The following is a 112,905-nucleotide window of genomic DNA, read 5'->3' as shown; positions in this document are numbered from 1 at the left end:
TGGCCAAGCAGGCCGCCGATCTGCACACCTCGACCATCGACCAGGCGGCGGCCGCGGCGTACCTCGCCACGGCCGATCTCGACGCGCACGTGCGGTACCTCTGCGCCGCCTACCGCACGCGGCGGGACGCGATGATCGAGGCGCTGGCCGAGGCCCTCCCCGCCGGCACGGAGGTCAGCGATCCCGACGGCGGCATGTTCGTGTGGTTGCGCCTGCCCGGCGACGTCGACACCGAGCGCCTGCTGCCCGCCGCCCTGGAGCGGGCCGTCGCGTTCGTGCCCGGAGCGCCGTTCCACGCCGGGCCGCCGGACCGGGCGACGATGCGCCTGTCGTTCACCACGCACACGGCGGACGAGATCGCCGAGGGCGTGCGCAGGCTGGCTCCCGTGTTGCGGAGCTGAGCAGTCACTCCGGGCCGGGGAAGCTCGGCTTGCGCTTCTCCAGGAACGCGGTGGCGCCCTCCACCATGTCGGCGCTGCCGACGGCCTGGACCAGCATCCCGAGGCCGTTGGTGAAGGAGTCGCGCGCGGCGTTCCACCAGATGTTGGAGCTGATCTTGGTGATCTCGAGGTACCGGGGGCTCAGCCGCGCCAGCTCGTCGCACCACGCCGTGACGGTGTCCTCGAGCGCGTCGTCGTCCACGACCTCGTTGACCAGGCCGATTTCCCTGGCCTGTTCGGCGGTGTAGCGGCGGCAGAGCATCGCGAGCTCCTTGGCCCGTTTCTCGCCGATCTGCACGCCCATCACGTTGGTCGCCCCGGTGACGGGCGCGCTGCCCACGCGCGGTCCGGTCTGGCCGAAGGTGGCGGAGCGGGCCGCGACGGCGAGGTCGCACGCCACGACGAGCTCGTTGCCCCCGCCCGCGGCTGCGCCGTTGACGGCCGCGATCACGGGCCGGGGGCACGAGCGCACGGCGTCGAAGAGCCGCAGCGACGACTGGTACAGCCCGCGCATCTGGCCGGTCGTGGGGGTGCTCAGCTGCTGGAGCGACCCGCCCGCGCAGAAGCTGCCGCCCGAGCCGGTGAGCACCACGGCCCTGGCCGACGGGGCGTCCTCGAACGCCTCCACCACCGCTGCCGACATCGCGGGGTCGAAGGCGTTGCGGCGCTCAGGGCGGTTGAGCCGGATCCACAGCGCGTCCCCGATCCGGTCCACCACGACGTCGGGCATGTCCACTCCTCCAACATTGCTTATAATGATACGCCTTGTATAGCACCTCTCCCCGCGAGGAGTGAAGCCGATGACCGCGGACAGCCGCCGCCCGAAGGCCGCGATGCTCGTCGCTCAGCGCATCGTCCGCGACATCGGACGCGACACGCTGGCACCGGGTGACCTGCTGCCTCCCGAGCGCACGATGCTGGAGAAGTACAACGTGGGCAGGGGAACGCTGCGCGAGGCGCTGCGCCTGCTGGAGTTCCAGGGCGTGATCGCGCTCAAGCCCGGCCCACGCGGTGGCCCGGTGTTGCTGGACCCCGACGCGAGCCACCTCGCCAGCACCGTGGTGCTGCTCATGCAGCTGAAGAAGGCGCCGTTCCAGGCCATCGTCGAGGTGCGCAACGCGCTGGAGCCGATGATCAGCTGCCTCGCCGCGGAGCGGATCACCGACGACGCGCTCGGCGAGCTCGACGACACGATCGGCCAGATGCGCACCAACCTCGACGACCAGACGGTGTTCCTGGAGGCCAACAAGCGCTTCCACGACGTCATCGCGTGGTCGTCGGGCAACCCGCTGTTCGGCTATATCGTCGACTCGCTGCTCGGGATCATGGACGGCACCGTGATCGGCATCGACTACCCGGCACCCCGGAGGGCCGCGATCATCACCGCGCACGAGGAGATTCTCGCCGCGCTGAGCAAGCGCGACCCCGCGGAGTCCGAGCTGCGGATGCGTGAGCACATCGACGCCTACACGCGCTACGCGCGGCGCAAGTACCCCGACGTGCTCACGCAGGTCATCCCGTGGACCTCGCCGTACCAGTGACGCTCACTCGACGGTGATGGCCCGCTCGGGGCAGGAGTCAGCGCCGTCCCTGGCGGGCCCGGAGAGGTCAGCACCCACCTCGTCGGTCAGCACGTAGGCGTGACCGTCCTCCTCCCGCAGCGCGAACACCTGCGGCGCGGTCATCTGGCACAGGCCGTGGCCCTGACACTGCTCGGCATCGACCCGAACGCGCATCGCTTCCTCCTTGAAGCCTCGTTTGCCGTGCTTATTGACATCGACCAGATCTAGTATAACCATTATCAGGTCAACGGCGAAGTTGATGCGACGAAGGGGCACGGAGACGCATGTCCGACGAGAAACGCTGTCCGGTGATCCGGTTCGATCACAACTCTCCCGAGCACTCGGCGGATCCCGTCGGGGCGTACCGCGAACTCCGTAAGGGCGCGAAGCGTGGCTGGACCGAGGCCAGCGGCGGCTACTGGGTGCTCTCGGACTACGACAGCGTGTTCGAAGCGGCCCGCGACGACGAGATCTTCACCTCCAGGCGCACCGACTCCGGCGGGGAGGGACTCTCGGTGGTCATCCCCAAGACCCCGATGCACCTGCACATCCCGATCGAGCTCGACCCGCCCGACTTCCGCAAGTACCGCAAGATCGTCAACCGCATCACCGCGCCCGCGGCCGTCGAGAAGATGCGCGACATGGTCGAGCGGCACACCACCGAGTTCATCGACAGCGTCATCGAGCAGGGCGAATGCGACCTGACCTCGGTGATCGGCGTGCCCTCGATCGTCACCATCGACTGGCTGGGCCTGCCGATCGAGGAGTGGCAGCGCTACTCGCGGGCCCATCACGCCGTCCTCGCCGAACCACAGGGCAGCCCGGCCTTCGAGCAGGCTGCCAAGGTGGACCTGCCGTACCTGGCCGACCAGATGTGGGACGTCATCAGGCAGCGCCGCGCCGAGCCGAAGGACGACATCATCAGCTACCTGGTCAACCAGGAGGTCGACGACCGGCCGCTGACCGACGACGAGGTGTTCGGCATCATCGACCTGCTCGTGGCGGGCGGGGTCGGCACCACGGCGTCGCTGGTCAGCCAGGCGCTGGTGTGGCTCGCGGAGCACACCGACGTGCGGCAGCGGCTGATCGACGACCCGAGCCTGCTCGACCGCGCCGTGGAGGAGTTCCTGCGGTTCTTCTCCCCCACCCAGGCCCTCGCCCGCACGGTGACCTCGGACGTCGACTTCCACGGGTGCCCGATGAAGGCCGGCGACCGCGTCCTGCTGGCCTGGTCGTCGGCGAACCGGGACGAGTCGAAGTTCGAGAACCCGGACGAGATCGACATCGACCGGTGGCCCAACCGCCACACCGCGTTCGGCGTCGGCGTGCACCGCTGCGCGGGCTCGCATCTCGGCCGGCTGATGTCCAAGACGCTCATCTCCTCCGTCCTCGAGCGCATGCCCGACTACACCGTCGACTTCGACGCACTGAAGCGGTACCCGCGCCAGGGCGTCAACATGGGCTACGTCAGCATCCCCGCCCGGTTCACTCCAGGCAAGCGGCTGCTGCCCGTGACCGAGAAGGCTTGAAGGGAAGGCTGACATGACCGGACGAATGGCGGGCAAGGTCGCTTTCATCACCGGTGCCGCCCGAGGTCAGGGCCGCGCGCACGCCGTGCGGCTGGCCGAGGAGGGCGCGGACATCATCGCCGTCGACATCTGCGCCGACATCGACACGGTGACGCCGTTCTACTCGCTGGCCACGCCTGCGGATCTCGCGCGTACGGTGTCGGACGTCGAAAGGCTGGGCAGGCGCATCGTCGCTCACCAGGCCGACGTCCGCGACCTCGGCTCGCTGCAGAAGGCGTTCGACTCCGGCGTCGAGGAGCTGGGCCGGATCGACGCCGTGGTGGCCAACGCGGGTATTGCGACGTTCGGCAGATCGTGGGAGCTCTCGGCCGAGCAGTGGCGGGACATGATCGACGTGAACCTGACCGGCGTGTTCCACACGGCCAAGGTGGCGATCCCCGCGCTGATCGAGGGCGGGCACGGCGGGTCGATCGTCTTCACCAGCTCCATCGGCGGCCTCAAGGGCATCCAGCACGTCGGGCACTACGTGGCGGCCAAGCACGGCATCGTCGGCCTGATGCGCACCATGGCCAACGAGCTGGCGCCCCACCACATCAGGGTCAACACGGTGCATCCGACCAATGTGGACACAACGATGATCCAGAACCCGGGCACCTACGGCATGTTCGTGCCCGACGATCCGGAGCCGAACCAGGAGAAGGCGATTCCTGGCTTCATGTCGCTCAACGCGCTGCCGGTGCCCTGGGTCGACCCGCTCGACATCAGCAACGCGGTGCTCTTCCTCGCCAGCGACGAGGCCCGCTACATCACGGGGGCGACGTTGCCCGTCGACGCGGGCGCGAACATCAAATGATCCAGTGACTGGAGGGACAATGACGTCTTCCTCGGTACGCGACGACATCGAGAACACACTCCACCGCTACGCGGTCGGCTACGACGACGGAGACCTGCGCCTGGTGGAGGACAGCTTCACCCCCGACGCGGTGCTCACCCTCCGCATCGGCAACGGCGACCTCGTCGGCCCCTTCGAGGGCAGGGACGCGATCATGCGGCTCATGCGCGACTCCGCGCACTCGCAGGACGACCAGCGCCGCCACGTCACCACCAACGTCATCATCGAGGCCGACGGCGACACCGCGTCGTGCCTGTCGTACCTCACGATCTTCTCGGCGAAGGACGGTGTGCTGACGGCACTCTCGACCGGCAAGTACGACGACGAGCTGGTGCGCACCGAGGCGGGCTGGCGGCTGCGCAAGCGCCACATCGCACTGGACCTCCCCTACTGAGGCGGCCGCGATGACCATCAACCAGGGCCTCATCCCCGCGAAGTGGGCCGCGCTCACCCCCGACGCGCAGGCGCTCTACGACGTCCCGAACAACCGGCGCATGGCCTGGCGGGAGCTGGACGAGCGGGTCCGCAGGCTCGCCAACGGGCTGCGCTCCTTCGGGTTGGAGGTCGGCGACCGGGTGGCCGTGCTGACCCGCAACAGCGTCGAGTTCCAGGAGCTGTACTTCGCGGCCGGACGGGCGGGGCTGATCCTGCAGCCGCTGAACTGGCGGCTGGGCAGCACCGAGCTGGCCAGGCTCATCGGCGACGCGGCCCCGCGCGTGGTGATCACCTCGGTGGAGTGGCGCGACGTGGCGAAGGAGCTGCAGCGCGACTGCGACGTGCCGACGTGGCTCGAGTTCGGCGAGGGCGGCGACGGCAGCTACGAGGACCTGCTGGCGCGGTCGAGCACCGACGAGCCGGTGACGTCGGCGAAGGTCGGTGGCGACGACCCGTTCTTCATCCTGTACACCGGGGGCACCACGGGCCGGAGCAAGGGCGCGCTGCACACGCACCACAGCGCCGCGATGGGCGGGCTCAACCAGACGGTCGCCGAACGGATCGTGCCGTCCGACGTCTACATGCTGACCGGGCAGATGTACCACATCCCCGTGGTGCTCTCGATGAACTACCTGCGCCACGGCTGCCCGCTCGTGCTCGTCAACTTCGAGGCGGAGCAGGCGCTGCGGGTGATCGAGGCCGAACGCGTGTCGGCGTTCCTCGGGATCACCACGATGCTGAACTGGATGATGGCCGTGCCGGGCTTCGCCGGCTACGACCTGTCGAGCCTGCGCAACATCCAGTACGGCGGTGGCCCGATGCCGTCCTCGATCGTGCGCGCGGCGCTGGACTCGTTCCCCTGCACGCTCATCCAGGGCTACGGGCAGACCGAGGGGCCCGGCATGACGTTCCTGTCGCAGGAGGACCACACCGAGGCGGTCGCGGGCCGCCACGCGCACCGGCTGCGCTCGTGTGGCCGGGAGGGCTTCGTGGGGCGCCTGCGTGTGGTCGACGAGACCGGTGCCGACGTGCCGCGCGACGGCAGGACCGCGGGCGAGATCGTGGTCAAGTCCGAGGCCAACATGATCGGCTACTGGAACCAGCCCGACCTGACGGCGCGGACGATCCGCGACGGCTGGATGTGGACCGGTGACGTCGCGACCTGGGACGAGCACAGCTACGTCTACATCGTCGACCGCGCCAAGGACATGATCATCTCGGGCGGCGAGAACATCTACAGCGTGCAGGTGGAGGAGGCCATCGCGGTCCATCCCGCGGTGCTCGAATGCGCGGTGATCGGGGTACCGGACGACGAGTGGGGCGAGAGCGTGAAGGCGGTGGTGGTGCTCAAACCGGGCCAGTCGGCCACGGAGGCCGACATCATCGAGACGGCGAAGCAGAACCTCGCCTCGTACCAGAAGCCGAAATCGGTGGACTTCGTCGACAGCCTGCCCAAGGCGCCCACGGGCAAGATCATGAAGCGCGAGCTGCGGGCGCCGTACTGGGCGGACCGGGAGCGGTCGGTGTGACGGCGGTACCCACGGAGGAGGAGCTCGGGAAGCTCGTCGGCACGCCGTTTCCCGGCGGCACGTTCACGTTCGAGCCGTGGTGGGTGCGCCTGGTCAACGACTGCGCGCTCGCCCCGGCCTCGGACGGCGCGGCGAGCCCGGTGTTCGCGTTCCTCGCGGCGACGGCGGCGATGGGCTGGTCGTGGGAGGAGATGTGGGGCCTGTTCGGCGCGACCGAGGCCGACGGCCCGATGGCCGGGGAGACGGCGACGGAGATCCGCGAGCCGCTGCGTGTCGGCGCGACCTACGGGGTGAGCGGGCGGATCGTGTCGGCCGTGCGCAAACGGGGCGCACGCACAGGTGTGTTCGACCTCGTGTGCTACCGGCTGGACCTGCAGGACGAGCACGGCTCGCTCGCGGCGAGCTGCACGAACTCGATCATCTTCCCGAGGAGGTCGCTGTGACCGCGCCCGGCGACGAGCTGCCCGCCTACGAGGTCGAGCCGGTGAGCGCGGAGAAGATGAAGACGATGTCCGCGCTCATGCGCGACGCCAACCCGATCCACTTCGACCCGGCGGCCGTGCGCGCGCTCGGGCTCGGCGATCGCGTGGTGAACCAGGGCCCGCTCAACCAGGCCTACATCGTGTCGATGCTGGCGCGCTGGGCGGGCGGCGCGGCCCGGGTGCGGGCGTTGCGGCTGCGGTTCCTCGGCAACGTCTTCGCCGGCGACGGACTGGTGGCGGGCGGCACCGTGACCGCGGTGCGCCAGGACGGCGCCGGCCGGGTGGCGGACTGCGACGTGTGGCTTCGGGTGTCCGGCGGTGACCCGGTGCTGAGCGGCACGGCGACCGTCCTGATTGGAGAGTGAGGGGTCCGTGAGCGGCACCACGCAGAGTTTCCGGCTGTCCTACGGCGACTGCGACACGGTGGGTATCGCCTACTTCGCGATCTACTACCCGTGGATGGAGCGTACCTACAGCTCGTGGCTCTACGACAACGGGATCCGGGCGGGTCAGCTTTCCGACGAGCTCGGCGTGTACGTGGTGGGCGTGCACTCGGAGGCGGCATATCTGCGTCAGGTGACCGTTTTCGACGAGCTCACGTGCGAGGTGCGGCGCGAACGGGTCGGCAACTCCTCGTACACGCTCGGTTTCACCTTCCACCGCGGTGACGAGCTGGTGACTACCGGCACGATGACGTTCGCGTGCCGCGACCTCGAGCACCGCAAAATCCCGGTCCCCGAGCGCATCGCCAAGCTCCTGCACACGCTGGAGCCGATGCCCCAGCGGTAACCCTCGCGAGTCGTACGCTCACGCCCGCGAGTCGCCCGCTCCAGACGCCGAGTTCTGCGCTCAGGACAACGAGTTGCGCGTTCCCGACAGCGAGTTGCGCGTTCCCGGTACCGGCCCGGTGACCGGCGTGACAGCCCCTTGACAACGCGGTCGAACTCTTGTTCGAATCGAGCGGTCAGTCAGGGAGTGCGCGTGAACAAACCAGCTCAGCCGCCGTGCCGGTGGTGGCGGCGCGACGTCAGCTCGACGCCCACCCGCCCGGTGTGGACGCCGTCCGACGCCCCGCCTCCGGGGTACCGGCCGGTGGAGCCCGCCCAATGGGTGTGGGTGGACCTGCGGGCGGCGCTGCGGCGCGATCCGTTCGCGTTCCACGACGACGCCCCCGACGGGCTGCAGTACCGCTACGAGGTCAAGGGTCTGCTACGCGGCTGGATGCCCGCGGTGGACGGGGCGCCGCTGGGGATCGTGAGCTACCAGCTGCTCACGGCGGATCTCGAGTGGCGGACGCTGATCACGGCCTTCGTGCCGCAGCATCACATCCGCTACCGCGCACGCAGCGGAAGGGAGTAGGGCACTAGGACGGTTGTGACGAACCGAGCCATTCCGGGCGGGAAGACCGTCAGACGCGGTCGAGCCCGCGCACCACCGCGACGAGGTCGGCTACCACACCGGCCGGCTCGGCCCGGCCAGCACCACACGCACGGGCGGCTCGGCCCGGTCGGCACGACACACGGCGACGGTGGCGATGCGGCCTCCACACCGATGAGCGTGAACGCCTGCTCCGGCGCCACCACGTGGGCGAGCCCGCACAAGTTGTGTCCCTCCACCACCATCCGCCTGCGCACGCCGAAACCGCTCACCAGCTCGTCGATCCGGCGGTAGATCTCCGGCGCCGCGTCGTAGCCCACCGAGGCGAACGGCAGGTGGGCGGGCTCGGCCAGCCGCACCGACCTTTGGCGACGCCCGGCCGCTCTCGCACCGCGCTGGTGCCCGCGCGGGCAGCTTCACGTCCTCCACGGGCAGCACCACCACGGGCTCGCCTGCGAACGCGCGGCAGATGATGCCTATCCGGTTGCCGCCGGGCGAGCCGCCACGCTGGTCCCGGCTCGCCCGGCACAGAATCATCGACACGGCATCATCGGACACGGCCTAGTCGGGCAGTAGCGGCACGGAAAGGCCGGGATCGCGGCCGAGCAGCGTCGCCCTGGTGACCGAGGCCGCGCCGAACCGGTCGCGCACGGTGTCCAATGTGGAGTCCAGCGCGCTGCCCGACTGCTCGTCGAAGGGCAGCGCGAGCTGGACGGCGCCGTCGTCGGCGAGGTTGGTGAGCGCGACACCGATGAGGGTGAGCCCTTCACGCTGGATCGTCGGCATCGCGGCGACCAGCAGGATCCTGGCCGTGGCGAGGATCGTCTCGGTGTGGGCGGTGGACTCGGCGATGGTGTGCGACCGCGTCACGCGCGTGAAGTCGGCGTAGCGCAGACGGAGCACCACGGTGCGGCACACCCGCTTCGCGGCGCGCAGCCGCCTGGCGAGCTTGTCGACGAGGCCGGCGAGCAGCGCGTCCAGCTCCGCCGGTGACCGCCTCCTGCGGCCGAGAGCCCGCTGGGCGCCCATCGAACGACGCCTGCGGCCGACCTGCACGCGACGCGGGTCACGGTTGTGGGAGAGCGCGTGCAGGTGCCGCCCCGAGGCCCGCCCCAGCATCGACACCAGCGAGCGCTCGTCCAGGGCGGCGACCTGACCGACCGTGGTGATGCCCCGCTTGCGCAGCTTCTCCGCGGTGACGCGGCCGACGCCCCAGAGCCGCTCGACCGAGAGCGGATGCAGGAACGCCAGCTCCCCGTCGTGGGGCACGACCAGCAGCCCGTCCGGCTTGGCGACCCCGCTGGCGACCTTGGCGAGGAACTTCGTCCTGGCCACGCCGACCGTGATGGGCAGCCCTACCTGCTCCGCCACGTCCTGCCGCAGCCGGCGCGCGATCTCGGTCGGCGTGCCCGCGATCCGCCGCAGACCGCCGACGTCGAGGAACGCCTCGTCGATCGAAAGGCCCTCGACCACGGGGGTGGTCTGCCCGAAGACGGCGAACACGGCTTTGCTCGCCTCCGAGTAGGCCGACATCCGCGGCGGCACCACGATCGCCTGCGGGCACAGCCGTTTCGCGAGCGCTCCCCCCATGGCCGTGCGCACGCCGTGGGCCTTGGCCTCGTAGCTGGCCGCGAGCACGACCCCGCCACCGACGATGACGGGCCTGCCACGCAGGCGCGGGTCATCGCGCTGCTCCACCGACGCGTAGAACGCGTCGAGGTCGGCATGCAGGATCGGCCCCTCGTTCGACACGAACATATGTTCGCATAGGCCACCGACAATCCGCGTCGGCTTTCCAGGCGCGGCACTATCCCAGCTGGTCGCGGCGGCGTGCCAGGTAGGCGATCTCGGCGGTGTTGCCCGCCAGCTCGATGGCCTTGTCGTACGCCGCGCGCGAATCCCGGCTGCGGCCCAGCCGACGCAGCAGGTCCGCGCGGGTCGCGTGGTAGGCGTGATATGCGGCCAGTTTGCTCTCGAGACGGTCGACGGCCGCCAGCGCCACCTCCGGGCCGTCGATCTCGGCGACCGCGATGGCCCGGTTGAGGGCGATGATCGGCGAGGGGTCGAGGCGGACGAGCTGGTCGTAGAGGGCGACGACCTGCGACCAGTCGGTGTCGCGAACGTCCCGGGCAGAGGTGTGCACGGCGTTGATCGCCGCGAGTATCTGGTAGCGGCCCGGCGCGACCCCCGCGGCCAGTCGCTCGCGCACCAGTTGATGCCCATCGGCGATCAGTGCCACGTCCCAGGCCCCTCGGTCCTGCTCGTCGAGGGTGACCAGCTCGCCGCTCGCCGACACCCGGGCGGCGCGGCGGGCCTCGGTGAGCAGCATCAGCGCCAGCAGCCCGGCCACCTCGCCGTCCTCCGGCAGGAGGGCACGGACCAGGCGGGTGAGGCGGATCGCCTCGGCGGTCAGGTCGTGACGTACGGGATCGGTGCCGGGGCCGGTCGCCAGGTAGCCCTCGTTGAAGACGAGAAACAGGACGGCGAGTACGCCGGAGACGCGTGCCGGGAGATCCTCCGCGGACGGCACCCGGTAGGGAATGCCCGCCGCCTTGATCTTGGCCTTCGCACGGGTGATCCGCTGCCCCTTGGTGGCCTCCTGGACCAGGAAGGCACGCGCGATCTCGGGCACGGTCAGACCGCCGACCATGCGCAGGGTCAGCGCCACGCGGGTCTCCATCGCGAGCGACGGGTGGCAGCAGGTGAAGATCAGCCGGAGGCGCTCGTCGTCGATGGCGCCGAGAGGCCCGGGTGGATCGTCGTCGGCCAACAGCTGAGCCTCCTTCTGCTTGTCGTCGCGCTTGTTCTCGCGCCGGATCCGGTCGATGGCCTTGCGGTTGGCGGTGGTGGTCAGCCAGGCGCCGGGGTTGGGGGGAACGCCGTCGGCCGGCCACCGCTCCACGGCGGTCGCGAACGCCTCGGCCGCCGCCTCCTCGGCGATGTCGAGGTCGCGGAAACGCCTGGTCAGGGTGGCGACGACCCGGGCCCACTCCTCGCGGTGGGCCCAGGTGATCGCCTCCTGGACGTCGACCCCGTTCACAGGAACGGCCGCACCTCGACCTTCCGGTTGCAGGCCCTCGACCCCTCGGCGGCGAGTTTGAGCGCCACGTCCAGGTCGGCGGCCTCCATCACCCAGAAGCCGGCGAGGTACTCCTTCGACTCCAGGAAGGGCCCGTCGGTGAACATCGCCTCCGCGCCGCGATTGTCGATCACGGTGGCCGAGCTGGGCGAGGCGAGGCCACCGGCGAAGACCCAGTGGCCCTCCGCCTTGAGCCGGTCATTGAACGCGTGGATGGCAGCCATCTCGTCCGAGGTGGCCGAGTTCGTCTTGTCGTCGATCACGGAAACCAGGTACTGCATCTCGGACCACCTCCTCAGTCGGTCGCATACCTCGGACGCCCTGCCGGCCGGTAGACCTGGAGCGTGATGCCCTCCGGGAAGGCTCGCGATTCGACCAGGTCGAGCGCCATGTCCGGGCCGGTGGCGGGGAACAGTCGCGCGCCCTGGCCGACGATCACCGGGACGAGCAGCAGGTTCAACTCGTCGACGAGGCCGTTCTCGAGCAGCCACCGCGTCAGGGCGCCGCTGCCGTGCACCTGCAGCTCACCCGCCGGCTTGGCCTTGAGCTCGCCGATGGCGGCCGCCAGGTCACCGGAGAGTACGGTCGTTTTCCGACCACTTCGGATCGGTGAGCGTGCTCGATGCGACGTACTTGGGCTTCGTGTTCAGGGCACCGACGATGGGGTTCTCCAGATCTTCCCTCACGCCCCAGTACCCGGCGAACAGCTCGTAGGTCCGACGGCCGAACAGGAACGCGTCGGCGCGCTGGTACACCTGGTCGACGAAGGCCATGGCTTCACTGTCGAACAGCGGCCTGGCCCACCCGCCTCGCTCGAACCCGCCGGCTCGGTCCGGCCCACCGTTTCCCTGCATCACGCCATCGACGGAGACCTGGATGGTAGCGGTCAGTTTCATGATCGCGGTTCCCTTTCCGCTCGGGACGCCCCTCGCAGGCGGCCTCTCACCACTCCCACGAACGCCGCCGCCCCGATCCGACACCGCCTCCGGGCTTCTTTCAAGAACTTCGCGCCGCTTTCCGGGGTGAACCTCAGCCCTCGTGAATCCCGCGCAGGATCCGGTCCCGCGGGCGCTCGGGCGTGAACAGGTCCATGCCGTGCGCGGTACCCGCCGGTGCATCGGGTCGGTGAACGCGCTGTGGGCCGAACCCTGGCCGAACCAGCGGCGGACGAAGGCGGGCGCGAGCATGACCGCCAGGCCGGTGGCCATCCAGCGGCGCATCCGCCACCCCAGGTCACCGAGGCCGCCCGGACCGAGCGGTCACCGCCCGCGACGCGGCCGGGCTCGCGCAGCGCGAGATCGAGCGCGAGCCACGCCGACGTTCCCGGCCGCGGCCGCCACGGTCTCGTGACCGGCCGCCCACGAGACCGTCACGATTTGCGGAACCTCGCGACGACCTCCTGGATCGCGGGCCCGGTGGCCGACGAGGCCTGCGCCCACGACTCGAACTCCAGGGTCGCGCCGAAGTCGCCGGAGCGCGCCACGCCGACCGCGGACTTGATGTCGCGAGCGAGCGCCGGGTCGAGCGCTGCCCACCGGGCGGCCTTGTCGTGGGCGGCGGCGAGCGGGTCATCGGCCAGCTCCAGCGCGAGTCCCTGACGGACGGCCTCCGCACCGTCGAGCGCACCCCCGTCGAGCAGCAGCGCGAGCGCCTTCTGCGGGCCGAGCGCGTCGACGAGGAACCACGTGCAACCGCCACCGGGGTGCAGGCCGATCTTCGAGAACGTGGCCGCGAACGACGCGCGCGGGCCGGCGATCCGGACATCGCACGCCATCGCGAGGTTGAGCCCGGCGCCGACGGCCGCGCCCTGCACTGCCGCGATGGTCGGGATCTTCAGTGCCCGAAGCCGCAGGAAGCTGTCGTAGACGTTGTGCAGGTGGCCGCGCAGTTCACCGACCGAACGGCCCGCGGCCTCCCCGAACAGGGCCGGCAGGTCGGCGCCCGCGCAGAAGGCGGTGCCCTGCCCCGTGACGACGAGCGTCCTCGCGGCGGGCTGCCCGGCGACGGCCGACACGGCGTCCCCGAGCTCCCGGACCATCTCCTCGTCCAGGCAGTTGCGCCGATCCGGGTCGGTCAGCGTCAGGGTCCACTGCCCGCCGTCGTTGTGCAGGGCCACCTTGCTCATCGCGTGCTCACTCTCCGTCCGCGTCCTTACTCGACGTCCAAGGAGTATCAAGATCTATCCGGCGTTCAGCAAAACACCCCGCGAGCGTTCACGATCCGGACGTCCGCCCGGCCGAGACTCACCGCTCATGGTCCGAAGAATCCGACTCGTCCTCGTCGCGGCCATCGTCGCCGTGTTCGCCTCGCTGGTCGCCGCGCCCGCGGCGGCCTCCGGCCGTACCGACCTCGACCGCATCCACGACCGGCTGCTGCGCCACGACCCGGGCGCGCCGCTGCTGATCGCCGCCCACCGGGGGCAGTGGCGCGACGCGCCGGAGAACTCGCTCGCGGCCATCCGGCACGCGATCGCCGACGGCGCCGAGATCGTGGAGATCGACGTGCGCCCGACGCGCGACGGGCACCTGGTGCTCATGCACGACGAGACCGTGGACCGCACGACCAACGGGACCGGCAAGGTCTCGGAGCTCACGCTCGCGCAGGTCAAGTCGTTGCGCCTGAAGAAGGGCCTCGGCGGCGCACAGGCTCCGCTCACGTCACACACGGTGCCGACGTTCGAGGAGGCCATGCTCGCCGTCAAGGACAGGGCGATGGTGAACCTCGACAAGGGCTGGCCCGTGCGCGAGCAGATGTACGAGGTGCTGCGCCGGACCGGCACGGTCGACCACGGCCTGTTCAAGGGCAGCCCGACGGTCGCCGAGGCGGCGGCGTTCATGGAGAAGGATCCGGAGATCCTCTACATGCACATCATCAACGACGGCACGGCCGGTGTCGTCGGCACCTTCCCCGGCCGCCAGCCCGTGGCGTACGAGGTGGTGTTCGACGACGCCGCCGACCCGCAGGTCCAGCCCGCGACGCTCGCGAAGATCCGCGAGGAAAGCAGGATTTGGATCAACACGATGTGGAAGAACCTCGCCATCGACTACACGGACGAGGCGTCGCTGCGCGACGAGCGGCTCGGCTGGCGCACGGTCGTGCGAAGCTACGGCGCGAGCATGATCCAGACCGACAACGTCGAGGCGCTGGACTACTGGCGCGACGGCGGCGACCTCGACCGGTACGGCAAGCTGCCCGGCAACCGGTCGATCCGTGTCGAGGCCGAGGACTTCGCGCCCGGCGGGGAGGGCGTGGGTTACCACGACCTCGATCCGAACCGCTGCACGGTGGCGCGCCTTGACGAGGGCGTCGACATCTGCGACCTGGAGGGCGCCATCGCAGTCAACTGGATCAGGGCGGGCGAGTGGCTGAAGTACTCGGTCACCGTCGAGAAGGCCGGCGTCTACGACGTGTCCGCCCGCGTCTCCTCGCCCTACTCCCCCGCCGGCACGATCACGCTCGACTGGGGGCACACCGAGAGCGGGCCGTTCTCGATCGGCAACACCACGCACCACGAGGCGTTCGAGGTGCAGCCGCTGGAGCGGCGGTACCTCGGCAAGGGAGAGCACGAGTTCGTCGTGCGGATGGACGAGAACGCCTACCAGAACTTCAACCTGGACTACCTGCAGTTCGACCACATCGGCCGCTGAGCTCAGCGGTGTGCTCCCCGGCGCCGCGCCGGGGAGCACACCGCTGCCGCGCGTCGAACCGAACGAGTGAACGGTGAGGATCGGCGGTCTGCGCACGCGCCGACGATCTTCTCGTGGTGGTCGGCGGTCTCGGCGAAAGCCGGCCGCGACAGCACGTCCGTTATCGTGATCGCATGGCGGGCACCACCGGCACGGCGGCGCGGCACTCGCTGGAACGGCTGCGCGACGACACCATGACGGGCTGCTACCTCGCCGACCCTGGGCACGCCGCGCAGGCACTCGCCTACGCCGCCGACCGGACCCTCTCGGACACGGCATGAGCTGGTCGCCCACCACGTCACACTGGGGAGCGTTCCGCGCGCGGACCACCGAGACCGGCGAGCTGGAGGTCGCCCCGCATCCGCTGGACCGCCGGCCTTCCGCGTTACTGGGCAACGTCGCGGACAGCGTCCGGCACGCCACGCGGGTGCGCAGGCCGTCGATCCGCCGCGGCTGGCTCGAGCACGGGCCGGGACCCACCGAGCACCGGGGTGCGGAGGAGTTCGTCGAGGTGTCCTGGGACGCGGCCGCTGATCTCGTGGCCGCCGAGCTGGACCGGGTGCGCCGCGCCCACGGCAACGAGGCGATCTTCGGCGGTTCCTACGGCTGGGGCAGCGCGGGCCGCTTCCACCACACGCAGAGCCAGCTGCACCGCCTGCTCAACGTCCTCGGCGGCTACACGGCCTCGCGCAACACCTACAGCCACGGCACGTCGGCGGTACTGCTGCCCCACCTCGTCGGCGACGCGGGCACGCTGCTGTACCGCGCGGACACGTGGGGCACGATCGCGGCTCACACGGATCTGGTCGTGGCCTTCGGCGGACTGCCGCTCAAGAACGTCTCGGTGACGCCGGGCGGCAACACCGAGCACCCCACGGCTACGGCGCTGAGCACGATCGGCGAGTCCGGAGTGGAGCTGGCCGTGGTCAGCCCGCTCGCCGACGACGTGCCGAAAACACCGCGGGCCCGCTGGTACCCGATCGCGCCCGCGTCCGACGTCGCGCTCATGCTCGGCCTGGCGCACACGCTGCTCACCGAGAACCGGCACGACACCGCGTTCCTCGACCGCTACTGCACCGGGTTCGACACGGTCGCCGACTACCTCCTCGGCGCCGACGGCACCGTGAAAGACGCCGAGTGGGCGGCGGCGCGGTGCGGCATCGCTTCGCAGGACATCCGCGCGCTCGCCAGGCGGATGGCAGAGAGCCGCACGCTCGTCACGGTGTCGTGGTCGCTGCAGCGCACGCGGCACGGTGAGCAACCGGTGTGGGCGGGGCTGCTGCTCGCGGCCATGCTGGGCCAGATCGGCCTTCCCGGCGGCGGGTTCGGGCACGGCTACGGTTCGATCGGCGACATCGGCGACGACGGCCCGCTGCTGCCGTTGCCGACGCTGCCCCAGGGCCACAACCCCGTGCGGACGTTCATCCCGGTCGCCCGCATCGCGGACATGCTGCTGCGGCCAGGCGACGGCTACGACTACAACGGCGGCACGTACCGCTATCCCGACATCCGGCTCGTCTACTGGGCCGGTGGCAACCCGTTCCACCACCACCAGGACCTCAACCGGCTTCGGCGCGCGTTCGCCAGGCCGGACACGATCGTGGTGCACGAGCCGCATTGGACGGCCACGGCCCGCCACGCCGACATCGTCCTGCCTGCCACCACACCACTCGAGCGAGAGGACCTGGGCTCCGGCCGCCGCGACACCCACCTGATCGCCATGCACCGGGTGCTGAACCCGGTCGGTGAGGCGCGTGACGACTACACGATCCTCGCCGGGATCGCGGAACGACTCGGTAAGGGCGAGCGGTTCACCGAGGGCAGGACCGCCCGCGAGTGGCTCGTCCACCTCTACGACGAGTGGCGCGGCCGGCTCGCCGAGCGTGGGCACGACGCGCCGCCGTTCGACCGGTTCTGGGCCGAGGGTGAGTGGCGGCTGCCAAGCGCGGGCGAGCAGCCGACGCCCTTCGCTGCCTTCCGCGCGGATCCCCGGCGGCGACCGTTGCACACGCCGAGCGGCCGCATCGAGCTGTTCTCGTCCACAGTGGCCGCCTTCGGTTACGCGGACTGCCCCGGACATCCCGTGTGGCTGGAGCCGGAGTCCGATGTGGAACATCCATTGTGGCTGATCGCCAACCAGCCCAGCACCCGGCTGCACGGGCAGGGCGACGTCGGCGCGACGAGCCAGGCGGCCAAGGTGCGGGGCCGGGAGCCGATCGAGCTGCATCCCGACGACGCCGCGGAGCGCGGCATCGCGGACGGCGACGTCGTACGGGTGTTCAACGGCCGGGGTGCGTGCCTGGCCGGTGCGCGGCTCACCGGTGCCCTGCGACGCGGGGTCGCGGTGCTCGCCACGGGCGCGTGGTTCGATCCGTTCGACGACCCCGCTCAGCCCGGCGGCTCGCTGTGCGTGCACGGAAACCCGAACGTGCTCACCGAGGACGTGCCCACGTCGCGGCTGGCACAGGGCTGCGCCGGCCAGCACGCCCGGGTCCAGGTGGAGCGCTACGACGGCACTCCGCCGCCCGTGCGCACGCTGTTGCCGCCGCCGATCGCCGGTTGACCCGCTGGCCGCGGGCTCGAGTACTCCTCCGCCCGCGATGGCCTTCCGCCGCCTGAGGCACCACGCTGCTCCCCGCTCGCACGGCAGAGGATCGTCGGACACGGCCTGGCTCAACGCTCCGGCAAGAGCATCCGCCGTCCCGCCGCGACGCCGCCGTCGACGGGGACCGAGACGCCGGTGAGGTAGCCGAACCCGGGCGCCGCCATCGCCAGCACGGCCTGCGCGATCTGGTCGGCGGAGGCAACGGTCTTGAGCCCGTCGACGTTGAGCTGTCCGAGCGCGGCCTTCGCCCGCTCCCACGTCGGGTCGTCGAGTTCCGGCGGGCGGATCATGGGGGTGTCGGTGATGCCGGGCAGGATCGCGTTGACGCGGATGCCCTGCTCGCCGTACTCGAGCGCCGCCGACCGCACGAGCGCCTGGATCGCCTGCTTGCTCGCCTGGTAGAGCGAAAGCTCGGGGCGGCCAACGACGGCGCCGACCGACGAGTTGACGATGATCTGCCCGCCTCCCGCGTCGATCAGGTGTGGAATCTGGTATTTCATCGCCAGGAAGACGCCGCGGGCGTTGGTGGCCATCAGGTCGTCCCACTGCTCGAGCGTCGTCTCGTGCAGCCGTGCCGCGTACTGGATGCCCGCGTTGGCGAAGGCGATGTCGAGCCCGCCGTAGCGCCGGACCGCGCCGTCGACGAACCGCTGGACGGACCTGGGGTCGCGGACGTCGGCGTGCAGGTAGGTCGCCTCGCCGCCGGCCTCGCGGATCGTGCGCTCCACCTCGCGGCCGAGCTGCCTGCGTCTGCCGCAGAAGGCGACCTTCGCGCCGGCTGCCGCGAAGGCTCTCGCGGTTGCCTCCCCGATTCCCGACGTGGCGCCGGTGATCTGCACGATCTTGCCCTCGAACGGGCGGGCAGGACTCGGCTGGGCCGCCGCCGACGGTGCCAGCGCCGTCAGCCCCGCGACCGCTCCCACGCCCGCGACCCCGCCCAGAACCGCGCGCCTGCTGTGTTCGTGCGCCATGTCGATCTCCTCGCTAAAAGCAACTTGGTGTCGCTTTTAGCTCTACCGGAAGTCCGGGCCCTGGTGCAACGAAGTGTTGCGTTAAGCTTCGCGGTCATGGCGGGAGCACCACGCCCGGGCGGGCGCAGCGCGAAGGTCAGGGCCGCCGTGCTGGGTGCCGCGTTGGCCGAGCTCGTCGACGCCGGCTACCACGGGCTGACCCTCGACGGCGTCGCCCGCAGGGCGGGCGTGCACAAGACCACCGTGTACCGCCGCTGGGGCACCCGCGAGACGCTGCTCCTCGACGCGATCCGCGAGCGGGCCCAGACGCACGTGCCCATCCCCGATCACGGCTCGCTGCGCGCCGACCTGTTCGACCTGGCCCGCGCCGCCATCGCGAACCTGCGCACTCCCGAGGTGGGAGCGCTGGTCCGTGCCGCGGTGGCGCTCGCACCGCACGACCCCGCGGTCGCACGCGCCGGCACCGCCTTCTGGTCGGAACGGCTCGGCGTCGACGGCACGGTGGTCGAACGGGCCGTCGCGCGCGGCGAGATCACCGGGACCGATCCGCGGGAGGTGATCGAGGCCGTGCTCGGACCGCCGTACTTCCGCGTGCTGGTCACGGGCGAGGCGGTGTCCGACGCGTTCCTCCGCCGGGTCGTCGACCGCGTGGTCGACGGGCTGCCGAAACCCGGTCGGCGGTAGGGCAAACCCCCGCACGCATGCGGGTGTCGGCGGGCTTACCGCGTGGGCGCGCCGCGTCTAGACTCGAGTAGATGACTATCGACGACCTCGCGCCGCCCGTTCGCGGCAGCGATTACTCCCAGCTGTCCCGGCGGATCTCCGAAGCCGGGCTGCTCCGGCGGCGTCCCGCCTACTACGTCGCCAGGTTCGCCATCGTGGGCGTGCTGTCCGCGGCGGCCTGGCTGGCCTTCTTCCTGCTCGGCGACTCGTGGTGGCAGCTGGCGGTGGCGGCGTTCCTGGCCGTCCTCTTCGGACAGATCGCGCTGCTGGCACATGACCTCGCTCACCGTCAGGTGTTCCGGCGCCGCAAGCCGACGGAGGCGCTCGGCCTGCTGGTGGGCAACCTCGGCATCGGCCTCAGCTACGGCTGGTGGATGGACAAGCACACCCGTCACCACGCGAACCCGAACCACGAGGAGCTTGACCCCGACGTCGCACCCGACATCCTCGTGTGGTCGCAGCGGCAGGCGCGGCACAGCTCGGGCCTGGCGCGGTTCATCGGACGCAGGCAGGCGGCGCTGTTCTTCCCGTTGCTCACACTGGAGGGCCTGAACCTGCACGTGTCCGGGTTCCGCGCGGTGCTCTCCCCAGGGCTCAAGCGGCGCGGCCTGGAGGCCCTGCTGCTGACCACCCACGTCGTGGCGTACCTGGCGGCCGTGTTCCTCGTGCTCTCCCCCGGCAAGGCGCTCGTGTTCATCGCCGTCCACCAGGGACTCTGGGGCCTCTACATGGGATCGATCTTCGCGCCGAACCACAAGGGCATGCCGACGCTCAGCGGCGACGAGCGGCCCGACTTCCTGCGCCGGCAGGTGCTCACCTCGCGCAACGTGCGGGGTAGCCGCTTCATCGACGTCGCGCTGGGCGGGCTCAACTACCAGATCGAGCACCACCTGTTCCCGAACATGCCCTCGCCGCACCTGCGCCGCGCGCAGCCCATCGTGCGCGACTACTGCGCCGAGATCGGGGTGCCCTACCACGAGACCGGGCTGCTCAGCTCGTACCGAGAGGCACTGCGTCACCTCCACCACGTCGGCGCCCCACTGCGCTGACGCCCGCGAGTCGTGCGTTCCGGTTCGCCGGTCGGCGCGGGAACGCACAACTCGCCGCCGGGAGTGCACGACTCGCCACGAGTTGATCTGCGTCACACGCGGCGGTGTGTTGGAACTTTCGCAACGGGTCCGGTCGTGCTATGGATAGCGGACAATTCCGGCTGACCCTGACGAGAGGACAATGGACCCCTCCCGAAGTACCGTCCGCGTCGCCGCCGAGCTCGATGAGCTGGTGCCGACGCGATGATCATTGTCGACATTCTCCTCGGCATGCTCGTGGTTCTCCTGCTCACAGCCGCGACGGGCTACTTCGTCGCGCAGGAGTTCGCCTACATGGCCGTGGACCGTTCCCGCCTCAAGGCCCGCGCCGCAGACGGTGACACCGGCGCCGCACGCGCCCTGACCATCACCAGGCGCACGTCGTTCATGCTCTCCGGTGCCCAGCTGGGCATCACCGTCACCGGTCTGCTCGTCGGTTACGTCGCCGAGCCGCTGATCGGCACCGGTGTCGGCGAGCTGCTCGGCGGCGCCGGCCTCTCCAAGTCGGCAGGCGTGGCGATCGGTATCGCGTTCGCCCTGCTGTTCTCCACCGTGGTGCAGATGGTCTTCGGGGAGCTGTTCCCGAAGAACCTGGCGATCGCGCGGCCGGAGCCCGTCTCACGCTGGCTCGGGTGGTCGACCAACGTCTACCTCGCGGCGTTCGGCTGGCTGATCAAGCTGTTCGACCACGCGTCGAACCTGCTGCTCAAGGCGGTGCGCATCGAACCGGTGCACGACGTCGAGCACGCCGCGACGCCACACGACCTCGAGCGCATCGTCGACGAGTCCCGGCGCAGCGGTGACCTGCCCGCCGAGCTGTCCACTTTGCTCGACCGCGTGCTCGACCTCCACGAGCGCACGGCCGAGCACGCGATGATCCCGCGTCCCCGCGTCGCGACGGTGCCGGGCACGGCGACGGTCTCCGACGTGGTGACGCTCATGGCATCGGGACACTCCCGCTACCCGGTGCTCGGCGACGGCGTCGACGACGTGCGGGGCATCGTCTGCCTGCGCGACGTCCTTTCGCTCTCGCCGGCCGACCGCGACACCCGCCGGGTCACCGACATCGCGCGCGACGCGGTGATGGTGCCCTCGTCGCTGCCGCTGCGACAGGTGCTCGCGCAGCTGCGCGAGGCCGGTGAGCAGCTCGCCTGTGTCGTCGACGAGTACGGCGGCCTGGCCGGCGTGATCACCGTGGAGGACGTCGCCGAGGAACTCGTCGGGGAGATCGCCGACGAACACGATCCGGCGGGCGACGTGGCGACCCGGCTGGACGACGGCGGCTGGCTGCTCGCGGGCAGCGTGCACATCGACGAGGTCGAACGCCTGCTCGGGCACGACCTCCCGGAGGGCGACTACGAGACGATCGGTGGCCTGGTGATCACCGAGCTCGGCACACTGCCGGGGCCGGGCGACAGCGTCACGGTCGCACTCCCGCGCCGCCCCGGCGCCGCCGACGACGAGCCGCGGCGGCTGCTGAACATCACTGTCGGCGACGTGGACCGGCACGTTCCCGCGAGCGTGCGGCTCCGGATCGAGGAACGCGGCCGGACCTCCGAGGAGGTGGACCGGTGAGCGACCTGAGTCCATGGCTCGCCATGGCGATCGCCGCCGCGATCATCGCGCTGAGCGCGTTCTTCGTCGCGGTCGAGTTCGCGCTCGTCGCCGCCCGGCGTTACCGGCTGGAGGACGCCGCGGAGTCCAGCGCCTCGGCGCGGGCCGCACTGGCCAGTGCCAGGGAGCTCTCGCTGCTGCTGGCGGGCTCGCAGCTGGGCATCACGCTGTGCACGCTCGCGCTGGGTGCGGTCGCGAAGCCCGCCGTGCACCACATGCTCACTCCGGTCATGCAGGGCTGGGGCGTACCCACGGCGACGGCGGACGTGGTGGCGTTCGTGCTGTCGCTCGTGGTGGTCACGTTCCTGCACCTCGTGGTGGGCGAGATGGCGCCGAAATCGTGGGCCATCGCGCATCCGGAGCGTTCGGCGACCATGCTGGCGATTCCGATGCGGGTGTTCATGTGGTTCACCCGGCCGCTGCTGTTGGCCCTCAACGGCGTCGCCAACTGGTGCCTGCACCGCGTGGGCGTGGAGGCGGTCGACGAGGTCAACACGGGACGTACGCCCGACGACCTCCGCCAACTGGTGGACCACTCGGCCGAGGCGGGCGCGCTGGACCCGTCGCGGCACGAGCAGCTGGCGACCGCGCTCGACCTGCGATCCCGCCGGGTGCGTGACGTCATGGCCCCGAGGGAGGACGTCGCCGCCGTGCCGCCCACCGCGACCGTCGCCGAGATCCAGGAGGCGTCGCGCACGAGCGGGCACCTGCGCCTGGTCGTCCACGGCGAGGGCACGCTCGGTGTCGTGCACGTCCGCGACACCCTCGCGCAGCCGCAGGGCGCCACGGCGGCCGGCCTCATGCGGCCCGCGCAGGCCCTGCCCGCCGACACGCCGGTGCACACGGCGCTGACGACGATGCGGGACCGGCGCGATCACCTCGCGCTCGTCAAGGAAGGCGACGCCGTCGTCGGGCTGGTCACGATGCAGGACCTGCTCGACGAGCTCCTCTACACCTAGGGCACGTAGGGCGTGTCGGCGGTCCAGAGGAGGTCCGTGCGGTACATCGCACGGACCTCCCTGCCGCCGTCCCGCCAGGCGTGGAAGTAGAGGTGTTCGCCGGTCACGTCGGCCCCGCCCGGCGACTCGAGGCCGGTCGACCGGCTGTCGAGCAACGGCTCCCTCGCCTTGGTGTAGGGCCCGGTCAACGACGGCGATGTCGCGTAGCGCGTCTGGTAGGCCGGGCTCTGGAAGTGGTTGGCGGAGTAGAACAGCACGTACTGCGTCTCCCGCTTGATCAGCACCGGCGCTTCCACGACCCGGCCCTCGTCGGGACGGTCCACGCGCAGGAGCTCCACGCGGGGCCCGGTGAACGTGAGCCCGTCGGCGGCCACCGGCTGCAGCCAGATCGTCGACGGGTGCGCGTTGGTCTTGTAGAGCAGGTACCGGCTGCCGTCGGCGTCGACGAAGCTCGCCGGGTCGATGTTGCCGCCGAGCCGCGGCTCGCAGACCAGCGGCTGGTCTCCGACCGGCGTGAACGGTCCGTCGGGGGTGCCTGCCACGGCGGCGCCGAGGCACATGGTGTTGTCGCCGCTGCGGGCGCCCGTGAAGTACATGAGGTAGTCGCCTTGCGGGCGCTGGAACACGTCCGGCGCCCACGCACCCACGCCGGGCGCCATCCATGCCGGCTTCTGTGGCAGGGCGTCGCCGCGGGTGGTCCAGTCACCGCCGTCGTCGCGGGCGACGGCGTACGGAACCCGTTCCCGCTCTCCGCCCGTGGCGTAGCCGTAGTAGGTGCCGCCGAAAACGCTGACGTCGGGATCGGGGAAGTTGCGCGGAATCAACGGTTCGGGCGGGGCCACGCGCGCGGTGAACGCGGGCAGGCCGAACAGGGAGAGCAGCAGGGATCCGGCCGTCGTCAGTGCACTCAGTCGTGATCTCACGGCGCCCGGCTACCCCGCCGTTCCCGCGTCTCAACCACCCGAAACGGTCGAAGTGTCAGCGGCGCAGCTGAGCCTTGGCCCGCCAGTAGAGCCGCCGGGCGTGCATCGCCTGCGGGTACTGCTCGGTCAGGTGCAGCAGCGTCTGCCGGAACCGGCCGACGCCCGTCGGCGGCGGGGGCGGCGCGGGAGCCCGCGGGGGATCCCGCCGCAGCAGGGCCACGAGCGCGTCGACGGCGGTGGCGAGGAGCTCGGCGTCCGTCGGCGCCGCCGCGTCGGCGTCGGCGGCCTTGCCCGCCGGTGCCGACGGCAGCAGGTCACCGAGATCGCCGACGACGTCGTACCCGGCGGCGGCCAGCTCGTCGTGGAACCTCTGTGCGGCCTCGGCGACCCAGCTGTGATCCCTGGCGGGCAGCGGGATGTGAGTGGAACCGCTGAGCTGCGACAGGACCTTCGCGGCGAAGTCGTCCTTGACCACGTCCGCGTAGCGCAGCCACGGCATCTCGTCACCGAGCGCGGTGTTGACGCGGCGCAGCAACTCGGTCTCGGTCATGCCGAGGGAGAAGTTGTTGTAGAGCGGCACGTCGCTGGGGAACCTGGCCGGATCGAGCCCGAGCACGGACGCGAACCGCTCCCACAGCACGCCGCTCGCTGCCCCGCGCGGCGGCACGGTGACCACGTGGACCCGCTCGGGCGGCAGGCCCGCTCCCCACGTGCGCAGGACCCTTGGCAGGTCCTGGTAGTCCCAGAACAGGCGGGAGGTGTCGTTCAGCTCCGGCTCGCGCAGCGCGGCGAGGAAGTCGGCGAACGACGTCCGCTGCCGGGTCTTGACGTTCTCCTGCCACACCGACGGAATCTGCCGGGCGAGGTCACGGGCGGTGCACAGCAGGTGCACCTCGGCGAAGTCGAGGTCGGCCAGCGCGACGGCGGCTTCGGCGGGGCTCGCGGGAGCCAGCAGCTCCGTGGAGATCACCGACGTGCCCCGCCAGGCGCGGGCCTGCTCGACGATCCAGTCCCACGAGCCGGCCGTGCCGGGCTCCTTCCACTGCCCGTACCGGCCCTGGTGCACGTCCATGGCGGCGCGGTGGTGGGCGGCCTCGTCGTGCCCCGGGTAGAGGACCCCGTCCTCGGCGATCGCCTCGCGGTGGTGCCAGAGCAGTTCCTGCAGGGACGTGGTGCCCGTCTTCGGCAAGCCGATGTGCAGGTACACCCGCTGGGTGGGGGAGGTCATGGCCCCGGGATGTTAGTGGGTCGGGCGGGATGGTTTCCTGGCACCTTCCTGATTATTTCTCTCAGCACGATACGAACGACGTGCTGGGCGGCATGATGGGCGACCATGAGCGAGGACCGGCCCCGTGGCCGGGCGATACCGAGGAGGACCTTGTATGTCACCGGGCCCCGCCCTGCGGCTCAACCGCGGTGTGACGGTATGGCTGACCGGCCTGTCGGGCGCGGGCAAGTCGACCCTCGCCCGGACGGTGGCGTCCCTGGTCGGAGACGATGCCGAGGTCGAGGTCCTCGACGGCGACGAGATCCGCAAGACCATCTCCAGTGACCTCGGGTTCTCCCGGCCGGACCGGGACGCGCAGGGCCGGCGTGTCGGGTTCATCGCCGAGTTGCTGTCGCGGCACCGGGTGCTCACGCTGGTGCCGGTGATCGCCCCGTACGCCGAGACGCGGCAGGCGGTGCGGCAGCGCCACGAGGAGCGCGGGTCGGCGTTCCTGGAGGTGTACGTGAGCACGCCGCTGCGGGAGTGCGCGCGCCGCGACCCGAAGGGGCTCTACGCGAAGGTCGCCTCGGGTGAGATCACGGGGCTGACCGGCGTGGACGACGTCTACGAGCAGCCCGAGGCGCCCGACCTGCGGGTGGACACGAGCGAGCTGGACGCCGAGACGGCGGCGGGCCGCATCGTGGACCTGCTGCTCGAGCGTGGCCTGCTGGAGTACCTGGAGCGGCCGGTCCTGAGCGGGCGGGAGTCCTCCGGCCGGTAGCGGGCGCGCTCGCCCCGATGCAGTGAAGGCCACCTTCACTGCGTTGAACGCAGGCATGGTGGCCTTCACTGCATCGCGGGCGGCAGCGAGTCGGCCGGGGTCGCGACGCCTGGCCCCCATCCGCGGTTCACCTGGGCGTGGCCCCGGAGCCACCGGGACCGGTTAGACAGGGCGGATGAGCGAAGCCTCGACCGATCTCGGCCGCCGGCGGTTCCTCGCCGGAGTCTCCGCCGTCGCCGGTGCCGCCGCGCTGGCCGGGTCGCCCGTCGGCCGCGCCGCGGCCACGACCAGGCCTGGTGGCGGCAACTACCCGTTCCAGCTGGGTGTCGCCAGCGGTGATCCCACCGCAACGGGCGTGGTGCTGTGGACGCGGCTGGTGCCAGAACCGTTCGTGCCCGGCGGCGGCATGCAACCCCGCAGGGTGCCCGTGGAGTGGCAGGTCTCGCGCGACGAGCGCTTTCGTCACGTCGTCGCCGTCGGCTCGGCGTGGGCGCTGCCGGAGCTGGCGCACTCGGTGCACGTGGAGGTCGAGGGGCTCGCCTCGGACCGCGAGTGGTTCTACCGGTTCCGCTATCGCGGCGACGTCTCCCCCGTCGGCCGCACCAGGACGGCACCGCGTTCCGGAGCGCCGGTGGGCGCGCTGGCGTTCGCGTTCGCGTCCTGCCAGGACTGGGCCAGCGGCTACTATCCGTCCTACCGGCACCTGGCGCGGGAGGACCTCGACCTGGTGCTGCACCTCGGAGACTACGTCTACGAGGGCGGCATCCCCGCCGACGGCGGCTACCGCGGGCAGGACACGCCCGACGTGCTGCGCTCCGCGCCGCTGGACCTCGAACGCTGGCGGATGCAATACGCCCTCTACAAGAGCGACCCCGACCTGCGGCTCGCGCACGCGCGGTTCCCGTGGCTGGTGACGTGGGACGACCACGAGGTCAGGAACGACTACGCGGGTACCGAGCAGGAACAGGCGGGCGACATCAGCGCGTTGCGGGCGGCCGCGTACCAGGCGTGGTACGAGCACCAACCCGTGCGCGCGCCCTCGCGGCACGACGCGCTCGGCGGGCCCCGCATCCACCGCAGGCTCCGCTGGGGCAGGCTCGCGCAGCTCGACGTGGTCGACGGCAGGCAGCACCGGAGCGTGCCGCCGTGCGGCTGGGGCGAGGCGGACGCGTGCGCGGCCGCGTACGCGCCCGACGTGACGATGCTCGGCTTCCAGCAGGAGAGGTGGCTCTACGACGGGTTCGCCGCGTCGTCGGCGACGTGGAACCTCCTCGGCAGCAACGTGATGATGGCGCGGCTCGATCACGACGGGCCCTCGGGCAGCAGGCTGTGGCACGACGCGTGGGACGGCTTCCCCGCCGCCCGCAAGCGCCTCACCGACGCCTGGACGCGCCACGGCGTGCGCAATCCGGTGGTCGTCACCGGCGACTGGCACTCCAGCTTCGTCAACGACATCCACGGCGACTTCGACCGCCCCGACTCCCCCGTGGTCGCGACCGAGTTCGTCGGCACGTCCGTCTCCTCCAACGGCGACGGCGAGGTCTATGGGCCCTACTACGGGCCGATGATCAAGTACAACCCGCACATCCGGTTCTTCGACGGCGACCGGCGCGGTTACGTCCGGTGCCGGGTCGACCGCAAGGAGTTCCGGGCAGACCTGCAGATGGTCGACACGGTCGGCCGCCGCGACGCCGGCGAGTCGACGTTCGCGTCGTTCGTGGTCGAGGAGGGCAGGCCGGGCGCGCACCGTGCGTGACCCGGCGTGGTCGTCCGGTCGGGTGAAGAGAGGCGACCCGCCGCGTTCGGTTTCCGGTAACCCGGAGTCCCCGTGGCGGGCATCCCTCGCACGCAACCTCTCTGGTGCCACCACCCCAGAGAGAGAGGCGCCTCCATGTCCCCGACTCCCCTGCGCGGCCTCTGCCTGATCGCGGTCGCCGCCCTCGCTCTCGCCGGCTGCGGCCAGAGCGCGGCCAACGACGACGGCGGTTCCGGTGAGGCCGACACACTCGTCTTCGCGTCGATCCCCTCCGAGGAGTCGACGAGCCTGCAGGAGTCGTTCCAGCCGGTGATCGACATGCTGGAGCGGGAGACCGGCAAGGAGATCGAGTTCCAGCAGGCCACCGACTACGCGGCGATCATCGAGGGGCAGCGGGCCGGAAAGATCGACATCGCGCAGTACGGCGCGTTCTCATACGTGCTCGCCCGCAACAGCGGCGTCGAGACGACGGCCGTCGCCTCCCAGGTCGAGGAGAAGGGCGCCGAGCCGGGCTACCAGTCCTACGGCATCGTCAACGCCGGCTCACCGGTACGCGACCTCGCCGGTTTCCGGGGCAAGAAGACCTGCTTCGTCGACCCCGGCTCCACCTCGGGCTACCTCTACCCCACGGCCGGGCTGATCAACGAGGGCATCGACCCCGAGTCCGGCATCACGCCCGTCATGGCCGGCGGGCACGACGCCTCCGTACTCTCCGTCGCGAGTGGACAGTGTGAGGTCGGCTTCGCCATGGACAGCATGGTCGACAGGCAGCTGATCCAGAAGGGACAGTTGAAGGCGGGCGAGGTGCGCACGGTGTGGAAGTCCGAGGTGATCGCGGGCCCGCCGATCGCGGTGAGCGACGACCTCGACCCGGCCCTGCGGGACAGGATCGCCAGGGCCGTGCAGGAGAAGGCCAACGTGGACTACCTGCGCGCCAACGGATTCTGCGGTGAGGACTGCGTCGTCGGCGACGACGTGTGGGGCTTCGCGAAGGTCGACGACGGCTTCTTCGACGGCGTGCGCCGGGTCTGCGACATCACGAAGGACGAGCAGTGCACGACGTCGTGACGTTCCAGCGGGTCAGCAAGCGGTTCGGGGCCACCCTCGCGCTCGACGAGGTGTCGCTGAGCGTGCCGGAGGGGCAGATCGCCGTGCTGCTCGGCCTCTCCGGGTCGGGCAAGTCAACGCTGCTGCGCCACGTCGACGGGCTCCAGCGCGCCAGCGCGGGCTCGGTCAGCGTGCTCGGCACCGACCTGGCGACGGCCAGCGGGGCACGGCTGCGGGCGCTGCGCCGCCGGGTCGGCTTCGTCTTCCAGCAGTTCCACCTCGTCGGCGCGCTCACGGTGCTGGAGAACGTCTGCACCGGCGCACTGGGCACGCTGCGCGGCCCGCGCCTCGGGCTGTTCACCTACCCGAAGCGCGTGCGACAGGAGGCGCTGGGGCACCTCGACCGCGTGGGGTTGGCCGAGCAGGCGTTCCAGCGCGCCGACACGCTGTCGGGCGGGCAGCAGCAGCGGGTCGCCATCGCGCGGGCCCTGCTGCAGCGGCCGGAGATCCTGCTCGCCGACGAGCCGGTGGCCTCGCTCGACCCCGAGTCGGCAGGACAGGTGATGGGGCTGCTGCGCGAGATCAGCGCTGAGCAGAACCTCACCGTGCTGTGCAGCCTCCACCAGGTCGACCTCGCGCTGAGCTGGGGCGACCGCGTCGTCGGGCTCCGCTCGGGCCGCGTAGTGCTCGACCGGCAGGCCGCTGGGCTCGGCCGCGACGAGGCGATGGCCGTGTACTCGGCTGTCGCGCGCGTTCCTGCCGCCGCATGAGCCGCGCGGTAGCCGAACGCAGGACCCTGCCCGCTCCGTCCGGGCCGGGAATGGCGGCGACGGTCGTGGTGCTCGCCATACTCGGCGCCGGGGTGTGGGCGGCGAGCGACCTCGGCATCAACGTCGCCACGCTCGTCGACAGCGTCGGCAACGCCGCCGACTTCGCCCGGCGGATGTTCCCACTGGACTTCCCCTCGGCCGGGGAGCTGCTCCGACTCTGCGGCACGACGCTGGCGATCGTGGTGTCGGCGACACTGCTCTCGGTGCTGCTGAGTGTCCCGGCCGCCGTCCTCGCGGCGGGCAACACCACGCCTAACGCCGCCGCCCGCGTCGGCTCGCGGGCGGCGATCGTTCTCGCCAGGGCGGTGCCCGACGTGGTGCTGGCCATTGTGTTCATCCGCGTGTTCGGGCTCGGCTCGATGGCCGGGGTACTCGCGATGGGCCTGCACTCGGTGGGCATGGTCGGCAAGCTCTACGCCGACGCCGTCGAGCAGATCGACGAGGGACCGCGCACCGCAGTGCGCGCGGGCGGCGCCGGCCGTTCGCAGGAGCTGGCGAGCGGTGTGCTGCCGCAGGTGCTGCCCGCGTTCGTGTCGACCGCGCTGCACCGGTTCGACATCAACCTGCGCGTGTCGGTGCTGCTCGGCTTCGTCGGCGTCGACGGCCTCGGGTTCGCGATCGCCTCGGCGTTCCGGGAGCTGGACTACCGGCGCGGCATGGCACTCGCCTTCGTGGTGCTCGTGCTGTGCGTGCTGGCGGAGCTGCTTTCCGGCGCGATCCGGCGCGCGCTCACCCGCGCGCCGCTGAGCCGGGCCCGGCCCGCACCGGGCCGGATCAGTCCACCGTGGACGCCGAGCCGTGTCCGCCGCAACGTCTACGGCCTGGTCGCGGCACTCGTGGTGCTGGCCTCGCTGTGGGGCGCGGAGCTCTCCCCCGCCGGCTTCGTCGACGGGCTCAGCAGGCTGGGCACCACGCTCGGGCTGTTCTGGCCGCCCGAGACCGGCGGAATCCTTCCCGACCTGCTCACGGCACTGTGGGTGACGGTGAAGATCGCGCTCGCGGCGACGCTGCTCGGCGCCGTGCTCGCACTGCCCATCGGGGTGCTCGCCGCTCGCAACGTGGCGCCGTCGCCGAGGGTGGGTGCCGTGTTCCGCGGGCTGATCGTGCTCATCAGGGGCATCCCCGAGCTCGTGCTCGCGGTGGTGTTCGTGGTGCTCACCGGGCTCGGTGAGGTCGCGGGGACGCTCGCGCTGGCGGTCGGCGCGGTCGGTCTGCTCGGCAAGCTCGTGGCCGACTCGCTGGAGGAGGTCGACGAGCGCGTGGAGAACGCCGTGCGCGCCACCGGGGCGACGCGCTGGCAGGTGTTCGCGTCGGCCACGGTGCCGCAGGCCGCGCCCGCGTTCGTCGGACACGTCCTGTACCAGCTCGACGTCAACATCCGCTCCGCGACACTGCTCGGCATCGTCGGCGCCGGAGGCATCGGCTTCTACCTCCAGAACGCGTCAAGGGTGCTGGAGTTCGGCGTGGTCACCACCGTGCTGCTGCTGGTGTTCGCGCTGGCGATGGCGGTGGAACTGATCGCGGTGTGGCTGCGAAGGGTGGCCGGCTAGTTCGCGACAAGCGTGCCGGATGTTCACCTGCGGGGCCGGTCGCGTTGGCCGCGGCGAAGTTGTCCGGACAAGCAAGGGGCGCAGGGTCGTGGACATGAGCTCGACGAGATACCTGGAGATCGCCGAACGGCTCGCCGCCGAACTGGCCGGCCGCCCCGCGGGCACGCGGGTGGCCAGCGAGCCCGAGCTCGCGCAGCGGTTCGGGGTCGGCAGGGCGGCGGCCCGTTCGGCACTGCAGGAGCTGGAGCGACGCCTGCTGGTGCGCCGCGTGCAGGGCGCGGGCACGTTCGTCAACCGGCGCATCGACTACGTGATCTCACACAGCAGACCGCCGTCGTGGAGTGCCACAGTGCAGGCGGCCGGAGCGGTGCCGCGCTCGGTGATCAAGGACGTCGACCGGCTCCCGCTGCCGGCCGGGCCGGCGGCACAGCTGCGCCGCGAGCCCGGCACGCTCGCCCACCGCGTGGCCCGCGAGTTCTACATCGACGACCTGCTGGCGACCTGGATCCAGGAGTGGATCCCCGTCGACGTGGTGCCGGAGCTGGAGCTGGCGCTGCAGGCGGCGGACTCGCTCGACCTCGTGCTGCGGCAGATGGGCCGGGTGAAGCCCGTGCGCGCCTGGTGCCGCGCGAGCCTCGACGTGCCGCCGCCCGAGGTGGTGCGCAACCTCCGCATCGAGGCGAGCGCACCCACGTGGCAGGTGGAGAGCCTCAGCTGCGACGCCGAGACCGGCGCGGGCCTCACCTGCAGCACCGCGTGGACACGCGCCGACGCCGTCCGCATGGTCGTCGAGCTCCAGGAGACCTTGCATCCCGACCAACCCGAGGAGGAGCAGCGGTGACAGAAGTGAGCCGCGAGGAACGCTGCGGCCTGCTGGCCGAGGCGGAACCGGACGAGCTGCGGGCGCTGGCCGACCAGTGCCTCGCCGACGGCGCCGACGTGCGCGTGCTCGTCGGCCCCGAGATCGGCTTCGTCACGGCACAGGTGCGCGAACCCGTTGCGGCGGAACGGTTCCTGCTCGGCGACGTGCTCGCGTCCCGCGCCGAGGTGGAGCTGGCCGGGCACCGCGGGTGGGCCATGCGGCTCGGTGACGACCGGGCCTCGGCGCTCGCCGCGGCGGTGCTCGACGCCGAGGTCGAGGCCGCTCGGCCGCACGCGGCCGATGTCGCCGAGCTGTGCGCGCGCGTGGCCCGCAGGAGGCAGGAGCGCGAGGCCGCCGAGTGGGCCGAGCTCGCGCCGACCGTCGTCGAGTTCGAGGAGCTGACATGAACCAGACGGCCGATCTGATCCGGTCGGCGACCCTGCGCCCCGACGAGTCGCAGCGCAGCTTCCGGGCGACGCTCGACGCCATCGCCCGCCCCGGCCGCGTGACGCGGCTTCCCCAGGAGTCCCTCGAGACGGTCCCGGCCGCACTGCTGCCCGTGCTCGCGCTGGCCGACCTCGGCACAGGCGTGCACGTCCTCGCCGACGACCCGCGCTGGGCCGACGTCACCGGCGTGGTCACCAACGCCGCGCCCGCCCCGCTCCACCGCGCCCGCCTCGTCGCGGCGCTGCGACCCGTCACGGCCGCCGAGCTGCGCTCGCTGTGCCGGGGCAGCGCCACCGCGCCTGAGGACGGCGCGCTCGCGGCTCTCGCGGTGCCCGATGTCACCGGCGGCGAGCAGCCGTTGCGGCTGACCGGCCCCGGCCTCCCCGGCGAGGTCGTGATCGCGCCGCGGGGCCTGCCCGAGGGGTTCGCCGCCGCCAGGGGACACGGCGACTTCCCCGCCGGGATCGACCTGCTGCTCGTCGCACCCGACGGCAGGCTGCTCGGCCTGCCTCGCAGCACCCACCTCGAACTCGTCACCAGCAGGGAGGACTGATGGGCTACTCCGGAGCACGCGGCGGGCTCGAGGCGATCCTCGCCGCCGAAGACCTCGTCCGCCGCGCCCGCGACCACGCACCCGCGCCGTGGGCGCCGAACGAACAGATCACCGCCCGGTTCCGGCTCGCCGTCGACCGCGTCATGGGCGAGGCCGGGCTGTACCACGCGGACACGTCGGCGGCCGCGCTGCGGCAGGCCGAGGGCGACCCGCTGGAGGCGGCACACCTGGTGCGCGCACACCGGTCCACGCTGCCGAGGCTGGCCGTGAGCGAGCCCATCGACCCCGACGAGATGGTGGTGCTGCGCCGCATCGTGCCCGCCTTCCGCGAGCCCGACGGCCCACAGCTGCTCGGCCGCACCACCGACTACACCGGCAGACTGCTCGAACAGCCCGCCGGTCCCCCGCCGCGGCGGTCCCACACGCCGGCGACGCCGCCCGAGCGGACCGAGACCCAGCGCAGGCCGGGCCGGTTCCTCGACCTGCTCCGCAAGCTCGACCTCGTGGTGGACCACCGGCGCGTCGACGACCCGGAACCGTTCGACATCACCCGCAAGCCCGCCCGGCCACCCGCCGAACGGTCCGCCGCGCTCGCGTCCATGGCCCGCGCGGAGACCGGGGCCCTCGTCGCCCTGTGGTACCGCTCGATCCTCGGCCCCGACGGCGACATCCACGAGGTGACCCTCGGCGAAGTCCGTCACGGCAGGCTCCCGCTGCGAGTGCGTCACCCGCACACCGGCAACCCGGTGCGGGTCGGCGAGTTCCGCGCCACGGAGGCCGAGGCGATCGAGGACCTCGACGGAGCCGACGAGGACCGCAGCCGCTTCGACGTCGGCTACGGCCTGTGCTTCGGCCACAACGAGCGCAAGGCCATCGCGATGGCCAACCTCGACGTCGCCAACCGCCGCTTCGGCCGCACCGGACCGCTGGAGCAGCTGCTGCTGCTCACCACCGACGGCCTCGACTCCGCAGGCTTCCTGGAGCACCTCAAGCTCCCCCACTACGTCACGTTCCGCTCGATGGTCGAGCGCAAGCAGGCCATGCGCGCCGCGGCCGAGGCAGGCCCCCGCGTCGCCGAACCGGCAGGACAGGAGTGCCGATGACGTCCACACTGGACACACTGCTCACCGAGCGGGAGAAGGATCTCCACCTGGGCATCCTCGATGAGGGCGCCAAGCGCGAGATCCGCCGCGCCACGCTCACCGCCGTGTGCGTGCCCGGCTACCAGGTGCCGTTCGGCTCGCGGGAGATGCCCGTGGCCCGCGGCTGGGGCTCCGGCGGCCTCCAGGTCACCCTCGGCGTGATCGGCGCCGACGACACCGTGAAGGTGATCGACCAGGGCGACGACGCCGGCGTGAACGCCACGAACCTGCGCCGCATGATCGCCGCCACCACCGGCTGCGCCGGCACCGCCGACACCCGCGAGGCCACGATCGTGCAGACCCGGCACCGGGTGCCCGAGGAACGCCTGCGCGAGGGCCAGGTGCTCGTGCTGCAGGTGCCCGTGCCCGAGCCCCTGCGCGGCGTGGAGAAGTCGGTGGTCGAATGCGCCCGCATGCACGCTGAGGGCGACTACTCGGCGATGTGGGTCAGCCTGTACGAGGACCTCGTCCGCAACGGCATGATCACCAGGACCACGGGCTACCCGGTGCTCGTCGGCGGCCGCTACGTGCTGGCGACGACGCCGATACCCCGCTGGGACGTGCCGCGCCTGCACGAGAGCGAGCACCTGAGTCTCTTCGGCGCTGGCAGGGAGAAACGGATCTACGCGATCCCGCCGCACACCGACGTCCGGCCGCTCACGTTCGACGACGTGCCGTTCGAGGTCGAGCACGCGCCGGGAGCGCGATGTGTGCTGTGCGGCAGTGACGACGTCTTCCTCGTCGAGGCGGGCACCACGGGCGCGTACGCGTGCAGCGACACCGAATGGTGCGCCCGCGTGCGTGAGGGCGACGCCGACACCGAGGCGCACCACGCGCGTGCCCCGCTGCACCTGCTACCCGACCCTTCGGCGCGCCTGCGCGCGCCGGCCACCACCACGGCGCGTCCCGGGCGCCCGCGCCCGGTGCTGCCGGAAGGGCAGGACTGGGCGCTGCGCGTCGACGGCCTCGGCAAGGTGTTCGGCCCCGGCGCGGCCGACGCGGTTCCCGGCACCGGACCCGAGCACGGCACCGCCATCAGCCCGGCCACCGGCGCGATCGTCGCCGCGTGGGACGTGTCGTTCGACGTGGCACCCGGTGAGGCACTCGGCGTGATCGGCGAGTCCGGGTCGGGCAAATCGACCGTGCTCGGCTGCGTGATCGGCGACGAGCAGGCCACCACCGGGGCAGTGCGGCTCGCCGCCCTCGATGAGGGGCGCACCGATCTGCTGACACTGCCCGGTGACGCCCGCAGGCGGCTGCGCGTCGACTCGATGGCGGTCGTGCACCAGAATCCGGCCGCGGGCCTCGACCTACGGGTCACCGCGGGCGGCAACATCGCCGAACGGCTCACGGCCGCGGGCTGGCGAAGCTACCACGACATCCGCAGGCGCGCGGCCGAACTGCTCGACCGCGTCGAGGTGCCACTCACCCGGATGGATGATCCGGTGAGGACGTTCTCCGGCGGCATGCGCCAGCGCGTGCAGATCGCCAAGGCGCTCGCCACCGAACCACCGGTGCTGCTGCTCGACGAGCCCACCACCGGGCTCGACGCCTCCGTCGCCGCCGGGGTGCTCGACCTGCTGCGCGGCCTGCTAGCCGAGCGCGACATCGCCGCCGTGGTGGTCAGCCACGACTTCGCGGTGATCGAGGCGCTCACCGACCGCACGCTGGTGATGCAGCTCGGCCGCGTGGTCGAGCGCGGGCTCACCGACCAGCTCTTCCACGACCCGCACCACCCCTACACCCAGCGGCTCGTCGCCGCGGCACGGAGGTGACCGCCATGCCGGTGCTCTCGATCCGAGGGCTGCGCAAGTCCTTCACCCTGCACACCATCGACGGGCGCACGGTGTCGTCACTGCACGGCGTGGACCTCGACGTCCACGAAGGCGAGCACGTGGCGCTCGCCGGACCGAGCGGCGCGGGCAAGTCGTCGCTGCTGCGCTGTGTGCACCGCACCTACCTGCCCGACTCCGGCTCGGTGCGGCTGGGCGACCTCGAGCTCACCGAACTGCCCGACCGCGCGATGGCGCGCCTGCGCGGCCGCGAGTTCGGCTACGTCTCACAGTTCCTGAGCGCGCCGCCGAGGACCGGTCCCATGGAGGTGGTGGCGGCCGCGGCCAGGCGGCGCGGGCTCGACGCCATCGAGGCGCGCGAAGCGGCCGCCGAGTCGTTGCGGCGGCTCAACCTGGACGAGGCGTTGTGGGACGTCGACTGCTCCGTGCTCTCCGGCGGCGAGCGCCAGCGCGTCAACCTCGCGGCGGGCACGGTCCGCCCGCCGCGGCTGCTGCTGCTCGACGAACCGGTGTCGGCGCTCGACCCCGCCAACCGCGAGGCGGCACTGGACCTCGTCCAGGCCCTGACGGGCCAGGGCGTGGCCGTGCTGGCGGTGTTCCACGACCTCGACGCCATGCGCAGGCTCGCCACCCGGGTGGTGCTGATGCGCGACGGGCTGATCGCCGAGCAGGGCTCCCCTGCCGAGCTGCTGGAGGCGGCATGACCACACTGACCGCGCCGTGGACGCTCGCGGCCCCTCCGAACGACTACGTACTGGGTCACGTGCGCGCGGTCCTGCCGGACCGGGTGCTGGAAGACGCGCTGGTGGCCGTACGCGACGGTGTGCTCGCGGCCGTCGAGCCGCACCGCCCCGGCGTGGTGGCCGATGTGGACGGTCAGGGACTGCTGTGCCTGCCGGGACTGGTTGACGTGCACAGCGACGGACTGGAGAAGGAACGCCTGCCGAGGCCCGGCGCCGAGCTGCCGATCGAGTTCGCGCTGCTGTCGTTCGAGGGCAAGCTGCGGGCGGCAGGAGTGACGACCGTGTTCCACGGCGCCGGATTCGAGGAGAGCCTCGGCCGGGGCCTCGCGCGGTCGGTCGCCACTGCGCTGGACCTGTGCCGGACCGTGGACGTCCAGCGGGACGCGCTCGTGGACCACCGGATCCTGTACCGGCTCGACGTGCGCTGCCCCACCGGCCTCGCGGCACTGCGAGAGCGGCTCGCCGGGGTGGATGGCCCAGCGCTCGTGTCGCACGAGGACCACACGCCGGGCCAGGGCCAGTACGCCGACCGCACGTACTACGAGCGCTACCTCGCCGGCACACGCGGGATGAGTGACGCCGAAGCACGCGAACACGTCGACGAGCTGATCTCCGATCGGGAGGGCAGACTCGCTGTGCGCGACGAGTCGCTGGAGTGGCTCGGGAGCCAGGCCAGAGCGGGCAAGGTGCGGCTGCTCGGCCACGACCCCGACTCGGCCGCCGAGATCACCGCGTTACGGGAGCGGGGCGGGCTGGTCGCGGAGTTCCCCACGACCGTCGACGCGGCGCGGGCCGCGAGGGAGCAGGGGCTCGCCGTCGTGATGGGCGCGCCGAACGTGCTGCGCGGCGGCTCGCACAACGGCAACGCGTCCGCGCGGGAGCTGGTGTCGCACGGCCTCGTGACGGCGCTGGCGTCGGACTACCTGCCGTCGGGACTGCTCGGCGCCGCGCTGCTACTGGCCGGGCAGGGACTGGTGAGTCTGCCCGAGGCCGTGGCGCTGGTGACCGGCGGCGCCGCCGAGGTCGCCGGGCTCCCCGACCGCGGCCGGCTCGAGCCGGGGCTGCGGGCCGACCTCGCGCTCGTGGCGCCGGGCACCCCGTGGCCCGCGGTTCCCGCCGTGCTGCGCGCGGGCGAGCCGGTGAGGATGGAGCTGTGAGCACGAAGATCGCCTGGCCCGTTCCCGAACCCGAGCTGCCCGAGGGCGTGCACGACGCACTGGCCGCCGCCGCCCGCGCGGCGTCGGCGGCCTACGCCGCCGCGCGACGCCGCTTCACCAGGGACGAGCTCGCCGAGGAGATCGCCGACGGCGCCGACGGCACCCCCACGATGCGCGTAGACCAGCTCGTGGAAGACGCGATCGCCGGCGCGGCGGCTCAGTCGAGGGTGAACCTGCTGAGCGAGGAGGCCGGGTTCGTCGACAACGGCTCGGCTGTGACGCTCGTCGTCGACCCCATGGACGGCTCGGCCAACGCCGCCGCCGGCGTGCCCCTGTGCTGCTTCGGCGGCGTGGTGGCCGTCGACGGCAGGCCCACGGAGGCGCTGACGACGTGGCTCGACACGGGACGGGCCTGGCACGCCGTGGCCGGCCGGCCGGTGCGGTACCGGACGAGCGGCCGCACGACGGTCAAGGGCGCTGCGGTGAGCATGCTGCGGCCGAAACCGGCGAGCGCCGATGCGTGGTGGCGCGTGGAGCAGACCGCGGGTCGCGTGCGGATCCTCTCGAGCACGGTGCTGGAGGCCGCACTGGTGGCGGAAGGCTCCACGGACGCCTTCTGCGACCCGGGATCCGACACCCACCGCATTGTCGACCTCGCGGCGGCCATGGTCACGGTGCCCGCAGCGGGTGGTGCCGTGCTGGACGCACGGGGCAGGCCGCTGGAGATCGATCCCGACCTGCGGCGGCGTTGGTCGGGTGTCGTGGCGGCGAGCCTGCCGCTGGCGGAGGAGCTCGCGGCGCTCGTCACCGGATGAGCTCCCGGGCGTAGTTGGCCACGGAGCGCTGGTACCTGGGCAAATGGGGCGCGAGTGCGGTGAGCGCGTGCGAAACCGCCTCGCGCCCCCTGCCCGCGTCGGCGAGGGCGAGCGCGAGGAAGGCCCTGACCGCGTCGTCGAGGTGGTCGGACGTCAGGTCCAGTTCCGCGGTGAGGAGCGCGACGCTCTCGTCCACCTCTCCGAGGTTGCGCAGCGAGCTGGCCAGCTGGATCACCGCGCGCCGCCTGCGTTCGCCGTCGAGTCCGTGGTCCAGCGCCTTGCGGTAGAGCTGTACGGCCTGGCCGGGATGGCCGGTCGAGTCGAACGCGCCCGCGCGTTCGAACAGCGCCACGGCGTCCTCCGGCGGCCGCTCGGCGGCGAGGCGGTCGATGAGGGCCAGGAAGTCCGCTTCGGTGTGCTGGTCGAACGACGCCCACGCGTCGTCGATACGGCGTTGCCACTCGGTGTCGGTCACGTCCGCAGCCTACGTCGGCGGACGTAAGCGGGTAACGCGCTTCCGGGCGGACGACTGCGCGCCTCCTCGCGCCCACGATAAGTGCCATGAGCGATCCCGTCGAAACCACCGCGCTGACCAAGCGCTACGGCGACCTCGTCGCCGTCGACCAACTGGACCTCACCGTGCGCCATGGCGAGGTCTACGGCTTCCTCGGCCCGAACGGCGCGGGCAAGACCACGACCCTGCGCATGCTGCTCGGGCTCATCCGGCCGACGTCGGGTGACGTGCGGCTCCTCGGCCACGCTTCGGGTGCGGGGCGACGCCTCGCGGGTGTCGGGGCGTTGATCGAGGGGCCCGGCTTCTATCCGTACCTCTCGGGCCGCGACAACCTGCGCGTGCTCGCCCGCCATGCGGGTGTCGGACGCGGGCGCGTGGCCGAGGTGCTCGACATCGTCGACCTCGCCGAACGCGCCGGCGACCGGTACTCGACGTACTCCCTCGGCATGAAGCAGCGGCTCGGGCTCGCGGCGGCGATGCTGAAGGACCCCGGGCTGTTGATCCTGGACGAGCCCACCAACGGTCTCGATCCGGCCGGGATGGCCGACATCCGCGCCGTGGTCCGCGGCCTCGCGGACGAAGGGCGCACCGTCCTGCTGTCGAGTCACCTGCTCGGCGAGGTCCAGCAGATCTGCGACCGCGTGGGCATGATCTCCCGAGGGCGACTCGTCGCCGAGCTGTCGGTGGCGGAGCTGCGCGCGAGCGGGCTGCTGGTCGTGGCCGATCCGATCGATGACGCCAGGGCCCGCGTGGCCGCGCTCGTCGGGGAGGACCGGGTCCGGGTCGACGGGCACGTCCTTCGGCTGGACGTCGAGGCAGGACTGGCTGCCACGATCAACGCGGAGTTGGTCCACTCTGGACTTTCGGTCCGTGAGCTTCGGCCCGCCGAGGCCGATCTCGAACAGACTTTCCTCGAACTCACCGGAGGTGGTTCTCGTGGTACTCGATGACGTTCGCGCCGAGTCGATCAAGCAGATTCGCCGCCCCGCGCACTGGCTGTTGCTGGGCGTGGGTGTGGTACTCACGTTGACCTTTGCCTACGTGATCCCGTATCTGGGGTACACCGGGCAGTCGGAGGGGCCCGGTGGCGGCCGGGGGCTGGAGTCGATGCTCCCGGCCGAACTGGTGGGCAACACCATTGCCGGAACGCCGGTGTTCGTCGGTGCGCTCGCGTTGATCTTCGGGGTGCTCGTGGCCGGGAGCGAGTACGGCTGGGAGACTTGGAAGACCGTGCTCACGCAGGGGTCGTCGCGGCTGGGCGTTTTCGCGGCGAAGGTTCTGGTGGTGGGCCTGGGCTCGCTTGTGCTGGTGGCGGCCTTGCTCGTGACAGGCGCCTTGGCGGGGCTGGGTGTTGCCTTCATGGAGGGGCAACCTGTGGTGTGGCCTTCCGTCGGCGAGCTGGTTGTCGGCGCCGGTGGCGGCTGGCTGATCACGACGATGTGGGCGATGCTCGGTGTCTTCCTGGCTGTCGCGTTCCGGGGTATCGCGTTGCCCATCGGACTGGGACTCGTGTGGTTGCTGGCCGTGCAGAACCTGCTGGCCGCCGTGGCGGCGCCGTTGCTGGACTGGGTCGCCGAGTCGCAGAAGGTGCTGCCGGGACCGAATGCCGGGTCGCTGGTGGCGGCGTTGGGTGCGCCACAGGGAACGCCCGGAGTGTCCGCGCTCGTGGGCGCCGGGCAGGCCGCCGCGGTGGTCGGCGCCTATCTCGTCGTGTTCGCCGTTGCTGGTGCGTGGTTGCTGCGGCGGCGGGATGTGCTGTAGGCGCTTTCGAGGGGCTGCGGCGGTTCGCACAAACTGTCCATTAGGGACAGTCGTCCCCAGGGAAAGGGAACGCGGATCGCCACGACCTCGACACCCGCACCGGCACCACACCCGTGGGCATGCACTACCGCGGCGATCCGGTCGAGCAGCCCCTCCCTTCCTGGCTTTTTTGGGTTGTCGTTGGAGGCGGCGGGAGATGAACGAGTCCCACATTCCCGCGCCGTATAGGACGTTATACACCCGTCTCGTGAGAACCTCGGTGAGACGTAACCCATGGCAGGAGGTCGAGCGTGTCCCCACGAGTCACCGTCGAACGCGACGGGCAGGTCCTGTTGATCGGCGTCAACCGGCCGGACAAGCGCAACGCTTGGGACCGGCAGACGATCGACGAGGTCGCCCTCGCCTACGACCGGCTCGCCGACGACCCGGAAGCCAGGGCCGGTGTGGTCTTCGGCCACGGCGAGCACTTCAGCGCCGGGCTCGACCTGGGAGACGTGTGGCCGGCGGTCACCGAGCACGGTCCTGACGCGCTCGCGGGCGCGGGGCGACACGATCCCTTCGGCCTGTGGAAGGAGCCGGTGCCGAAACCGGTGGTGATGGCCGTGCAGGGCATCGCCTTCACGCTGTCGATCGAGCTGGCGCTCGCGAGTGACATCGTGATCGCCGCCGAGGACGTCCGATTCCGGCAGCTGGAGATCGGGAGAGGCATCCTCCCCTTCGGTGGTGCGACGCTGCGGGCGCCCGCCCAGCTGGGGTGGGGCAACGCGATGAAGTTCCTCCTCACCGGCCAGGAGTTCGGGGCGGACGAGGCGTACCGCGTCGGCCTCGTGCAGGAGGTCGTGAAACCCGGTGAGCAGCTGGACCGCGCCATGGCATTGGCCAAGCTGATCGCGGCGCAGGCACCGCTCGGGGTACAGGGCACGCTGGCCAACGCGAGGGTGGCCCTTCGGTCGGGCTCGGAGCGGGCCGCCGCCGAGCATCTCCGCGCGACGCTGCCCGGCGTGGTCGTTAGCGAGGATGCGAAGGAAGGCCTACAGAGCTTCCTCGAACGCCGCGAAGCCCGCTTCACCGGTAAGTGACCAACAGCCCCAAGGCCACCTTCGTCGTGCCCACGACAGAGGTGGCCTTGGGGCGGCTACGAAAACAGGCTCACGGGCCAGGGCGCTGGACGTCCCCTCGCCAGGCGCCGGTCTCACGGCCGCGCTCCTCGATGAACTTCTTGAACCGCTGAAGGTCACCGTTGACGCGCTGGTCGATCATGCCGGTCTTGTCGGCCACGTTCTCGGCGAAGCCCTCGGGGTCGATGTCCATCTGGGCCGTCACCCGGGTCACGTTGTCGCCGATGCGGTGGAAGGTGATCACGCCGCCGTGGTTGGGCCCGGAGTCCGACGTCCAGGCGACGCGCTCGTCGGGGTGCTGTTCGGTGATGGTGGCGTCGAACTCCCGCGTGCTGCCGCCGATCTTCGTGACCCAGTGGGTGTGGGTCGCGTCGAGCTGACGGACCTCCTCGACGCCTTCCATGAACTCCGGGAAGGACTCGAACTGGGTCCACTGGTTGTACGCGGTCGAGACCGGAACGTTCACGTCTACCGCCTTGGTGATCGTGCTCACCACACACTCCTTGTCTCGCTGGGGGACGACGCGACGGTTGTGCATCACGTCTTGCAGTTCGGGTACCCGCGCCGGCATGACATACACATCAGCCCCGGAGCCGGACCCGGCCACCGTCGAAGCCGTCGGCAAGCTCACCGAAGCGCTCGAGACCGTGGAGGTCGCGCGCGGACACCTCTACGCCTTCCACCGGCTCACCGGCACGGCGGACTTCACACTGGACGAGGCCATCGACCTCCTGCGCCACGCAGGCCACCACGACCTGGCGGAACGACTGGAGACGGAACTGCTCGGCCGCAACGTGCTCCCCGGCCGGTGGACCTACCAGGTCGTGGAGGACTACGAGGACACCTACTACGACGTGTTCCGCGCGTTCGAACGACAGGCCCGCGAGCTGACCGGCGGCAGGCGGCACCTGCACGAGGCGGAGCTGAAACGCAACCGCCGCACCGACGGGCTGCGGGGACACGAGGCGTTTCCGGGCGAGCCGGTCGCCTGATGCAGACCTTCCTCCCCCACCCCGGCTTCCTCGACTCCGCGCACGTGCTCGACCGGCGCAGGTTGGGCCGCCAGCGCGTGGAGGCGCTGCAGATCCTGCGCGGCCTCACTGTGCCCACCTACGGCTGGCGGCACCATCCCGCGGTGCGGATGTGGACCGGCTACGAGGAGGCACTGACCCGGTACGGCCTCGACGTGTGCGCCGTGTGGTGCGCCGAAGGCCACGCCGACACCTGCGCCGGCAAACTGAGGGCCGACCTGGCCGGGGCCGTCGGCATCACCGAGCCAAGGACGCAGGCGGAGCTGGCCGAGGCCGGTGAGGTGCCGCCGTGGCTCGGCGACCATGCCTTCCACCGCAGCCACCAGTCCGCGCTCGTCCGCAAGGACCCCGCCCACTACCGCCGCTGGTTCCCCGCCGTGCCCGACGACCTGCCGTATGTGTGGCCCGCGTCCGATCGGACGCGACGCGCCGCGTGAGCGAGCGTTTCACCCGGTGCGCAGAGGGAACTCCGCTGGGGCGAGCCGAGGAGGAGTCACATGGAGCCCGCTGCCGACCTGCCCGAACCGCGCTCACTGTGGATCGACAGCGCCCCCGCCCCGGTACGCGCAGATCGTGCCCTGCCCACCGAGGCCGACGTCGTCGTGATCGGCGCGGGCATCGCCGGACTCACCACCGCGTACCTGCTCGCGCGCGACGGCCGCTCCGTGCTCGTGCTCGAGGCGAAGGAGATCGCCGCGGGAGTCTCCGGGCACACGACGGCCAAGCTCAGCGCGCAGCACGCCCTCAAGTACGCCGGGCTGGAGCGCGCCAAGGGCCGCGAGGCGGCGGTGCGCTACGCCGAGACCCAGCATGCCGCTGTGGACTGGATCGCCAAGACCTCGACCGAACTGGGCATCGACTGCGACTTCGCCCGCCGCGACTCCTTCGTCTACACCACCGACACCGACCGGCTCGACGAGTTGAAAGCCGAGGCCGACGCCGCCGCGAGGGCCGGGCTGCCCGCGTCGTTCACCGACGACATCGGGCTCGACATCCCCGCCGTCGGCGCCGTCCGCTTCACCGGGCAGGCCCAGTTCCACCCCCGGCGCTGGCTGCTCGGCCTCGCCGACGAGATCGACCGGCTCGGCGGGCACATCGCCGAGCGCACACCCGCACAGGCCGTGACCGAATGGCCGACGCTGAGCGTCCGCACCCCACGCGGGCGGGTCCGAACCGACCACGTCGTGGTGGCCACCCACTACCCCATCCTCGACCGTGGCCTGTTCTTCGCCCGCCTCGACCCCGTGCGCGACCTCGTGGTCGCCGGTCCGGTGCCGGTGGAACGGATCCCGGCCGGCATGTACCTCGACGCCGTCACCCACCACTCGGTGCGCGGCTACGACAGCGGAGCCGAGCCGATGGCCGTCGTCGGCGGCGAGCACTACCGCACCGGCGAGAACCTCGACGTCGAGGCCCGGCACCGCAGGCTCGCCGCTTGGGCGCGGGACCTGCTGGAGCTGCGCGTCACCCACCGGTGGTCGGCCCACGACATGTCCACTCCCGACTCCGTCCCCTACGTCGGCCGGTACCACCCGCTCACCGGCCGGGTGTGGGTGGCCACGGGCTTCGGCCAGTGGGGCATGACGGGCGGCACCGCGGCCGGGCAACTGCTGCGCGACCTGATCCTGGGCGAGGAGAATCCGGCGGCTTCGCTGTACGACCCCAACCGCGCGCACCTGCGCTCGGCGCCCGAAGTGGTCAGGGACAACGTCGCCGTCGCCCGGCACCTCGTCGGCGACCACGCCCGCGCCCTGCGCACACCGTCCGAACTGGACGGCCTGCCCGCGGGTGAGGCCACGGTCACCCGCGTCGGCACCAGGATGACCGCGGCCTACCGCGCGCCGGACGGCGAGCTGCTCGCCGTGAGCGCCCGCTGCACCCACCTCGGCTGCCTGGTCACCTTCAACAACGCGGAACGGACGTGGGACTGCGCCTGCCACGGCTCGCGGTTCGGCACCGACGGCTCGGTGATCCAGGGCCCGGCGACCCGGCCGCTGCGCCGGCTCAACGAGGGACCGGACGACTGAGCCCGGCCCGCAAGCTGGGCGTCGAGGAGGAGTTCCTGCTCGCCGACCCGGTCGCCTGGCACACCGTCCCGGCCGCTGCCGACGTGCTCGCCCGTGCCGAGCCCTACGCGGGCACGTGCCAGCCCGAGCTGCGAGCGAGCCAGGTGGAGGCCGCCACGGCCATCCGCTCCACCCGCACGCAACTCCACGCCGATCTGCTGGCGGGCAGGCGGGTGCTCGGCGCCGCAGCCGAGCGCGCGCACGCCGTTCTCGTCTCCTCTGGTGCGCCCGTGCTCGCCGGACCCGAACCACCCGGGGGACCCGATGCCCGGTTCGCGCTCATCGACGGGCGCTACCGCGCGCTCGTCAGCGGCTACCAGGCCTGCGGATGCCACGTGCACTGCGAGGTGCCGGACCGCGACCACGCCGTCGCGGTCGTGAACCACCTGAGGCCGTGGCTGCCCACGCTCCTGGCGCTGTCGGCCAACTCGCCGTTCGCCCACGGCCGCGACACCGGGTACGCCAGCTGGCGCATCATCGAGCAGTCCCGCTTCCCCGCCGCGGGAATCCCGCCCTGGTTCGCCTCCTTCGGCGAGTACCGGTCCGAAGTGGACCGGCTGCTGGCGTGTGGCGCGCTGGTGGACGACCGCATGACGTTCTGGCTGGCCCGCCCGTCCCCCACGCTGCCCACCGTCGAGGTACGGGCCGCCGACGCGGCCACCACCGCCGACGAGGCCCTGCTGCAGGCGATGCTGACGCGGGCGCTCGTCGACGCCGCACTCGCCGACCTCGCGGCGGGCCGGGAAGCACCTCACGGCAACGACCGCGTCGCCGCCGCGGCGCTCTGGTCCGCCGCGCGGTACGGCCTGACCGGGCCCGCCGTCGACCCGTGGCACGAGTGCGCGCGCCCGGCGAACGAGCTGGTGGCCCTCCTGCTCGAGCGCACCACGGCCGCGCTTGAGGAGACCGGCGACCTCGCGCTCGTCCGCGAGCTGCTCGCCCGGCTGTCGCGGCGCGGCACCGGCGCGCAACGGCAACGCCGCATCGCCGTGCACGGACTGCGTGGCGTCATGCGCGCGCTCGCGGCCGACACCCTGAGCCCGCTGTGACGAGCCCGGCGTTTCCTTTTCCCTGTTCGGGGGCATCACCGAACCATGCGTTTGCGGCGTAGTGACCCGTCCACGCCGGGTATCCGCAGACAACGGCGGGGCCGCGGTTTCAGCTACCGGGCTCCGGACGGCTCCCCCGTGACCGACCCGCGCACGCGCGACCGCGTCGACGGCCTCGTGATCCCGCCCGCGTGGCGCCGGGTGTGGATCTGTCCCGATCCCGACGGGCACATCCAGGCCGTCGGCTTCGACGACGCCGGGCGCCGCCAGTACCTCTACCACCCCGAATGGCGCCGGGCGCGTGACGAGGAGAAGCACGAGCGGGTGCTCGCGCTCGCAGGCAGACTGCCCGAAGTGCGCGAGACCATCGAACACGATCTCGCTCGCCGGGGTCTCGACCGGCGCCGCGTCCTCGCCGCCGCGCTGCGCATGATCGACCGCGGTGTGTTCCGTACCGGCGGTGAGGAGTACCTGGAGGCCAACGGGTCCCGTGGCGCCACGACACTGCTGCGCGAGAACGTGCGCATCCGCGGCGACGAGCTGACCTTCTCCTACACCGCCAAGGGCGGGCTCGAACGCGAGCTGACCATGCGCGACGGTGAGCTCGCCGCGGTGCTCAAGGCCCTGCGGCGGTGCCGGGCCGAGACCGACCGGCTGTTCGTCTGCCGCGACGGCCGCGGCTGGCACGAGCTCCACGCGGGCGAGGTCAACGAGCGGTTCAAGGAACTCGCCGGCGACGAGTTCACCGTCAAGGACCTCCGCACCTGGAACGCGACCGTGCTCGCCGCCGTCGCGCTCGCGGCGTCCGACCGGCCCTCCTCCCAGCGCGGCCGCAAGCGCGCGGTCACGGCCGCCATGCGCGAGGTGGCCGAGGAGCTGGGCAACACCCCCACGGTGGCGCGCAAGTCCTATGTGGACCCGAGGGTGATCGAGGCGTACGAGGACGGCGCCACCGTGGAGGCCGCCGTGCGCCGCGTGGGCAGGGAGGGCATCCGCACCGACCGCGACCGCGACCGCGTCGAGCGCGCCGTGGCCAGGATGCTGCGCCGCTACCGCGCGTAGACCGCGTCGTGCAGCCGCCGGATCAACCCCGCGTAGAGCGGCCCGGCCGGCCCGGCCCTCGCCAGTGCGGCGCGGGCGGCGTTCGCGCCCGGCCCACCGTGCACCGCTCCCCCGGGATGCGCCGAGGCGCCCGCGAGGAACAGACGATCGATCGGGGTGTCGGCCCGCCCGAGGCCGGGCACGGGCCGGAAGACCAATTGCTGGTGCATGGCGGCGCTGCCCGCGTTGACAGCGCCCTCGACGAGGCTCGGGTTGGCACGCTCCAGCTCGCGCGGCCCCTGCGGGTAGCGGCCGCGGATCCGGCTCCGGAAGCCCGGCGCGTGCCGCTCCACGATCGCCTCGATCCGGTCGGCGTAGCGGCGCAGCCGGTCGGGGTCCCACGCGTGCCCGCGCGGCACATGCGTGTACGCCCACGCCGTCTCGGTGCCCTCCGGCGAGCGTGTCGGGTCCGCCGTGCTCATCTGACCGACGACGAGCATCGGCTGCTCGGGCACGCTGCCCGCCGCCAGCTCCGCGCTGTAGCGGGACAGGCCGGGCAAATCGTTGTCCAGATGCACCGTCCCGGCTCCGGCCGCCTGCGGGTTGCTCCACGGGATCGGCCCCGACAGCGCCCAGTCGACCTTCACCGTGGCGTCGTCCCACTGGAACCGCCGCAGGTCCGTCACGAACCGCGACGGCAGCGCATCCTCCCCCACCAGGCGCAGGTACAGCGTCGGCGCGGGCACGTCGGCCAGCACCGCGCGGCGCGCCCGCACCCGGGCGCCCGAGGCGTCGGCGACCCCCAGCGCCCGGCCGCGCGCCGTCAGCACCCCCGTCACCTCCCGGCCACACGCGACGCGCCCTCCCCTGGCCGCCAACCGCTCCACCAGCGCGCCGCTGAGCCGGCCCGCGCCGCCCTCCGGCACGGGAAACCCGACGTCCTGGCCGAGCATGCACAGCAGCCAGCCGAACACGGCGCTGCCCGCGTGCCCCGGCCCCAGATCGGTGTGCAGGGCGTTGCCCGCGAGGAGCAGCCGGGCTCCGTCGCCGCCGAAGCGCTCCCGGCCGAACGCGCGAGCGGGCATCGTCACCATGCGCGCCAACCGCAGCCCGTCGGCGACGCCGAGCGCGCGGAACAGCCCCGCCGCGGACCGCACCGGCGGGAACGGCGTGAACAGCGCGTCCAGCAACCGGTCCCGGATCGCCGACCACGCGGCGAACTCCTCGGCCCACGCCCGCCCGTCGGCGGGGTCGAACTCCGCGAGCGACGCCATCGTGTCCTCCAGCGAGCGGGACACCACGGCGCACCGGTCGTCCGGGAGCACGTGCGCGAGCACCGACGGCGCGTGCCGCCAGCGCAGCCCGTGCTCCTCCAGCCGGAGGCCCGCGATGACGGGCGAGGCCGCCGCCAGCGGGTAGAAGGCGCTGAAGACGTCGTGGTGGAAGCCGGGCTCGATCAGCTCGGCCGTCCGCACCGCTCCCCCGGGGCTGCCGGCGGCCTCCAGTACCAGCACGGCCCAGCCCGCGTCGGCGAGAAGGTTCGCGGCCACCAGGCCGTTCGGGCCCGCTCCGATCACGACCGCGTCGGCGGTCTCGTCAACGCGTTCCACGCCACGCTGGCTTCCCCCGCGGCTGTCCCACTACACCTGGGGTTTCGGACCACCCTCCACCGGGGACCTTCCGGGACATGAGGATCGTCGTCACCGGCGCGAGCGGCAACGTCGGCACCGCACTGCTGCGCCTGCTCCGCCACGAGCCGGGGTGGAGCGTCACGGGCGTGGCGCGCAGGCCGCCGGACCGAGGCCAGGAGCCGTACGACCGGGCCGGCTGGGTCGCGTGCGACCTCGGCGGGCCGGTGGCGCCCGACGTGCTGCCCGGGGTGCTCGACGGCGCTGACGCCGTGGTGCACCTCGCGTGGGCGATCCACCCCCGCCGCGGCGATCCGCCCATGCGGCGCACCAACGTCGTCGGCACCCGCAACCTGCTGCGGGCGGCGGGCGAGGCAGGGGTGCCCCACGTGGTCGTGGCGTCATCGGTGGCCGCCTACTCGCCCCCGCCCCGGTGGTCCCGCGTCACCGAGGGCTGGCGGCGCGACGGCGTCCCGCAGAGCGCCTACAGCAGGGGCAAGGCGTGGCTGGAACGCGAGCTCGACGAGTTCGAGCAGCGCACGCCCACGACCGTCACGGCGCGCATCCGGCCGTGCGCGATCCTCCAGCACGACGCCGCGGGCCAGTTCGCGGGCTGGCTGCTGAGCACGCTGCTGCCCGGCCACGCGGTCGGCAGGCCGTGGCTGCCGCTGCCGCTGTGGCCCCGTCTGCGCGGTCAACTCGTGCACTCCGCCGACGTCGCCGACGCGCTGCGGCTCATCCTCGCCCGCCGCGCCGCGGGGGCGTTCAACCTCGCCGCGGAACCCGTGCTCACCGCCGGGGACGTCGCCGCCGGGCTCGGCGGGCCGCGGCTACCCGTGCCCCGGCGCGTGGCCACGGCGCTCGCGTGGCTCACGTGGCGGGCCGGGCTGCAACCCGTGCACCCCGGCTGGCTCGCACTCGCCGATCAGGCCGCGCTCGTCGACACCACGAAGGCGCGCGCGGAACTCGGCTGGGAACCCGCGCACAGCGCGCACGAGACGCTCGCCGAGTTCACCACGGGGCTGCGCGCGGGCGCCGGAGCCGGCAGCGCCCCGCTCGCGCCGCCGCCGTCCGGGGTGCCCGAACGCCTGCAGGCCGTGCCGTGGGGCAGGCCGAGCCACCAGTCTCAGGCCTGAGGCTTGCTGTCCCCGCTCGCGCGGGCCACCACGATGTCGGAGAGCCGGGCCAGCGCCTCGGCGTTGCGGGGTTTCAGCAGCAGCGCCTGCGCCGCAGCCGGAACCAGCCCGGCCGGTCCCGACACCGCTTGCTCCTCCATGATCACCCTGGTCGCGCCGTCCTCCTCCGGCCGCAGCGTGAACCGCACCCGCGCCCGCCCGAGCACCCACAGCCGAGCGTCCAGCTCCAGCAGCTCGTCCTGGCGCACCGCCACCACCGTCGAGGTGTCCGGCACCTGCACCGGCCACATCCCCGCGCTGTGGTGGATCCGGCTGCCCTCGGCCGGCCAGTCCCGGTCGACCTTGCGGATATGGGCGTTTCCCACCACCCAGCCCGCGTACGACCAGCCATCGGCCAGCACCCCGAACACCGCGTCCGGCGGGACCGGCATCACCCTGCTGACCCCGATCATCGCGTCGCCGCCCTTCGTCATGGGGACCACGTACCCGCCGCTGAACGACCCCAACCGCGGAGCCGGTTCTGGTCATGCCCCATGGGCGGCATACTCGACGCCGTGACCCAGAGTCTGGCCGGCCTCAGACCGGTCCTGCTGACCGTGGACGACGACCCGAGCATCTCCCGCGCCGTGGCACGGGACCTGCGCCGTCGCTACGGCGAGCACCACCGGATCGTGCGGGCCGAGTCCGGCGAGCACGCACTGGAGGCACTGCGCGAGCTGATCCTGCGCGGCGACCAGGTGGCCGTGCTGCTCGCCGACTACCGGATGCCCGGCATGACGGGGATCGAGTTCCTCGAGCAGGCCATGGACCTCTACCCCGCCGCGCGGCGCGTGCTGCTCACCGCCTACGCCGACACGGGCGCCGCCATCGACGCGATCAACGTGGTGGACCTCGACCACTACCTGCTCAAGCCGTGGGATCCGCCGGAGGAGAAGCTCTACCCCGTCGTCGACGCACTGCTCGACGCGTGGCGCACCGCCGACCACACGCCGGTGACCGAGACCAGGGTGGTCGGCCACCGCTGGTCCGCCCGGTCGCACGAGGTCCGCGACTTCCTGGCGCGCAACCAGATCGCATACCGCTGGTACCTCGCCGACGAGCCCGACGGCAGGCGGCTGCTCGACGCGGCGGGCACCGACGGGCTGCGGCTGCCCGTCGTGGTCGCGCCCGGCGGCGAGACACTGATCGAACCGAGCGACGCCGAGCTGGCCGAGCGCGTCGGGCTCTCGACGGTGCCGTCGGCCGACTTCTACGACGTCGTCGTGATCGGCGGCGGGCCGGCGGGGCTCGGCGCGGCCGTCTACGCGGCGTCGGAGGGGTTGCGCACCGTGCTCGTCGAGCGCACCGCCACCGGAGGTCAGGCCGGGCAGAGCTCCCGCATCGAGAACTACCTCGGCTTCCCCGACGGCGTGTCCGGCTCGCAGCTCACCGACCGCGCGCGCCGGCAGGCCACCAGGTTCGGCGCCGAGGTGCTGACCACCCGCCACGCGGTCGGCCTCGAGGCCAACGGCTCCGCACGGTCGGTCCGCTTCGCCGACGGCTCCGAGCTGCACGCCCACGCGGTCATTCTCGCCACGGGCGTGACCTACCGGCAGCTCGGCGCACCCGGCTGCGGCGAGCTCACCAGCCGCGGCGTGTTCTACGGCTCCGCGCTCACCGAGGCCGCCAACTGCGCCAACGAGGACGTCTACATCGTCGGCGGGGCCAACTCCGCGGGGCAGGCCGCCGTCCACTTCGCCCAGCACGCCCGGTCGGTGACCCTCCTGGTGCGCGGCCCGTCGCTGGAGGCGTCGATGTCGCACTACCTGATCCAGCAGATCGCCACGCTGCCGAACGTCTCGGTCCGCCCGTGCACCGAGGTGGTGGCGGCACACGGCACCGAGCACCTCGACAAGCTCGAGCTGCGGCACATCCCCAGCGGCGCCGTGGAGACGATCGACGCGTCGTGGCTGTTCGTGTTCATCGGCGCCAGCCCCCACACCGGCTGGCTCGACGGCGTCGTGGCCCGCGACGACGCCGGGTTCGTCCTCTCCGGACCGGACCTGGTGGTCGACGGCAGACGGCCACCAGGCTGGACGCTCGACCGCGACCCCTACCACCTCGAGACCAGCCTGCCCGGTGTGTTCGTCGCCGGGGACGCCCGCGCCGACTCCATGAAGCGGGTCGCCTCCGCCGTCGGCGACGGCGCGATGGCGGTCGCACTCGTCCACCGCTACCTGGAGAAGCCATGACCACGCGGCCCTGCGACGCCGAAGAGCTGCGCACCCTTTTTCTGTTCGAGAAGCTCACCGACGAGCAGCTCGACCGGCTGTGCCACGAGGGGTACGTCAAGGCCGTCGAGCCCGGCGTCCTCTTCGCCGAGGGCGACCCGGCCACGTGCTTCTACGTCCTCATCGAGGGCGGCGTCGCGCTGTCCAGGAAGGTCGGCGACGACGAGGTGGAGATCCAGCGCACCACACAGCGCGGGGTCTACGCCGGGGCGTGGCATGCCTACCTCGGCGACCGTGTGCCCCAGACCTACAACAACACCCTCACCGTCACCGAGCCGTCCCGGTTCTACGTGCTGGACGCCGAGAAGCTCGCCACGGTGATGCGCGAGTGGTTCCCGATGGCCGTGCACATGCTGGAGGGCCTGTTCTTCGGGTTCCACAACACCCAGCAGGTCATCGGGCAGCGGGAGCGGCTGCTCGCGCTCGGGTCGCTGTCGGCGGGGCTCACCCACGAGCTGAACAACCCGGCCGCCGCGGCGGTGCGGGCCACCGGGGCGCTGCGCGAGCGCGTCACCGCGATGCGGCACAAGCTGAGGCTCATCGCCGCGGGCCCGTTCGACCGGGCCACCCTCGAGTCGCTGATCCTGCTTCAGGAGGACGCCGTCGAGCACGCCGCCAAGGCCACGGCGCTGAGCCCCATCGAAGCGGGCGACCGCGAGGACGCCGCCTCCGACTGGCTCGACGACCACGGCATCGGCGGCGGCTGGGAGATGGCGTCGACGTTCGTGGCGGCCGGCCTCGGACCGGACTGGCTGGAGAAGGTCGCCGCGACCGTCGGCGAGTCCAGCCATCTGGAGGGCGCCATCCGCTGGCTGTACTACACCATCGAGACCGAGCAGCTGATGAGCGAGATCGAGGACTCCACCACGCGGGTCTCCAGCCTCGTCGGCGCGGCCAAGCAGTACAGCCAGCTCGACCGCGCTCCTAATAGGACGGTCGACGTGCACGAGCTGCTCGACAGCACGCTCACCATGCTGGGCCGCAAGATCGGAGACGGCGTCACCGTGGTCAAGGACTACGACCGGAACCTGCCGCCGATCCCCGTCTACGCCGCGGAGCTCAACCAGGTCTGGACCAATCTGATCGACAACGCGGTGTCGGCGATGGGCGGCAGCGGCATGCTCACAGTGCGCACGGCCGCCGACGGCGACCGTCTGCTGGTCGAGATCGGTGACACCGGCCCCGGCGTGCCAGCCGAGATCCGCGGCCGGATCTTCGACCCGTTCTTCACCACGAAGCCGTTCGGCGAGGGCACCGGACTCGGGCTGGACATCTCGTGGCGGATCGTGGTCAAGAAGCACCGGGGCGACCTGCGCGTGGAGTCCGTTCCCGGCGACACCCGGTTCCAGGTCCGCCTGCCGCTGCGCCCCGAACCCGCATAGTCGCCGGCGCACCGGGTACCCGCCCGGCATGACGTCCACCAACGCTCCGCTGCGCGCGCTCGCCCTCGCGTGCAGCCTAAAACCGTCGACCGAACGCTCGAGCAGCCAGCTCATCGCCGAGCAAGTGCTCGGCGAGCTGAAGTCCCACGGCGTTGAGGGTGATGTGGTGCGCGTGGTGGACCACGACATCAAGCCCGGCGTGGAGCCCGACATGGGCGACGGCGACGAGTGGCCACGGCTACGCGAGCGGATCGCCGAGGCGGACATCCTCCTGATCTCGACGCCGACCTGGGTGGGGCACATGTCCAGCGTCGCCCAGCGCGTGCTGGAGCGGCTCGACGCGGAGCTGTCGGAGACCGACGACGAGGGCAGGCCGTCGATGTTCGGCAAGGTCGCCGTCACCGCCGTGGTGGGCAACGAGGACGGCGCGCACAAGATCACCGCGGACCTGTACCAGGCGCTCGCCGACACCGGCTTCACCATTCCCGCACAGGGCGGCACCTACTGGAACAGCGAGGCCATGAACCCCACCGACTACCAGGACCTCGACGAGACGCCGAAGGCCGTGGCCTCCACCAACGCGACCCTTGCCCGCAACGCCGCGCACCTGGCGCGGCTGCTGCGCGCGAACCAGTACCCCGCTGGGTGAGGCGGGACACACCCGTCCGTGTCCTACAGTGATCGACCGGCCCAGTCGGAACGATCCTGGCGGAGGACATGGCAGAGCAGCGGGGTGTCTTGAGGAAGGTCGCCGACTTCGCGGGCCGGTGGTTCGCGCTGCTCGTGCTGCTCGGCGCGCTCGCGGGCATGGTCGTGCCGGACCAGGCCGCGCAGCTCTCCGGCTACGTGCCCGTGTTGCTCGGCGTGATCATGTTCGGCATGGGGCTGACCCTGCGCGCCGCGGACTTCGCGCTGGTGCTGCGCCGTCCGCACGCCGTGCTGATCGGCCTGCTCGCCCAGTACCTGATCATGCCGCTGACGGCGTGGGGCATCGGCTCGCTGTTCGGCTTCAGCGGCATGCTGATGATCGGCATGATCCTCGTGGGCGCCGCGCCCGGCGGCACGGCCTCGAACGTGATCGTCTACTTCGCCAGGGGCGACGTGGCACTGTCGGTGACGCTGACCTCCGTGTCGACCCTGCTCGCGCCGCTGCTGACCCCGTTGCTGGTGCTGTGGCTGGCCGGATCGGACCTGCCCGTCGGCTTCGGCGACCTGTTCTCGTCGATCCTCCAGGTGGTGCTGCTGCCCATCGTGGCGGGCGTGGTGGTCCGCGCGCTGGCGGGCCGCCTCGTCGCGCGGGTGCTGCCGTACCTTCCGCTCGTGTCGTCGGGCGGCATCCTGCTCGTGGTGGCCGCCGTGGTCGGCGCCAACGCCGACGTGATCCTGACCAGCGGCCTGCTGCTCGTGCTCGCGGTGATCGCCCACAACTGCGCCGGGCTGCTGCTCGGGTACACCGCCGCCCGGCTCACCGGCCTCGACGAGTCCGCCGGCCGCGCTGTCAGTTTCGAGGTGGGAATGCAGAACTCCGGCCTGGCCGCAAGCCTCGCGACGACGCACTTCGCCCCGCTCGCCGCGTTGCCGGCCGCGCTGTTCTCGGTGTGGCACAACGTGTCCGGCGCGCTGCTCGCCACGTTCTGGGCGCGGCGCGGCACGCCGGCCCCGGCCGACGAGGAGGCCGCGGCCTGAGCGCTCGCGTAGCGCACACAGCGTGTACCCGACCGCGGCGAATGAGGTGGGGTCACGGGGTCAGCGCATCAGCTGCGCCACCACCACCTGGAACTGGCCGGGGCTCGTCGGCGGGGCGTCGAGGGCCCACATGAGGTCGCCGGTGAGGGCGCGGCGGGTGGTGCCGTCGTCGGTGCCGTTGCCCTCGCAGCCCGCGTAGCGCACGAGCACCTCCTGGGACCGGTCGTCGGCACGCAGGTGCAGCAGGATCAGCTCCGGGCCGTAGTCGTACTCGGGCGCGCAGCTCTCCGGATCGTCGGGGCCCGCGCCCTCCGGCGCCGTCAGCACCGCCGAGGCGAGCCGCAGCGCCTCGTCACCGCTCACCACGCGTGCCGCGAGCAGTGGCGGCCCGCTCGGCACGGCGTCGCTGCGGGCGTAACGGCAGACCGAGACCGACCGGACCTCGCCCGGCGCCAGCGGTCCACCCGGCTCCGGCCGGTAGCCGCGGCCCTCCGCGGCGGGATGCATCGGTCCGCACCCGAGGGCGAGCTCCTCGCTCGTGGGCCGCAGCGTGCCGAGCACCTGCGCCCGCAACGCGTCGTTCGCGGAGAACAGCGTCACGAACACGCCGTCGAGCTCCCGCGTCTCCTCCACCCAGCCCCCGTCGAACTCGCGGATGCCCACCTCTCCGGAGTCCTCGAACGTCAGCCACTGCTCCCGCTCGGCCAGGGGCGGGTACTGCGAAGGGCAGCCGACCGCCCGCATGCCGGCGGGCCTGCCGACCGCGCCGGACCTCAACGGCGGTCGCTCCGCTTCCGGGGTCCTCGAGCACCAGCTCGGGCCGGGAACCCCGTAGCCCCACGACGTGGGTACCCCGATCGCGACGCCCCGGTACGACTCCCACCGCCAGCCCTGCGGAAGCACCGGCTCCGCCACCGGGTCGCCGCCCCTGTCCTGAGCCAGCAACACGGCCCCGAGCGACAGCACCACGACGGCGAGCACCACGGCCGCCACCGCCCCGAACCCGCGCCGCGTCCGCCGGGTGGACGTTCTCGCGAGCACCCGCTCGGCCAGACCGTCGGAGGAGGGTGCCCCCTCGGCGTGGCGGCGCAGCGCCCCGGTCAGCGCCTCGGCGATCCGGTCGTCCTGCTCGGTCATGGCGAGCTGACCTCCTCCTCGTCATCGGCCAGCCGGGTCCGCAACGTCGCGAGCGCACGGTGGATCTGCGAACGCACGGTGCTGACCGAACAGTCGAGCGTGGCCGCGATCTCCGCGTCCGAGCGGCCCTCGTAGTAGCGCAGGACCACGGCCGCGCGCTGTTTGCGGGGCAGCGAGCGGCACAGCAGCCACAGCGCGTCCTCGATGGCGATGCGGTCCGCGGGGTCGTCGATTTGCCCGGCCAGCCCCGCGACGTCGGCAACGGGCTGTTCCCGGCGCAGCGACCTCCGCCACCGCGAGGTGTGGGCGTTGACGACGCTGCGCCGCAGGTACGCGCCGGGGTCACCGTGCGCGACGATCCGCTCCCACCTCGGGTAGGCCGCCACCAGCGCGTCCTGCACGGCGTCCGCCGCGCGGTCGCGGTCGGCCGTCAGGAGGTAGGCGAAGCGCAGCAGGGCACCGCCGTGGACGTCGATCCACGCCTCGAGGTCCGCCGCCACGCCGTGACCGTCCACGAACCACCTCCACCCCTACCCACGCGGGAAGGGGCGGGCGCATTGCACCCGGGCGGTTTTCGTGTCCGGTTCGTGACGCTACCGCTCGCCGTCGCCGTCGAGGATGCCCGTGAGGACCTCCAGCGCGCGGGAGCGGTGCGCGTCCAGCTCCGCGACGAGCGCGTCGGCGTCGCGGCGGCGCACCGCCTCCAGGATCGCGTCGTGCGCGTGCACCGTCTCGGCCCGCTCCTCCGGCGAGTTGTAGTACAGCGCGCGATAGGACTCCGTGGAGTCCCAGAGCAGCCGGATCAGGCGCATCGTGTGCACCTGGTCCGGCGACTCCAGCATGCCGAAGTGGAACCGGCGGTTGGCGGCGAGCTCCGCCGCGACATCCCCGCGCTCGGCCGCCTCCGCGCAGTCGCGGGCCGCGAGCGCGATCCGCTCGATGGCGTCGTCGTCGAGGGTGGGCAGCGCCTTGCGCGCGGCCCGCTCCTCGAGGAGCTGCCGCAGCGCGTAGATCTCCGCGAGGTCGCTCGCCCACAGCTCGGTGATGAAGTAGCCGCGCCGGGGCCGGTACTCGACCTGGCCCTCCTGCTCCAGCACCCGCAGCGCCTCGCGCACCGGCGCGACGCTCACGCCGAGGTTGTCGGCGATCTCCTCCTGCCGGACCCGCTGGCCCGGCCGGAGGTCGCCGGCGATGATGGCCCGGCGCAGGCCCTCCAGCGCGTGCTGTGCCGTGGTGCCGGGGCCGGACTGACGCGTGCTCACCGCTCGACCCTATCCGTGTCTCGTCAGCGGAACGCCTGGATCCCGGTGACGGCACCGCCGATGACGAGCGAGTGCACGTCCGCGGTGCCCTCGTAGGTCACCACCGACTCCAGGTTGTTCATGTGCCGGATCACCGGGTACTCCAGCGTGATCCCGTTGGCGCCGAGCACCTGCCGCGCCGTGCGCGCCACGTCGAGCGCGGCGTTGACGTTGCCCAGCTTGCCCATGCTGACGTGCTCGGGGCGCAGCCTGCCCTCGTCCTTCATCCGGCCGAGGTGCAGTGCCAGCAGCGTCGCGCGGTTCACCTCCAGTGCCATGTTCGCGAGCTTCTGCTGCTGCAGCTGGAACGAGGCGATGGGCTTGCCGAACTGCACGCGCGTGGTGCTGTAGTCGAGCGCGGCCTCGTAGCACGCGCGCGCGGCACCGGCGGCGCCCCACACGATGCCGTAACGCGCCTCGTTGAGGCACGACAGCGGTCCGCGCAGCGACGTCGCGCCCGGCAGCATCGCCGAGGAGGGCAGGCGCACCTCGTCGAGGATCAGCTCGGAGGTCACCGACGCGCGCAGCGACATCTTGCTGTGGATGTCCTGCGTCGTGAAACCCTTGGTGCCCTTCGGGACCACGAAACCGCGCACGCCCTCGTCGGTGCTGGCCCACACCACGGCGACATCGGCGAGGGAGCCGTTGGTGATCCACATCTTCTGGCCGCGCAGGATCCAGTCGTCGCCGTCGCGGCGGGCGTAGGTGCGCATCGAACCGGGGTCGGAGCCGGAGTCGGGCTCGGTCAGGCCGAAGCAGCCCACGGCCTCCCCCGCCGCCATGCGCGGCAGCCACTCCTGCTTCTGCTCCTCGGAGCCCCAGCGGTGGATCGCGTACATCGCGAGCGAGCCCTGCACCGACACGAGGCTGCGCACGCCACTGTCGCCCGCCTCCAGTTCCAGGCACGCGAGGCCGTAGGCGGTCGCGCTGGCCCCTGCGCAGCCGTAGCCGTCGAGGTGCATGCCGAGCACGCCGAGCTTGCCCAGCTCACGCGGCAGTTCACGGGGAATCCGGCCCTCCTCGAACCACTCGCCCACGTTCGGGACGACGTTGTCGCGGACGAAGGACCGCACGACATCGCGGATGTCGCGCTCCTCGTCCGAGAGCAGGTGGTCGATCGCGAGGAAGTCGCGCGGGTCGAGTGCGGCGGCGCTGCGGTGACTGGGCATCGTGCTGATTCTCCTTGACGTGGTCCTGGCGAGACCATAGCTTCGATTTTCGAAAATCTAAACGAGGGGATTCGCACCCATGAGCTCGTCACTGGGCGACCTGCGCGTCGTCGACTTCTCCCGCGTGCTGGCCGGGCCGTTCGCCACGATGCTGCTCGCCGACCTCGGCGCCACCGTGACCAAGATCGAACGTCCGGGCACCGGCGACGACACGCGCGGCTGGGGTCCGCCCTTCGACGAGAGCGGCCAGGCCACCTACTTCCAGTCGGTCAACCGCAACAAGGAGAGCATCACCCTCGACCTCACCGGCGAGGCCGATCTGGAGCGGGCCCGCGCACTCGCCCGCGAGGCCGACGTCGTGGTGGAGAACTTCCGGCCCGGCCTCATGGAGCGGCTGGGGCTCGGCTACGACGACCTGCGCGCGGACAACCCCGGGCTCGTCTACTGCTCGATCACGGGCTTCGGCCGCGACCGGGGCGCCGAGCTGCCCGGCTACGACCTGCTCATCCAGGCGCTGGGCGGGCTGATGAGCATCACGGGCAGCCCGGACGGCGAGCCGCAGAAGGTCGGGGTGGCCGTGGTCGACGTGTTCGCCGGCCTGTTCGCCACCGTCGGGATGCTCGCCGCCGTGCGCCATCGCGACGCCACCGGTGAGGGCCAGCGCGTGGAGATCAACCTGCTGTCGTCGCTGCTGGCCGCACTCGTCAACCAGGGCACCGGTTACACGGCGGGCGGGGTGGTTCCGGCGCGGATGGGCAACGCGCACCCGAGCGTCGCCCCCTACGAGGTGCTGCCGTGCGGTGAGGGGGACCTGGTGCTCGCGGTCGGCAACGACCGGCAGTTCGGGGTGCTGTGCGAGCGGCTCGGCGCGGCCGGGCTGGCCGAGGACCCGCGCTACGCCACCAACACCGCGCGCGTGGAGAACCGCGAGACACTGCGCGCCGAGCTGGTGCGCCTGCTCGCGGAGCGGCCAGCCGCCGACTGGGCCAAGGAGCTCAGCGCGGCGCGGGTGCCCGCAGGGGTGGTCAACGACCTCGCCGGCGCGTTCCGGCTCGCCGCGGACCTAGGCTTGGACCCGATCGTCAGCATCCCGCGCGACGACGGCACCGCCGCGCGCCTCACGCGCAACCCGATCGGACTGTCGGCCACTCCCCCCGCCTACCGCAGCGCGCCCCCGCCGCTGAGCTGAGTCCGGAGGCTCAGTCCTCGGCGAGCAGCCACTCCAGCCTGGCCAGCGCCACCGAGGCGCGGGGATCGCCCGAGGGCAGCTCGCGCGCGAGCCGGTCGAAGACCTCGGCGTCGTACTGCCCGGTCTCGCTCTGCCCGAACGCCCACAGTGCGTCGAGGTCGCGGTGGTCCAGCACGGCCGACCGCAGCGCCGCCACCAGCTGGTCGCGCTCCGCGCGGATCGCGGGCGCGTCGGAGCGGGCGAGCAACGGCGCGGGGCACGCCGCCGCGGCGGCCGCGACATCGCCCTCGCGCAGCGCGGTGCGCACGGTCAGGAAGTCGGCGTCGACGTCGGCGCACAGCTGGTAGGGCTTGGCGCGCATGGCCTGCGCCCCGAGCTGCGTGCGCAGGCGGTGGATCTCGGCGCGCACGGTGGTCGGGTTGCCGTCGTCGCCGTAGAGCTGCAGCGCGAGCTGCTCGGCGGTGAGCCCCGCCGGGTGCAGGGCGAGCAGCGCGAGGATCTCCGCCCGCCGCAGCGTGAGCGGCAGCTCCCTGCCGTTGATCACAGCGACGGGGTTGTCGCCGAGGAACGTCAGCGTCAGGGTGGGCCTGCGGGTGGTCGAGGGCGGCTTCACGCGCAGGAGGTAGCCCTCCGGCAGCGGCTCCAGCCTCGCCTCCCTGCCGTCGTCGAGCAGGATCCGGTCGCTGCCGTGGCCCACCGCGACGCGCTTGGGCCAGTGCCCGAGCCGCTCGGCGGCGATCACGCGCCCGGTCGGGGTGAGCAGCGCGCCGGGCTCGCCGCGCAGCCGCGCCAGGTGCGGCATGTTCCTGGTCAGCAGCTGCTCGTCCAGCAGCTCCATCCGTCGCCGCAGGTGGTTCTCCGCGAGCTGGGCGGTGGCGTTGACCAGCGAGACCGTGGCCGGGTGCAGCGCGTCGAGCAGGCCGCTGATGTCGATCGCGCCGAGCACGGCGCCGGTGTCGGGGTCGTGGATCGGCGCCGCCGCGCACGTCCACGTGTGGTAGGTCCGCACGAGGTGCTCGGCGGAGTAGATCTGCACGGGGGCGTCCAACGCGAGCGCCGTGCCCATCGCGTTGGTGCCGATCGACTCCTCGGCCCAGCGAGTGCCCTCACACAACCCGACCGGGTCCGCCTGCGCGCACAACCCGGCGGGTCCCTCGCGCCACAGGATGGTGCCCTCGGCGTCGGTGACGATCATGACGTGCTGGGACTCGTCCGCGATGCTGACCAGCAGTTCCCGAAGCGGTGGCAACACGGCCTGCAGCGGGTGCGCGGAGCGCACGTCGGCCAGTTCGTCGGGCTGGTAGACGACCGGAGGTCGGTAGTCCTCCGGGTCGATGTGCGCTGCGAGTGACCGTTGCCAGGACTCGGAAATCACCGAACGGGGTGATGCGGGCGGACGGCTGCCACTGAGCGTGGCCTCTCTGACCTCCTGCAGCAACGCGAACTGCGCCGGCGGATCCGCTGACAGGCTCAGGGTTGTCGCGGGGCCCGCGGTGTTCACGGTCTCGGCTTTCATCGGCACTCCACGGCAACGTCGACGAGGGCTGCTCGGCCGGAACATAGGCGAAACGAACGCTCCGGTCCAGCAGGCAGCATGCCGGGCGTCCCCTCGTTCTGCAAGGCAACTCCCACCTACGGCCCACCTGCGGCGACGACCTCGTGCAACGACACTGCAACGTCGCGTTACCTACGTTGGCTGCCGGTGCGCCGAGGAAGCACGCGCCGATCACCAACAGGAGGGTTGCCACATGACGAAGTACGCGGCGCCGGGCGAAGCCGGCAGTGTCGTCGCCTTCGAACCGCGCTACGACCACTTCATCGGCGGGGAGTACGTGGCGCCGGCCAAGGGCGCCTACTTCGAGAACCCCACCCCGGTCACCGGCACGACGTTCACGGAGATCGCCAGGGGCACCGCCGAGGACGTCGACCGTGCCGTCGCCGCCGCGAACGGAGCCGCCGCGGCGTGGGGCCGCACCGCGCCCGCCGAGCGCGCGGCGGTGCTGAACAAGATCGCCGACCGGATGGAGCAGAACCTCGAGAAGCTCGCGGTCGCCGAATCGTGGGAGAACGGCAAGCCGGTGCGCGAGACGCTGGCCGCCGACATCCCGCTGGCGATCGACCACTTCCGCTACTTCGCCGGCGCCATCAGGGCGCAGGAGGGCGCGATCTCGCAGATCGACGCCGACACCGTCGCCTACCACCTGCACGAGCCGCTGGGCGTGGTCGGCCAGATCATCCCGTGGAACTTCCCGATCCTCATGGCGACGTGGAAGCTCGCGCCCGCGCTGGCCGCGGGCAACTGCGTGGTGCTCAAGCCCGCAGAGCAGACCCCCGCGTCGATCCACGTGCTGATCGGGCTGATCGCCGACCTGCTGCCGCCCGGCGTGGTCAACGTCGTCAACGGCTTCGGCGTGGAGGCGGGCAAGCCACTCGCCCAGCACAAGGACATCCGCAAGGTCGCGTTCACCGGTGAGACCACCACCGGCAGGCTGATCATGCAGTACGCCAGCGAGAACATCATCCCGGTGACGCTGGAGCTCGGCGGCAAGAGCCCGAACATCTTCTTCGCCGACGTCGCCTCCGCCCAGGACGCCTTCTACGACAAGGCGCAGGAGGGCTTCGCGATGTTCGCGCTGAACCAGGGCGAGGTGTGCACGTGCCCGTCGCGCGCACTGGTGCAGTCCTCGATCTACGACCGGTTCGTCGGCGACGCCGTCACCCGCGTCGGCAAGATCAAGCAGGGCCACCCGCTCGACACCGACACCATGATCGGCGCGCAGGCATCCAACGACCAGTTCGAGAAGATCCTCTCCTACATCGACATCGGCAGGCAGGAGGGCGCGAAGGTCCTCACCGGTGGGGAGAAGGCCGACCTCGGCGGCGAGCTGTCCGGCGGATACTACATCCAGCCGACCGTTTTCGAGGGCGACAACAAGATGCGGATCTTCCAGGAGGAGATCTTCGGCCCGGTGGTGTCGGTGGCGAAGTTCGACGACTACGACGACGCCATCAAGATCGCCAACGACACCCTGTACGGGCTCGGTGCCGGTGTCTGGTCGCGCGACGGCAGCACCGCCTACCGCGCGGGCCGCGACATCCAGGCCGGTCGCGTGTGGACGAACTGCTACCACGCCTACCCGGCGCACGCCGCGTTCGGCGGCTACAAGCAGTCCGGCATCGGCCGCGAGAACCACAAGATGATGCTGGACCACTACCAGCAGACGAAGAACCTGCTCGTGTCCTACTCCCCCAACGCGCAGGGCTTCTTCTGATCATGGCCGTGAACCGGGTGGCTCTCACCGAGGACGCCGCGGCGTTGCTGCGGCGCCTCGCCGCCGACCACGGGCCGCTGATGTTCCACCAGTCCGGCGGCTGCTGCGACGGTAGCGCGCCGATGTGCTACCCGGCGGGCGAGTTCCGCACCGGCGGTTCCGACGTGCACCTCGGCGACCTCGACGTCGCCGGGGTGCCCTCGCCGGTGCCGGTGTGGATGTCGGCGGCGCAGTTCGAGTACTGGAAGCACACCCACCTGACCATCGACGTCGTAGCGGGCCGGGGCAGCGGGTTCTCCCTGGAGGCCCCCGAGGGTGTGCGGTTCCTGATCCGGTCCCGGCTGCTCACCGACGAAGAACTGACCGAGCTGGACCACTGAGGCGAACGGAGAGAACGGACATGGGCGGCTACGCCGACGTCTACGCGGAGAGCCTGAGGGATCCGGAGGGGTTCTGGCTGTCGGCGGCCGGGGCGGTCGTGTGGTCTCGGCGACCCGGCAGGGCGCTCGACGACAGCCGCCCTCCGTTCTACCGGTGGTTCCCCGACGGGGAGCTCAACACCTGTCACAACGCGCTCGACCGGCACGTGGCGGCAGGAAACGGCGACCGGCTCGCGCTCGTCCACGACTCCCCCGTCACCGGCGAGACCGCGCGCTACACCTACGCCGAGCTGCTGAACGAGGTCGCGCGCTTCGCCGGTGCGCTGCGCGGGCTCGGCGTCGGCAAGGGCGACCGCGTGGTGATCTATCTGCCGATGGTGCCGCAGGCGGTGATCGCGATGCTCGCCTGCGCGCGCCTCGGTGCCGTGCACTCGGTGGTCTTCGGCGGGTTCGCGCCGAAGGAGCTGGCGGTGCGGATCGCCGACGTGGCACCGAAAGTGGTGGTGTGCGGCTCGTGCGGCGTGGAGCCGACGCGCGTGATCCCCTACAAGCCCATCGTGGACGAGGCGATCGCGGCCGCGGGCGGGCCGAGGCCGTCGGTGGTGGTGTTCCAGCGCGAGCGGCTGCGTGCCGAACTCGGCGAGCACGACCACGACTGGAACGATCTGCTGGCCTCGGCACAGCCGGCCGAGTGCGTGCCGGTGGCCGCGACCGATCCGCTGTACGTGCTCTACACCTCCGGCACCACGGGCAAGCCGAAGGGCGTGGTGCGGGACAACGGCGGGCACGCGGTCGCGCTGGCCTGGAGCATGGCCAACATCTACGACATCGGCCCCGGCGACGTGTGGTGGACCGCGTCGGACGTGGGCTGGGTGGTCGGCCACTCCTACATCGTCTACGGGCCGCTGCTGGCAGGCGCCACCACGGTGCTGTACGAGGGCAAGCCCGTCGGCACGCCCGACGCGGGCGCGTTCTGGCGGGTGATCGAGCAGTACGGCGTGAAGGCGCTGTTCACCGCGCCCACCGCGATGCGAGCGATCAAGCGGGTGGATCCCGAGGCCCGCGAGGTGGCGAAGTACGACCTGTCGAGCCTGCGCACGCTCTTCCTCGCCGGGGAACGGCTCGATCCGGAGACCCACCACTGGGCCGGGAAGTCGCTCGGCGTGCCGGTGGTGGACCACTGGTGGCAGACCGAGACCGGGTGGGCGGTGGCCGCGAACCCGCGTGGGCTGTCCCCGCTGCCGATCAAGCCTGGTTCGCCGTCGGTGCCGATGCCGGGCTACGACGTGCGCATCCTGGACCAGGACGGCGAGGAGCTGCCCTCGGGCTCGGAGGGCGCGATCTGCCTGCGGCTGCCGTTGCCGCCGGGCACGCTGCCGACGCTGTGGGGTGACGACGACCGGTTCGTCGCGTCGTACCTGTCGCGCTACGACGGCTACTACCTGACGGGCGATGGCGGCTACCTCGACGAGGACGGCTACCTGTTCGTCATGGGCCGCACCGACGACGTGATCAACGTGGCCGGGCACCGGCTGTCGACCGGTGCGATGGAGGCCGTGCTGGCGGCGCACCCCGCGGTCGCCGAATGCGCGGTGATCGGGGTGCCCGACGAGCTGAAGGGGCAGCTGCCACGCGGGTTCGTGGTGCTCAAGGCCGGCGCCGAGGTGCGGGAGGAAGCGCTGCGCGAGGAGCTGGTGGCCGCGGTGCGTGCCGACATCGGGGCCGTGGCCGCGTTCCGGCAGGTGTCCATCGTCGACGCGCTGCCGAAGACGCGGTCGGGCAAGATCCTGCGGGCGAGCATGCGGGGCATCGTCGAGGGCAAGCAGGTTCCGGTGCCATCGACGATAGAGGACCCCGCCGTGCTGGACGCGCTCCGCGAGGTCCTGCGCTCAGGCCGGTGAGGTGACCAGCTGGTCCACTGTGGCCAGACGAGCTTCGCGGACGCGGCCCGGACACGTCGGCGCAGGCCGTGTCCCGCGCCGCGCACCCGTCCCGCAGCTCGCCGAGTGCCACGAGCGGCGGCAGGGGCGCGGTGCACTCGCGCGGTGAGCGGGCGAGGGCGTGGTCGCTCGGGTCGCGGCGGATCCCGAGGTCGCGTGGCATCAGCGACCGGCCGGGCTCGAGCACGCGATGATCAGCTCAAGCGCCTCCGGGCGGCCTCGGCCCAGTGCGGCGCGCCGGCCCGCTCGGCGACCTCGAGCGCCTGCCGGTAGTGCTTCCCGGCCACGGCGGTGCGGCCGAGCGCGGCGGCGAGGTCGCCGAGGTGGTGCGCGACCGGGCCGAGCGTCACCAGCCCGCTGCCCGCGCCTGCCAGCTCCCCCGCGGCGGGCTCCAGCTCGGCGTAGAGGCGGGCCATGGCCTCGTGATCGCCGAGCGGGATCGCGGCCAGTGCGTGCAGGCACGTCCGCGCTTCGAAGAGCAGGTCCCTCGGCGAGTCGGGGATCACCGACTCCCGTGCCTCGGCGCTGCGGCCCTCGGCGAGCAGCACGAGCGGCAGGCACCACGGCGTGTAGCCGCCGAAGTCCGTGTCCCCGCCGAGATCGGGTGAGCCGCCGCGCTGCAGGCGGTGGCAGAGCAGCGCGAGCGGCAGAATCCCGTTGTCCACTCCGGACATTCCCGTGCCGGTCAGCCGCGTGGCGGCCACGCGGTAGGCGGCGTCCGCGGCGCCGGGCGCGCCCGTCACCGCGGTCCGCAACGCCTCGTACCACTGCGTGAACACGCCGACGAGCGGGATGGCGTGGTCGTCGCCGAGCCGCGCGGCCGCCTCGGCGTGCCGGTCGGCGGCGCCGAAGTCGGCGAGCGCCGAGTGGGCCTGCACGAGCACGAGGTGGCCGAGCACCTCGAAGGTCGGCAGCGCGTTCGCGGTCGCCAGCTCCACCAGCTCGGCGCCGATCCGCACCCGCTCGGGCGCGAGCCCGGCGCGGTCGAAGGACTGCATGAACCGGGCGTTGAGCGCGAACGCCAGCAGTGCGGGGTCGGCCAGCCCTCGGGCGATGGACTCGGCCCGCTCGGCCGCCTCCCGCGCGCGGTCGCCGCCGGCGTTGCGCAGCTCCAGCGCGAGCGTCGCGAGCAGGCGACCGCGCAGCGCGGCCTCCTCCGGGGGCAACGCCGCGAGCGTACGCTCGGCGACCTCGGCGATGCGCCGCGCGAGGGCGGGGTCGTCGGGCTCCGTCCAGATCGCCGGCACGTCGAAGGCACCCAGCACGCGCGCGGTGAGCACGGGGTCGCCGAGCCGCTCGGCGAGCGTGAGCGCCTCGGCCCGGTGCACGCGGGCCTCGCTGAGCCCGCCGGTGACGGCCTGCGCACGCACCAGTCCCATGATCAGATCGAGGCGTCGCCGGACGTCGCCATCGCCCGCGCGGTCGTCGGCAGCGAGCGCGGCCCGCCACAGCCGGGCCGCCTCGTGCGGGGCGAAGCGCCGCTCGGCCTGTTCGGCCGCCGCTCGCGTGTACCGGACGGCGCGCTCCGCGCTGACGGCGGCACCGGCGAGGACGTGGTGGTGGGCCAGTGCGGCGACATCGCCGGGATGGAGCCGTTCGAGCCGCCCGGCGATCGCCGCGTGCAGGCGGGCCCGGCGCGACCCGGACAGGTCCGCATAAAGGGTGTCGCGCACCAGCGCGTGGGCGAACCGGAATCGCCCCGGCTCGTGCTCGACGAGAAACCCCGCCCCCGCGGCCAGCTCGGCGGCGTCGAGCACGTCGTCGCCGGACAGCAGCTCCAGTGTGACGTCCGTGCCCACCACCGCGGCCTCCCTCAGCACCGTCCGCACGCGCTCGGGCAGCGTGTCCAGGCGGTACCGGACCACGTCGCGCACCCCGGCAGGCACCCCGGACAGCCCGCCCTCACTGTCGAGCAGGCGCGCGAGTTCCCTGACGAAGAACGGGTTGCCGCCCGTGCGCTCGTGCAGCACACCGGCGGTGACGGCGTCGATGTCCCGGCCCGTGGTGGCGCGGACCAGGCCGCGCAGCTCCCCGGCTGGCAGCCCACCCAGGTACACGCGCGTGGGCTCCGCACGGGCGAGGCGGCCGAGCAGCGCGGTCAGCGGCGGCGAGGACTCCGTGGTGCGATAGGTCGCCACGACGAGCACCGGCGCCGGAACGGGATCGGCGACGAGCGCCGCGAGCAGCTCCAGGGTCTCCTCACCGGCCCAGTGGACGTCGTCGAGCACGAGCAGCAGCGGCGCGCGCCGGGCGTGGGCGCCGAGAAACTCCGCGACGAGGCGGTGCCGCTGGAACCGCGCGGCCGCCGGGTCGGTACCGGGTTCGGGCTCGGCGGGCGCGGGCCCCGCTCCCGCCAGCTCGGTGAGGATCCGGGTCCACGGCCACGCGGCCGGTGCACCGTCCTGCTCCAGGCTCGCGCCCCACGCGGTGCCCCAGCCCCGTGCCGCGAGCCGCGCGCTCAGCGCCTCGGCGAGCGCGGTCTTGCCCGCGCCCGCCTCGCCGGACACGAGGGCGAGCCCCAGCCGTCCCCGCGCGACGGCGGCGTCCGCCGCGGCGGCGAGCCCGGCCAGCTCGGCGGCGCGGCCGACCAGGGCCTGCGTCCGCACCAGAGGTGCCGGGTCCAGCTGGGGCGCCTGGGTGAGAATGTCGGACTCCAGGCGGCGCAGCGCCGGCCCGGGGTCCACGCCCAGCTCCCCGGCCAGCACCGCACGGGCGCGGCGCAGGGTCTCCAGCGCGTCGCCCTGGCGTCCGGCGCGGTACCGGGCCAGCGCGAGCAACCGCCACCCCTCCTCGCGCCAGGGCCGAGCGTCGACGTGGACCTCCAGCTCGGGCACCGCTTCGGCTCCCCGGCCAAGATCAAGCAGTGCCTGCGCCCTCCGTTCGACCGCGAGCAGCCGCAGCTCGCCGAGTCTCGTCACCTCGCCCCGCGCCCACGGCTCGTCGGCGAACCCGGCGTAGGCCGGCCCGCGCCACCACGCCAGCGCCTCGTCCACAGTGGTCAACGCGGTACGCGCGGCACCTCGGGCCAGTGCCTCGCCGGACGCTGCGACGCCGGCCTCGAACCGCCAGGCGTCCACCGCATCGGCCTCCGCGCGCAGGGCGTATCCGGGCGGGACGGTGACCAGCAGGCGCGCGGGCCTCCTCGGGGCCCGATCCGGTTCCAGCGCCTTGCGCAACGCGCCGACGAAGGTCTGGATCGCGCCCACCGCGCCGTCAGGCGGGCTGACCCAGAGGTCGTCGACGAGCCGGCTCACCGGCACCACCCGGCCCCTGGCGATCAGCAGCCTCGCGAGCACGGCCCGATGCCGGGGCCCCTTGAGGTCGACAGGGCCGCGCGCGTCCTCGGCCACGAGCGGACCGAGCACCCCGAACCGCACCGACGAGCCCATCGGGGCCCGATTCTAAGCGCTCGGCGTTCGCTGATCCGTTGCTGATCGGCGCGGCCGATGCTGGGGGCATGCAACTCACCGGATTCGACTACCAGCGAGTTCCCGTCGCAGACGGCGTCGCGCTCAACGTCGCGGTCGCGGGCTCGGGCAGCCCCGTCGTGCTCCTCCACGGCTTTCCCCAGACGCACCTGATGTGGCGGCACGTGGCCGCGGACCTCGCGGCCGACCACACCGTGCTCTGCCCGGACCTGCGCGGCTACGGCGACAGCGACAAGCCCGAAGGCGCCGACCCACGGACCTACTCCAAGCGCACCATGGCCGCCGACGTCGTCGCGCTGGCCCGCGCCTTCGGTCACGACCGGTTCGCACTCGCGGGGCACGACCGCGGCGCGCTGGTCGCCATCCGCGCCGGGCTGGACCACCCGGACACGATCACGCACCTCGCGTCGCTGGACGTGCTGCCCACGCCGGACATGTGGGACGTCCTGCACGGCGCGAACGCGGCCGTCGCGTTCCACCTCTACCTCATGGCCCAGCCGCCCGGACTGCCCGAGACGCTGATCGGCGCCGCGCCGGACGCGTTCTTCGGCCACTTCCTCGACGCGTGGTCCGGGCCTGGCGACGCGCTACCCGCCGACGTGCGCGCCGCCTACCTGCGGGCCTCCGGCGCCGCGGTTCCCTCGATCGTGGCCGACTACCGGGCCTCGGCGACCATCGACGTCGAGCACGACACGGCCGACCGCGAGGCGGGCAACCGCCTGCGGATGCCCGTCACCGTGCTGCAGCAGGACTGGGGCGCGGCGCTCGGCTACGACGCGGCGGCGGTGTGGCGGGCGTGGGCGGACGACCTCGACCACCGCACGGTCACGTCGGGGCATTTCATGGCCGAGCAGGGCCCCGCGGAGGTGATCAAGGCGCTGCGCGAGCTGCTGACTCGCTGAGCCCACGGCACGCGGTGGCAACAGTCACCCGGGTAGGCGGCCCGGAGAGCGCCGCGGGACCGCAGTGAAGGCCACCATCGCTGCGCCCACCCGTCTCCCACCACCACCCAAACGGAGGCGCTGCGCGCCGCTGTGTCTGATTCCACGCAGTGATGGTGGCCTTCACTGCAGTGGGGCTCGTAACGCCGCGCTGCGGGTGCTGTTTCGTTCCCGCGACGGCTGGGGAAGGATGGACCCCATGCCAGCACCCGATCCGAACCCGAGCAGTCCGCACCCGCCGTCCGGCAACGCGGGCGGTGTCACCGTGCAGGCCGAGCAGCACGGGGACGCGGTCGCGCTCGTGGTGACCGGCGAACTCGACATGCTCACCACCCCGAAGCTGGACGAGATGGTCACCACGGCGCTGCGCGGTACGCCGCCGGTGCTGGTCATCGACCTCACCGGGGTCACGTTCCTGGCCTCCGCCGGCATGGCCGCACTCGTGTCCGCGCAGCAGGCCGCCGGCGAGAACACCACCGTGCGGGTCGTCGCCACCGGCCGCGCCACGGCCCGGTCGCTGCAGGTCGTGGGGCTCGACGAGCAGCTGCCCATTCACCCGAGCCTCGACGAGGCGCTCGCCGCGGGCCGCTAGAAACACACACACAGCGGGTGAATTGGTCACTCCCCTGCGGGTAGTCCCATCGGGGAAGGCCGGAGAGATCCGGCGCAGGGAGCTGACAAGAGGTATCGCTATGTGTCCGGCTCGATACGCCACGGACGTGCCTGCCAGGCTGCACCTCCGGTGCGCCGCGCACGCCCGGCACGCGACCGAGCTACGCGGTGAGCTGGCCGAGTGGTCCCGCGGCCTCGGCCTGCCGGAACAGACGCGGGACGCGATCGCGATCGCGGCGTACGAGGCGATGGCCAATGTGGTCACCCACGCCTATCCCGCCGGCACCATCGGTGTGCTGGAGCTGCACGCGAGCCGCCAGGCCGACGGCGTCGCGGTCATCGTCAGTGATCGCGGCCGCTGGCGGACACCCCCGGCCGAGCCCGGCATCCGCCACGGCAGGGGCCTGCCGCTGATCCACGCGCTGAGCGACCGCGCCGAGATCCGCTGCGCCGATGCGGGCACCACGGTGACGCTCACGTGGCAGGTCGACGGCGCGGGCGGGGGGCACTAGCCCCGCCTGCGCGCGGCCTCGGCGAGCCGCCTCGCCTGCGCCGCCTGCTCGAACGGCGTGTCGCCGTGCGCCCTGCGATCGCCGAGTGAGGCGAACAGCCTGGCCACCGTCGCCGAGTCGTGGTGGGACGCGAAGTCGACGAGCTCGGGGGCCACGGACCCGAGGATCTGCCGGAACCGGATCTCGGCGAGCGGGCCGAGCCGGTCGTAGATCTGCACGAAGACCCGCTGGGCCCTTGGCCGGTCCCAGCCCTCGGGCAACAGCTCCGCAGGCAGGTCAGGGTCGGTCTCCGGGAACTGCCGCCAGTCGACGCGCAGCTCGGTGCGTGCCCGCAGCGCCTGTGCGGGGCCGATCAGCCCGGCGTCGAGGCTCTCCAGCAGCGGCTCGTACCGCTCGGCGAACGCGCGGTACTCCTTGGCCAGCGGTGCCAGGTCGAAAGCCGAGCGCGGACTGCCCTGCTCCGGAACCCCGGGCACCTCCTCCGAGCGCAGCACGGTCGCCGTCCGCACCCCCAGCTCATCGAGCATCTCCAGCACCTCCCGCGTCCGGTCGTGCGGCGACACCCACACGCCGTCGTAGAGAGCGGCGAAGTGCAGCACCCGCAGCCGCGACCGCAGGGTGGTCCGCACGCCTCGATCCTGCTCCGGCACGGAGAAGGCCACCACGGTCCACCGGCCGTCCCAGTCCGGCGCCGAGGCGCCGAAGGTCAGCATCCGGTGGGTCCGCTCGATGATCACCTCGGAGGTGCGGGCGGGGATGCCGTAGGCCGTGGTCCGGCCGCTGCGCGACACCGCGAGCAGCCCACGCGCCGCCAGCCTGCGCATGGCTGCCCGTGCGCCGTCCGATGTCACGTCGAAGTCGGCGAGCAGCCTCACCAGCGCGGTCGCCGGAATGTGCTCGTCGCGCCAGTACCAGAAGTCGCCCAGCAGCGACGTCAGCAGCAGCTGCGGTTCCGCGCCGTTCTGCGGGCGGGGCAGCTCGGCCCTCGACGGGTCCGTGGTCATTCCTGACATCCCTCGACATTCCTGCTGCGTCATTCGCCGATCACGGTCTGTCCAAGACTACGGCTCCGGTCGGCCTTCGTGTTGTCGCATGGCAGATCCACATCAAGTGTCGCACGAGACTTGAAATAGGCGACAGCTCGTGCGACGCTCGTCGCCATCAACGACAACCACGCTCCCGGCACTCTCCTCGGCCCGGGGGCGTCCCACCGGATCCACGCCTGGCTCTAGGCCCAACGCAGGGAGAAGACCGCCATGCGCCACCTCACCCGCCGTCACCGCCTACTCGGGATAGCCATCGCCGCCGCGCTCACCACCGCGGGCTGTGGCGCCGCCGCCCAGGACGACGGCCCCGAGCAGGCCCAGTCCTCGGTGCCCGCGTTGCACGACGCGCTCCCCCAGTCCGTCAAGGACTCCGGCGTGCTGCGGTTCGCCGGCGACTCGCACCCGCCCTACCGCACCGTGGGTGCCGACGGCTCGATCACGGGCATCGACAAGGACTTCCAGGACGCATTGGGCGAGGTGCTCGGCGTGCGCCCGGAAACGAGCATCGTCAACAACCTCCCCGCGGCGCTGCAGGGCATGCTGAGCGGCCGGTACGACGCCTTCAACGGCCCCGTCAAGGCCACCGCCGAACGCGAGCGGCAGTTCGACACGATCACCTGGATGACCACGAGAACGTCGTACGTCGTGCCGACCGACTCGAACGCGGGCATCGACGACGCCGAAGACCTGTGCGGCAAGCGAGTCGCGGTGGTCAAGGCGAGCGTGGTGGAAGAGCAGCTGGCCAAGCTGTCGGAGTTCTGCGCGGACAGCGGCAGGCAGCCCGCGCAGACGATCGGGCTCGACGACACCAACGCGACCATGCTCGCGGCGCGGTCGGGCCGCGCCGACGCGGCCGGCATGACGCAGGCCGCCGCGATCGACGTCACCAGGGCGCAGCAGGACACCTACACCTACGTCACGCAGACCGAGGCGCAGGGCGCCACGGCCGACAACCTCGCGCTGTTCGTTCCGAAGGACAGCGGGCTCGGGCCGGTGCTGCACGAGGCGTTCCAGGAGCTGTTCGACTCCGGTGAGTACCGCCGGATCATGGAGCAGTGGGGCCTGACCGAGGTCATGGTCGAGAAGCCGCTGCTCAACGTCGCCAGCGCACAGCGCTGAGCCCGACCGTCACGAAGCAGGAGCGACCCCCATCATGACAACCCTGTCCGCGCCTCCCTCCGAGGCGTTCGACGACGTCGCCACCGCCCGGCGGCGCGCGCGGCCGTGGCGCTGGGCGGCCGGCCTCGCGCTCGCCGCCGTCGCCGCGCAGCTCGCCTGGTTCCTCGTGAACAACGACCGCTTCGAGTGGGACGTCGTCGCGCGGTACCTGTTCGAGCCGACCGTGCTGTCGGGGCTGGCCACCACCGTGCTGCTCGCGGTGGTGGCCATGGCCATCGGCTCGGTGGTCGGCGGGCTGCTCGCGGCAGCGCAGCTGAGCGACTTCGCGCCGCTGCGCTGGGCGGCCACCGTCTACGTCGGAGTGTTCCGGGGCATTCCACCGCTGGTGCAGCTGATCTTCTGGTTCAACCTCGCCTACCTGCTGCCCCGCATCTCGATCGGCATCCCGTTCGGACCGGAGTTCGCGTCATGGGACGCCAACACCGTGATCACGCCGCTCACCGCGGCCGTCATCGGACTGTCGCTCGTCGAGTCCGCGTACATGGCCGAGATCATCAGGGCGGGGCTGCTCGGCGTCGATTCCGGTCAGCGCGACGCCGCGAAGGCCATGGGCCTCACCCCGGCCCAGACGTTCGCCAGGGTCGTTCTCCCGCAGGCGATGCGCGTGATCATCCCGCCGAGCGGCAGCCAGTTCATCAGCGTGCTCAAGGGAACCGCGCTCGTGTCGGTGATCGCGATGGCGGACCTGCTGCACTCGGTCCAGGTCATCTACAACCGGACCTACCAGATCGTGCCGCTGCTCATCGTCGCGTGCCTCTGGTACCTGGTGGTGGTCACCGTGCTCACCATCGGCCAGCGCTGGCTGGAACGGCACTTCTCCCGCGGCCACACGGCGGCCACGAGCGCGCGTCGCCCCACGGTATCCACATCGGACGGAGCAGCAGCATGACCGGTCAACCGGCCCTGCGGGTGCAGGGCGTGCGCAAGACGTTCGGGGACCACGCCGCACTCGACGACGTGAGCCTCGACGTGCGGGAAGGGGAGGTCGTCGTGGTGATCGGGCCCTCGGGCTCCGGCAAGTCGACGCTGATCCGCTGCGTGCACCAGCTCGAGGCCATCGACGCGGGCGCGATCTATCTCGACGGCGAGCTCCTCGGCCACGAGCGGCACCGGGGTGGCCTGCGGGCGCTGGGCGAGCGCCGGGTCGCCGCCCAGCGCAGCCGGATGAGCATGGTGTTCCAGCAGTTCAACCTCATCCCCCACTTCACGGTGCTGCGCAACATCACCGAAGCGCCCGTGCGCGTCCACCGCCGGGCGCGGAGCGAGGCGGAATCCGAGGCGATGGAGCTGCTGGAGCGGGTGGGCCTGGCCGACCGCGCCCACCACTACCCGCGTCAGCTCTCTGGCGGGCAGCAGCAGCGGGTCGCGATCGCCCGCGCGGTGGCGACCAAACCGAGGATCACGCTGTTCGACGAGCCCACCAGCGCGCTCGACCCCGAACTGGTCGAGGACGTCCTCCGCGTCATGCGCGGCCTCGCCGCCGACGGCATGACGATGGTCGTGGTCACCCACGAGATGGCCTTCGCCAGCGAGGTCGCCGACCGCTGTGTGTTCATGGAGGCGGGCCGCGTGGTGGAGTCCGGACCGCCCTCGGAGCTGTTCACCGCTCCCCGAAGCGCGCGCCTGCGGTCCTTCCTCGCCCGGCACCACAACGCGCGGCCTACGACGTCCACTGTGGAGAGTGTCTCGTGATCACGATCGCCTCCGTCGGCGACCTCATTCTCGACGAGCCCGGCCCGGCATCGTTCCTGGAGCCCGCCGCCGCACTGCTGCGGGCCGCGGACGTGACGATCGGGCACGTCGAGGTTCCGCACTCGACCACCACCGTCTCGCAGAGCACCGACGTCCCGGCGCCGCCCGCCGACCCGGCCGCGCTGCCCGCGCTGGCCGACGCGGGCTTCGACGTCGTCACCCTCGCGGGCAACCACATCCACGACGCGGGCGACGTCGGCATCGCCGACACCGTCGCCCACGCCCGCGCCGCCGGGCTCGTGCCCACCGGCGCGGGCGCGAACCTCGCCGAGGCACGCACCCCCGCTGTCGTCGAGCGCGGCGGGCTGCGCGTGGGAGTGCTGTCCTACAACTGCGTCGGCCCGCGCGAGTCGTGGGCGACGTCCCGCAAACCCGGCTGCGCCTACGTGCACGTGCTCACGCATTACGAGCTCGACCACGCCAGCCCCGGCGGTCCGCCGAAGATCTACACCTTCGCCGACCCGGACAGCCTGGAGGCGATGGAGTCCGACGTCCGGGCACTCCGGGCGCAGGCCGACATCGTGCTCGTGTCGCTGCACAAGGGCGTCGGGCACACGCCCGCAGCGGTCGCGATGTACGAGCGGCCGGTCGCCCGCGCGGCGATCGACGCGGGGGCCGACGCGGTGTTCTCCCACCACGCGCACATCATGCGCGGCATCGAGACCCACCGCGGCAAGCCGATCTTCCACGGGCTCGGCAACTTCGTCACGGTCACCCACGCGCTCACCCCCGGGGTGGGCAGCGCCTCCAGCGCCGAGCTCGAGGCGTGGGCGAAGCGCCGCCGGGAACTGTACGGCTTCGCCCCCGACCCGGACATGCCGTACTACCCGTTCCACCCCGAGAGCCGCAACACCGCGATCGCGTGGTGCCGGTTCGACGCGAACGGCCTCACCGAGGCCGGTTTCGTGCCGTGCTGGATCGACGACCGGGGGCGCCCGGTGCCCTGCGCCGGCACCCCCGACGGAGAGCGCGTCACCGCCTACATCGAGCAGATCACCCGCGCGGCGGGGCTGAACGGCCGGTTCTCCCACCGCGGCGACCGCGTCGTCATCGAGCCCGAGAGCACCGAAAGGTAGGACACCATGACCGACCAGCCACTGGCCGGGCGCACCGTCATCGACCTCACCACCGCCCTCGCCGGCCCCTACGCGACCCTGCTGCTCGCCGGCCTCGGCGCCACCGTGATCAAGGTCGAGAACCCGGCCACCGGCGGAGACTCGGCGCGTAACAACGCGCCCTACGTCGGCCGCGACGGTCTCTCCCTCGCCCGCGAGGACGCCGACGACATGTCCGTCTCGATGCTCGTGCGCGGCCGCAACAAGCAGAGCGTCACGCTCAATCTCAAAAACCCGCGCGCGCTCGCCGTCTTCGCCGATCTCGTGCGCGACGCCGACGTGGTGGTGGAGAACTACAGCCCCGGCGTCACCCAGCGGCTCGGCATCGACTACGCGTCCGTGCGCGAGCTCAACCCCAAGATCGTCTACACCTCGATCAGCGGCTTCGGCGCGCAGGGCGGACCGGGTTCGGGCAAGGCGATGGACTCGATCATCCAGGCCCTCTCCGGCGTGATGCTGACCGCGGGCGAGCCCGACGAGGGACCGGTCCGCTTCGGGCTTCCCGTCGGCGACATGCTCGCGCCGCTGTTCGCGGTCATCGGCACCGTCTCCGCGCTGCTACAGGCCGAGCACACCGGCGAGGGCCAGCACGTCGACGTCTCGATGCTGGGGGCGCTGACCTCGCTCGTGGCGTGCGAGCCGTTCGACGCGTTCGACGCGGTCGGCCTGCCGCAGCGCACCGGCTCGATGGTGCCGAGGCTCGCGCCGTTCGGGATCCTGCCGGCCGCCGACGGGCACCTTGCGCTCTGCGCGCCGACCGACGGGTTCGCCCACGGCGTCCTGCGCGCGATCGGCAGGCCCGACCTGATCGGCGACTCTCGCTTCCGCAACCGGGACCAGCGGGTGCGCCACGCCGACGAACTGCACGAGCTCATCCGGCAATGGTGCCGGGCGCGCCCCCTCACCGAGGTGATCGACGCGTTCACCGCCGAGGGTGTGCCGGCGGCGGAGGTCCGGGAGCCGAGGGACGCCGTGCGCGACCCGCTCGTGCGCAAGCGCGAGGAGGTCGTCCCGGTGACGCACCCGCGCTACGGCGACGTCGCCGACCTCGCGGCGACCGGAGTGCCCATCCGCTTCTCCTCGGCGAGGGCGGGCTTCGACCGGCCCGCTCCCGCCCTCGGCGAACACAACGACGCCGTGTACCGCCAACGGCTGGGCTACACCGAGGACGAGCTCGCCGACCTCGCCGCCGACGCCGTGATCTGACACCGCCGCGCACACCTTCTGGAAAGGAGCACCATGTCCGCTGCCCTCGCGCGGCTCGCCACGCCCACCGGACCCGACGGGAGCCGCCCCGTGATCGGCTACGTCGGCGCCGACGTGCCCGTCGAGCTGCTGACGGCCGCCGGGGCGCACCCGGTGCGGCTGACCGGCTCGCCGGGCGAGCCGAGCACGGTGGGTGACCGCTACCTCGGCACGGGGCTCGACCCGGTCGCGCGCTCGGTGCTCACCCGCCTGCTCGACGGCGCCTACGGCTGCCTCGACGGCCTGGTGGTCGGCCGCGACTGCGAGGCGTCGTCGCGACTGTTCTACGCGGTCAGGGAACTGCAGCGGATCGACCCGGCGGCGCCGCTGCCGCCCGTGCAGCTCGTGGACGTGCTGCATCTGCCGCACCGCACCACCACCCGCTACGTGCACGCGAAGCTGACCGAGCTGCGGGCGACGCTGGAGACATGGGCCGGCCGGCCGATCACCGGCGACGACCTCGCCGAGGCGATCGAGGAGCACAACCGGCTGCGCGGGCTGCTCCGCCGGATCGGCGCCCTCCGCGGGCGCAGGCCCGCACCGCTCACCGGGACAGACGCGTTGTCCGTGGTGGCCGCCACGACGCGGCTGCTCGTGCGGGACGCGTGCGCGCTGGTCGAGCAACTGCTCGCCGGGAAACTGTCCGAGGTGGACGGTCTGCGCGTTTTCCTCACCGGCAGCGGCCACGACGAGCCCGGCGTGTACGCGGCGCTGGAGGAGGCGGGGCTCGTGATCGTCGGCGAGGACCACGACTGGGGTGACCTGCTCTCCCGCCGCGACGTGGAGGCGCCGACGATGCTCGCGCTCGCCGAGCGGTACCAGCACAACGGGCCCTCGGCGCCGCGCGCGTCGATCCGGCAGCGTGCCGAGCACACCGCTGAGGCCGCCCGCACCCGAGGGGCTGAGGCGCTGATCTCCTACGCTCGCGTGCACGACGACGCGCCGCCGTGGGACTTCCCCGCGCAGCGGGCCTTGTGCGGGCTGCCGTCGGTGCAGCTGGTCCGCCAGCCCTACGGCGGGTTGACCGAGGAGGCGCTCGCGGCGGTCGCCGGCCTGCGCGGACCAGTGGGGGCCGTCCGATGAGCGCGCGGCTGGCCTCGGCGACAGCGGCCACCGCCTACCAGCGCGGCTGGTTCGCCGATCTGCGGGCGAGCGCCGCCGAGGGTGCTCCGCTCGCGCTCGTGAACGCCGACGCGCCGCAGGAGATCTTCCGCGCGATGGGGATCCCCTATGTCGTGAACCAGTGGTGGGCCTCGATCGTCACCGCGAAACGGCGGACCCAGGACTATCTGGAGCACCTGCGCGAGCGCGGTTACCCGGACTACGTCGAGCAGTACAGCTCCGTCTCCCTAGGGTCGCTGTTCGACCAGGACCCCGCCTCGGCGCCGTGGGGTGGGCTCCCCCGGCCGTCGATCGTGCTCGCGGAGACCACCGGCGACGCCTCGCGCAAGATCTTCGACGTCTGGGGCGAGCAGCCGGGGATCACGTTCTACCCGCTCGAGAGCGCGGCGGAGAACGACGTCCCGGTGCGGTGGTGGGAGCTGATGCCGAGACGCTGGGAGGAGGCCGTCGGCGGCGACCGGCTCGACCTGCTGACCGGCGAGCTGGAAGGGCTGATCCGGTTCCTGGAGCAGACCACGGGCCTGGTGTTCTCCGAGACGCGTTTTCGCGAGGTCATGGCGCTGGTCAACGAGCAGCAGGAGTGGAACCGGCGAACGCGTGACCTCATCGCTCGGGCGCGGCCGTGCCCGCTGGCGGTCACGGACAGCATTCCGAGCGTGATGATCCCGCAGTGGCATCGCGGCACCACCTGGGCGCGCGACGCGGCGAAGGCGTTCCACGACGAGGTCGCGGAGCGCGTCCGGACCGGCGCCGCCGTGTGCCCCGAAGAGCGGGCCCGGCTCATGTGGATCGGCCGGGGTCTGTGGTTCGACCTCGACTTCTACCGGCGGTTCCAGGAGTCCCACGGTGCCGTGTTCGTGTGGTCGATGTACCTCGCGATCGCCGCGGACGGCTACCTGCGGTACGGCGACGATCCGCTGCGCGCGCTCGCCGCGCGGTTCGCCGCGTTCTCCGACCAGCTGTACACGCCGCCGTGGTCGGCGGAGTGGTACGTGAAGGAGGCGCGCCACCACGGCGTCGACGGCGTCGTGCATCTCGTGTCCGAGGACGCGCGCGGCGGGTACTTCACCACGCGTGCGCTCGAAGCGGCCGGGATCCCGGTGCTGGAGCTGCGCGCGGACAACGTGGACGCCAGGGGCGCCGACGCGGCGTCGATCACGCACACGGTCGGTGAGTGGCTCGACCACCGGGTGCTCGCGCGTGGCTGAACCGCCCTCGATGCCGGCGGTGCTGTCCGGCGCGCTCGTGGCGTTGTTCGTCGGTTCGCTCACCAACACCATCGTCGGGATCGCGCTGCCGACCATCGCGGGCGAGCTCGGCGGCCAGGACCAGGTGCCGTGGGTGGCGAGCGCGGCGTTGCTCACGATGACGGTCTCGACCCCGTTGTGGGGCAAGGCGGCCGACCGGAACGGCCCGAGGCCCCTGCTGTTGGCCGCGCTCGGCGTGTTCGTGGCCGGGTCGGTGCTCGCGGGCTGCGCCCCGGACATGGGCACGCTCATCGCGGGCCGCGCGGTCCAGGGCGCGGCGGCGGGCGGGATGCTCGCGCTCACCAACACCCTGATCGCCGGCCTGGTTCCCGCGCGGGAACGGGGCCGCTACACCGGGTGGTTCGGGGTGTCGTTCGGCGTCGCGTCGGTGGCGGGTCCACTGATCGGCGGGCTGCTGGTCGGCCTGCCCGGGCTCGGCTGGCGCTGGTGCTTCCTCGGCGTGGTGCCCGTGGCCCTGCTCGCCGCCCTGCTGGTCCGCCTCGCCCCGCACCGCAGGCCCGCGGAGCACCGCGGGACGGTGGACGTGCTCGGCGGCGCGCTGTTCGCCGCGGCGGCCACCGGGCTCGTCGTGCTGCTGTCCGCGGGCGGGCGCGCGTGGCCGTGGCCGTCGTGGCCGACCGTCGCGTTCGGACTCGGCATCGTGGTGCTCACCGTGCTCGCGGTGCTGCACGAGCGGCGCGCGCCCGACCCGATCCTGCCGCCGAGGCTCTTTCGCACCCGCACCTTCACGGTGGCCTGCGCCACCGGCTTCCTGCTCGGCGCGGTGATGTTCGGCGGAATCATCTACCTGCCGCAGTACCTGCAGGTGGTGCGGGGGCACGACGCCACGACCGCCGGCCTGCTGATGCTGCCGCAGGTCGGCACGATGATCGTCGCCTCGACCCTGTCCGGCTATCTCATCGCCAGGACCGGCCGGTGGAAGGCTTTCCCCGTCGCGGGCTGCGCGCTGCTCACCACTGGGATGGTCATGCTGGCCCCGCTCGCGCCCGACACCGCGCCGTGGTGGCTCGCGGCCGGCATGGCGGTGCTGGGCGCCGGCACCGGCATGACGCAGCAGGTGCTCGTGCTGATCGCGCAGAACGCGGTGGGACCGGGCGACCTCGGCGTGGCCAGCTCGGCCGCGACGTTCACCCGCACCCTCGGCGGCGCGGTCGGTGTCGCCGCGTTCGGCGCTGTGATCACCACCCGGCTGCACACCGACCTGCCCTCCGCGCGAGCGGGCTCCGGGCTCGCCGGCGACGAGGTGCGGAGCCTGCTCGGCACCCCCGAGCGGATCGCCGAGCTGCCGCCCGCCCTAGCCGAGGCGGTCCGCCTCTCGTACACGAGCGGCCTCGGCTCGGTGTTCCTGCTCGCGATCCCTATCGCGGTGGCGGCCCTCGCCGCGGTACTCCTTCTCAGGGAGACCCCGCTCGGCACGCGCTGAGAGGGGTCACGTAAGTCAGCCCCCAAGGCCACCTTTGTTGCGTTGAACGCGACAAAGGTGGCCTTGGGGGACGGTTGTCAGCGCGCGATCGGGAGGGTGATCGACGAGAATGCGCCCGGCCGCCGGTGCACGGTGTAGACGGGCGCGGGGCTCTGTTCCCGGCGGTTGCTCTCGCGCACGTCGGCGCCGGTGACGGTCACCCGCAGGCGGTGTCCCGCCGGGACCACCGTGGACACCGGCAGCAGGTCGAAGGACACCCGTTCCGCCCTGCCCGGCCGCATCGGCTCGGCGTCGCGCTCGAACGCGCGGTGCCACGGCGTGCCCAGCACGTCGTAGGGCGCCTTCGCGGTCTCCCGCAGGGACAGCCGGAGCCTGCCGTCGGTGAGGATGCGCACGCTGCCGTCAGGGGCGACGGACTCGAGATAGGCGAACACGTTGCCGTCCGCCGCGGTCGACGAAAGCCGCAACGACACCACCGGGTGGCCGGTCAGCTCGATGTCGCCCGCCAGCGGTGCGCTCGTGTAGGTGAGGCCCTTCTCGTCCTGCGGGCAGGTCTGGTTCAGCCCGACCGGCTCCGGACAGCTCACCGAGTAGTCGACGCGGTATTCGTCGGTGCCGCCTCGGGGAGGCCGCGTGGTGAGGCCGCCGTCGTTCACCGACCCGACCGTGCCGGTCGGACCGTCCGCGAGGTAGTACCGCACCGCGCGCTGCTTCGGCGGCCACGACTCCGCGGAGCGCCACCGGCCCGACTCACCGGAAACGGTGTAGTAGTGCACCGGCGGCTCCGCCATGATCCCGTTGTCGATGCCCTTGAGCCAGTAGTCGAAGAACCGGTGCCGCTCCGCCACCAGGTCGAACCCGTCGTGGCCACAGTGCGGCCACGGACCGATGAGCACCTTGTGCGGGTTCGACAGCGACGCCGCGCTCACGAGGATCTCCTTGCGGAAGTCGTCGTCCCAGCCGTCGTAGCTGTAGATCGGCACGCCGGAGCGTTCGATCTCCTGTGCGTGGGTGGCGACGCTGTAGTCGAGCCACGGCCGCGCGCCGACCGAGTCCACGTAGCTGTCGCGGAACGGGGCCTGCCGCCACATGTCACGCAGCACGGTGTTGTCCCGGTGCTGCAACGCGGCCTGGTACAGCAGCTCGCCGTCCGGGTCGGCGTCGACCGGGAGGTTGCGCAGGTCCTCCTCGAGTGTCCGGTTCGGACCGACGCCCCAGTTGGCGCGGATGCCGCCGCGCTCGAAGCCGTCGTACTTGTGGAAGGAGTAGTTGCCCGCGAAGACGGCCTTCAGGTGCGGAGATCCGGCCGTCGCGGCGTGCATCGCGGCCTCTCCGGTGTTGGAGCAGCCGAACACGCCGAGCTGCCCGTCGCTCCAGGGCTGCGTCGCCAGCCACTCCATCACGTCGTATGCGTCGGCCGCCTCGGTGCGAGAGTGGTAGCCGGTCATCGTGCCGAAGGACGCGCCGTTGCCCCGGCGGTCGACGTACGCCACGACGTAGCCGTACCGGGTCAGCTCCGCCATGCCGCTGGTCACCCCGCGCAGGCTCACCGAGCCGTCCTCGGCCCGCGAGGCACGGCTCAGCTGGTGCTCCCACACCACCGGGTGCGGTGTGTCCACCGCACGTCCGTCGACGGCGGGCCGGTGGAGGTCGACGGCCAGCCGCGTGCCGTCGCGCATCGGCACGTATTGCGACGTGCGCACCCATTCGTCGTAGAGCACCTCCGCGTAGCCCGAGTACTCACCGGGCCGCGACACCCGCGGCTCCGGCTCCGCCACGGCGGCCGGCGCCGCCGTGCCGACCAGCAACAACGTCGCGAGCGTGGCTTGCCAGAACGCTCTCACCTGTTCTCCTCGCCGTAGTAGGGACGGTTGAAGACCGGAGGCCGGTACCCGAGATAGCGGTCCGACCCGGCGAGCCGGTTCATCGCCTCGGCGTTCGTCGGGCCCCAGTGGCCCGTGCGCAGCCGGTGGGTCATGGCGACGATCGCGGCCTCCTGCTCGGCCGTGGTGAACGTGCAGTGCCCGGCCGTGCCCAGATAGGTCTGCCGCAGCAGCGCGGCGTTGCCCTCCTCACGCACCACGGCGCCGTAGGACTGTTGCTGCGCCACCGTCGAGATCTGGTCGCCGACCGGGTTGACGGTCAGCACCGGGATCCGCAGGTCGCCGTCGAAGACGATGCCTTGCTCCAAAGTGGACACCGCATGGCGGTCGGGCCGGATCCGGGGAGCGCCGGCGAGCACGCGCAGGTCGGCGGCCAGGTCCAGTCCGGCGCGCGCGTAGAGCTCGCGGACGGCGCGCCGGTGCGCAGGCTCGGCGAGCGCGAGCTGGCGGGCGTAGTCCACCCCGGTGTTCCAGGACGGGTTGCCGCCCGTGAGCTGCTCGATGGCGCGCCTGCTGCTCATCGCCTGGCCCAGGTACGGCAACGCGCCACCGGACAGCGCGAGGTACATGCCCTCCTGGAGGGCCTCCGGGTCGCGCGCGTCCGGTTGCGGCGTCGGCTCGCCCTCGGCGGTGAGGCCCCACGCGGGCAGCTGGCCGATGGCGGCCGCGAGCGCGATGCGGGCCCTGCCCCCGGGTGTTCGCTGCGCGGCTCCCACCGCCGCGAGCCACGCCCGCTGCGCACCGGCGACGTCGGCGGCGATGCCGGTCACCGGGAGCGAGGTGTCACTGAACAGGAGTGTCTTGAGCGTGAACACGGTGTCGAGCTTCTGGTTCCACTGCCCGACGGCTCCGCCGAGACCACCGCAGAACGGCACCGCGGCGGCGAAGCGGTCCGGGTGCACCTGGGCGACACCGGCCGACACCATGCCGCCCATGGACCGTCCCGAGGCGATCGCCCAGCGCGCGTCGCCGAACGCCGCCTCGAACCGGTCCAGCGCGGCGGCCTGGTTGTCGATCGCGGCGGCGATGTCCCAGCCGGTGACGGTGCGGCTGGTGCCGCCGACCGCGTAGCCCAGTTCGACGAGGCGCCGCGCGAGGGCGTCGTCGGGCGCCCTGCTCGCGAAGTCGAGGTCCACCAGCACGATGCCGTTCCACTGGGCGGGCCGCACGAACCGGTAGGGCGTGCCGTCGGCGAGGGCGCCCTCGGCGCACTGGTGCCGCACGGATGTGCCCGAGAGGCACATGTGAGCGGGTTCGGCGGCCGCGACCGAGGGCAGACCCGCCGCGGCGAGCAGGAGGGCGAACACGGCCGCCAGGCGGCGGAGCACCGTTGCGCGCATGGGCTACTCCCCCGCCCGGAAGCTCTTCGCCGACACCGACCACCCCGGCACGCCGCACAGCCCGCAGGCGTCACCGAGGAAGTAGGCGCGCGCGGCCCGGTCGCCGTTGAGCGTGAAGTCGAGCCACTGCACGAGTGTGGTGACGGCCTCCTCGCGGATGGTCGCGTCGGTGTCGCCGTCCCGCACGCCGTACCAGAATCCACTGTGGCCCGCCGACGGGTTGCTCGCCCGCACCGCGGGCACCGTCACCAGGTCGTAGTTGGCGATGGTGTTCTCGTGCGCCTGGTCGGTTGGCCCGCCGTCGAGGAACAGCACCGGGGCGTGCAGCTTCGCCAGCTCCGCCCTGCCGTAGCCGTAGCGGCCGTCGGCGAAAAAGCCACTGTTGAGCGAGAGCACGGACGTCACGCGGGGATCGGCGCCCGCGACGAGGGCCTCCAGCCCACCGCACGAGTTGCCCGCGACCGCGACGCGCTTCGTGTCGATGCGATGCCGCAGCGCGCTGTCCGCGCGCCGGTTCTCCCGTTCGGCCCAGGTGATGCCGTCCAGCAGCACCTCGGGCACGGGCGTGCCCTTCTCGTCGTAGGTGGGGTTGCCGAAGCCGCCGACCGACACCACCAGGAACCCGTGCGCGGCCAGCAGCACGTGGGTTCCGATGAGCACGTGGTTGCTGGTGTGCCTGCACGCACCGTTGCCGAACACGACGACCGGCAGCTTCCCCCGCACGGCACGGAGATCGGCGGGCCGGTACACGGTGTACTCGGCGGCGAGGTCGCGCGCGTGCCGAGCGGGCTCCCGCACGACGGCGTGGAACGTGTCGATCGCCGCAACCCTCGGCGCGGCCGACGGCGACCGCGGCTCCGGCGGCGAGGACAGCGCACTCGCGGCGGTGACCACGAGAACCGTGGCGAATGCGGTGACGAGCGGAAAGCGGAGCGACAGCTTCACGGCACAATGCCTCTCTCTCCTGGCGCCGCGCCGAGCCCGGATGGAGCTCCGTCGTCGAGCGCCCGCAACAGGATGAACTACTTGCGTGTCGACCGTCAATGATCGTGTTGCCTATCGGGCCGCAGGGGGCGGCCAGCCTAGACTCGGCGCATGAGCGCGGACGCCGGGCCACAGCATTCGCAGCGACTGCTGGGCACGTTGCTCGGCGACTACTGGTTCTGGCGCCCAGAGCACCTGCCGTCCTCGGCGCTTGCCGGGCTGCTGTGCGAGTTCGGGCTCACCGAGACCGCCGCGCGCGCCGCCATCCGGCGGGCGGCGGCCCGCGGGCTCATCGTGGCGTCGAGGTCGGGTCGCACCACCGCCTACGGCGTGCCCGCCCGTACCCACGAGCTGATCGTCAACCACCTGAGGCGCCTGCTGGAGTTCGGCGCGGAGAAGCGCGAGTGGGACGGCAGGTGGACGTTCGCGATGTTCTCGATCCCCGAGGACCAGCGCGAGAATCGCCGCACGCTGCGCAGCCGCCTGCGCTGGCTCGGGTTCGCGCCGCTCTACGACGGCGTCTGGGTCTGCCCATGGGACACCGGCGCGGCGGCGCTCGACGTGCTCACCGAGCTGGCGGTCGAGGCCGCGACCGTCTCCCGCGCCGAGCTGGCCCCCACCACGCCGGAGCCCGGACACCCGCTGCGCGCGTGGAACCTGGATAGCCTCCGCACGTCATACCTGACCTTCCTCGACCGGCATTCCGGACTACGCGCCCGCGTCGCCGCGGGCGCCGTGGGCCCTGCCGAGGCACTCATCGGGCGCACGCTGCTCATGACCGAGTGGCGCGCGTTTCCCGACCTCGACCCGGACCTGCCCGGCGAGCTGCTGCCGGACGACTGGCCCCGGCGCGAGGCCCGGCAGTGCTTCATCGACATCTACGACACGCTGGGCCCGATCGCCGAGCAGCGCTTTCGGCAGTTGCTCGCGCCGCACGCCCCCGCGCTCGCCGACCTCGCCGCCTACCGCACCAGCGACGACATCGCGCGAGGGGAGCCCGCCGACCAGGCCGACTGGCCCGCCGAGGGGGCTTCGAGCTGGGCCGGCCCGATCGGCAGAGACCTCGACTAGCAATAGGCAACTCGTTCTTGTCCTTACGGACACGAGTGTGTAGCCTTTCGCTCATCCGTCCGGCCCGCACAACCGGTCACCCGATGTCTCAAAGTGGAGGCAGTCGTGTCCACTCCCGCCTCGCCCGCTCACCCCGCACGGCGTTCCCCCGGCGTGCGAGCCCTGCTCGCCGGCCCGATGGGCGCCTGCCTGGCCAACTACGAGTTCGGCATCTACGGCACGATGTCGGCGCTCGTGATCAACGAGCTGTTCTTCCCCTCGCTCAGCCCCACCGCGGGCACGCTCGCCGCGTTCACCACGTTCGCCGTCGGCTTCCTCGCTAAACCGTTGGGAGGCTTGCTTTTCGGGCGCGTCGGCGACCGGTTCGGCCGGCGCACCGTCGTGGTCTCCGCGCTCGTGCTGATGGGGTTCGCGACGATCGGCATCGGCCTGCTGCCGACCTACGCGACGATCGGCGTCGCGGCACCGGTCCTGCTGACCGTGCTGCGCCTCGCACAGGGGCTCGCCGTCGGAGGCGAGTGGGGCGGCGCCGCGACTCTCGCCGTCGAGCACGCACCCGCTCACCGGCGTGGTTTCTGGGGCGGCATGGTGGGCATCGGCGGCCCGATCGGCTCGATCCTCGGTGTGCTCACAGTGCTGCCGCTCTCGGCAGGCCTGTCGGAAGCGGCGTTCCTCTCGTGGGGCTGGCGCGTCCCGTTCCTGGTGAGCGCCGTGCTCGTGGCCGTGGGCCTGTGGATCCGCCTCGGCGTGGACGAGTCGCCGGTGTTCCGCACCGAGGTCGCCACCCGCATCCGACCGAAACACGACCTGTGGCGCGTGCTGACCCACAACGGCAGGCCCATGGCGCTCGTGTTCTTCCTCGCCGGCGCCGCGGTCACCGGCATCTACCTGCTCAACACCTACACGCTGTCCTACGCGGTGAACCACGCCGGGCTCGACCGCTCCACGATGCTCGGCTTCATGACCACGGCACAGGTCATCGCCGTCGCCGCCGCCCTCGTGCTGCTGTCCCGCATCGACCGCATCGGCCTCGCGCGCCTGTACCAGTGCAGCGCCGTCGCGCTCGCCGTGGTGGCGTGGGTGCTCTTCGCCGCGCTCGACAGCGGCAGCAGCGCCGTGGTGATCAGCGCGCTCGCGCTCGGCCAGATCGCGGTCAACGGCATGGTCATCTCGTCGGTGCCGATCTACGTATTGCTCTTCCCGCCCGCCGACCGCGTCACCGGCGCCGGCTTCAGCTTCAAGACGAGCGACGCGATCCTCGGCGGCACCACCCCGCTCGTCGCCGGACTCCTCGTCGAGGCCGCGGGCGGAGCCTCGTGGGTGGTGGCCGCGTACGTGACCCTCCTGGTCGCCGCCGCCGTCACCGCGTGCGCGGTCGGCAGGCGCCTGCTGCGCCGCACCACCGCCCCCGCGCCGGAACCACACCAGACGACCACGGAAGTGAGCGCATGACCGCACCGAGGCCGGCCCAGCCGGACGAGCACGACTTCGACCCGCTCGCCGAGGAGACCTTCACGAGCGCGCACGAGACCTACCGCGAACTGCGCGGGCGCTGCCCGGTGGCCCGCAGCCAGACCTACGGCGGCTTCTGGGCCCTGTTCCGGCACGCCGACGTCACCGCCGTTCTCTCCGACAGCGACACGTTCACCACCAGCGTGCAGAACGTGGTACCGAAGTTCGCCTTCACCGGGCGCCGTCCGCCCCTGCACCTCGACCCGCCCGAACACACCGACTACCGCCGCGTCATCAACCGGTTCTTCACCAGGGGCAGGATGACCGCGCTGGAACCCGCCGTGCGCGGCCACGCCGGGCGCCTGCTCGGCGAGCTCGTCGCCCGGGGTGAGTCCGACATCTCGGCCGATTACGCCCGCGTCTTCCCCGCACACGTCTTCGCCGACTTCTTCCACCTGCCACTGCACCTGGCCGAACGGATCGAGCAGATCAGCGCGGAGTACGTGCGGGCCATCCAGGTGGTCGACGACGAGGAGGTGAAGCGCAGCAGCAGGCTGCTCTACGACATCGCCGCCGAGGTGATCGACCACCGGCGCGACGCCGCGCTCGACCCCGGCGACGACCTCACCACGGCGCTGCTCGCGGCCCGCCCCGGCGGCGAGCCACTGCCGGACGACATGGTGCTCGGCTGCGTCCGCCAGCTGCTCGTCACCGGCATGGTCGCGCCGAGCGTCTTCATCGGCACGATGCTCGCGCACCTCGCAGAGCACAAGGACCTGCAACGCCTCCTGCGGAGCGCCCCGGAGCGGATCCCCGGCGCCGTCGACGAGTACCTGCGGCTCTACACGCCGTACCGCGGCATGTCCCGCACGGCGAGGCGCGACGTGGTGATCGGAGGGCGGCTCATCCGCAAGGACGAGCCGATCGCACTGGTCTATACCTCCGCGAACCGCGACGAGAGCGTGTTCGAGGACGGCGAGAACTTCGTGCTCGACCGGCCCAACCTCCGCGAGGCGATCCCGTTCGGGGCGGGAATCCACGCCTGCCCTGGCGCCCCGCTGGCGCGGATGATGCTGCGGGTCACCCTGGAGGAGTTGCTGACGCGCACCACGGACTTCCACGTGGCGGGCGAGATCCTCATGGCTCGCTGGGCGGAATGGGGCACGAGGTCGGTTCCGCTGGCCTTCGAGCCCGCGGCCCCACCGTCCTGAGCACGAGCAGGCCGCCGATTCCGGGCACCAGCGACGCGATGCGCGTGGCGGCCCGCCGGTCGCCCCGGAACGCGAGGACGACCACGAACAGGTAGGCGCAGCCGTGCACGGGGCCGGTCACGGAGGACACCGGTTCCCAGTGCGCGGTGAGGAGGTTGAGCAGCAACACGGCGAGCGAGCCCGCCTCCACGGCCGCGGCGATGCGCAGCATCCGCCGGGAACCCACCGTCACGCTCCCGTCGTGGAACCGGGTCGCACGATCATCAGCACCGTCACCGCGGCCCACAGCAGGTTGAACATGCCGGTGTACATCGCGAGCCGCGCGGGCGTCCGGGCATCGTGCTCGGCGGGTTCCTTCGAGAGCCCGCCGAGCAACCCTTCCTGGCGGGGCAGCACCAACAGCACGAGCACCGCCGCCGCGCACGCCGTGAGCGCCATGGACACGATCAGCCACGCGTCGCCCAGCACCCCGAGACTGCTCGCCGTGGCGAGACCGAACACCGGGACGACGATCCCGACCATGGCGTAGACGCGGCAGATGCGGTGCAGCGTGCGCAGCACCGTCAGCTCACGGGGACTGCCGGACGCCGCGCGCCGCGCGACGGCGGGGAACATGCTCGCGGCCACCGTCACCGGGCCGATCGCGATGATCGCGGCCAGCACGTGGACCGCGAGGAGGAACTTGGTCACGCGGCCGACCGTAACGGCGCCGGTTGATCACGAGAAGCGGCTCGATGGCCACGTTCCAACGGATTCTCGCCAACACCCAACCTGCGCCGTGGCGCTCATCCCAGCCGGTCACAGCCTTGGCCGGAATCAGGCGGTCGGTTACCGTTTCGCCATGCACACGGTGGCTGTCCTCGCGCTGGACACGGTGGTTCCCTTCGACCTGTCCACGCCGATCGAGGTGTTCACCCGCACCCGGCTGCCCGACGGTCGGCAGGCGTACCGGGTGCGGGTCTGCGGCGTCACGCCGGAGGTCGACGCGGGCACGTTCGCCCTGCGGGCGCCGTGGGGACTCGACGCGCTCACCGATGCGGACACGATCATCCTGCCCGGCTGCGCCGACCCGGCGCGCCCGGTGCCGGAACCGGTGCTGGACGCGTTGCGGCGTTCCGCCGCCCTCGGCACGCGGATCGCCTCGATCTGCACGGGCGCGTTCATCCTCGCCGCCACGGGCCTGCTCGACGGGCACCGGGCCACCACGCACTGGGCCGCCGCGAGCACGCTCGCTCGGTGGTACCCCGAGATCGCGGTCGACCCCGACGTGCTGTACGTCGACAATGGACAGTTCCTCACGTCGGCCGGAGCGGCGGCGGGACTCGACCTGTGCCTGCACCTGATCCGCCGGGACTACGGCTCCGCCGTAGCCGCCGACGCCGCCAGGCTCTCGGTGATGCCGCTCGAACGCGAGGGCGGGCAGGCGCAGTTCATCGTCCACGACCAGCCGCCGATGCCCCGCGGCGCGACACTCGAGCCGCTGCTGGCCTGGCTCGAGGACAACGCGGCGCGGCACCTCACGCTCGACGACATCGCCGCGGAGGCGGGGATGAGCACCCGCACACTCAACCGCCGCTTCCGTGAGCAGATCGGCACCACCCCGCTGCAGTGGCTGCTGCGGGCGCGCATCCGGCAGGCCCAGCACCTGCTGGAGGCCACCACCCATCCCGTCGACCGCGTCGCCACGCAGGTCGGTTTCGGCTCCCCCACCGCGTTCCGCGACCGCTTCAAACGGATCGTCGGCACCAACCCGAACGCCTACCGCGCCGCCTTCCAGCGGACCGGCGCCCCGGCCTGAGTCACTCAGTCCCAGCGGAACAACCAGGCGGCAGCGGCCCCGGAGAGCACCGTGGTCACCGCGAGCGCGAGGAGCTGTCCCGGCTCGGGCGTCAGTCCGGCCCAGCAGTCGCCCAGCAGGTCGAGCGCCGCGCCGAAGGGCAGGTACGCGCCCGCGTCGGCGAGCCAGCCGGGAAGGTGCTCCCGGCCGCCGAAGCCTCCGCCCATCGCGAGGAACCCGAAGAACAGCGCCAGTCCGATCGCGACGGCGGCGTTGACCGTCGGGGCGATCGCCGCGACGAGCATGCCGACGGCGTACATCGCGGCGACCGTCAGCAGGAACACGCCAATCGCGCCGGCGAGCGAGCGCGGGACGGTGAGGTCGAACGACAACCGCGCGAGCGCGAGCGCCAGCGCCACCCCGAGCACCGTCTGCACCAGGCTCACCACCGCCTGCGCGACGAGCACGAGCACCGGATGCGCCGGCGTCACCGAGAGCCTGCGCAGCACCCCGGTGGTGCGGTAGGCCGCCAGGAACGACGGCATGTTCACGATGCCGATGAGCGCCACCACCATCGCGATCGTCATCGGCACGATGTAGGCGTCGAGCGCGGGCAGCCCGCCGAACGCGGGAACGGGCGTGCGGTCGGCTCCGAGCCCGTTCATCACCATGATCAGCATCGGCAGGCCGAACGGCACCACGAGACCCGCGGTGTCCCTGGCGACGAGTTTCGCCTCGGTGAGCGTCAGCCTCGCCCACGCGGCGGGGCCGGGACGCGCGGCGATGATCGGCTCAGTCATGGGGGTTCTCCTCGGTCGCGCGGCCGGTGATCGCGAGATAGGCGTCGTCGAGGGTGGCTTCCTCCAGCCGCAGCGCGGTGATCGTCACCGACCTGCGGACCAGCTCCGCGGTGACGACGGGAAGCGCCTCGCGCGTTCCGCTCACCACGAGCTCGCCGTCGTCCTCCCGCACTCCGGTGACGCCGGGCAGTGCCTCCAGCACGGCCAGGTCGAGCGGCTCGCTCACCCGCAGCCGGATCCGCTGCCCTCCGCCCTCACTGGCCACGAGCGCGTCCGGGGTGTCGAGGGCCACGACCCGGCCGCGATCGAGCACGGCGACCCGGTCGCACAACCGGTGCACCTCCTCGAGGAGGTGACTGACGAGCACAACCGTCACACCCGTGTCGCGGATGCGCTCGACGATCTCCCAGATGTTCCTGCGGCCATGCGGATCGAGGCCGGTGCTCAGCTCGTCGAGCACGGCGATCCTGGGCCTGCCCACGAGTGCGAGCGCGATCGAGAGCCGCTGCGCCTGCCCGCCGGAGAGCTTCCCGAACGGGCTGTCCCACTGCTCCCCGAGCCCGAGGTCGGCCACGAGCCGCCGGGGGTCGGCTCCGTCGCGGTAGAAGGATCGGTAGAGGGTCACCGCCTCGCCGACCCGCAGTGCCTCCGGCAAGTACCCCTGCTGCAGCTGCACGCCCAGCACCTGCCGGAGCCGGGCCCGGTCGCGCCGAGGGTCGAGCCCGAACACCCGGATCCTGCCCGCGTCGGGCTTGCGCAGCCCCGAGACGCACTCGACCAGTGTGGTCTTGCCCGCGCCGTTCGGGCCCAGCAGCCCGAAGATCTCCCCGCGCTCCACGGTGAGGCTGACGTCGTCGGCGGCCACCGTGGCGCCGTACCGTTTTCGCACGCCGTCGATCTCGATCACGGCCATGTCTCCTCCGCTCTGCCGTCGTGCCGCAGAAGGTAGGCAGGGCGGCCCGCCCAGTGCAGGTGCCAGAGGTCATGATCGGCGACCATGACTTCCGGCACGGGTCACCGCCGGGCGCGCTGCGTAGCCTGGGGCGATGAGCGAGTCACGGCTCGAGATCTGGACGGCGGCGAGCCTGGTCGCCGTGTCCCTGCTCGTCGCGGTTCCCGTGGTGATCGACCTGTTCGGCGACGCCACCGCGACCACGGGCCCGGCCTGGGCGTGGTGGGCCTGCTACCTCGGCTACCTGGCCCTGCTGGGGCTGATCTTCGCGGGCTTCGCCAGGCGGCCGGTCATCGTGCTCGTGCCGCTCGCGCTGTGCGCGGCCGGCACCGTTCTGCTCGCCGCACGCGCCGGGTTCACGCCGATCCTGCTCGTGTTCGTCACCGCGTGCGCGGCGACGCTGGCGTCCCGGCGGCTCACCGCCGCGTTCCTCGCGGCCAACACCGGCGTGGTGGCACTCGCCGTCGTGGTCGCGGGCGGCCCGTTCCCCGATGTCGCGCTGACCTCGCTGGTCTACGCCGCGCTGCAGACGTGCTCGGTGTGGGCGGTGTGGAGCGAACGGCGCGAGCGGACCGCCCGCGAACGGCTGGCGGTGGCCAACACGGAGCTGCGGGCGGCGACCGCGCTGCTCGCGGAGTCGAGCCGGTCGAGGGAGCGGCTGCGCATCGCCCGCGAGCTGCACGATCTGCTGGGCCACCAGCTCACCGCGCTCGTGCTGGAGCTGGAGGTCGCCTCCCACCACCGGGGCGACGCCGCGGCCGAGCACGTCCTGCGGGCTCGAGGACTCGCCAGGGAACTGCTGGGCGACGTCCGCACGGCCGTCGGCGAGCTGCGGTCGCGCCCGCCCCGGCTACGCGAGGCGCTCGCCGAGATCGTCGCGGACCTGCCGCGGCCACGCGTTCACCTGAGCGTCGCCGACGACATCGAGCCCGACGAGGAGTGCGCCGTGACGCTCATTCGCTGCGTGCAGGAGGTGGTCACCAACGCGATCCGGCACTCGGAGGCCGAGAACCTGTGGCTACGTGTGGACCGCGCCGAGTCCGGCGAGATCACGCTGCGCGCCGAGGACGACGGGCGCGGCGCGGAGCTGCTGCGGATCGGCAACGGGCTCACCGGCGTGCGCGAGCGCGTCGAGCAGCTCGGTGGACGCGTGAGCTTCGAGAGCAGACCCGGTTTCCGCGTCGACGCGACGGTGCCGGCGCCGTGATCCGCGTGTGCGTGGTCGATGACCAGACGATCGTCCGGCACGGCATCCGCAGCCTGCTGGAGCTTTCCCCCGAGGTGACCGTCGTCGGCGAGGCGGGCGACGGCGACGAAGCGCTCGCGGTGATCGAGGAGTCCCCGCCCGACGTGGTGCTGCTGGATCTGCGGATGCCCGGCAGGGACGGCATTTCCACGCTGCGCGAGCTACGTGCCCGCGGCAGTTCGCTGCCCGCGCTCGTGCTGACGACGTTCGATGACGACGAGCTGGTGCTCAGCGCGCTGCGCGCGGGCGCGCACGGCTACCTGCTCAAGGACGTGACCCTCGAACAGCTCATCGGCGCGATCCGCACGCTGGCCGAGGGCGGCACGCTGGTCCAGCCCGCGCTCACCGACCGCCTCCTGCGCGCCGCGGGCAACCTGCCGCCGCAGGAGGAGATCGACGACCTCCCTCCGCCGCAGCCGCTGACCACCCGGGAGCTGGAGATCCTGCGGCTGCTGGCGGGCGGCTACGCCAACCGGGAGATCGCCGCGGCACTGCACCTTGCCGAGGGCACGGTGAAGAACCACGTGTCGAGCCTGCTCATGAAGCTCGGCGTGCGGGACCGGACGCGGGCCGTGCTGCGCGCGCTGCAGCACGGCCTGCTCACCGGACCGGGCTCTGCGGATACGTCCGTTCCGGGCGCCTGAACCACGCCGTCGCCGCGGGAGCGAGTGTCCCCGGCACCACGACGCTCCACAGCACGATCGTGATCGCGCCGGAGGAGCTGGATCGACGGGTCCCCTTCGGACAGCGTCAGCGCGCTGCGGCTGCCGCTCCGCGAGCGGGCCGGGCACCCCGCGCACGCGCAGGATCAGCAGGTCCACTGTGGTCCTGACCGGCCCGCGCCCGTCACCTCGCAGCGAACACCAGCTCGTCGCTGTAGCGGGCCGAGCCGTCGGGGTTGTCGCCCAGGTAGAAGCGCGTCGACATGGTCCGCTCGCCCGTGTCCAGCACCGAGCGCCACAGCGTCCGCACCGGGTGGGCGCCCGCGTTGCCCGCCTCGTATCGCACGTCGTCGAGCGCGGCCCGTAGCGCCGGACCGGACAGCTCACCCTTCTCGTTCCACCGGTGCAGCGAGCGGTACCGCTGGTAGGTCTCCATCGTCTCCGCGTTGTCCTCGGGCAGGTTCGCCGGATCCGGGTGACGGTGCAGGTAGTGGTTGGTGACGCACAGCGCCGCGGAACCGGCGTCGACGATGTGCTCGTCGCCGCCCGGCCCGCGCTCCCAGACGAACGCGTCCCCCGAGGCGTCGGCGACGAGGTAGTGCAGCGGCGCGCCGAGGTCGTACTGCTTCGCCCCGAGCAGGGCCATCCGGGCCTGCTCCGCCGTCGCGCACGTGTCGAGCACGAACCGGGGCAGCTGCGTGCTGCCGAGCCCGACCTGCGGGCCCGCGTCCACCGGAGCGCCGGCAGCCTCGGCGTCGGCGATCAGCAGCGCCACGGTGAGGCCGTGCTCGTTGACGCCCTCCATGCAGCCGTCCAGCTCGTTCATCGTGAGCACCGTGGTGGCGGGACCGTCGTCGGGAACACTCGTGATCACATAGGGCCGCGAGGCCATCGGCGGGCCGGTGTCCTCGATCGTCTCCCCGGAGAGCATCGCGAACAGCGCCGCCTGGCTCGTGACGAAGAAGTCGTAGTTGCGGCCGACGAGCCCCCTGCCCTCCTCGGTGAGCGAGGGCGGGCAGAAGGTCACCGAGCAGGCCGAGCCCTCGGGGACGCCAGTGAACGAGTCGAGGAACACCGCGGCATCCGGGTCCACGCCTGCCGCCGAGGCCGCCCCGCGCAGGCGGGCGGCGTGCTGCGGCCAGTGCGTCGCGAACCACTCGCGCCGGGCCCGCGCCCGCCGGGGGTCGGCCGCGAGCGGCCGCCAGCCATAGGTTTCGCGGGCCGCGTCGGCGAGGCCCCTGCCGATCTCGGTCTGGCTGCCGGTGAGCCGCAGGCCGCGGACCGTCATGAAGTCCCCAGCGCGGCCACCCACGAGTATCTCGCTGTGCGTGGTCATCGCATCTCTCCTTGTCGTTGAGCCGGTTCCCGCCACATCGGCCAGATCGGTGGGCCGTCGGGCAGGGTGATCGGGTCGCCGATCGTGTGGAAGCCGTGCCGCTCGTACAGCGGACGGCTGCGGGCCGAGCTGGCCTCCAGGTAGGCGGGCAGGCCCTGCTCGTCGGCCTTCGCCAGCCGCTCTGCGAGCAGCGTTCGGGCGAGCCCGCTCCCCTGCCGTCCCGGCTCGACGCCGAGGAACGGCAGGTAGAGGTGGGCCCGGTCGTGCGGGTGCCGCCGCCCCGCCAGGTCCGCGAACGTCACCAGACGCCGCACGTGCGGCAGCAGCTCCGGCGGCACCTCGCCGTCGGAGCCACCCATGACCGACTCGCCGGCCGCCAGCGAGAGCCATACGGCCACCGCCGCGCCACCACCGGCCACGGCCAGCTCGCCCTCGGCCGCCGACCGCGACACCAGTGGCGCGAACAGCCGCTCGGCCGCCCGCGGCCGGGACTCGTCCTCGGGGAACAGCCAGCGCGACACGGGGTCGTCCTGGAACGCCGCGACGAGCACCCCGACGCTCGCCCTCTCATCGATCGCCATGCGTACAACGTACCCATCGTCGGAGCCGATTAGGTGATATTGAGGCGAATATGGGGGACATCCCTACCTAGTGCACTAGTACAGTTGGCCCATGAACGCCGTACCTCCCTACCTGCGCATCGTCGCCGAGATCCGGGACCGCATCGCCGACGGCGAGCTGGGCCCCGGCGATCGCGTCCCGTCGGCGCGGCAGATCGTCCGCGAGTGGGGTGTCGCGATGGCGACCGCGACCAAGGTGCTCGCGACGCTTCGCCGGGAAGGGCTCGCCGAGGCCCGCACCGGCGTCGGCACCGTCGTGCGCGCTCCGTCGGCGCCGCCCGTCCGCCGAACCGCCGAGGGGGTGCTGACCAGGCAGCGGGTCACCGAGGCCGGTATCGCGATCGCCGACCAGGAGGGACTCGGCGCGGTGTCGATGCGCCGCGTCGCCACCGACCTCGGTGCCGGGGTGATGTCGCTGTACCGCCACGTGGCCGGCAAGGACGAGCTGGTGCTGCTGATGGCGAGGGAGGTCTTCGCCCGGAACCAGCCGCCGGTGCCCGGCCCGGCGGGCTGGCGGGCGAAACTGGAGCTGATCTGCCGGCTGCAGTGGGACGCCTATCGGCGCCATCCGTGGCTGCCGGGGCTCGTCTCGATGACCCGGCCGCTGCTCATCCCGGAGGCGATGGCGCACACCGAGTGGACGCTCGCCGCGCTCGACGGGCTCGGACTCGACCCGGACGAGCGCCTGCGTGAGGCGATGGCCCTGCCCGCGCTCGTCCGCGGGCTCGCGCTGTCGGCCTCCGCGGAGCGCGAGGCCGAACGGGCGAGCGGGCTCACCAACCAGCAGTGGTGGCTCGCGCTGTCCGGCGAGGTGAACGCCGTGCTCGGCACCGGACGCTTCCCCCGGCTCGCCGAGACGAGGGGCGAGGTGGCGGAGGACCTCGACGGGGTGCTGGCACTCGGGCTGACCCGCCACCTCGACGGGCTCGCCCTGCGAGTGGCCCAGGTCTCCCGGCGCGACCGGCAGGGGCACCGAAAGCCCCCAAGGCCACCTTTGTTGCGTTGAGCGCAACAAAGGTGGCCTTGGGGGCCGTCACGAAATCTCCGTAGTCGCGTACGTAGCCCTCCCGATGTGTCGGTGCCAGGAAACCGCCAACCTGGAAGCACGACCGATTCCCGGTACGGAGAGACCCATGCCCATCGACTCGCATCCGCAGCCCTGCCCCCACTGCCGGCGCCCCACGGTGCTCATGTCCTACCACTGGGGCCGTCAGTGGGTCCACGTCGGCACCTGGCGTCCCCGGTGCGGCGCCCCGACGTGGGCCCGGCGGGCCGCGACGCGTACCGACGGCCGCGTGACCCCGCACGCGGCCTGAGGCGGCGGGCCTCTCCAGCCTGGCGACGCGTTACGGAGCAGGTACCACCCGTACCGCGCGCCAAGGCGCGGCGGGGCCGAGGGCGTTCTCCCCGCAGCCCTCCGCCCCGCCGCGCTCCTCCAATCGCGTTCCGGCTCCCCGGTCCGACTAGACTTCGGTGCGTGACTGCGCCGATGATGCTGCGCGGTTCCGTGGGCAACCTGCCCGCGCATCTCACCACGTTCGTCGGCAGGCGGCAGGAACGCGCCGACGTCAAACGCCTGCTCTCCGGCAGCCGCCTCGTCACGCTCACCGGACCCGGCGGTGTCGGCAAGACCCGCCTCAGCCAGCGCGCCGCGGCCGACGTCCGCCGGGCGTTCCGCGACGGGGTGTGGTTCGTCAGCGTTTCGTCGGTCAGCAGCTCCGCGCTGCTCGCCGCGACCGTGGCCAAGACGCTGGGCCTGCAGACGCAGCCCTCCACCCGGGTCGAGGACTCCCTCGTCGAGCATCTCGCCTCGCGCAGCACGCTGCTGATCTTCGACAACTGCGAGCACCTCGTCGGCGCCTGCGCGGGACTCATCGACGAGTTGCTGCGCGCCTGCCCCGAACTGCACGTGCTGGTGACCAGCCGCGAGCCGCTCGGCATCATGGGCGAGAACGTGCTGCCCGTCGCCCCGCTACCCGTTCCTCCTGACGAACCCGGCACGAGCGGAGACCCCACCGCGTACGAATCCGTCGCCCTCTTCGTCGACCGGGCCCGGTCCGTGGTGCCCGGCTTCCAGCTCACCGAGGACAACCGCGACGCGGTCGTCACCGTGTGCCGTCACCTCGACGGCATCCCACTTGCACTGGAGCTCGCCGCGGTCCGGCTGCGCGGCCTCTCGCCGGCCGAGCTCGCCGAGCGGCTCGCCGACCGCTTCCAGCTGCTCAACTCGGGCAGCCGCACCGCACCGGACCGGCAGCGCACCCTGCGCGGCTGCGTGGACTGGAGCTACGACCTCTGCACACCCGCCGAGCAGGACCTGTGGGCGTGTGTCTCGGTGTTCTCCGGCGGGTTCGAGCTGGACGCGGCCGAGGCCATCTGCGGTGGCGCCGAACCCATGGCACTGCTGGAAATCCTGCTGTCCTTGGTAGACAAGTCCATTGTGGTCTCCGAGGAGGCGGACGGCCGGATGCGATACCGCATGCTCGAGGTGATCGCCCAGTACGGGCTCGAACGGCTGCGGGAGGCGGGTCAGGAGCACGCGGCGAGGGTCCGCCACCGCGACTTCTACGCCGCGCTGGCGGACCGTTCGGGAGCGGAGTGGATCGGCTCAGCGCAGCGGGAGTGGATGGACCGGCTGCGCCGCGACCACCTGAACTTCCAGGCGGCGCTGGGCTTCTGTGTCGACGAGCCCGGCGAGGAGGAGGAAGGGCTGCGCATCGCGGGCGGGCTGCGGGAGCACTGGCTGCGCTCCGGCGCGCTCGATGAGGGCAGGCACTGGTTCGATCTGCTACTTGCCCGCGGCGACTACTCCGCCGAGACCTGCGCGCGGGCGCTCTACGCCGCGGCCTGGCTGGGCGTGGTGCAGGCGGATGTCGGCTACGCGGCGCCGCTCATCGAGCGGGGCCGCAAGACGGCGGGGGAACTGGACGACGTGATGCGCGCCCAGTTCGACAACCTCAACGCGATGACCGCGGTCCTCACCGGCGACACCGCCACGGCGATCGCGGACAACGAGCGCGCGCTGGCGGTCTTCCAGTCAGCCAACGCGGTGAACCAGGAGATCAGCGCGCTGATCTCGTTGCAGCTGGCACACGGCTCCGCGGGCGACACCGAGTCCGCGCTGCGCCGCCACGCCGAGTGCCTGCGCCGCTGCGAGCAGATCGGGGACTACTGGTTCCGGTCCTACAGCCTCTGGCACGCCGGCGTCATGTACTGGCAGCGCGGCGACGCCGAGCGGGCGATCACGACGCTGCGCGACGCCCTGCGGCTCAAGCGAGACCTCGCCGACCAGCTCGGCGCGGCACTGTGCATCGAGGGGATCGCGTGGGCGACCGCCGAGCGCGACCCGCAGCGCGGCGCCGTGCTGCTGGGCGTCGCCGAGGCCCGCCTCGACGCGCTGGGCACCCGGGCGAGCAGGCTGCCGTGGGCGGCCGCCCCTCATCAGGCTTGCGTGGAGGAGCTGACGCGGACGCTCGGAGAACGGCGGGCCACGCGAGCGCGGGAGAAGGGCGCGCACCTCGGCGCGGGCGAGGGGATCGACTTCGCGCTCGAGGAGGAGCCGGACGCGTCCGCACCCGATACCACCAGACCGGCGCCGACCTCACTCACCAAGCGGGAGAACGAGGTGGCCGAGCTGGTCGCGCAGGGCCTGTCGAACAAGGCCATCGCCAGCACTCTGGTGATCTCGCAGCGCACCGCCGAGACCCACGTCGAAAACATCCTCAGCAAGCTCGGCTTCACCTCCCGCGCCCAGATCGCGGCGTGGCTGGCGCGCGAAGCCGACTGAGCGTCCTGACGGCCTGCGCTTCTGACAGCTTGCGGACAGCTCCACCGGACGAGCGCGGCGGCGCCGTTACCGTGACGGCTCACCCGAGCTGGAAGGAGCCTCGCGATGCGCACCGGACCCGGATTTCTCGCGGTCGCCGTGGCGGCGATCGCCCTGGTGCTGCCCGCGTGCGGAGCGGCCGAGCCCGGCCCGCCGCCGAACGTGTTCCTGGAGTACGCCAGGTCGGGCGAGGTGAAGAACGACCGGTTCCCCACCGACACCTCGGGCGAGGACCGGCTGGCCAACTTCGCGGCGCACTACACCCCCGAGCAGCTGCAGACCCGGTTGTTGTCGGCCTTCCCGTGCGCGGAGAGCGAGGAGTGCAGGCCGAACGCGCGCGTGAAGCAGGCGTGGCACGACTTCGCCGGGCAGGACGGAGAGCTGTTCGGGCGGTCGGTCGTGGCCAGGTACGAGGACGGCTCGCTGGAGCTGGTCACCCTGTACGTCGCGCGCAAGGCCGACGGCGCGACGCTGGTGATCGACTCGAAGGGTGGCACCTACAGCGGGCTGGAGGACTTCCGCGACAACAACGACCTGTTCGGCACCGGGGACTGGATGCTCGCGCCGCGCGACCTGACTGCCGTGCCCGGCGAGGGCGAGATCGTCACGGTCACCGGGCAGCTCCCCGCCCGCTGGCAGCCGTGGGTGTTCGGCGGCTCGGGCGCGGTGGTGGTCCTCGCCGGGACCGCGGTGGCGCTGCGCCGGCTCCGGGACCGGCGTGCCGACCCCGCCGTGGGCTGAGCGCCGCCGTGGGCTGAGCGCCACAGTGGTTCCGCCCGCCGCTCCCGGCGCCTACGGTGAGCTGGTGGAAACGCCGGACTGGTACGCCGCGTTGTGCGACGTCGTCGAGCTGGGCCACGTCGCGGGTGGCGACGATCTCGCCTGGATCGTCGCGCGAGCGGGCTCGCGGGTGGGCATGGACGTCGAGCTCTACCTCGCCGACCTCCCCCAGCGGCGGCTCCACCCGCTCCGCACCGACCTCGCCGAGCCGCTGGACATCGACAGCACGCTCGCCGGGCGCGCGTTCCGCCTGGTCGAGCCGCTCACGACCACCGACCGCACCACCGGAAGGCCGGCGCTGTGGGTGCCGGTGCTCGACGGCACCGCGCGGATCGGTGTGATCTCCTTCGTGCTGCCCGAGGGCGCCGACGCGGCCGACCGGGACCTCGTCGCGCGGTGCTGGACGCTGGCCGGGCTCATCGGCCACCTGTGCGTCACCAAGTTCCCGCAGAGCGACACGCTGCACCGGCTGACCCGGCCGAAGCCGCTCGCGGTCACGGCGGAGCTGCTGTGGCAGCTGCTGCCGCCCCGGACGTTCGCGTGCCGCGACCTGACGGTCAGCGCCGTGGTGGAGTACTACGACCAGGCGGGCGGCGACGGCTACGACTACACCACGCAGGGCACCGTCGGGCACGTCGCCGTGTTCGACGCGACCGGTCACGACCTGCAGGCAGGGCTCGTGTGCTCGATGGCCCTGGCCGCCACCCGACGGGCCCGCAGGGCAGGCCGGTCGTTGCGGGACATCGCACACGAGGCCGACGAGATCCTGCGCGCGAACGCGGCCGGTTCCCGGTTCACCACGGCAGTGCTGGCGGAGCTGCGGCTCGACACGGGCGTCCTGTCGTACCTCAACGCCGGCCACCCGCCGCCGATCCTGCTGCGCGGGGGCAAGGCGCTCAAGGAGCTGCCGGACGGCAGGCGGATGCCACTCGGGCTGCAACACCTGAGCGCGAAACCCGTGGTTCCCGGCAGGGAACGGCTCGAACCGGGCGACCGGCTCCTCCTCTACACCGACGGCATCACGCAGGCCCGTGACGAGCACGGCGAGGAGTTCGGGGTGGAGCGGCTCACCGGGCTCGTCGAACGCCACTGCGCGGCCGGCCTGCCCGCGCCCGAAACCCTCCGCCGGATCAGTCATGCCATGCTGGAGCACCAGCAGGGCATCCTCCATGACGACGCCACCCTGCTGATGATGGAGTGGCCGACCCCGCCGCACCCCAGCCTGCTCCCCACGAGCCTCTGAGCACGGCGTCCCGCGTGGACCCGCCGGTTCGTGAACGGCGGATCACGGGCGTGGAGACGACGGGTGAACGCGCAGCCGGACATTGGTCCACATAGGACCATCGAGCGTGAACCAGGTGCGGTCCAGACAACTGCCCAGCAGGACGAAAACCCGCTCATCTGAGCAAAATCAGTGCGATCAGAGCTACACGGCTCCCGCTCCGTTGATCATTTGCTAAAGTCCGCACCGGGACTGGGTTGAGGCGACATCACCGGAAAGGCGGCCTCCAGCGACGTGTCGGAACGGTTCGAATTCGTGCTGGGCAGCGTGGAGGCGAGCATCGTCGGACAGGCGCTGGGCGTCGACGTACGCCGCTTCCCGCTGCGCGTCCGCAACACCACCACCGACCCGGCGCGGCTGATCAAGCTCGCCAAGCTCGTCACCGGGGAGCTCGCCAAACGCAGGCTCATCGTCGGCAACGCCCTGCACACACATGTCCGGACCGCGTTCGGCTTGTTCGGCGACCACCGGCTTTCCGTCGCGATCACCGGCATCGACGGCCTCGGTGAGCACATCACCGTCCTCGCGTTCACCGACGGCGCCCAGGCACTGGGCATCACCCAGCGCGGCGACGACGAGCTGTTCTTCTCCCTGTTCTCCGACGACGAGCTCGTCGACGTGCTCGCGGGTGTCCTGCCCGCCGCGCAGGCCGCGCCCGGCGCGCCCGCGACGGTCCGCAGCAGCATGATCGAGCACAAGTCCGCGCTCGCGGCGCGCAGGGCGGCCGAACGCGAGCACGACGAGGAAGAGACCGACGCGTTCGGCAACATCAGCATCATCAGCATGGTCGAGCCGCCGCCGGAGCGGAACCGCGGCGGCGAGAGCGACGAGCGTCGGCTGCGCCGCGTGCTGGCTGGCGAACGCCACGGCGGCGGGCAGATCACCGTCGTCGGCCACGACGGGACGCCACCTCATTCGATCAGCTGGCTCGACGCCGAGGCCGGCAGGTATCTGGTCCACACCACCGACGACGGCGGTGAGTTCGTCGCCCGCTACGAACCCGCGGGCTACCACGATGTGGTTCGCGCCATCCGAGACGCGGTCTCCCGCGCCTACTGACCCGGAGCAAGCATGAGCGATGACAGCGTGCAGGAGCCGAGCAGGCAGCAGGCCGTCGCCCGGACGATGGCGGCGAGGCGGGCGCTCAGCGGCGTGGAACTCAAGCAGCTCGCCGATCGGGGCGGCTTCGCGGTGGACGAGACCACCGGCGACCGCATGATCAGCGCGCTCGAGGACATGATCGACGCCCTCAACGAGCGGTGGGCGGCGCTGGAGAAACTCGGCACTGCTCCCCCGCTCAGCACCTCGGCCACGGCGCAGTGGGTGGCGCAGCACACCGTGCGGACGGCGTCCGACGACCGGGGCCTGCTCACCCAGCTGCAGCGTGCCCGCGAGGAGCTGCCCCAGTATGTCGAGGCCATTCGCACGGCCAAGCGCCGCTACGCCGAGACGGAGTCGGGCACGCGGGCCGCCCTCGACGGCTTCCAGGCCGACCTGTCCTGATCATCAGCTTCCGCCCGACCCGGGCGAGACCGGAATGAGGTGCCAGTTCCGTGTCCAGTTCCGCCGACAAGACCGCAGCGGCGTCGGATCCGAGCAGCGAGGACTACGACCCGACCAGCCCGTTCTACGATGTCACCCTCGACCCGTCGTCGATGTTCTACGTCGGCCCGATCGACGACACGGCGCGCTCCGGTGACGACATCCGCGCCGAGGTGACCGCGCAGGTGGAGGACGACCCACTCGCGAGCGCGCTCGCCGAGAAGGAGAAGGACCAGGAGATCCAGAGCCGTTACCTCGACGCGATCTCCGCCGCGCGGCAGGGGCTGGACGAGGGCCTCGAGCTGCGTCCCGCGGGCGAACGCCCCACGACCGTGTGGTTCAACGCGTCGCACGAGCAGATGGTGGAGGTGCTCAACAGCAACGCCGACTCCGCCGCGATCGCCGAGACCTCCGAGGAGTGGGTGCGGCTCGGCAACGAGCTCACCCTCCACCAGCGGGCCGTCGCCGACGCCATCGACGACAGCATGGGGAACTGGACCGGTGAGGGCGGCGACGCGGCGCGCGAGCACCTGACCGAGGTGGCGAAGTGGCTCGGTGTCACGGCGCAGGGCGCCGTGCTCACCGGCCGCCAGCAGCAGATCCACTCGCAGACGCTCAACGAGTCGCAGAAGCAGCTGGCCGCCAACCCGCCGGTGCCGTTCTCGGCGCAGGAGGCGAACGCCCAGCTGATGCAGATCACCGATCCGGTGCAGTACGCGCGGGCCGCGTCGCAGGCGATCCAGACCATGCAGGCGCAGCAGGCGGCGCACGCGCAGGCCGCGCGGATCATGACCCAGTTCGACGACACGGTCGGCACGGCGATCGACATGCCGCTGTTCACGCCACCGCCGAAGCTCGCGACCGCGTCCGCGAGGACGGTCGCGCGGCTGGACTCCCCCGCCGGTGGCGGAGCCGGAGCACCCGGCGCCACGGCGCGCGAGACGCAGCTCGCGTCCGCCCGCCGGGCCACGGCGGGCGAGCCAGCCGAGAGCCTCGGTGGTCCTGGTGGCCCCGCCGCACCGGGCGGCCCGGGCGGTCTCGAGGGCCCTGGCGGTGCGGAAGGTGCGGGAGGTGCGGGCGGCTCCGGCGCTCGACTCGGCGTTGGCGGCGGCGACGGCGTTGGCGACGGCCTGCCCGGTGCCGGCCCGGCGGCGGCAGGCAACGGCGTCGACGTGCCGCCGCTTTCGGACACGCCCGGGACCGGCGGCCAGCCGCTGCCGCTGAGCGCGACCGGCGGCAACGTTGCCGGCGGAGCGAACTTCGACGACACCACGCACAGGTCCAGCACCCCGACCGTGCCCACCCCACCGCCGCTCAAGACACCGGACCTGCCCACGGGCGGCAACGTCGGTGGCGTCGGTCCGGGCGGCATCGGGTCCGGCCCCGGCGGTGTGGGCGGGCCGGGGGTCGTGCCGAACCTGCCCGGCAGGACGACACCGACGTCGTACGTGCCGCCGAACTCGAAGGGCCCCGGGCTCGGGAAGACGCCTGCCCTCGGCTGGGCGGGCGGCGTGAACGGTGACAGCATCTCCAGCAGGCTGGGCGGCCTCGACGGCGGGGGGCCCGGTGGTCCCGCGGGGTCGGCGCCGAAGCTCGGGACCGGTGGCGGCGCGGGTGGTGTCGGCGGGCTCGCCGCGGGAGCGGGCGGCGGCCCCGCGGGTGGCGCCGGGGCAGGCGGTGCCGGCAGCGGCGCGGCCCCTGGCCAGGCCTCGGGTGCGGCCAAGGGCGGTGTTCCTGGCGGAGCCGCGGCGGGCGCCGCGGGTGTCGCCGGTGCGGCCGGTGCGGCGGGTGCGCGTGGCATGCCCGCGGGCATGGCCGGGATGCCCGCGGGCGGCGCCGGCCGTCAGCAGGGGGAGGACAAGGAGCACCGCGTTGCCGGCTACGTCGAGGCCGAGGCGGGCCTCTTCGCCGGTGAGCAGGCGATCGCGCCGCCCGTGATCGGCGACTGGAAGAAGAACAAGGACGAGGACTGGAAGTAGCCGCTGTCAGCGGCCAGCGGCCGGGCGGTAGCGCGACCACACGAGGCCGTCGGCGAGCGTGCGGCTCCCGACGAGGTCGAACCGCGCAGGGGTGGTGGCGCTGCCGCGCCAGTGCCGGTTGCCCGTGCCCGAGGGCAGGCACGGGTGCACGAGCAGGCTCACCTCGTCGAGCAGGCTCGCCTCCAGCAGCGCGCCGAGGAGCGCGCCTCCGCTGTCGACCCGGACGACCCTGGCGCCGTGCCGCTCACCGAGCGCACGGAGCACGGCCGACAGATCCACCCGCTCGCGTCCGGTGACGAGTTCGGGCACGGTGCGCCCGGCGCGCCGGGGCGGGGTGTCCCGTGCGTGCAGCGCCAGCACGTCCGACCAGTGCCCGGCCTCGCGCAGCGCCTCCCACTCCGTGACGCGGCCCCGGCCGTCGACGACGGCGAGCAGCGGTCCACCGTCGGCGGAACCCGGCCGGGGCGCGGAGGCCAGCGCGGGTTCCTGGGCGAGGATCGTGTCGGCGCCGGTGAGCGTGACGTCCTCGTTCCAGGTCGCCGCGAGCTCGTAGTACCGCGCGGCGTCCGGCGCGAAGCCGGTGGTGGCCCCGTCGAGTGCGACGGCGACGTGTGCGACGACGTACGGCTCCTTCGGCACGCAGGCCTCCTTCGGGCTACGGCATCGGGTGCTCGGCGGCGAGCTCCTCGGGTGCCGAGAGGCGCCAGGCCTCGTACACGAGCTCGCCGAGTTCGTCGGCGTCGATGCCCCGGAGGTACACGACGACCCAGCCGAACCCGCCCGCCGTGAACTGCACCTCGAACACGTCGGGCCGTTCGGCGACGAGCGCCGCCTGTTCGGACAGCGTCTGCTTCAGGCCGACGGTCTGCGTCCGCGGCCAGTAGTACCCGAACCGCTTGCCGCGCACGCTGAACGACGTGTAGTCCCTCGCCTTCGCCCGCTCGACCTCGGCAAGGCCGTCGACGATCCGCAAGAACTCCGCGCTCGGCACACCCATGCCGGGCATTCTCGCGCACCCCACCGACAATCCGGTCGCCCACCGCGAGTCGCGCGTCACTCCGGAGTACTGCGAGGACCCTCCAGCTGGAAGTGCCAGACGAGCAGCGCGGGCACTCCGGCGTTGGCGGCCCACGCGGCCTCGGGCACCAGGCCGGCGAGCGACCACGGCCACAGGTCCCACGGCTCCAGTGACACGGAACCGTTGGCGGGTCCCGCATCCGGCTCCCTGGCCGGCGGCCGTGGCTCCTCGCAGCGGCGGACGATCAGCCCGAGGGGCAGCGCGGCGCGCAGGTAGTCGCCCACCAGGTGCCGGTGGGTGACCAGGCGCCTCGGCTCGCCGCCGGGACCGCGCACAGCCGGGACGGATCCGCGTAGCACCGCCTCGGGGTGGATGTCGGCGATGACGAGGTGCCCGCCGGGCCGCAGCACCCTCGCGAACTCGGCCAGCACAGGCCCCAGCTCGGGGGCGTGGGTCAGCGCGAGCGCGCACACCACCAGATCCACGTGGTCGTCGCGCACCGGGAGCTCGCGCAGGTCGCCGAGCCGGAAGTCGCCGTCCGGCACCCGCGTGCGCGCCCGCGCGAGCATGTCCGGCGAGCTGTCCACGCCGAGCACCCGGTGCCCACGCTCGGCCAGCAGGCGCGCGTACCGGCCGGTGCCGCACGCCGCGTCCAGTGCGACGCCGGCCGGCAGCCGGTCGAGGATCTCGATGACCACGGGCTCGTCGAGGTCGAACGCGGCGTTGCCGGGCGCGTCGTAGGCCGGTGCCCACGCGCGGTAGCCCTCGACCGTGCCGACCCGCTCGACGTCCACGGCGGCGTTCGCGAGCCGCTCGTCGGCGAGCAGCTCGCGCACCTCGGCGATGCGGGAGGCCACGAATGCCTGGTCGTACTCCCCTGAGAACGCGCGCAGCAGACCGAGTCCCTCGATGCCCAGCAGGTACGCCAGCGGGTGCTCGTGGATCACGGGCCCGAGGCTAGCGAGGAAGATTCGGTGGTGTCACACGGTTTTCCGGTCACTCATCCGGACGCCTGGATGGTTGGCCCTGACGTTGACCGCGGCGAGGGCCACCGTCCGCTCGATCCGCCGCCGCCGGGTCTCCGGCTTCTTCGCGCGTGCGATCCATTCCAGGATCAGCCGCCGGGACGACGGTGGGAAAGCGCGGAAGTTCCGGCGCGCGGCCTCGTCGGCTTCCAGCGCCTCCCGCAGGTCGTCCGGCACCCCGGCGCTCGCCTCGTCGGGCACGACCTGCCACGTGCCCTTCGCCTTGGCCGACTCGATCATCACGGCGCCGGGCTCGGCCATCAGGCCCCGCTCGATCATCCGCGTGGCCCGCTCCCGGTTGACCCGGCTCCACGTGCTGTGCGGGTCGCGCGGGGTGAACCGCAGCAGTGTGCTCCGGGAGTCCCGTTTCCTTGCCTGGCTGTCGATCCAGCCGAAGCACAGCGCCTGCTCGATCGCCTCGGCGTAGCGCACGCCCGGTATCCCACTGCCCTTGCGCGGGATGACGAGCCAGATCTCCTTCCGCGAGCAGTGGTTTCCGGCCAGCCACTCCCGCCAGTCCGCGACGGTCTCGGGGTGCACGGTGTTCACGTCACGCCCCCGTCCGTGCCGCGAGGACATCGAGGTAGTGCTCGTTGTACATGACGCCGAGGACGTTGCCGAACGGGTCGGTCACCGACGCCGTGACGAACCCCGGTCCGCGCTCGATCGGTCGCTCGTGCTCGGTGGCGCCGACGGCCAGCAGGCGGTCGAACGCGGCGTGCACGTCGTCGACGGCCCAGTAGACCAGCCCCGCACCCGCGCCCCCTGGCTTGTCCTGCACATACCTCCGGTCGAGCAGGCCCAGCTCGGCCAGGTAGTCGCCGATGCGGTACTCCAGGTAGGCCACGTCGTCGCCGTCGGATTTCTCGAAGTACGGCTCGACGCCGAGCAGTTCGGTGTACCAGCGCCGCGCGGCGGCGAGGTCGTCCGCGAAGTAGGTGACGGTGGTGAGTCCTCGCAACATCGGTCCGGTCCTTTCGTCGGTGCTCGCTGACAATTCCCATGCTCGCGCCTGAAGTGCTCACCAACTGAGCACTTTCTCGGGGAAACTGGACACCATGCGCGCAGACCGCCTCGTCGCCGCCCTGCTCCTCATGCAGGCCAAGGGCCGGGTGACCGCGGCCGAGCTGGCCGCTGAGCTGGAGGTGTCGGTCGCGACAGCCCGCCGCGATCTGGAGGCACTGTCCAGCGCGGGCATCCCGGTGTATCCCCAGCCGGGCCGGGGCGGCGGCTGGTCCCTCATCGGGGGTGCCCGCACCGACCTGAGCGGGCTGTCGTCAGCCGAGGCGCAGGCACTCTTCCTGCTGGTCGGACCCGCGGCCGCAGTCTCGGACGAGGCCAAGGCCGCGCTGCGCAAGCTCGTGCGCGCGCTGCCGACCACACTGCGCGCCGACGCCGAGGCCGCCGCGGGCGCGATCATGATCGACTCGACGCGGTGGGGCGAGCGGGACCGCGACCGGCCCGAGGTCGTCGGCCTGCTGCAGACAGCCGTGGTGCGCAGGCGCAGGGTACGGCTGACCTACACCAACAGCGCCCGCGAGCGCACCGAGCGGCTGGTCGACCCCTGGGGCCTGGTGGACAAGGACGACGTCTGGTACCTGATCGCGGGAACCGAGCGCGGGCAGCGGACCTTCCGTGTCGACCGGATCGCCGTGGCCGAGCCGACCGACGAACCGGCCGAGCGTCCCGACGACTTCGCACTGGCGGCGGCGTGGGAGCGGGTGGTCGGCGAGGTGGAGCAGCGGCGCTCGCGCACCTGGGCGACCGTGCTCATCGACCAGCGGTTCGTGCCGATCCTGCGCGACCAGTTCGGACGGCACTGCCACACCGACGGCGAGCCGGACGGCGGCCGCGCGCGAGTCCGGCTCGCCGCGCCGACGGCGCTGGACATCGCCCGCCACCTCGCTGGCTGGGGAGCCCTCGTGGAGGTGGTGGAGCCCCCGTCGGTGCGCACCGAGCTGGCCCGCATCGGCGCCGAACTCGCCACCCTCTACCCGCCCCCCAAGGCCACCTTTGTCGCGTTGAACGCAACAAAGGTGGCCTTGGGGGCCGACGGGGGCGACGGGGCCGACGGGGCTGACAGGCGACTTTGCTGTTTTGGCAAGGGGTTTTGTCGGGTTGGCAGGTGAAGGGGCACAGTGGCTACGGAGGTGGACACACATGAATCAGCCCGATCCGTTCACACCCGCCACGGAGAACCTGATCTGCGAGCTCGTCATGGGCGAGCGGCGCCACGGACTCTGACCGGAAGGACACGATGGACGCACAGTTCTGGGACGAGCGGTACTCCAGCCGCGACCAGCTCTTCAGCGGCAGACCCAACGGCGTGCTCGTCACCGAGGTCTCCGGCCTGCCGCCGGGGCAGGCACTCGACGTGGGCTGCGGCGAGGGCGGCGACGCGATCTGGCTGGCCCGGCGCGGCTGGCGGGTCACCGCACTCGACATCTCGACCGTGGCGCTGCGGCGTGCCGCCAAGGCCGCGGCCGACGCCGGTGTGGCCGACCGCATCGCGTGGACGCGCACGGACCTGGCCGTGACGCACCCGCCCGCGCAATGCTTCGACCTGGTCTCGGCGCAGTACTTTCCGCTGCTGCGGCGCGACGGCGACGCCGCGCTGCGGGGCCTGCTGGCGCCGGTCGCACCGGGCGGCATCCTGCTCGTCACCGGTCACGACACGGCGGACTGGCCGGCACCCGAGGAGGGCGGCCACGACCCGCGCGACTTCTTCCTGCCATCCGACATCGCCGCGCTCCTCGGCGACGAGTGGACCATCGAGGTCGACGAGACGCGGGCCCGCGTCGACCCGGCCCCGGAGGGCACCCGGCACGCCCGTGACACGGTGCTCCGGGCCCGCAGGCGGCCCGCCTGAGCCTGAGCCTCCTCCGAGCGCTTTTTTGCCGTTGGCGTAGTGGAGGGCGAAAGCTGATCGGCGCACGAGAGCCGAGCCGTATAGGTCGTTATACGGCTCATTCGGGGCGGATCGTGGCGTGGAGGAGCGTGTCCACGCGCCTGCCGCCGATCTCCTGATGGCTGCGCAGCATCCCTTCCCGCTCGCGCGGTCCGCGCCTGCGGACAGGCGTGCCGATCGTGGGACACGTGAGGGTCGGTCCGGGGTCGGGGGCCATCTCCACGTCGTGCTCCTCGAAGGCCCGCAGCCGCACACCGTCGAAGGCCCGCACCGTGGTCGGATGGGCCAGCGGTCCCGTGGTCATGACGGGATCCTCCAAGGACCCCGGGTGGGACATGCCACAACGGTCTGTACGCATGTCGACTGAATGTTCAGCATGCGTACGGCACATCGACGGAGGAGGTTCGTTGACCACCCTCAACGACGACGGTGGCGCACCGTCGCGGTTCGCGCACCGGTTCGAACGGCCGGCCCGACCGCTCACCGGACCACGCGACGTACTGCGCGACACGACCACCGAGACGGCCACCAACGGCCTCATCGGCATCGTGTTCTCCGCGACCGGACCCGTCGCGGTGATCCTCGCGGTCGGCGCACAGGGCGGCCTCTCCCCCGCGCAGCTCGCCTCGTGGATCTTCGGCGTCTTCCTGCTCAACGGCCTGCTCACCGTGCTGGCGTCCTCGCTCTACCGGCAGCCGCTGGCGTTCTTCTGGACCATCCCCGGCGCCGTCGTGGTCGGAGGCTCCCTCGACCACCTGCCGTGGCCGCAGGTCGTCGGAGCTTTCGTCGCCACGGCGCTGCTGATCCTCGTGCTCGGGCTCACGGGCTTGGTGCGCACTGTCATGGCGGCCCTTCCGATGCCGGTGGTCATGGCGATGGTCGCGGGCGTCTTCCTCCGCTTCGGCCTCGACCTCGTCCACTCGCTCGGACTGGACCCCGGCATCGCGGTGCCGATGGTGGCGGTCTTCCTGCTGCTGTCGGCGTTTCCCGCGCTCGGCCGCCGGATCCCGCCCATCCTCGGCGCCCTCGTGGTCGGGGCGGTCGCCGTCGCCGTGTCCGGCCGGTTCACGCCCGACACAGAGAGCACCACCTGGTTCGCCTCGCCTCTCCTGCAGGCGCCGCAGTTCTCGTGGCAGGCGATCCTCGAGCTGGTGGTCCCGCTCGCCGTCACCGTCCTCGTCGTGCAGAACGGTCAGGGCGTGGCCGTGTTGCGCCAGGCCGGGCACGAGCCACCGACGAACGTCTCCACTGTCCTGTGTGGACTCTGGTCGCTGCCCGCCGCGTTGTTCGGAGCCGTGTCGACCTGCCTCACCGGACCCACCAACGCACTGCTCGTGGCATCCGGCGAACGCGGGCGCCAGTACACCGCGGCCATCGTGTGCGGCCTGCTCGCCATGCTGGTGGGCCTGTTCGCGCCCGCGTTCGTCCGCCTCATGCTCGCAACGCCCGAGTCGTTCATCGCGGTGCTGGGCGGGCTTGCCATGCTCCGCGCGCTGCAGACCGCGTTCGTCACCGCGTTCCGCTCGCGGTGCACCCTCGGCGCACTCGTCGCCTTCCTGGTGACCGTCTCCGGCGTCTCGCCGCTGAACCTCAGCGCCGCGTTCTGGGGCCTCGTCGCCGGGGTCGCCATCTCATTGCTGCTCGAACGGGCCGACTACGCCGCCGAGCGCTCATGAGCCCCGGCGCGCGGCCAGCTCGGCCCGCGAGCGGATGCCGAGCTTCGCGTAGATCCGCGTCAGGTGGTACTGGACCGTCTTGGTGGACAGGAAAAGCTCGGCCGCGACCTCCCGGTTGGACAGTCCACTCGCAACGAGCTGCGACACCGCCTCCTCCTGCGGCGTGAGCTCGCCGAGCCCACGTTCCGTCCTCGGCACGTGCACGCCACCCGCCTTCAGCTCGCGGTCGCAGCGCGCGACGTAGG

Annotated in this window: 112 protein-coding genes and 1 pseudogene (2 of these 113 cut by a window edge); 75 read left to right on the top strand and 38 right to left on the bottom strand. The window is 72.2% G+C overall.

Annotation, left to right across the window (positions count from 1 at the left end; genetic code table 11):
- Positions 1–401: the end of an aminotransferase-like domain-containing protein gene (locus tag FCN18_RS08450; RefSeq protein WP_228713770.1), read on the top strand. It extends 781 nt beyond the left edge of the window; the window shows 401 of its 1,182 coding nt (coding positions 782–1,182); the start codon falls outside the window, past its left edge; it ends in the stop codon at positions 399–401.
- A 4-nt stretch (positions 402–405) separates the two neighbouring features.
- On the opposite strand, the gene FCN18_RS08445 is transcribed toward FCN18_RS08450, so the two are convergent.
- A complete protein-coding gene (locus tag FCN18_RS08445) occupies positions 406–1,170 on the bottom strand; it encodes an enoyl-CoA hydratase/isomerase family protein (protein ID WP_137094258.1) in 765 nt (254 codons plus the stop codon).
- 70 nt (positions 1,171–1,240) lie between these two features.
- Between FCN18_RS08445 and FCN18_RS08440 the strand changes: the two genes are divergently transcribed.
- Positions 1,241–1,981 carry a FadR/GntR family transcriptional regulator gene (locus FCN18_RS08440; RefSeq protein WP_112270567.1) on the top strand — a complete coding sequence of 247 codons (741 nt, stop codon included), beginning with the start codon at positions 1,241–1,243 and terminating at the stop codon, positions 1,979–1,981.
- Positions 1,982–1,984: 3 nt separating this feature from the next.
- Here FCN18_RS08440 and FCN18_RS08435 read toward each other — a convergent pair whose 3' ends face one another.
- Complete coding sequence (locus FCN18_RS08435; protein WP_112270569.1) at positions 1,985–2,176, bottom strand: ferredoxin; 192 nt, start codon at positions 2,174–2,176, stop codon at positions 1,985–1,987.
- A gap of 110 nt (positions 2,177–2,286) precedes the next feature.
- Here FCN18_RS08435 and FCN18_RS08430 point away from each other — a divergent pair, with 110 nt between their 5' ends.
- From FCN18_RS08430 to FCN18_RS08395, 8 genes are all read left to right on the top strand, one after another.
- Positions 2,287–3,531, top strand: a complete 1,245-nt coding sequence (locus tag FCN18_RS08430) for a cytochrome P450 (RefSeq protein ID WP_137094256.1) — start codon at positions 2,287–2,289, stop codon at positions 3,529–3,531.
- A gap of 13 nt (positions 3,532–3,544) precedes the next feature.
- A complete protein-coding gene (locus tag FCN18_RS08425; protein WP_137094254.1) occupies positions 3,545–4,384 on the top strand; it encodes a mycofactocin-coupled SDR family oxidoreductase in 840 nt (279 codons plus the stop codon).
- Between the two features lie 19 nt (positions 4,385–4,403).
- Complete coding sequence (locus FCN18_RS08420; protein WP_112270574.1) at positions 4,404–4,817, top strand: nuclear transport factor 2 family protein; 414 nt, start codon at positions 4,404–4,406, stop codon at positions 4,815–4,817.
- A 10-nt stretch (positions 4,818–4,827) separates the two neighbouring features.
- Positions 4,828–6,387: an AMP-binding protein gene (locus FCN18_RS08415; protein ID WP_113642093.1), complete on the top strand. Its 1,560-nt coding sequence runs from the start codon at positions 4,828–4,830 to the stop codon at positions 6,385–6,387.
- The gene (locus FCN18_RS08410) at positions 6,384–6,830 is read left to right on the top strand and encodes a hypothetical protein (RefSeq protein WP_137094251.1); all 447 of its coding nucleotides are present in this window, start codon (positions 6,384–6,386) and stop codon (positions 6,828–6,830) included. Before FCN18_RS08415 ends, FCN18_RS08410 begins: the two co-directional genes overlap by 4 nt.
- Positions 6,827–7,234: a MaoC family dehydratase gene (locus FCN18_RS08405; RefSeq protein WP_228713768.1), complete on the top strand. Its 408-nt coding sequence runs from the start codon at positions 6,827–6,829 to the stop codon at positions 7,232–7,234. The genes FCN18_RS08410 and FCN18_RS08405 overlap by 4 nt, the downstream gene beginning before the upstream one ends.
- A 7-nt stretch (positions 7,235–7,241) precedes the next feature.
- On the top strand, positions 7,242–7,658 hold the full coding sequence (locus tag FCN18_RS08400; protein ID WP_199542739.1) for an acyl-CoA thioesterase: 417 nt from the start codon (positions 7,242–7,244) through the stop codon (positions 7,656–7,658).
- Between the two features lie 192 nt (positions 7,659–7,850).
- Positions 7,851–8,228: a hypothetical protein gene (locus FCN18_RS08395; protein ID WP_228713766.1), complete on the top strand. Its 378-nt coding sequence runs from the start codon at positions 7,851–7,853 to the stop codon at positions 8,226–8,228.
- Here FCN18_RS08395 and FCN18_RS08390 read toward each other — a convergent pair.
- From FCN18_RS08390 to FCN18_RS08365, 6 genes and pseudogenes are all read right to left on the bottom strand, one after another.
- Positions 8,201–8,605 carry a hypothetical protein gene (locus FCN18_RS08390; RefSeq protein ID WP_137094247.1) on the bottom strand — a complete coding sequence of 135 codons (405 nt, stop codon included), beginning with the start codon at positions 8,603–8,605 and terminating at the stop codon, positions 8,201–8,203. The two genes, FCN18_RS08395 and FCN18_RS08390, sit on opposite strands and share 28 nt — an antisense overlap.
- Positions 8,606–8,807: 202 nt before the next feature.
- Complete coding sequence (dinB, locus tag FCN18_RS08385; RefSeq protein WP_137094245.1) at positions 8,808–10,004, bottom strand: DNA polymerase IV; 1,197 nt, start codon at positions 10,002–10,004, stop codon at positions 8,808–8,810.
- A gap of 49 nt (positions 10,005–10,053) precedes the next feature.
- The gene (locus tag FCN18_RS08380; protein ID WP_137094242.1) at positions 10,054–11,286 is read right to left on the bottom strand and encodes an RNA polymerase sigma factor; all 1,233 of its coding nucleotides are present in this window, start codon (positions 11,284–11,286) and stop codon (positions 10,054–10,056) included.
- On the bottom strand, positions 11,283–11,606 hold the full coding sequence (locus FCN18_RS08375; protein WP_112270585.1) for a YciI family protein: 324 nt from the start codon (positions 11,604–11,606) through the stop codon (positions 11,283–11,285). Before FCN18_RS08375 ends, FCN18_RS08380 begins: the two co-directional genes overlap by 4 nt.
- Positions 11,607–11,620: 14 nt before the next feature.
- Positions 11,621–12,221, bottom strand: a pseudogene (locus tag FCN18_RS08370) (dihydrofolate reductase family protein).
- A 473-nt stretch (positions 12,222–12,694) separates the two neighbouring features.
- Positions 12,695–13,450 carry an enoyl-CoA hydratase gene (locus tag FCN18_RS08365; RefSeq protein WP_112270589.1) on the bottom strand — a complete coding sequence of 252 codons (756 nt, stop codon included), beginning with the start codon at positions 13,448–13,450 and terminating at the stop codon, positions 12,695–12,697.
- A gap of 127 nt (positions 13,451–13,577) precedes the next feature.
- Between FCN18_RS08365 and FCN18_RS08360 the strand changes: the two genes are divergently transcribed.
- From FCN18_RS08360 to FCN18_RS08355, 3 genes are all read left to right on the top strand, one after another.
- The gene (locus FCN18_RS08360) at positions 13,578–14,972 is read left to right on the top strand and encodes a glycerophosphodiester phosphodiesterase family protein (protein ID WP_137094240.1); all 1,395 of its coding nucleotides are present in this window, start codon (positions 13,578–13,580) and stop codon (positions 14,970–14,972) included.
- A 173-nt stretch (positions 14,973–15,145) separates the two neighbouring features.
- Positions 15,146–15,292: a hypothetical protein gene (locus tag FCN18_RS39020; RefSeq protein ID WP_158303072.1), complete on the top strand. Its 147-nt coding sequence runs from the start codon at positions 15,146–15,148 to the stop codon at positions 15,290–15,292.
- A complete protein-coding gene (locus tag FCN18_RS08355) occupies positions 15,289–17,574 on the top strand; it encodes a molybdopterin-dependent oxidoreductase (protein ID WP_137094237.1) in 2,286 nt (761 codons plus the stop codon). Before FCN18_RS39020 ends, FCN18_RS08355 begins: the two co-directional genes overlap by 4 nt.
- Before the next feature lie 110 nt (positions 17,575–17,684).
- On the opposite strand, the gene FCN18_RS08350 is transcribed toward FCN18_RS08355, so the two are convergent.
- Positions 17,685–18,587 carry an SDR family NAD(P)-dependent oxidoreductase gene (locus tag FCN18_RS08350; RefSeq protein ID WP_137094235.1) on the bottom strand — a complete coding sequence of 301 codons (903 nt, stop codon included), beginning with the start codon at positions 18,585–18,587 and terminating at the stop codon, positions 17,685–17,687.
- Between the two features lie 96 nt (positions 18,588–18,683).
- On the opposite strand from FCN18_RS08350, the gene FCN18_RS08345 reads away from it, so the two are divergent.
- The 4 genes from FCN18_RS08345 to FCN18_RS08330 all read left to right on the top strand — a co-directional run bounded on the left by FCN18_RS08345 (position 18,684) and on the right by FCN18_RS08330 (position 22,971).
- Entirely contained in the window at positions 18,684–19,271 is a 588-nt protein-coding gene (locus FCN18_RS08345; RefSeq protein WP_137094233.1) for a TetR/AcrR family transcriptional regulator, read from the top strand.
- A 71-nt stretch (positions 19,272–19,342) separates the two neighbouring features.
- Positions 19,343–20,359, top strand: a complete 1,017-nt coding sequence (locus FCN18_RS08340) for a fatty acid desaturase family protein (protein WP_137094230.1) — start codon at positions 19,343–19,345, stop codon at positions 20,357–20,359.
- Between the two features lie 243 nt (positions 20,360–20,602).
- The gene (locus tag FCN18_RS08335; RefSeq protein WP_137094228.1) at positions 20,603–21,973 is read left to right on the top strand and encodes a hemolysin family protein; all 1,371 of its coding nucleotides are present in this window, start codon (positions 20,603–20,605) and stop codon (positions 21,971–21,973) included.
- The gene (locus tag FCN18_RS08330) at positions 21,970–22,971 is read left to right on the top strand and encodes a hemolysin family protein (RefSeq protein WP_137094225.1); all 1,002 of its coding nucleotides are present in this window, start codon (positions 21,970–21,972) and stop codon (positions 22,969–22,971) included. The genes FCN18_RS08335 and FCN18_RS08330 overlap by 4 nt, the downstream gene beginning before the upstream one ends.
- On the opposite strand, the gene FCN18_RS08325 is transcribed toward FCN18_RS08330, so the two are convergent.
- On the bottom strand, positions 22,968–23,894 hold the full coding sequence (locus tag FCN18_RS08325) for a glycoside hydrolase family 43 protein (protein ID WP_137094223.1): 927 nt from the start codon (positions 23,892–23,894) through the stop codon (positions 22,968–22,970). The two genes, FCN18_RS08330 and FCN18_RS08325, sit on opposite strands and share 4 nt — an antisense overlap.
- A gap of 55 nt (positions 23,895–23,949) precedes the next feature.
- Complete coding sequence (locus FCN18_RS08320) at positions 23,950–25,122, bottom strand: hypothetical protein (RefSeq protein WP_113642105.1); 1,173 nt, start codon at positions 25,120–25,122, stop codon at positions 23,950–23,952.
- A gap of 154 nt (positions 25,123–25,276) precedes the next feature.
- Between FCN18_RS08320 and cysC the strand changes: the two genes are divergently transcribed.
- The 13 genes from cysC to FCN18_RS08255 all read left to right on the top strand — a co-directional run bounded on the left by cysC (position 25,277) and on the right by FCN18_RS08255 (position 38,577).
- Positions 25,277–25,882: an adenylyl-sulfate kinase gene (gene cysC / locus FCN18_RS08315; protein WP_137094221.1), complete on the top strand. Its 606-nt coding sequence runs from the start codon at positions 25,277–25,279 to the stop codon at positions 25,880–25,882.
- Between the two features lie 175 nt (positions 25,883–26,057).
- Positions 26,058–27,638, top strand: coding sequence for an alkaline phosphatase D family protein (locus FCN18_RS08310; RefSeq protein ID WP_137094218.1), 1,581 nt, complete (start codon positions 26,058–26,060; stop codon positions 27,636–27,638).
- Positions 27,639–27,773: 135 nt separating this feature from the next.
- Positions 27,774–28,706 (top strand): phosphate/phosphite/phosphonate ABC transporter substrate-binding protein, encoded by a 933-nt coding sequence (locus tag FCN18_RS08305; protein WP_112269512.1) that lies wholly within the window; start codon positions 27,774–27,776, stop codon positions 28,704–28,706.
- Positions 28,691–29,455, top strand: coding sequence for a phosphonate ABC transporter ATP-binding protein (phnC, locus tag FCN18_RS08300; protein WP_112269510.1), 765 nt, complete (start codon positions 28,691–28,693; stop codon positions 29,453–29,455). Before FCN18_RS08305 ends, phnC begins: the two co-directional genes overlap by 16 nt.
- The gene (gene phnE, locus FCN18_RS08295; protein WP_112269508.1) at positions 29,452–31,065 is read left to right on the top strand and encodes a phosphonate ABC transporter, permease protein PhnE; all 1,614 of its coding nucleotides are present in this window, start codon (positions 29,452–29,454) and stop codon (positions 31,063–31,065) included. Before phnC ends, phnE begins: the two co-directional genes overlap by 4 nt.
- A gap of 94 nt (positions 31,066–31,159) precedes the next feature.
- Positions 31,160–31,906 (top strand): GntR family transcriptional regulator, encoded by a 747-nt coding sequence (locus FCN18_RS08290; RefSeq protein WP_112269506.1) that lies wholly within the window; start codon positions 31,160–31,162, stop codon positions 31,904–31,906.
- Positions 31,903–32,334, top strand: coding sequence for a phosphonate C-P lyase system protein PhnG (gene phnG / locus FCN18_RS08285; protein ID WP_112269504.1), 432 nt, complete (start codon positions 31,903–31,905; stop codon positions 32,332–32,334). Before FCN18_RS08290 ends, phnG begins: the two co-directional genes overlap by 4 nt.
- Positions 32,331–32,927, top strand: a complete 597-nt coding sequence (gene phnH, locus FCN18_RS08280) for a phosphonate C-P lyase system protein PhnH (protein WP_112269502.1) — start codon at positions 32,331–32,333, stop codon at positions 32,925–32,927. Before phnG ends, phnH begins: the two co-directional genes overlap by 4 nt.
- A complete protein-coding gene (locus tag FCN18_RS08275) occupies positions 32,927–34,030 on the top strand; it encodes a carbon-phosphorus lyase complex subunit PhnI (protein ID WP_112269500.1) in 1,104 nt (367 codons plus the stop codon). The genes phnH and FCN18_RS08275 overlap by 1 nt, the downstream gene beginning before the upstream one ends.
- On the top strand, positions 34,027–35,844 hold the full coding sequence (locus FCN18_RS08270) for an alpha-D-ribose 1-methylphosphonate 5-phosphate C-P-lyase PhnJ (RefSeq protein WP_137094216.1): 1,818 nt from the start codon (positions 34,027–34,029) through the stop codon (positions 35,842–35,844). The genes FCN18_RS08275 and FCN18_RS08270 overlap by 4 nt, the downstream gene beginning before the upstream one ends.
- 5 nt (positions 35,845–35,849) lie before the next feature.
- Entirely contained in the window at positions 35,850–36,566 is a 717-nt protein-coding gene (locus FCN18_RS08265) for an ATP-binding cassette domain-containing protein (protein WP_112269639.1), read from the top strand.
- Positions 36,563–37,762, top strand: coding sequence for an alpha-D-ribose 1-methylphosphonate 5-triphosphate diphosphatase (locus FCN18_RS08260; protein ID WP_137094214.1), 1,200 nt, complete (start codon positions 36,563–36,565; stop codon positions 37,760–37,762). Before FCN18_RS08265 ends, FCN18_RS08260 begins: the two co-directional genes overlap by 4 nt.
- The gene (locus FCN18_RS08255) at positions 37,759–38,577 is read left to right on the top strand and encodes an inositol monophosphatase family protein (RefSeq protein WP_137094212.1); all 819 of its coding nucleotides are present in this window, start codon (positions 37,759–37,761) and stop codon (positions 38,575–38,577) included. Before FCN18_RS08260 ends, FCN18_RS08255 begins: the two co-directional genes overlap by 4 nt.
- On the opposite strand, the gene FCN18_RS08250 is transcribed toward FCN18_RS08255, so the two are convergent.
- On the bottom strand, positions 38,567–39,052 hold the full coding sequence (locus FCN18_RS08250) for a tetratricopeptide repeat protein (protein WP_112269491.1): 486 nt from the start codon (positions 39,050–39,052) through the stop codon (positions 38,567–38,569). The two genes, FCN18_RS08255 and FCN18_RS08250, sit on opposite strands and share 11 nt — an antisense overlap.
- 86 nt (positions 39,053–39,138) lie before the next feature.
- Between FCN18_RS08250 and FCN18_RS08245 the strand changes: the two genes are divergently transcribed.
- The 3 genes from FCN18_RS08245 to FCN18_RS08235 all read left to right on the top strand — a co-directional run bounded on the left by FCN18_RS08245 (position 39,139) and on the right by FCN18_RS08235 (position 41,931).
- Positions 39,139–40,041 (top strand): ABC transporter ATP-binding protein, encoded by a 903-nt coding sequence (locus FCN18_RS08245; protein ID WP_112269490.1) that lies wholly within the window; start codon positions 39,139–39,141, stop codon positions 40,039–40,041.
- Positions 40,028–40,852 (top strand): ABC transporter permease, encoded by an 825-nt coding sequence (locus FCN18_RS08240; RefSeq protein WP_112269488.1) that lies wholly within the window; start codon positions 40,028–40,030, stop codon positions 40,850–40,852. The genes FCN18_RS08245 and FCN18_RS08240 overlap by 14 nt, the downstream gene beginning before the upstream one ends.
- A gap of 290 nt (positions 40,853–41,142) precedes the next feature.
- Positions 41,143–41,931 (top strand): crotonase/enoyl-CoA hydratase family protein, encoded by a 789-nt coding sequence (locus tag FCN18_RS08235; protein WP_112269486.1) that lies wholly within the window; start codon positions 41,143–41,145, stop codon positions 41,929–41,931.
- Positions 41,932–42,001: 70 nt separating this feature from the next.
- Here the strand turns inward: FCN18_RS08235 and FCN18_RS08230 are convergent, their stop codons facing one another.
- A complete protein-coding gene (locus FCN18_RS08230) occupies positions 42,002–42,463 on the bottom strand; it encodes an SRPBCC family protein (protein WP_112269484.1) in 462 nt (153 codons plus the stop codon).
- Positions 42,464–42,539: 76 nt separating this feature from the next.
- Here FCN18_RS08230 and FCN18_RS08225 point away from each other — a divergent pair, with 76 nt between their 5' ends.
- The 5 genes from FCN18_RS08225 to FCN18_RS08205 are packed head-to-tail and all read left to right on the top strand — an operon-like array spanning position 42,540 to position 47,178.
- A complete protein-coding gene (locus FCN18_RS08225; RefSeq protein ID WP_112269482.1) occupies positions 42,540–42,962 on the top strand; it encodes a hypothetical protein in 423 nt (140 codons plus the stop codon).
- Positions 42,962–43,438, top strand: a complete 477-nt coding sequence (locus FCN18_RS08220) for an MSMEG_6728 family protein (RefSeq protein WP_112269481.1) — start codon at positions 42,962–42,964, stop codon at positions 43,436–43,438. Before FCN18_RS08225 ends, FCN18_RS08220 begins: the two co-directional genes overlap by 1 nt.
- Positions 43,439–43,498: 60 nt before the next feature.
- Positions 43,499–45,028 (top strand): FAD-dependent oxidoreductase, encoded by a 1,530-nt coding sequence (locus FCN18_RS08215; protein WP_113642111.1) that lies wholly within the window; start codon positions 43,499–43,501, stop codon positions 45,026–45,028.
- A complete protein-coding gene (locus FCN18_RS08210) occupies positions 44,923–46,116 on the top strand; it encodes a carboxylate-amine ligase (RefSeq protein WP_228713764.1) in 1,194 nt (397 codons plus the stop codon). Before FCN18_RS08215 ends, FCN18_RS08210 begins: the two co-directional genes overlap by 106 nt.
- 45 nt (positions 46,117–46,161) lie before the next feature.
- A complete protein-coding gene (locus FCN18_RS08205; protein ID WP_112269477.1) occupies positions 46,162–47,178 on the top strand; it encodes a DNA topoisomerase IB in 1,017 nt (338 codons plus the stop codon).
- Here FCN18_RS08205 and FCN18_RS08200 read toward each other — a convergent pair.
- A complete protein-coding gene (locus FCN18_RS08200) occupies positions 47,166–48,767 on the bottom strand; it encodes a phytoene desaturase family protein (RefSeq protein WP_113642113.1) in 1,602 nt (533 codons plus the stop codon). The two genes, FCN18_RS08205 and FCN18_RS08200, sit on opposite strands and share 13 nt — an antisense overlap.
- Before the next feature lie 77 nt (positions 48,768–48,844).
- Here FCN18_RS08200 and FCN18_RS08195 point away from each other — a divergent pair, with 77 nt between their 5' ends.
- A complete protein-coding gene (locus FCN18_RS08195; RefSeq protein ID WP_113642114.1) occupies positions 48,845–49,921 on the top strand; it encodes an NAD-dependent epimerase/dehydratase family protein in 1,077 nt (358 codons plus the stop codon).
- On the opposite strand, the gene FCN18_RS08190 is transcribed toward FCN18_RS08195, so the two are convergent.
- Complete coding sequence (locus FCN18_RS08190) at positions 49,912–50,373, bottom strand: SRPBCC family protein (protein ID WP_112269635.1); 462 nt, start codon at positions 50,371–50,373, stop codon at positions 49,912–49,914. The two genes, FCN18_RS08195 and FCN18_RS08190, sit on opposite strands and share 10 nt — an antisense overlap.
- A gap of 102 nt (positions 50,374–50,475) precedes the next feature.
- On the opposite strand from FCN18_RS08190, the gene FCN18_RS08185 reads away from it, so the two are divergent.
- The 4 genes from FCN18_RS08185 to FCN18_RS08170 all read left to right on the top strand — a co-directional run bounded on the left by FCN18_RS08185 (position 50,476) and on the right by FCN18_RS08170 (position 55,259).
- Positions 50,476–52,152, top strand: coding sequence for an FAD-dependent oxidoreductase (locus FCN18_RS08185; protein WP_228713762.1), 1,677 nt, complete (start codon positions 50,476–50,478; stop codon positions 52,150–52,152).
- Positions 52,149–53,573 (top strand): ATP-binding protein, encoded by a 1,425-nt coding sequence (locus tag FCN18_RS08180; RefSeq protein WP_113642116.1) that lies wholly within the window; start codon positions 52,149–52,151, stop codon positions 53,571–53,573. The genes FCN18_RS08185 and FCN18_RS08180 overlap by 4 nt, the downstream gene beginning before the upstream one ends.
- Positions 53,574–53,601: 28 nt before the next feature.
- Positions 53,602–54,222, top strand: a complete 621-nt coding sequence (locus FCN18_RS08175; protein WP_112269467.1) for a flavodoxin family protein — start codon at positions 53,602–53,604, stop codon at positions 54,220–54,222.
- Positions 54,223–54,290: 68 nt separating this feature from the next.
- Entirely contained in the window at positions 54,291–55,259 is a 969-nt protein-coding gene (locus tag FCN18_RS08170) for a bile acid:sodium symporter family protein (protein WP_112269465.1), read from the top strand.
- 60 nt (positions 55,260–55,319) lie between these two features.
- On the opposite strand, the gene FCN18_RS08165 is transcribed toward FCN18_RS08170, so the two are convergent.
- From FCN18_RS08165 to FCN18_RS08150, 4 genes are all read right to left on the bottom strand, one after another.
- Complete coding sequence (locus FCN18_RS08165; protein WP_113642117.1) at positions 55,320–56,396, bottom strand: hypothetical protein; 1,077 nt, start codon at positions 56,394–56,396, stop codon at positions 55,320–55,322.
- A complete protein-coding gene (locus tag FCN18_RS08160; protein WP_112269461.1) occupies positions 56,393–56,911 on the bottom strand; it encodes a SigE family RNA polymerase sigma factor in 519 nt (172 codons plus the stop codon). Before FCN18_RS08160 ends, FCN18_RS08165 begins: the two co-directional genes overlap by 4 nt.
- 78 nt (positions 56,912–56,989) lie before the next feature.
- The gene (locus FCN18_RS08155; RefSeq protein ID WP_112269459.1) at positions 56,990–57,658 is read right to left on the bottom strand and encodes a GntR family transcriptional regulator; all 669 of its coding nucleotides are present in this window, start codon (positions 57,656–57,658) and stop codon (positions 56,990–56,992) included.
- A gap of 23 nt (positions 57,659–57,681) precedes the next feature.
- The gene (locus FCN18_RS08150; RefSeq protein ID WP_112269457.1) at positions 57,682–58,866 is read right to left on the bottom strand and encodes an acyl-CoA dehydrogenase family protein; all 1,185 of its coding nucleotides are present in this window, start codon (positions 58,864–58,866) and stop codon (positions 57,682–57,684) included.
- 79 nt (positions 58,867–58,945) lie between these two features.
- Between FCN18_RS08150 and FCN18_RS08145 the strand changes: the two genes are divergently transcribed.
- On the top strand, positions 58,946–60,055 hold the full coding sequence (locus FCN18_RS08145; protein ID WP_112269455.1) for a CaiB/BaiF CoA transferase family protein: 1,110 nt from the start codon (positions 58,946–58,948) through the stop codon (positions 60,053–60,055).
- Between the two features lie 10 nt (positions 60,056–60,065).
- Here the strand turns inward: FCN18_RS08145 and FCN18_RS08140 are convergent, their stop codons facing one another.
- Entirely contained in the window at positions 60,066–61,571 is a 1,506-nt protein-coding gene (locus tag FCN18_RS08140) for a helix-turn-helix domain-containing protein (protein WP_112269453.1), read from the bottom strand.
- 232 nt (positions 61,572–61,803) lie between these two features.
- Here FCN18_RS08140 and exaC point away from each other — a divergent pair, with 232 nt between their 5' ends.
- Genes exaC through FCN18_RS08125 form a run of 3 tightly spaced genes read left to right on the top strand, consistent with a single transcriptional unit; the run spans position 61,804 to position 65,608 of the window.
- Positions 61,804–63,327: an acetaldehyde dehydrogenase ExaC gene (gene exaC, locus FCN18_RS08135; protein WP_137094210.1), complete on the top strand. Its 1,524-nt coding sequence runs from the start codon at positions 61,804–61,806 to the stop codon at positions 63,325–63,327.
- A 2-nt stretch (positions 63,328–63,329) separates the two neighbouring features.
- On the top strand, positions 63,330–63,707 hold the full coding sequence (locus FCN18_RS08130; protein WP_112269449.1) for a DUF779 domain-containing protein: 378 nt from the start codon (positions 63,330–63,332) through the stop codon (positions 63,705–63,707).
- Complete coding sequence (locus FCN18_RS08125) at positions 63,704–65,608, top strand: propionyl-CoA synthetase (protein ID WP_228713795.1); 1,905 nt, start codon at positions 63,704–63,706, stop codon at positions 65,606–65,608. The genes FCN18_RS08130 and FCN18_RS08125 overlap by 4 nt, the downstream gene beginning before the upstream one ends.
- 233 nt (positions 65,609–65,841) lie before the next feature.
- On the opposite strand, the gene FCN18_RS08120 is transcribed toward FCN18_RS08125, so the two are convergent.
- Entirely contained in the window at positions 65,842–69,036 is a 3,195-nt protein-coding gene (locus FCN18_RS08120) for a BTAD domain-containing putative transcriptional regulator (RefSeq protein WP_112269445.1), read from the bottom strand.
- A 68-nt stretch (positions 69,037–69,104) separates the two neighbouring features.
- Between FCN18_RS08120 and FCN18_RS08115 the strand changes: the two genes are divergently transcribed.
- The 3 genes from FCN18_RS08115 to FCN18_RS08105 all read left to right on the top strand — a co-directional run bounded on the left by FCN18_RS08115 (position 69,105) and on the right by FCN18_RS08105 (position 71,140).
- Positions 69,105–69,977: an alpha/beta fold hydrolase gene (locus tag FCN18_RS08115; protein WP_113642122.1), complete on the top strand. Its 873-nt coding sequence runs from the start codon at positions 69,105–69,107 to the stop codon at positions 69,975–69,977.
- Positions 69,978–70,215: 238 nt separating this feature from the next.
- Positions 70,216–70,608 (top strand): STAS domain-containing protein, encoded by a 393-nt coding sequence (locus FCN18_RS08110; protein WP_112269441.1) that lies wholly within the window; start codon positions 70,216–70,218, stop codon positions 70,606–70,608.
- A gap of 127 nt (positions 70,609–70,735) precedes the next feature.
- Positions 70,736–71,140: an ATP-binding protein gene (locus tag FCN18_RS08105; RefSeq protein WP_228713758.1), complete on the top strand. Its 405-nt coding sequence runs from the start codon at positions 70,736–70,738 to the stop codon at positions 71,138–71,140.
- On the opposite strand, the gene FCN18_RS08100 is transcribed toward FCN18_RS08105, so the two are convergent.
- The gene (locus FCN18_RS08100; RefSeq protein ID WP_112269438.1) at positions 71,137–72,144 is read right to left on the bottom strand and encodes a PaaX family transcriptional regulator; all 1,008 of its coding nucleotides are present in this window, start codon (positions 72,142–72,144) and stop codon (positions 71,137–71,139) included. The two genes, FCN18_RS08105 and FCN18_RS08100, sit on opposite strands and share 4 nt — an antisense overlap.
- A 252-nt stretch (positions 72,145–72,396) precedes the next feature.
- On the opposite strand from FCN18_RS08100, the gene FCN18_RS08095 reads away from it, so the two are divergent.
- From FCN18_RS08095 to FCN18_RS08060, 8 genes are read left to right on the top strand one after another with little or no spacing between them, the layout of a single operon-like run.
- Positions 72,397–73,305 carry a transporter substrate-binding domain-containing protein gene (locus tag FCN18_RS08095; RefSeq protein WP_112269436.1) on the top strand — a complete coding sequence of 303 codons (909 nt, stop codon included), beginning with the start codon at positions 72,397–72,399 and terminating at the stop codon, positions 73,303–73,305.
- 34 nt (positions 73,306–73,339) lie between these two features.
- The gene (locus FCN18_RS08090) at positions 73,340–74,254 is read left to right on the top strand and encodes an amino acid ABC transporter permease (RefSeq protein WP_113642123.1); all 915 of its coding nucleotides are present in this window, start codon (positions 73,340–73,342) and stop codon (positions 74,252–74,254) included.
- Positions 74,251–75,057, top strand: a complete 807-nt coding sequence (locus tag FCN18_RS08085) for an amino acid ABC transporter ATP-binding protein (RefSeq protein WP_112269433.1) — start codon at positions 74,251–74,253, stop codon at positions 75,055–75,057. Before FCN18_RS08090 ends, FCN18_RS08085 begins: the two co-directional genes overlap by 4 nt.
- On the top strand, positions 75,054–76,193 hold the full coding sequence (locus FCN18_RS08080) for a CapA family protein (protein ID WP_112269431.1): 1,140 nt from the start codon (positions 75,054–75,056) through the stop codon (positions 76,191–76,193). The genes FCN18_RS08085 and FCN18_RS08080 overlap by 4 nt, the downstream gene beginning before the upstream one ends.
- 6 nt (positions 76,194–76,199) lie before the next feature.
- Positions 76,200–77,438, top strand: a complete 1,239-nt coding sequence (locus FCN18_RS08075; RefSeq protein WP_112269429.1) for a CaiB/BaiF CoA transferase family protein — start codon at positions 76,200–76,202, stop codon at positions 77,436–77,438.
- Positions 77,439–77,471: 33 nt separating this feature from the next.
- Positions 77,472–78,560, top strand: coding sequence for a 2-hydroxyacyl-CoA dehydratase subunit D (locus FCN18_RS08070; protein WP_137094206.1), 1,089 nt, complete (start codon positions 77,472–77,474; stop codon positions 78,558–78,560).
- Positions 78,557–79,807 (top strand): 2-hydroxyacyl-CoA dehydratase family protein, encoded by a 1,251-nt coding sequence (locus tag FCN18_RS08065; protein WP_112269425.1) that lies wholly within the window; start codon positions 78,557–78,559, stop codon positions 79,805–79,807. Before FCN18_RS08070 ends, FCN18_RS08065 begins: the two co-directional genes overlap by 4 nt.
- Positions 79,800–81,290: an MFS transporter gene (locus FCN18_RS08060; protein ID WP_228713756.1), complete on the top strand. Its 1,491-nt coding sequence runs from the start codon at positions 79,800–79,802 to the stop codon at positions 81,288–81,290. Before FCN18_RS08065 ends, FCN18_RS08060 begins: the two co-directional genes overlap by 8 nt.
- A gap of 77 nt (positions 81,291–81,367) precedes the next feature.
- Here FCN18_RS08060 and FCN18_RS08055 read toward each other — a convergent pair whose 3' ends face one another.
- The 3 genes from FCN18_RS08055 to FCN18_RS08045 are packed head-to-tail and all read right to left on the bottom strand — an operon-like array spanning position 81,368 to position 85,458.
- Positions 81,368–83,134 (bottom strand): CocE/NonD family hydrolase, encoded by a 1,767-nt coding sequence (locus FCN18_RS08055; RefSeq protein WP_137094203.1) that lies wholly within the window; start codon positions 83,132–83,134, stop codon positions 81,368–81,370.
- A complete protein-coding gene (locus tag FCN18_RS08050; RefSeq protein WP_228713755.1) occupies positions 83,131–84,513 on the bottom strand; it encodes an alpha/beta hydrolase in 1,383 nt (460 codons plus the stop codon). Before FCN18_RS08050 ends, FCN18_RS08055 begins: the two co-directional genes overlap by 4 nt.
- A gap of 3 nt (positions 84,514–84,516) precedes the next feature.
- A complete protein-coding gene (locus tag FCN18_RS08045; RefSeq protein ID WP_137094201.1) occupies positions 84,517–85,458 on the bottom strand; it encodes an alpha/beta hydrolase in 942 nt (313 codons plus the stop codon).
- Positions 85,459–85,608: 150 nt separating this feature from the next.
- Between FCN18_RS08045 and FCN18_RS08040 the strand changes: the two genes are divergently transcribed.
- From FCN18_RS08040 to FCN18_RS08030, 3 genes are all read left to right on the top strand, one after another.
- On the top strand, positions 85,609–86,568 hold the full coding sequence (locus FCN18_RS08040; protein WP_137094199.1) for a PaaX family transcriptional regulator: 960 nt from the start codon (positions 85,609–85,611) through the stop codon (positions 86,566–86,568).
- A gap of 105 nt (positions 86,569–86,673) precedes the next feature.
- Positions 86,674–88,020 (top strand): MFS transporter, encoded by a 1,347-nt coding sequence (locus FCN18_RS08035; RefSeq protein ID WP_137094197.1) that lies wholly within the window; start codon positions 86,674–86,676, stop codon positions 88,018–88,020.
- Positions 88,017–89,231 carry a cytochrome P450 gene (locus FCN18_RS08030; RefSeq protein WP_137094195.1) on the top strand — a complete coding sequence of 405 codons (1,215 nt, stop codon included), beginning with the start codon at positions 88,017–88,019 and terminating at the stop codon, positions 89,229–89,231. The genes FCN18_RS08035 and FCN18_RS08030 overlap by 4 nt, the downstream gene beginning before the upstream one ends.
- Here FCN18_RS08030 and FCN18_RS08025 read toward each other — a convergent pair.
- Together FCN18_RS08025 and FCN18_RS08020 are read right to left on the bottom strand one after the other, a co-directional pair.
- Positions 89,158–89,463, bottom strand: coding sequence for a DUF3817 domain-containing protein (locus FCN18_RS08025; RefSeq protein WP_228713753.1), 306 nt, complete (start codon positions 89,461–89,463; stop codon positions 89,158–89,160). The genes FCN18_RS08030 and FCN18_RS08025 overlap by 74 nt on opposite strands.
- Positions 89,460–89,921, bottom strand: coding sequence for a DUF2269 family protein (locus FCN18_RS08020; protein ID WP_113642131.1), 462 nt, complete (start codon positions 89,919–89,921; stop codon positions 89,460–89,462). Before FCN18_RS08020 ends, FCN18_RS08025 begins: the two co-directional genes overlap by 4 nt.
- A 151-nt stretch (positions 89,922–90,072) precedes the next feature.
- Here FCN18_RS08020 and FCN18_RS08015 point away from each other — a divergent pair, with 151 nt between their 5' ends.
- Entirely contained in the window at positions 90,073–91,029 is a 957-nt protein-coding gene (locus tag FCN18_RS08015) for a GlxA family transcriptional regulator (RefSeq protein WP_137094192.1), read from the top strand.
- Positions 91,030–91,034: 5 nt separating this feature from the next.
- Here the strand turns inward: FCN18_RS08015 and FCN18_RS08010 are convergent, their stop codons facing one another.
- Together FCN18_RS08010 and FCN18_RS08005 are read right to left on the bottom strand one after the other, a co-directional pair.
- Positions 91,035–91,808, bottom strand: a complete 774-nt coding sequence (locus FCN18_RS08010) for an ABC transporter permease (RefSeq protein ID WP_113642133.1) — start codon at positions 91,806–91,808, stop codon at positions 91,035–91,037.
- A complete protein-coding gene (locus FCN18_RS08005) occupies positions 91,801–92,721 on the bottom strand; it encodes an ABC transporter ATP-binding protein (RefSeq protein WP_137094190.1) in 921 nt (306 codons plus the stop codon). The genes FCN18_RS08010 and FCN18_RS08005 overlap by 8 nt, the downstream gene beginning before the upstream one ends.
- 133 nt (positions 92,722–92,854) lie before the next feature.
- Between FCN18_RS08005 and FCN18_RS08000 the strand changes: the two genes are divergently transcribed.
- On the top strand, positions 92,855–93,967 hold the full coding sequence (locus FCN18_RS08000) for a sensor histidine kinase (protein WP_113642135.1): 1,113 nt from the start codon (positions 92,855–92,857) through the stop codon (positions 93,965–93,967).
- Positions 93,964–94,650: a response regulator gene (locus FCN18_RS07995; protein WP_113642136.1), complete on the top strand. Its 687-nt coding sequence runs from the start codon at positions 93,964–93,966 to the stop codon at positions 94,648–94,650. The genes FCN18_RS08000 and FCN18_RS07995 overlap by 4 nt, the downstream gene beginning before the upstream one ends.
- A gap of 202 nt (positions 94,651–94,852) precedes the next feature.
- Here FCN18_RS07995 and FCN18_RS07990 read toward each other — a convergent pair whose 3' ends face one another.
- Positions 94,853–96,004 (bottom strand): C45 family peptidase, encoded by a 1,152-nt coding sequence (locus tag FCN18_RS07990; protein WP_113642137.1) that lies wholly within the window; start codon positions 96,002–96,004, stop codon positions 94,853–94,855.
- The gene (locus FCN18_RS07985; protein WP_113642138.1) at positions 96,001–96,585 is read right to left on the bottom strand and encodes a GNAT family N-acetyltransferase; all 585 of its coding nucleotides are present in this window, start codon (positions 96,583–96,585) and stop codon (positions 96,001–96,003) included. The genes FCN18_RS07990 and FCN18_RS07985 overlap by 4 nt, the downstream gene beginning before the upstream one ends.
- A gap of 91 nt (positions 96,586–96,676) precedes the next feature.
- Here FCN18_RS07985 and FCN18_RS07980 point away from each other — a divergent pair, with 91 nt between their 5' ends.
- From FCN18_RS07980 to FCN18_RS07945, 8 genes are all read left to right on the top strand, one after another.
- The gene (locus tag FCN18_RS07980) at positions 96,677–97,630 is read left to right on the top strand and encodes a GntR family transcriptional regulator (RefSeq protein ID WP_137094188.1); all 954 of its coding nucleotides are present in this window, start codon (positions 96,677–96,679) and stop codon (positions 97,628–97,630) included.
- A gap of 127 nt (positions 97,631–97,757) precedes the next feature.
- Positions 97,758–97,940: a hypothetical protein gene (locus tag FCN18_RS07975; RefSeq protein ID WP_137094186.1), complete on the top strand. Its 183-nt coding sequence runs from the start codon at positions 97,758–97,760 to the stop codon at positions 97,938–97,940.
- 161 nt (positions 97,941–98,101) lie between these two features.
- Positions 98,102–100,411 (top strand): ATP-binding protein, encoded by a 2,310-nt coding sequence (locus tag FCN18_RS07970; RefSeq protein WP_137094184.1) that lies wholly within the window; start codon positions 98,102–98,104, stop codon positions 100,409–100,411.
- A gap of 105 nt (positions 100,412–100,516) precedes the next feature.
- A complete protein-coding gene (locus tag FCN18_RS07965; protein WP_137094182.1) occupies positions 100,517–101,191 on the top strand; it encodes a hypothetical protein in 675 nt (224 codons plus the stop codon).
- Between the two features lie 64 nt (positions 101,192–101,255).
- Positions 101,256–102,473 carry a PP2C family protein-serine/threonine phosphatase gene (locus tag FCN18_RS07960; RefSeq protein WP_323808347.1) on the top strand — a complete coding sequence of 406 codons (1,218 nt, stop codon included), beginning with the start codon at positions 101,256–101,258 and terminating at the stop codon, positions 102,471–102,473.
- A 273-nt stretch (positions 102,474–102,746) separates the two neighbouring features.
- Entirely contained in the window at positions 102,747–103,571 is an 825-nt protein-coding gene (locus FCN18_RS07955; protein WP_137094179.1) for an ESX secretion-associated protein EspG, read from the top strand.
- A gap of 12 nt (positions 103,572–103,583) precedes the next feature.
- On the top strand, positions 103,584–104,015 hold the full coding sequence (locus tag FCN18_RS07950) for a hypothetical protein (RefSeq protein ID WP_228713751.1): 432 nt from the start codon (positions 103,584–103,586) through the stop codon (positions 104,013–104,015).
- A gap of 50 nt (positions 104,016–104,065) precedes the next feature.
- Positions 104,066–106,033, top strand: a complete 1,968-nt coding sequence (locus FCN18_RS07945; RefSeq protein WP_137094177.1) for a hypothetical protein — start codon at positions 104,066–104,068, stop codon at positions 106,031–106,033.
- A 6-nt stretch (positions 106,034–106,039) separates the two neighbouring features.
- Here FCN18_RS07945 and FCN18_RS07940 read toward each other — a convergent pair whose 3' ends face one another.
- From FCN18_RS07940 to FCN18_RS07920, 5 genes are read right to left on the bottom strand one after another with little or no spacing between them, the layout of a single operon-like run.
- Complete coding sequence (locus FCN18_RS07940) at positions 106,040–106,672, bottom strand: dihydrofolate reductase family protein (RefSeq protein ID WP_137094174.1); 633 nt, start codon at positions 106,670–106,672, stop codon at positions 106,040–106,042.
- A gap of 16 nt (positions 106,673–106,688) precedes the next feature.
- Positions 106,689–107,030, bottom strand: a complete 342-nt coding sequence (locus tag FCN18_RS07935; RefSeq protein ID WP_113642230.1) for an MmcQ/YjbR family DNA-binding protein — start codon at positions 107,028–107,030, stop codon at positions 106,689–106,691.
- Between the two features lie 56 nt (positions 107,031–107,086).
- Positions 107,087–107,998, bottom strand: a complete 912-nt coding sequence (locus FCN18_RS07930; RefSeq protein ID WP_113642145.1) for a class I SAM-dependent methyltransferase — start codon at positions 107,996–107,998, stop codon at positions 107,087–107,089.
- 33 nt (positions 107,999–108,031) lie between these two features.
- Complete coding sequence (locus tag FCN18_RS07925) at positions 108,032–108,625, bottom strand: YdeI/OmpD-associated family protein (RefSeq protein ID WP_228713749.1); 594 nt, start codon at positions 108,623–108,625, stop codon at positions 108,032–108,034.
- Between the two features lies 1 nt (position 108,626).
- Positions 108,627–109,040, bottom strand: coding sequence for a VOC family protein (locus FCN18_RS07920; protein ID WP_137094170.1), 414 nt, complete (start codon positions 109,038–109,040; stop codon positions 108,627–108,629).
- Positions 109,041–109,134: 94 nt separating this feature from the next.
- Here FCN18_RS07920 and FCN18_RS07915 point away from each other — a divergent pair, with 94 nt between their 5' ends.
- Together FCN18_RS07915 and FCN18_RS07910 are read left to right on the top strand one after the other, a co-directional pair.
- The gene (locus FCN18_RS07915; RefSeq protein ID WP_137094167.1) at positions 109,135–110,205 is read left to right on the top strand and encodes a helix-turn-helix transcriptional regulator; all 1,071 of its coding nucleotides are present in this window, start codon (positions 109,135–109,137) and stop codon (positions 110,203–110,205) included.
- A 128-nt stretch (positions 110,206–110,333) separates the two neighbouring features.
- Positions 110,334–110,945, top strand: coding sequence for a class I SAM-dependent methyltransferase (locus FCN18_RS07910; protein ID WP_137094165.1), 612 nt, complete (start codon positions 110,334–110,336; stop codon positions 110,943–110,945).
- Between the two features lie 97 nt (positions 110,946–111,042).
- On the opposite strand, the gene FCN18_RS40050 is transcribed toward FCN18_RS07910, so the two are convergent.
- Positions 111,043–111,288 carry a hypothetical protein gene (locus FCN18_RS40050; protein WP_228713747.1) on the bottom strand — a complete coding sequence of 82 codons (246 nt, stop codon included), beginning with the start codon at positions 111,286–111,288 and terminating at the stop codon, positions 111,043–111,045.
- 103 nt (positions 111,289–111,391) lie between these two features.
- Here FCN18_RS40050 and FCN18_RS07900 point away from each other — a divergent pair, with 103 nt between their 5' ends.
- On the top strand, positions 111,392–112,660 hold the full coding sequence (locus FCN18_RS07900) for a benzoate/H(+) symporter BenE family transporter (RefSeq protein ID WP_228713745.1): 1,269 nt from the start codon (positions 111,392–111,394) through the stop codon (positions 112,658–112,660).
- Here FCN18_RS07900 and FCN18_RS07895 read toward each other — a convergent pair.
- On the bottom strand, positions 112,655–112,905 hold the 3' end of the coding sequence (locus FCN18_RS07895; protein ID WP_137094160.1) for a helix-turn-helix transcriptional regulator. The gene runs 2,428 nt beyond the window's last position; only the last 251 of its 2,679 coding nucleotides appear in the window; its start codon lies beyond the right edge, outside the window; it ends in the stop codon at positions 112,655–112,657. The two genes, FCN18_RS07900 and FCN18_RS07895, sit on opposite strands and share 6 nt — an antisense overlap.

Origin of the sequence: Prauserella endophytica (assembly GCF_005146945.1) — a bacterium.
In the GTDB taxonomy this organism is placed as follows: Bacteria; Actinomycetota; Actinomycetes; order Mycobacteriales; family Pseudonocardiaceae; genus Prauserella_A; species Prauserella_A endophytica.
This window is presented reverse-complemented; position numbering and strand designations above follow the sequence as displayed.

Coding starts and splice junctions, on each gene's coding strand:
- FCN18_RS40050 (WP_228713747.1), bottom strand. CDS start 111,288: ATGACCACGGGACCGCTGGCCCATCCGACCACGGTGCGGGCCTTCGAC.
- FCN18_RS08195 (WP_113642114.1), top strand. CDS start 48,845: ATGAGGATCGTCGTCACCGGCGCGAGCGGCAACGTCGGCACCGCACTG.
- FCN18_RS08010 (WP_113642133.1), bottom strand. CDS start 91,808: ATGACTGAGCCGATCATCGCCGCGCGTCCCGGCCCCGCCGCGTGGGCG.
- FCN18_RS08215 (WP_113642111.1), top strand. CDS start 43,499: ATGGAGCCCGCTGCCGACCTGCCCGAACCGCGCTCACTGTGGATCGAC.
- FCN18_RS08430 (WP_137094256.1), top strand. CDS start 2,287: ATGTCCGACGAGAAACGCTGTCCGGTGATCCGGTTCGATCACAACTCT.
- FCN18_RS08365 (WP_112270589.1), bottom strand. CDS start 13,450: ATGAGCAAGGTGGCCCTGCACAACGACGGCGGGCAGTGGACCCTGACG.
- FCN18_RS08000 (WP_113642135.1), top strand. CDS start 92,855: ATGAGCGAGTCACGGCTCGAGATCTGGACGGCGGCGAGCCTGGTCGCC.
- FCN18_RS08435 (WP_112270569.1), bottom strand. CDS start 2,176: ATGCGCGTTCGGGTCGATGCCGAGCAGTGTCAGGGCCACGGCCTGTGC.
- FCN18_RS07975 (WP_137094186.1), top strand. CDS start 97,758: ATGCCCATCGACTCGCATCCGCAGCCCTGCCCCCACTGCCGGCGCCCC.
- FCN18_RS07965 (WP_137094182.1), top strand. CDS start 100,517: ATGCGCACCGGACCCGGATTTCTCGCGGTCGCCGTGGCGGCGATCGCC.
- FCN18_RS08090 (WP_113642123.1), top strand. CDS start 73,340: ATGACAACCCTGTCCGCGCCTCCCTCCGAGGCGTTCGACGACGTCGCC.
- FCN18_RS08015 (WP_137094192.1), top strand. CDS start 90,073: ATGCACACGGTGGCTGTCCTCGCGCTGGACACGGTGGTTCCCTTCGAC.
- FCN18_RS07990 (WP_113642137.1), bottom strand. CDS start 96,004: ATGACCACGCACAGCGAGATACTCGTGGGTGGCCGCGCTGGGGACTTC.
- FCN18_RS08150 (WP_112269457.1), bottom strand. CDS start 58,866: ATGCCCAGTCACCGCAGCGCCGCCGCACTCGACCCGCGCGACTTCCTC.
- FCN18_RS07910 (WP_137094165.1), top strand. CDS start 110,334: ATGGACGCACAGTTCTGGGACGAGCGGTACTCCAGCCGCGACCAGCTC.
- FCN18_RS08050 (WP_228713755.1), bottom strand. CDS start 84,513: ATGCGCGCAACGGTGCTCCGCCGCCTGGCGGCCGTGTTCGCCCTCCTG.
- FCN18_RS08275 (WP_112269500.1), top strand. CDS start 32,927: ATGGGCTACTCCGGAGCACGCGGCGGGCTCGAGGCGATCCTCGCCGCC.
- FCN18_RS07920 (WP_137094170.1), bottom strand. CDS start 109,040: ATGTTGCGAGGACTCACCACCGTCACCTACTTCGCGGACGACCTCGCC.
- FCN18_RS08245 (WP_112269490.1), top strand. CDS start 39,139: ATGAGCGATCCCGTCGAAACCACCGCGCTGACCAAGCGCTACGGCGAC.
- cysC (WP_137094221.1), top strand. CDS start 25,277: ATGTCACCGGGCCCCGCCCTGCGGCTCAACCGCGGTGTGACGGTATGG.
- FCN18_RS08205 (WP_112269477.1), top strand. CDS start 46,162: ATGCGTTTGCGGCGTAGTGACCCGTCCACGCCGGGTATCCGCAGACAA.
- FCN18_RS07915 (WP_137094167.1), top strand. CDS start 109,135: ATGCGCGCAGACCGCCTCGTCGCCGCCCTGCTCCTCATGCAGGCCAAG.
- FCN18_RS08360 (WP_137094240.1), top strand. CDS start 13,578: ATGGTCCGAAGAATCCGACTCGTCCTCGTCGCGGCCATCGTCGCCGTG.
- FCN18_RS07985 (WP_113642138.1), bottom strand. CDS start 96,585: ATGGCGATCGATGAGAGGGCGAGCGTCGGGGTGCTCGTCGCGGCGTTC.
- FCN18_RS08265 (WP_112269639.1), top strand. CDS start 35,850: ATGCCGGTGCTCTCGATCCGAGGGCTGCGCAAGTCCTTCACCCTGCAC.
- FCN18_RS08170 (WP_112269465.1), top strand. CDS start 54,291: ATGGCAGAGCAGCGGGGTGTCTTGAGGAAGGTCGCCGACTTCGCGGGC.
- FCN18_RS08115 (WP_113642122.1), top strand. CDS start 69,105: ATGCAACTCACCGGATTCGACTACCAGCGAGTTCCCGTCGCAGACGGC.
- FCN18_RS08095 (WP_112269436.1), top strand. CDS start 72,397: ATGCGCCACCTCACCCGCCGTCACCGCCTACTCGGGATAGCCATCGCC.
- FCN18_RS08290 (WP_112269506.1), top strand. CDS start 31,160: ATGAGCTCGACGAGATACCTGGAGATCGCCGAACGGCTCGCCGCCGAA.
- FCN18_RS08225 (WP_112269482.1), top strand. CDS start 42,540: ATGACATACACATCAGCCCCGGAGCCGGACCCGGCCACCGTCGAAGCC.
- FCN18_RS08310 (WP_137094218.1), top strand. CDS start 26,058: ATGAGCGAAGCCTCGACCGATCTCGGCCGCCGGCGGTTCCTCGCCGGA.
- FCN18_RS39020 (WP_158303072.1), top strand. CDS start 15,146: ATGGCGGGCACCACCGGCACGGCGGCGCGGCACTCGCTGGAACGGCTG.
- FCN18_RS07980 (WP_137094188.1), top strand. CDS start 96,677: ATGAACGCCGTACCTCCCTACCTGCGCATCGTCGCCGAGATCCGGGAC.
- FCN18_RS08415 (WP_113642093.1), top strand. CDS start 4,828: ATGACCATCAACCAGGGCCTCATCCCCGCGAAGTGGGCCGCGCTCACC.
- FCN18_RS08345 (WP_137094233.1), top strand. CDS start 18,684: ATGGCGGGAGCACCACGCCCGGGCGGGCGCAGCGCGAAGGTCAGGGCC.
- dinB (WP_137094245.1), bottom strand. CDS start 10,004: ATGTTCGTGTCGAACGAGGGGCCGATCCTGCATGCCGACCTCGACGCG.
- FCN18_RS08445 (WP_137094258.1), bottom strand. CDS start 1,170: ATGCCCGACGTCGTGGTGGACCGGATCGGGGACGCGCTGTGGATCCGG.
- FCN18_RS08190 (WP_112269635.1), bottom strand. CDS start 50,373: ATGATCGGGGTCAGCAGGGTGATGCCGGTCCCGCCGGACGCGGTGTTC.
- FCN18_RS08110 (WP_112269441.1), top strand. CDS start 70,216: ATGCCAGCACCCGATCCGAACCCGAGCAGTCCGCACCCGCCGTCCGGC.
- FCN18_RS08120 (WP_112269445.1), bottom strand. CDS start 69,036: ATGGGCTCGTCGGTGCGGTTCGGGGTGCTCGGTCCGCTCGTGGCCGAG.
- FCN18_RS08005 (WP_137094190.1), bottom strand. CDS start 92,721: ATGGCCGTGATCGAGATCGACGGCGTGCGAAAACGGTACGGCGCCACG.
- FCN18_RS08440 (WP_112270567.1), top strand. CDS start 1,241: ATGACCGCGGACAGCCGCCGCCCGAAGGCCGCGATGCTCGTCGCTCAG.
- FCN18_RS08305 (WP_112269512.1), top strand. CDS start 27,774: ATGTCCCCGACTCCCCTGCGCGGCCTCTGCCTGATCGCGGTCGCCGCC.
- FCN18_RS08100 (WP_112269438.1), bottom strand. CDS start 72,144: ATGACCACGGACCCGTCGAGGGCCGAGCTGCCCCGCCCGCAGAACGGC.
- FCN18_RS08335 (WP_137094228.1), top strand. CDS start 20,603: ATGATCATTGTCGACATTCTCCTCGGCATGCTCGTGGTTCTCCTGCTC.
- FCN18_RS08420 (WP_112270574.1), top strand. CDS start 4,404: ATGACGTCTTCCTCGGTACGCGACGACATCGAGAACACACTCCACCGC.
- FCN18_RS08180 (WP_113642116.1), top strand. CDS start 52,149: ATGACCACGCGGCCCTGCGACGCCGAAGAGCTGCGCACCCTTTTTCTG.
- phnH (WP_112269502.1), top strand. CDS start 32,331: ATGAACCAGACGGCCGATCTGATCCGGTCGGCGACCCTGCGCCCCGAC.
- FCN18_RS08320 (WP_113642105.1), bottom strand. CDS start 25,122: ATGACCTCCCCCACCCAGCGGGTGTACCTGCACATCGGCTTGCCGAAG.
- phnE (WP_112269508.1), top strand. CDS start 29,452: ATGAGCCGCGCGGTAGCCGAACGCAGGACCCTGCCCGCTCCGTCCGGG.
- FCN18_RS08220 (WP_112269481.1), top strand. CDS start 42,962: ATGCAGACCTTCCTCCCCCACCCCGGCTTCCTCGACTCCGCGCACGTG.
- FCN18_RS08165 (WP_113642117.1), bottom strand. CDS start 56,396: ATGACCGAGCAGGACGACCGGATCGCCGAGGCGCTGACCGGGGCGCTG.
- FCN18_RS08270 (WP_137094216.1), top strand. CDS start 34,027: ATGACGTCCACACTGGACACACTGCTCACCGAGCGGGAGAAGGATCTC.
- FCN18_RS08140 (WP_112269453.1), bottom strand. CDS start 61,571: ATGAAAGCCGAGACCGTGAACACCGCGGGCCCCGCGACAACCCTGAGC.
- FCN18_RS08070 (WP_137094206.1), top strand. CDS start 77,472: ATGTCCGCTGCCCTCGCGCGGCTCGCCACGCCCACCGGACCCGACGGG.
- FCN18_RS08130 (WP_112269449.1), top strand. CDS start 63,330: ATGGCCGTGAACCGGGTGGCTCTCACCGAGGACGCCGCGGCGTTGCTG.
- FCN18_RS08350 (WP_137094235.1), bottom strand. CDS start 18,587: ATGGCGCACGAACACAGCAGGCGCGCGGTTCTGGGCGGGGTCGCGGGC.
- FCN18_RS07935 (WP_113642230.1), bottom strand. CDS start 107,030: ATGGGTGTGCCGAGCGCGGAGTTCTTGCGGATCGTCGACGGCCTTGCC.
- FCN18_RS08085 (WP_112269433.1), top strand. CDS start 74,251: ATGACCGGTCAACCGGCCCTGCGGGTGCAGGGCGTGCGCAAGACGTTC.
- FCN18_RS08030 (WP_137094195.1), top strand. CDS start 88,017: ATGACCGCACCGAGGCCGGCCCAGCCGGACGAGCACGACTTCGACCCG.
- FCN18_RS07950 (WP_228713751.1), top strand. CDS start 103,584: ATGAGCGATGACAGCGTGCAGGAGCCGAGCAGGCAGCAGGCCGTCGCC.
- exaC (WP_137094210.1), top strand. CDS start 61,804: ATGACGAAGTACGCGGCGCCGGGCGAAGCCGGCAGTGTCGTCGCCTTC.
- FCN18_RS08340 (WP_137094230.1), top strand. CDS start 19,343: ATGACTATCGACGACCTCGCGCCGCCCGTTCGCGGCAGCGATTACTCC.
- FCN18_RS08040 (WP_137094199.1), top strand. CDS start 85,609: ATGAGCGCGGACGCCGGGCCACAGCATTCGCAGCGACTGCTGGGCACG.
- FCN18_RS08075 (WP_112269429.1), top strand. CDS start 76,200: ATGACCGACCAGCCACTGGCCGGGCGCACCGTCATCGACCTCACCACC.
- FCN18_RS08355 (WP_137094237.1), top strand. CDS start 15,289: ATGAGCTGGTCGCCCACCACGTCACACTGGGGAGCGTTCCGCGCGCGG.
- FCN18_RS08065 (WP_112269425.1), top strand. CDS start 78,557: ATGAGCGCGCGGCTGGCCTCGGCGACAGCGGCCACCGCCTACCAGCGC.
- FCN18_RS08375 (WP_112270585.1), bottom strand. CDS start 11,606: ATGCAGTACCTGGTTTCCGTGATCGACGACAAGACGAACTCGGCCACC.
- FCN18_RS08175 (WP_112269467.1), top strand. CDS start 53,602: ATGACGTCCACCAACGCTCCGCTGCGCGCGCTCGCCCTCGCGTGCAGC.
- FCN18_RS08425 (WP_137094254.1), top strand. CDS start 3,545: ATGACCGGACGAATGGCGGGCAAGGTCGCTTTCATCACCGGTGCCGCC.
- FCN18_RS08260 (WP_137094214.1), top strand. CDS start 36,563: ATGACCACACTGACCGCGCCGTGGACGCTCGCGGCCCCTCCGAACGAC.
- FCN18_RS08145 (WP_112269455.1), top strand. CDS start 58,946: ATGAGCTCGTCACTGGGCGACCTGCGCGTCGTCGACTTCTCCCGCGTG.